This window comes from Mesorhizobium sp. 113-3-3 (assembly GCF_016756495.1).
Classification (GTDB): Bacteria; Pseudomonadota; Alphaproteobacteria; order Rhizobiales; family Rhizobiaceae; genus Mesorhizobium.
On the sequence record NZ_AP023243.1, the window covers coordinates 4,890,275 to 4,999,785 of the forward strand.

The following is a 109,511-nucleotide window of genomic DNA, read 5'->3' on the forward strand; positions in this document are numbered from 1 at the left end:
TGCGCTTCCAGCCCGGCGGGATCGTCAGTGTATTTCGAGAGATAGGCGCGGTCGGCCATGCCTTCCCTGAACAGCACATGCATGACCGCGCAGGCAAGCGCGCCATCGGTACCGGGCCTCAGCACCAGGCCCATATCGGCCTGCTTCATCGTCGCGTTTTCATAGACGTCGATGACGACGATCTTGGCGCCGCGTTCCTTGCGCGCCTTGATGGCATGGGTCATGACATTGACCTGCGTGACCACGGCATTGGTGCCCCAGATCACCACGCAGTCGGACTTCGCCATTTCGCGCGGGTCGGGTCCACGCAAGGCGCCCGCCCCCATCATCCAGCCGGTCCAGGCGAGATTGGTGCAGATCGATCCGAAGAAGCCCGAATATTTCTTGGCATGACGCAGCCGGTCGATGCCGTCCCGCTGCACCAGCCCCATCGTGCCGGCATAAAAATAGGGCCAGACCGTTTCCGAGCCGTATTTCGCCTCGGCCGCGATGAATTTCTCGGCGACAAGGTCGAGTGCGGCCTCCCAGCTCGCTTCCTTCCAGACGCCGTCGCCCTTGGCCCCGGCGCGGATCAGCGGCTTCAGCAAACGGTCGGGATGGTGGACGCGGTCGGCGTAGCGCGCAACCTTGGCGCAGACGACGCCCGATGTGTAGCTGTTGGACTTGGCGCCGTGGACGCGGCCGATGCGGTTGCCACCGAGCAACTCGACCTCGAGCGCACAGGTCGACGGGCAATCATGCGGACAGGCCGAGTGGCCGATACGAAGCTTGGCGTGCTGGTTCATGCGGCATGTCTAGCGGGTTTCAAAGAGCGCGTGTAGGGCCAGATGATTGACCAATCTCCCCCCTCGTGGGGGAGATTACGCTCTTCATTCCGCCGTGCCTTCCTCGTACTCAGCCGACATGGTCAGCCACTTTTCCTCGTGGCCGGAAAGCTGTTGCGCCAACTGCGATCGCTCCTTGGCCAGGCGTGTCGCGGTCGAGGGATCCTTTTCATAGATCGCCGGATTGGCCAGTTCGTCCTCGATGCCGTCGATGCGCTTGCGCAGGCGGTCCATCAGCGCTTCGGTGGCACGGATTTCCTTGGCCAGCGGTTCGAAGGCCGCACGGCGCGCGGCCGCGTCGCGGCGGCGGTCGGCTTTTGACGCCTTGTCGGCTTCGCGCTTGCCGCGACGGTCGCCTGACACGCCGGTGACCAGCGTCTTGTAGTCCTCCAGATCGCCATCATACGGGTTGACCGCGCCATCCTTGACCAGCCACAGCCGGTCGGCGGTCGCCTCGAGCAGGTGGCGGTCGTGCGAGATCAGGATGACGGCGCCGGGAAATTCGTTGAGCGCGTGGATCAGCGATTCGCGGCTGTCGATGTCGAGATGGTTGGTCGGCTCGTCGAGGATGAACAGGTTCGGCCCCTCGAAGGCCGACAGGCCCATCAGAAGGCGCGCCTTCTCGCCACCTGACAGGTCCTTGGCGGGCGTGTTCATCTTCTCGGTCGTCAGGCCGAACTGGGCGACGCGGCCGCGCACCTTCGATTCCGGCGCCTCCGGCATCAGCCGGCGCACATGCTCATAGGCGTTTTCCTCCGGGCGGAGATCGTCGAGCTGGTGCTGGGCGAAGATCGCCACCTTCAGCCCGGGCGCCACCGTCATCGTGCCGGTCTCCTGCTTCAGCCGGCCGGACAGCAATTTGGCGAAGGTCGACTTGCCGTTGCCGTTGGCGCCGAGCAGCGCGATGCGGTCGTCGGCGTCGATGCGCAGCGTCATCTTCTTCAGGATCGGCTGGCCCTCGGTATAGCCGACATTGACGTTGTTCAGCGCCACGATCGGCGAGGCAACCGTCTTCACCGGCTCAGGGAAGGAGAATGGCCGCACCGAATCGTTCACGATCGCCGCGATCGGCTTCATCTTTTCCAGTGCCTTGATGCGCGACTGCGCCTGCCTTGCCTTGGACGCCTTGGCGCGAAAACGCTCGACGAAGGATTCCATGTGCTTGCGGGCAGCTTCCTGTTTGACGCGGCCCTTTTCCTGCAATTCCTTCTGCTCTGTGTACTGGCGCTCGAACTGGTCGTAGCCGCCGCGCCAGAAGGTCAGCTTCTTCTGGTCGAGATGAACGATCGAGTTGACGGCGCGATTGAGCAGGTCGCGGTCATGCGAGATCAGAAGCACGGTGTGCGGGTATTTCGACACGTAGTTTTCCAGCCACAGCGTGCCTTCGAGATCGAGATAGTTGGTCGGCTCGTCGAGCAGCAGCAGATCCGGTTCGGAAAACAGCACGGCTGCCAACGCCACGCGCATGCGCCAGCCGCCGGAGAAGGACGAGGCCGGCCGGCGCTGCGCCGCGTCATCGAAGCCGAGGCCGGCGAGGATGGTGGCCGCGCGCGACTCGGCCGAATGCGCGTCGATGTCGGCCAGCCGCATGTGGATGTCTGCGATGCGGTGCGGATCGGTGGCGGTCTTTTCCTCTTCGAGCAGCGCCGTGCGTTCGAGGTCGGCCTTGAGCACGATCTCGATCAGCGGCTCCTCGGTTCCCGGCGCTTCCTGCGCAACCTGGCCGATGCGTGTGTTCTTCGGCAGGCTGATCGAACCGGTCTCAGAGGGAAAATCGCCTGTGATGGCCTTGAACAGCGTCGTTTTGCCGGTGCCGTTGCGACCGACAAGGCCGGCCTTGGTCCCGGCCGGCAAGGTCAGCGAGGCATGGTCGAGAAGCAGGCGCCCGGCCATGCGGAGCGATAGATCATTGATGATAAGCATGGCCGCGCTTTTGCACCGGACATCGGCGCTTCGCAAGACCTTGTGGGCCGGTTGGCCGCACAAGGCTTGAAGACGGCGAACACAATCGCGCCGTCAAGGCAGCCGGTCAGTGGCTCGCCAGTTGGCCGAGCAACGCTCAGGCAGTCGCCTTGCGCTTGGTTCCCTTTGCCACGGCGGCCGGTGCTGCCGCGGGTTTGCGGCCAAGCCCCGTCGACTTCGCCAGCGCCGACCGGGTCGCCGAGTAGTTCGGCGCGACCATCGGATAATCCGGCGGCAGGCCCCATTTGGCCCGATAGTCGTCCGGGCTCAGGCCGTAATCCGTCCGAAGGTGCCGCTTGAGCGACTTGAACTTCTTTCCGTCCTCCAGGCAGACGATATAGTCGGGAAACACCGACTTTTTCGGATTGACGGCCGGAACCAGACTCGGGCTTTCCACAACGGCCGCACCAGCCAGCTTGCGAACCGAAGCGCTGACGCTGGCAATCAGGTCAGGCAGGCCGGAAGCTGGAAGCGGATTGTTGCCGACATAGGCCGAGACGATATCGGCGGTTAGCTCGATAACAGTCTTATCCTCGATATTTGACAATTCTTTCACCCTATTTGCGACAAAGTCATCCACCCCAGCGAAGACTTTCGTCGATGTATCTCTTTAACCGCGTCCCCCAGCGGGTCGCCAAGCGCCAAAACGAATCAAGACTTGGCGTCAACTATTTTTATGGGAAATCGACGCTGCGCAAATTAGAAAATCTAATACTTGGAAGCGGCAGACTTGGTTGTCCGGGCGTCGGCCAATATCTCAAGAATACGCCGCCAACGGGCACAGCGCCCAAAATCCTTCTGCTCAATCGCCTTTTCAGCCTTCATCGCCGCGTAAAGCGGTGCCTCGGCGCCAAATTCCTTGATCAGCCAATGCGCTTCCTGCCTGGCGAGACGTTCATTGTCGTCAAACATAGTCTTGCGCCTCCGACCGCTCCAGACCGACCGCGATGCAACTGCCGATGACGAGGACAGCGCCCGCAATGGCAGTCGTCGTCAACCGTTCACCGGACAAGGTCAGCAGCAACGTCGATGCAATCGGCGTGAGGTAGGCGACGACCGCGACCTTGCCGCTGCCTTCGAGTTTCAAGGCGCGCGACCAGAAGTAATAACCCAGCCCCATCGGGCCGGCGCCGAGATAGAGCCCGAGGGCGAGATCCATGCCGGCGGGCCAGGGGGCAACTTCGCCAGCGCACCATAGAAGCGTCAAAGCGACGCCGACCAGCGACGAAGGCAGCAGCAGGCGATCGGGCGAAATGGCCAGCCGTCCCACCATCACCGAATAGAAAGCCATGCACAGCGCAGACCCGAATGCGGCGAAATAGCCGATCAGATCGCCCTGGAACCAGCTGCTCTGACGCCCTCCCGAAATCACCAGCGCGACGCCGAAGAAGCCAAGGGCCGCGGCGAGGCCCAGCAGGACTGGACGCCGGGGATTGTCGAAAGCGATCACCGCGGCGGCGACCATCAAGGGCCAGGTGTAGGCCACGAGATTGGCTTCGATCACCGGCATCGAGGCGAAGGCGATGTACTGCAGCACCATGGTGCCGACCAGACCGATGAAGCCGACCGCGAGAGGAGCGAGTGCCGTCCCCGGCGCCGTTGGCGGTGCTTCCTCGCGGCTCATGAACCGGATCAAGGCGAAGACCAGTGCAGCTCCCGCAAATTGCAGGAACTGCACCTGTGACACTGGATGGTTCGCCAGCAGGGATTTGCCGACCAAGGCATTGGTCGACCACAGAGCCACCGCGCCGGCAGCAAAGACCAGCGCGGATATTGAACCTGAACCATGCCGAAGCAATCGGCCTGAGGCTCTATCCCTGTGTTGCACCATGATCTCGTCCGAAGACCGGCTCCCACTTTTCAGGATCATGGTTGATTACCACGATTCCCTGGCTCCGCCCGCAACCTGTGCTTCGGCGACCGGAGCAGGCGTCGGATGCTCCGCCTCGAACCGGCGATAGGCCGGCAACTGGTTGGTCCAGACATCCTCGGCCAATTCGTTGACCCACTCGCGGTCGTGATCGTTGTCGGCGGCGAGATAGAACATTCTGTTGTCGTCGACATAGGGCTTGGCCACCGAACGCTGGTTGAGCACCAGGGTGACGCGCTCGCCATACTGGATCGGGGCGGTACGATGCAGGACGCCAAGGAACTGTCCGAGTGTCGCGTAGTTCATCTTGTGATCGATGCGCATGATGCGGTTGCGCGGGATCTCGCGGCCGGATTCGAGGATCGCGCGGCCGGTCTCGGAATCGTCGCAATAGATTTCGAGATGGCCGCCGACCAGCGGGTCGCTGATCGACAAAGGAATGAGTTCGGTGACCGGAACGCCGTCGCAATGCCATTCGACGGCGCCGTCCCTGGGATTCATGAAGGTGACCGTCGAACCGACGATCGACAGCGGATAGGGCTCCAGCTTCGTGCCCATCATGTCGGACAGCCGCTCCAGGCGCAGCTTGTCGTGCAGCAACTCCTTGATTTCGGGGATGAAACGGTCGGCGCCGGTAATGAAGGTCAGGTCGAGGTGCTTGTGCACCGCATGGCTGTCCTTGAGCTTCAGGGCGGCTTCCTCGATTGCGGCGAGCAGTGCCGGGTCATAGCCATGCAGATACTGTGCGACGCCGAAACTCGACACTTTCCAGGCCGTTTCGTGGCCGATAATGGCCTCGCGGCTCATCGCATAGCGCAGTTCGGGTATGGTATGTGCGTTCATTGTACTTCTCCAAGTGGGGGGCAAACACTTGGTTAACAGTCGATTAAATTAGCCCCCCCTGTAAAATTAGGAATGCTGGTGCTAGTGTAAGCCCAGCTTAAGGTCGAAGCCCGTGCGTTTGCTCAGTCAGGTCAACCTCAATTCGCTGAAAATCGTGGAGAGTGCTGCTCGCCACGGCAATTTCACGCGAGCCGGCGAGGAGCAGTTCATCACCGCGTCGGCGGTCAGCCAGCGCGTCAAGAGCCTGGAAGATCAGCTGCGCTTCAAGATTTTTCAGCGCGGCGGCAATGCGGTGTCACTGACGCCGGAGGGCCAGACCTATGTCTCGCGCGTTCGCGAGGCGCTGGAGCGGATCGTCGCCGCCAGCATGGAAGCGACCGGACAATCGCAGGAACATGTGCTGAAGATATCCGTGCTGCCGACCTTCGCCGCGCGCTGGCTGTTTCCGCGCCTGCCGGAGTTCCAGCGGCAACATCCCGATATCGTGATGCGGGTTTCGACCTCCTACGCGACACACGAGTTCACAGCCTCCGATTTCGATCTCGAAATCCGCTACGGAGACGGGCATTTCAACGGGCTGCCATCCGACCTGCTGTTTCGGGAAGACCTGACACCGGTGTGCAGCCGCAAATTATTCCATGAGGTGCTCGGCGACAAGCCGGTGTCAAAGGTGGAGCCGGACGATCTCAGGCACTTCACGCTTCTGCATTCGGACACCTGCACCCAGAACTGGCAATCCTGGCTTGGTTTCGCCGGCGCCAGCTTCGTGCTCAGCGAGACCAAAAGCATCTATTTCGACTCGTGCATGATGTCCTACGAGGCCGCCAACGCCGGAATGGGCTTTGCCGTGGCCAACCGCGCCTATATGGCCAGCGACATCCGCGCCGAGAGGCTGGTCGCACCCTTTGCCGTCCACCATCCGAATAGCGCCGGTTGGTATTTCGTCTCCCCCAACAAGTGCCTTGCCGCACGCAAGGTGCTGCTGTTCAAACAATGGGTCATGGCGGAGGCGGCTCTGACGCAACGCCAGTTGGACGGTGAATTCCGCGACCTGGCGACCGAAGCTGTCTGAAATCCGGATCGGCGCCCCCCGATGACCGCCGGTCAGAAATTGAGGACCAACGGTGGACGTCCAACCCATGCAACCCACCTTGGTCGGCAAAATTGTTGAACTCAAGCCGCTTCAGCCGGGGCATTCGCAGGGCCTTCTGCGTGCAGCCGCGGACGGTGAGCTGTGGAACCTGACGGCCACCGTGGTTCCCGGGCCAGCCACGATCGATGACTATGTCGCCAGCGCCCTGGCTGGAGGACGGGCCGGGACTGTCATGCCCTATACGATCATCCTGCGCGGCACGGGAGCGATCTGCGGAAGCACGCGGTTCTGGAAGATCGATCGCATGAACAGAAAATTGGAGATTGGGCACACCTGGCTCAGCGCTTCGGTTCAGCGATCAGGGGTCAACACCGAGGCAAAGTACCTTCTGCTGGCCCATGCCTTCGAGGTGATGGCGTGTGTGCGGGTGCAGTTCACCACCGATGAACTCAATGACGCATCGAGAGCGGCCATTCTGCGGATAGGGGCAAAGCAGGAAGGGATCGTTCGCAATGAGCGGATCATGCCGGACGGCCGGAAGCGCAATTCCGTGCGGTTCAGCATCATCGATACCGAATGGCCTGACGTGAAGGCCATGCTCCTGCGGAAGATGCGGCGGTAGTCGGCGCAGGCCGTTCGCGTGGATCAGGCAAAGGCCCTGCCCTCTTCGGTGCGCTGGAAGTACGCCAGATCGAGCGGCACGGAAGGACGGCCCAGAACCGTCAGGATCATATGCGCCTGGCCGCGATGATGGGTCTGGTGGTTGAAGACATGCGCCAGCGCGGGCGCGAGGCGCTGCGAGACCGTGCGCATGTCCGAAAGGGTCATATAGGTGAAGCGGCCCGACAGCGCCTTGTCGCTCAAGCCGGAGAGCCAGTCGATGATCCGCCGGTCCTCGGCTTCGCGCGCCGTCCTCAGCTTGGGCAAGTCCCGGTGCAGTATGGCATCCAGCGCCGTCGGCGCGTCGCCCTCGCCGGTGAAGCGCTTCATCCAGATGCGATCGGCGGCAAGCAGATGATTGAGGGTGCCCATCAGCGAACCGAAGAAGGCGCCGACGTCGCGATTGAATTCCTCTTCATCGAGGTCCGCGGCGGCATCATAGATGCGGCCGTTGGCCCATTGATTATACGCCGCAAACATCATGAAGTGCTGTTTCATCTTTTCTCCCGCCGCCCCGTTTCGGGGTGTCGCGAGCGATACCTAGAGCAATTCACCGTTTCACGGAAACGATGAATTGCTCTAACTGTTTGTTTTGACGCAATTCCCAAGGGAAAGCGCTACGTGCTTTTCCTGGAATTGCTCTGGACCGCAAAGAGACCCGCGCCAATGACCATTCTGCTTTATGAGCTCGTTGGGCGTGACGAGAGCCGCCCGTTCAGTCCGCATTGCTGGAAGGCGACGATGGCGCTGGCCCACAAGGGGCTCGACATCTCGACCGCGCCGACGCGTTTTCTCGAGGTCCCCACCATCGAGGGCGGCGCTTCGAAAACCGTTCCGGTGATCCGCGACGGCGACAAGGTGGTCATCGATTCCTTCGCCATCGCGCTCTATCTCGAGGAAGTCTATCCGGATCGACCGACGCTGTTTGCCGGCGACGGCGGCAAAGCGACAGCACGCTTCGTCGAGCGCTGGTCGCAATTGACCATTCATCCCTACGTCACCACCGCGGCGCTCGTCGATCTCCATGCCATGCAGGACGAACAGAACGCCGTGTATTTCCGGCAGAGCCGGGAGCAGCGCTTCGGCAAGCGGTTGGAAGACGTCGTCGCGGCGCGCGACGCCGGCCTGGCGTCGTTTCGGGCTTCGCTCGAGCCGCTGCGCTCGATGCTGGGCTACCAGCCTTTCATCGGCGGCGCCTCGCCGCTGTTTGCCGATTATATCGTCTTCGGCGCGTTGCAATGGGCGCGCATCGCCACGCCCTACCAGTTGCTTGAAGACAGCGACGTGGTGGCGCAATGGTTCGCGCGTTGCCTCGACCTGCATGGCGGGCTGGGACGAAAGGTTGCCCCGGCGGCCTGACGGCCGCAAGCGCCTGCCCGCATGGCAGCTCGCCGTCAATCCGTGGCGAAAATCAGCGGCGGGATAGCAGGCCTACTTGGCCGCCTTCTTTGGCTTGCTGACCTTCGGCTTGCTGGCTTTTGCGGCGACCTTTTCTTCCTTGGGGGCGGCCTTTGCCTTGCTGGCGGCAGGTGCCTTCTTGGCCGGCTTCTTGGCTGCTGACGGCTTGCCCGCATCCTCCCGATCGATGTCGGCTGCCGCCTGGTGCCAATGGCGTTCGTGATGACCGGCCGGTTGCCCCTCTTCCTGCCAGATCTGATGTGCGCGGTTGCGAATGCGCTCCTGACGATCGTCTGCCATGGTCATGTTGTCTCCATTCGGGCCGACTTCAGCGCGGCGCCGACACATGACTATAGCAAGCAAAATGTTGCTGTGCAGCCATCTGATGTCATCTCCCGGCTCGCCGGCCTGACCGGAAGCGCGCAGCGTTCCGACCTTTTGCTCGCGCGCTTGGCTTTCCGTCGCCGACCGCTCCTCACCCCTTGGCAATGGGCAGGGCGGCCTGTATAGAGCCCGCCACTCTCAATTCCATTCTCAGACAAGGACGACCCATGGCGCTCGAACGCACCTTTTCCATGATCAAGCCGGACGCAACCCGGCGCAACCTCACCGGCGCCATCACCAAGATGCTCGAAGATGCCGGCCTGCGCGTCATCGCTTCGCGTCGCGTCTGGATGAGCCGCCGTGAGGCCGAAGGCTTTTACGCCGTCCACAAGGACCGCCCGTTCTTCGGCGAGCTGGTCGAGTTCATGTCGTCGGCCCCGACGATCGTGCAGGTGCTGGAAGGTGAGAACGCCATTGCCAGGAACCGCGAAGTGATGGGCGCCACCAACCCGGCCAACGCCGCCGAAGGCACCATCCGCAAGGTGCACGCGCTGTCGATCGGCGAGAATTCGGTGCACGGCTCCGACGCCCCGGAAACCGCCGCACAGGAGATCAAGTACTGGTTCTCGGACACCGAGATCGTCGGCTGAGCCGGCGCTGCCAAGTCTCAAGTAAAAGGCCGGTGTTTCGCCGGCCTTTTTTATTGGCAGTCAGCTCGCGGCGCTGAAGCGCAGGATCTCGCGGCCGTCCTTGTCCGATACGGTGAGCTTGCCGGCATCGACCTTGTAGGACGCCGCCTTGGTCAAGGCATCGAACAAGGCCTTTTCCTCTGCCATCACCTCGGGCGCGCAGGCCTTGTAGGTCGAGCCGATGTCGCTGATGGCGATCGCCTGGCCATCGACTTTCGCGGTGGCGAAATAGCTGTTGCAGGGGCCGCTGCCGCCGGCCTTGCCGGCCTCGCTGACCCTGAACGTCGCCTGCGGCGCGGTGATGGCGCCAATGCCGTCGACATAGTCGACCACCCAGAGCTGGCCGAAGACGGAAGCCGTCGGCTCGGTACGTGACGCAACCATCTTCAGCATGATGGTCTGCGGCGCGTCAGTCAGCGGATCGACCTGATGGCGCACGTCGGAAATGAACATCAACTTGCCGTCAACGGTGATCCGCGCCTGCAAGGCGTAGGTCATCTGCGGCCGGATCGCCGATGGATCGAACTTGATCTCGAAGCTGATCGGCACCTGGCCGGCCGGCTTGACTGTCTGCTCGCCTATGATCCTGGCCGGTGCGTCGGCCAGCGAGACATCGGCAAGCTGGACGGAAAGCACGGCACTGGGCGGCAAAGCGATGCGTTCGCGATAGATCACTTCGCCCCTTACCGCCTTTTCAGCGGCCACGGACAGTTCCGGCACCGCCAGGATGCCGACGACCAGAGGCACGAAGCCGAAGACGAAGAACTCCGCGAGCCTGTCCAGCATGACCACCTCCCTTGCCCCGGGCCGCCAATGCCCATGGCTGCCAATACCTTGGGCTGCCAATGTCCTGGGCTGACCAAGTGCGCTCAATTGGCCAAAGGATTGCGGTCAATACATGGCTGCGACGGGATTTATTCGGGCGGTGACTTCCAGCGCTTTGCCGCCTGCGCGTCGGTTTCCTTGGCCTCGACCCAGCCACCTTCGGAACCATCAACGCGATGCTCCTTCTTCCAGAAGGGCGCGCGCGATTTGAGGTAGTCCATGAGAAAGTTCGCTGCCTCGAACGCGGCCTGGCGATGGGCCGAAGCGGCCACCACCAGCACGATGTTCTCGCCGGGGCGAATCTTGCCGTGGCGGTGGATGACAGTGAGGCCTTGCAGCGGCCAGCGCTCGACCGCCTCGGCGGCGATGCGGCCGATCTCGGCCTGCGCCATGCCGGGATAATGTTCGAGCTCCAGCGCCGAGAGCGCGCCCTGCTCGTCGCGGCAGAGGCCGGAGAAAGAAACCACCGCACCAATGTCGGTGCGGCCTTGAGTCAGTCCCGCGATCTCGGCGGCGACGTCGAAATCCTCGCGCTGGATGCGCACGGTCGGCGCCAGGACGGCCGACATGGGTGTCAGCCCCCGGTCATCGGCGGGAACAGCGCGATCTCGCGTGCGCCCGCTATCTTTTCGCGGTGGTCGACATGTTCCTGGTTGATGGCAACGCGGATCACGTCGGGATATTGCAACGCGTGCTCGTAGCCTTCGCCGCGCGACTGCAGCCAGCGCAACAGGTCGGCGACCGTCTCGATGCCGGCGGGCAATTCGACATCCTCTTCAGGCATGCCGATACGTTCGCGCACCCAGGCAAAATAGATGAGGCGGGTCGTCATCTCACTCGTCCATGATGTGCTTGAGGCCGGCGCGGAAATAGTCGTAGCCGGTGTAGAGCGTGACGAGTGCGGCGATCCACAGCAGCACCAGGCCGGTCTGCGTCGTCAGCGGGAAGATCTTGTCGCCGGCCGGCCCCGCCAGCAGGAAGGCGATGGCGACCATCTGGATGGTGGTCTTCCATTTGGCGAGCTGCGTCACCGGCACCGAGACCTTGAGCGCCGCCAGATATTCGCGCAGGCCCGAGACCAGAATCTCGCGGCACAGGATGATGATGGCCGCCCACAGCGACCAGCCGGCAATGCCGGCATGGCGATCGGTGTCGGCCGCCAGCAGCAAAAGGCAGGTGGCGACCAGCAGCTTGTCGGCGATCGGGTCGAGCATCTTGCCGATGTTGGAGGTCTGCTGCCAGGCGCGCGCAAAATAGCCGTCGAAATAATCGGTGACGGACGCCAGCAGGAAAATGACCAGCGCCGACCAGCGGGCGAAGTCGCTCGATTTCAGATGGCCTTCGAGAAAAAAGCACAGCACCACCAGCGGCACCGCGATGATGCGGGCGTAGGTCAGCATGTTGGGCAGGTTGAACGCGCGCTGGGCCATATCTGGTGGACTCTTTCTGCCTGCGTACTCAAATCAGAAGGCAATGTAGGGGGTCAACAGGCCAGATTCGACTGGCCAGCTGAAAGTGCCGAATTTTCAACTTTCGTGGAAATGATTGTAGACCAGTTTGGCGACCTGTTCGGAAATACCGTCGACTTTCCTCAAATCCTCGATCGCGGCACGGCTGACGGCCTTGGCGGTGCCGAATGCCAGCAGCAGCGCCCGCTTGCGGCCGGGGCCGATGCCGGCAATCTCGTCCAGCGGGCTCTTGACCATCTCCTTCTTGCGCCGCGCCCGGTGCGACCCGATGGCGAAGCGATGGACCTCGTCGCGCAGCCGCTGGACGAAATAGAGCACCGGGTCGCGCACCGGCAGCGAAAACGAATCCTTGCCCTTGACGAAAAAGCGCTCGCGGCCAGCATCGCGGTCCTGGCCCTTGGCGATGCCGATCGCCACGACGCGGTCCTCGATGCCGAGATCGGCGAGAATCTTGCGTACCGCCGTCATCTGGCCCTGGCCGCCATCGATCAGGATGACGTCGGGCCAGGCCGGGAAGCTGCCGGAGATGTCGTCTTCGATATCATCCCCTGCTTCCGCCGAGGCGGCATCGTCGGGCACGACATCGCCATGCTCCTTGAGCAGCCGCGAAAAGCGCCGTTCCATCACCTCGCGCATCATGCCGAAATCGTCGCCGGGCGTGATCTCGGTCGAGCGGATGTTGAATTTCCGGTACTGGTTTTTGACAAACCCTTCCGGTCCCGCGACGACCATGGCGCCGACCGCATTGGTGCCCATGATGTGCGAGTTGTCATAGACCTCGATGCGCACCGGCGGCTTGGCCAGGCCGAAGGTCTCGGCGAAACCGGCAAGCAGGCGCCCCTGCGTCGAGGTCTCGGCCAGCCTGCGGCCCAACGCCTCGCGGGCGTTCTGCAAGGCATTGTCGGTCAGGTCCTTCTTTTCGCCGCGCTGCGGCACGGAGATCGCAACCTTGCGGCCGGCGCGGGTCGAAAGCGCCTCGGCCAGCAATTCCTGGTCCTCCACCGTGTGCGACAGAAGGATTGCCCGCGGCGTCGGCTTGTCGTCGTAGAACTGCGCCAGGAACGAGCCCAATACTTCCGATCCTTCCAGCGCGGGATCGGCTTTGGGGAAATAGGCGCGGTTGCCCCAGTTCTGGCCGGTGCGGAAGAAGAACACCTGGATGCAGACCTGGCCGCCCTCCTGATGGATGGCGAAGACATCGGCCTCGTCGACAGTGGCGGGATTGATGCCCTGGTGGCTCTGCACATGCGACAGGGCGGCCAGCCGATCGCGATAGATGGCGGCACGTTCGAAATCGAGGTCTTCGGACGCTTGCTGCATGGCGGCCGAAATCTCGGTCTTCACCTTCTGGCTGCGGCCGGACAAGAAATCCTTGGCCTCGGCGACCAGCTCGGCATAGCCCTCATGCGAGATTTCGCCGGTGCAGGGGCCGGCGCAACGCTTGATCTGGTAGAGCAGGCACGGCCGCGTGCGGTTCTCGTAGAACGAGTTGGTGCAGCTGCGCAGCAGGAAGGCGCGCTGCAGCGAATTGATGGTGCGGCCGACGGCGCCGGCTGAAGCAAAGGGGCCGAAATAGTCGCCTTTTCGCGACCGCGCGCCGCGATGCTTGTAGATGCCGGGCGAGACATGGTCGCCGGTCAAAAGGATATAGGGGAACGACTTGTCGTCGCGCATCAGCACGTTGAATCGCGGCCGCAAGCGCTTGATAAGATTGGCTTCGAGCAGCAGCGCCTCGATCTCGGTGCGGGTGACGACGAACTCCATCGTCGACGTCTCGCGGACCATGCGGCCAATGCGGCTGGTGTGGAACCTGCCTTGCGCGTAGTTGGTGACGCGCTTCTTCAGGCTGCGCGCCTTGCCGACATAGAGCACGTCGCCGGCGGCGTTCATCATGCGGTAGACGCCGGGCGCGTTGGGCAGCCGCTTGACCAGCGTCTGGATCACCTCGGCGCCGACCATGCCTTCGGCATCGCCGGCGTGCGGCGTCCAGTCGATGGCCGTGAAGGCGACATCCGGGCCTGTCGGTTCGACGATCTCCTCGAGCGCCTCGTCCTCGAGGTCGATTTCGGGAGGCAGGTCATCGGCGCCGCCGCGCGGCTTGCTCTTTTGGTCTAAAGGACTCATTCCGTCATGCCTGTCACATCGGGCGTCTGCCATGCAAGATGCTGGCCGCCATCGAGCGCGATCATCTGACCAGTTACCGAGCGCGCATCCCAGAGATAGCGGATGGTGGCGCCGAATTCCGGCAATTCCGGGCCGCGCTTCAGGATCAGGCCAGCGACCTGCGCGTCAAAATCGGAATCGTCCTGGCGCACATTCTTCAGTGTCGGGCCAGGACCGATCGCATTGACGCGAATGCGTGGGCCGAGCGCCTGCGCCAGCATCTGAGTCTGGGTCCACAAGGCCGACTTCGACAGAGCATAGGAGAAGTAGCGCGGCGTCGGCCGCCAGACGCGCTGATCGATGATGTTGACGATCAGGCCCTCGCGCCCTTCAGGCAAGGCGCGGGCGAAATTCTGCGCCAGCAGCGCCGGCGTTTTCACATGGATGGCAAAGTGACGGTCCCAGGCCTGCCAATCGAAATCCTCGACGGAATCGTCGACGAAGAGCGAAGCGTTGTTGACCAGCAGGGAGATCGGTCCCAGCTCGGCCTCCGCCTGGCCGACGAGGCCGCTGACGGCGTTCATGTCGGTCAGGTCCGCGCCAACCACGGCGGCGCGGCCGCCAGACCGATTGATCCCCGCGGCCAAGGCATCCGCCTCGTCGTCCGAGCGATTGGCGTGGATGGCGACGGCAAAACCATGGCCGGCGAGGTCTTCGACAATTGCCTTGCCGATCCGTTTCGCCCCGCCCGTCACAAGGGCCGCGGCAATGGCTTTGCTCATCTGCTGTCAATCCTCATTTTCGGGCCAAAAACACGGCGCCGACGAAATATGGCCCGGCATACGTTAAACGGCATTCGCACTTGGGGCGGCATTGTGGCGAAACGCCTGATCCGGCATGCCGACTCGTCTTGGAGTCGGAAGCGCCGGTACGCAATATAGGACGCTGGACTCCTTGCACCAAGCGGTGTGCAGCGCAGCATGAAATGGCTGCTGACATTTCGCTGTTGCGAAGATGCAACGTCAAGGTTCCGCCTCATTCGCGCCGGGGAATGACCCAAGTTCAGGTTCGCTTCAGCCGCATTTTGACACGACATTTGGAACCGACGAACGCCAGATCCGTTTCACCCCCCGGACGGGTTGATGGCGATCGTGAGAAACAAGCCTGTGTCCTGTGGCTTAAGGAGTAAAGAACAATGCAAGCCAATCTCAAATTCGCACGGCCGCTGGCCGTTGCGCTCGGGCTCTTCGCCCTCGGTGGTACTGCCTATGCCGCAGACGTCGTCCAGGAAGAGCCCCCGGCACCCGCACCGGTTGCCGAACTGCCCGTCGCATCCTGGGCCGGCCCGTATGCCGGTCTTAACGTTGGCTACGGCTTCAGCGGCCGTACCAAGGAGAAGGATCTGGGTTTTGAAACCGACACCAAGGGTTTCGTCGGCAGCGTCTTCGGCGGCTATCAGTGGCAGCAGGAGAACTTCGTGTACGGCGGTGAAGCCGAACTCGGCTATAACGGCGTCAAGGGTGACGATAACGGCATCCACTCCAAGGGCGGCTTCGAAGGCTCGCTGCGTGCCCGTCTCGGCTACGCTGTGACCCCGGAAATCCTGCTCTATGGTACCGGCGGTCTCGCCGGCAAAAGCCTGAAGGTGGAAGACAGCGATCTCGGCGTCAGCGACCGCGCCACGATGCTCGGCTGGACCGCCGGCGTCGGCACCGACATCAAGCTGACCGACAACGTCTTCGGCCGTGTCGAGTACCGCTACACGGACTTCGGCTCGAAGAGCTTCGACGGTATCGGCAAGGTCAAGGCCACCGACAACCGCGTCACCTTCGGCCTCGGCATGAAGTTCTAAGTCGTTCAAGCCACGACACGAAAAAGCCGGGCCTCGCGCCCGGCTTTTTTATTGCCGGCCGCTCAGGCCGGAATCGCCGACTTCAGCTCCGGAAATTTTTCGTCGAAACGCGCCGCCCAACGGGTCAGCCGGCCGCGGCCCTTTTCCCATTTGCCAGCGAAACGCAAAGAGAGATAGCCGAGGCAGGCACGCAAGGCCATCTGGCCGGCCGTGATCTTCTTGGGCAGTTTCGGCGGGTTGGCATTGAGCAGATCGAGCGCGGCGGTGATCTTCGCCCACTGCCGGTCGAGCCAGGGCTGATAAACCATCTCGTCAGGCCGGGTGCGGCGTTCATAGACCATCGACAGCGCGCAATCGCAGATGCCGTCAGCCAGCGCCTCCAGCACTTCCGCCTCGAGCCGCTTGTCGGGATTGCGCGGAAACAAGGCGTTCTTCGAAATCCGGTTGAGGTGCTGGGTGATGGCGCGGCTGTCGTGAACCGAGCGGCCATCGTCCAGTACCAGCACCGGGATCTTGCCGAGCGGATTGGCGCCGATCAGTTCGGCCGGTTTGTCCTCGGTCTTGACCGGCACTTCGTCGATCGCGATCCCGGCATAGGCCGCGGCCATCCTTACCTTGGAGCTGTAGGGAGAGGTGGAGGCGTAGAGCAGCTTCGGCATGATCGGTTTCCTGTTTGCAGGCGCTCAGTGTTGACTGGAGAGGCGCTTGCGATCAACCGCCAGGGCACGAAAAAACAACAGCCAGAAACCGGTTGCGGTTTCCGCTTCCAGACATCACGGACAGCCTACGAACTGACACGCTGGAACACGAGCGTGCGAAGACGGCAGTCTGACGGGATCAGACCTGCATTCGCATCTCAAGAAGCCCAGGCATCGTACCCAGACCTTCGCCGACTGCTACAAGGAGGCAACCCAAAGAGCGAGCGAGGCAGCCAACCGGCGCCTCGCTTTGCTTGCCCCTCGGTCCCACCCCGATGTTCAGCCCTCAGGGCTGAACCCGCTGCCGGACAGTTTCGATCCCGAGCGTCAGAGCGTCCTTGCGAATCCGAAGGGATACGCGACGCCCCAACGACCGGTCTACTTCTTGGCCGGAGCCTTCGCCTTCGCAGGCGCTGCCTTGGCCTTCGGCGCGGCGGCCTTCTTCACAGCCGGCTTGGTCGCGGCCGCTGCTGCTTTCGCGGCCGGCTTTGCCGCCGCTTTTGCTGCCGGCTTTGCCGCTGCCTTTGCGGCGGGCTTTGCCGCTGCCTTGGCGGGCGCTGCCTTCTTGGCGGCGGGTTTTGCCGCTGCCTTGGCTGCCGGCTTCTTCGCCGGTGCTGCCTTCGCCGCCGGCTTTGCCGCTGCCTTGGCGGGCGCCGCCTTCTTCACTGCCGGCTTCGCCGCTGCCTTGGCCGCCGGCTTCTTGGCAGGTGCTGCCTTCGCCGCGGGCTTTGCCGCCGCCTTCGCAGGCGCTGCTTTCTTCACTGCTGTTGCGGCCTTCGCCGCGACTGCTTTTGCGGGTGCTTTCTTTGCCGGTGCCTTGGATGCCGGCGCTTTAGATGACTGCTTAGCCATGTCATGCCCCTTCACGTTATGCCGATGGCCGTGAATGACCCCGGCGCGCAATGCATATCTGACTCGCGGCTCGCTAGCCAGCGAAGCAATGGTATGATTTTCTCAGCTTAAATTTTGGTTGAGATCGACACACGATCGCACTCATCATCACAAAAATCCGCTGCTGATCTTCTGACATCGCCAGCAATTTCACACCGGCACTCTCGATGCGAGCTGACGATGAAGCCACGAAGATTAGCAAGCCGCTTCACGCATGATCTTCGGCCGCGAATATCACGGCCTGCCACCTCATCGAAGCGATCATCTTCTGCAATCGAATGATCCATACGGATCACGAGCACGACGCGACGACCGATCTGAAGATCACCTTGTCAAGCGTGCTTCCATCATCCGTCGCCGATTGACAGATAACTCTGCAGAGCAGAGTATTCTGCAGAAGCAGGAGCTAGTGATTTGATTTCGATCACACAAAGGCAACCGACAGGACCCGCAATTGCCGGGTCACCTGGCGACAGTCCAGGGTTTTGCCGCAGTGGAGCCTATTGGTGAGCGCCGACGAGATCATCCATCAGAGCACACGGCTGAGGATCATGGCCGTCCTGAACACGCTGGAAAGGCGTGAGGCACTGGAGTTCACCCAGTTGAAGGCCATGATCGAAACCACTGATGGGAATCTCGGAGCACATCTCGATACGCTGGCCAGGGCAGGCTATGTCGATGTCGAGAAGCTTTTCGTCGGGCGACGGCCGCAGACCCGGGTCAAGGCAACGACGATTGGGCGGCGGGCCTTTCGCGGCCATATCGCTTTTCTCCGCAAGATCATCGACCAGGCCGAACCGGCGCAGCGCAGGAAATAGCGCTGCGACTGAGCGCTCTCTGTCAGCGCGTGACGACCACGGCAACGCCGGCGCCGATCATGACGCCGCCCGCCGCGCGGTTGACCCGGCGCACAATCCGGGGCGTGCGCAACAGGCCGCGGGCGCGGCCGGCAAGGAGGACATGCCCGCCGATAACAACAATCTCGACAGCCAGGATCACTGCGACGAGGATGCCGAGATGAGATGATGTCAGCGAGGCGCCGACGACGTTGGGCAGCAGTGCCACATAGAACAGCGGCATTTTCGGATTGCCGAGATTGAGCGCGACACCGGTGGCGAAGATCGTCAGCAGGCCGCGCCGCCCGGAGACAGGCTGCAGATCCGGCACGACGGGCACTGCCGTCCAGAGCTTGACGCCCTTCCAGATCAGATAGGCCGCTCCGCCGTAGCGAAGCACCGTCATGACGATTGCCATCTTGGCGGCGATGATCGACAGGCCGAAGGCCGCGAGCATCAGGAAGATGAGGATGCCGACCACCGTGCCGGCGCTATAGGCGATGCCCGACGCGGCGCCGCTGGAGATCGTGCGGGCGACGATCGTCATGTTGTCGGGACCGGGGCTGGCGGCGAAGACGAAGAAGGCGGCCGCGAAGGCAAGGACGGTGGCAAGGTCCATGAAGGCTCCCGAAAGTGATGTGTCGCTCTCGGGTGTTCAGCTTAGCCGATTTGCCCGCCGGCGATACCCCGACTTCAGGGCCTTCGTGACACCACCAGCGCCGCCGCGGCGGATGCCGCGCTGAACAGGCAGGCGCCGCTCCAGCCCCACGCCGAATAGGCAAGTCCCGCCAGACCCGAGCCGCAGGCGCGCGTGCCGGCAGGCGCATGCATTGTCGTCACGATTGATAACCGAGGCAGATGGCGCCGAGCGCGACGACGGCGCAGGCGCCGACCCGCCGGGGCGTCAGCGTCTCGCCAAGAAACAGCCGGCCGATGAAAGCGGCGAAGACGACGCTGGTCTCGCGGATCGCCGTGATCGGACCGGCAGGCCCGAGCGCGAAGGCCGCCACCACGACGCCATAGGCGAGAAGCGCGAACAGGCCGCCGCCCAGTGCCTTCCAGGTTTCGGGCGCCCGCGGGTCGACGGCGAGCCGGCCGCGACAGGCGATGAAGGTCGCCGGCAGCAAGGCGCCATAGGCGAGCAGCACCCAGGCGGTGTAGGCGCCGACATTGCCGGCCGCGCGAACGCCGATCGCATCGACCGTCGCATAGGCGGCGATGATTGCTCCCGTCGCCAGCGCATAGAGGATCGATGTCGTGGCAGCTCTTCCGCGTCCGAGCGATAGCCCCATGATGCCGCTACCGACCAGGGCGACGCCGACAGTCTCCAGAACGCTGAGCTGCTGGCCGGCGAGCAGGAAGCCACCAAGGGTGACGAGCAGAGGCACGCTGCCGCGAACAATCGGATAGACCTGTCCCAATTCGCCATATCGGTAGGCGGCCACCAGAAACACGCTGTAGCCGACCTGCAGGCAGGCCGAGAGCCCGACATAGAGCCAGGCCGATGGGGCTGGAAAACCGTTGACGATGGCCAACGGAACGGCCAGCGCCGTGCTGGAGAAGCTCATGACGGTGACGGTCCACAACCTGTCGGCGCCGGTTCGCAGAAAAGCATTCCAGCTTGCGTGCAGGATCGCCGCGAAAAGCGCGAGCCCGATGACCAGCGGGCTCATTGCGGCCCGCGCGAGGCAGCGACGATTCCCAGGGCGGTCTTGCGGGCTTCGCGCAGAGCGGTATTCCCCTGCCCCATCTGCGCCATCAGGGTCGCCCCTTCGATCAGCATCAACAGGGTTGCCGCCACGTTCTCGGCCCGGCCGCGCGGCATCACCTCCGACAGGATCGATCGCATGCGCTGGCGAAGGCCGTTCTTCTGCCTGGCGACAGCCTCGAACACGGGATGCCCGGGGTCGCCAAACTCGGCCAGCGCATGCGCGAACAGACAGCCGTGGAAATCGGGACTGCGGAACCAGCGGCGATGCCAGTCGAATATCTCCGCGATCTTCTGCTCCGGCGTGATGTCCTTGCGGGCAAGCTGGTCGAGCTGACCGTCAAAACGCCGGGCGCGATAGTCGAGTACCGCGACGATCAACTCGTCCTTGCTGGGGAAATGACGGTACATCGTCATCTTGGCCACGTCGGCCTCGGCGATGATCCGGTCGATGCCGGTGGCATGGAATCCGGCGCGCTTGAACAGCGCGTAGGCGGTTTCGACGACATGCTGGCGTTTGTCGGAGAGAGGCGACGGTGTCATGGCATCCAACAAGTGATGAGACAGGTCTGTCTCATCAGAGTGCAATGGATCGCGTTTTCTGTCAACACAACAAAACGCCTGCGGCTGATCAAGCCGCAGGCGTCAAAACAATCGGGAATTTGGAAGACTGCGTTTAGGGAATGTTGAGATGCAGGTCAGGCCGAGTCGAAAACGGTGGCTTCCGAGAACCGGAGCGGAGCGTACTTAAAGTACGCGAGCACCAGAAGCGCAGGAAGCTGCCGTTTGCAGGCCGGCCTCACCTGAATATCAACATTCCCTTAGCGCAGGACGCGGCAGCGGCCGTTATAGACCATCCAGCGGTCGAAGCCCGAGACGCAGAATTCGACATTGTCGCCGATCGAGGCGAAGCCCTGGCCTTCCTCGATCAGGTACCAGATGGTTCGGTCGCGCCCGTCGGAGAGGCTGACGGTGGCGCCGCAATAGCGGCGGCCGATCGGCCAGGTGTCGTTGGCCGGCAGATAGCGGTGCTGGTGGATACGCCGGAAATCGGTGATCTGCACGTCAGGCAGATGCGGCACGTGATGCACCTGGTAGGAGAAGCGGCTGGTGATCTTGCTCAGCACCCAGGGCTGGCCGCAGACGCCGCCATCATCGTCAGAATAGACGGCAAGGTCGGCCGCCTGCGCCGTCTGGGTGATAGCGAGAGGCGCGGCTAGCGGGGTGCAGAGCGAAATCAGGGCGGCAAGTGCGGATTTGGCGAAGCGAGTCATGGCAGCCTCTCAAGGTCGATTGCGCGCACTGTGCGGATTCGCTTGGCGGCGGTCAAGCGGTTGCCGAAACAATGGTTTCCAGAACAAGACTATGCGGTTGCCGCAAGCAGCAATCCGCCAATAACGGCGAAGTTGACCAGAAAGGCGGATCGCAGCGTCTGCCGTTCCAGGCCCTCACAGGCCCAGAACCGCAGTAGGAGCATGTTCGCCGCCAACGTAAACACCGCCAGCGCGGCGGCGGCGAATAGCATCGCAATGCCCATGGCAAGCAAGGAGCCGGCGACAATCTCCAACGCGGAACCCGCCGCGAGCAGGACGACCGGAGCTGGAAATTGCCGGGCGGTCAGATACTCGGTCATTGCCCTGAACTTCACGAAATGCTCGATGCCGGCCCATACAAACACGCCGCCGATCAGAAGCGCGCCCAGCGCCTGAACCGTTTGAACGAACATGCCAACCTCCTACCAGATGCCTGCCAGGGTTCAGTCCTCGGGAAGGAAGGCAGGGTTGAAGACGACTTCCCACAGATGGTCGTCCGGATCCTGGAAATAGCCGGCATAGCCACCCCAGAACGTGTTCTGCGCCGGCCTGACAAGGCGCGCGCCGGCGCTGATGGCCTGCGCCATCGCGGCATCGACCTCGGCCTCGCTCGTGACATTGTGGCCGATGGTGAACTCCGTCGGGCTGCGGCCGGTCTGGGCGATGCCGGCATCAACAGCGATGTTGGAGCGTTCGAAGATCGCGAACTTCAAGCCATTCTGCAGATCGAAGAAGGCGACGGCGCCGTTCTCGAACTCTTTGCCGATAATGCCTTCGGTCGGAAACCCCAGTCCGTCTCGGTAGAATTCGAGCGATGCTTCCAGATTGTCGACACCAAGCGTGATGACACTGATGCGAGCTTTCATTTTGATTTCTCCTTTCTATATTCGGAACTTGCACCGTATCGGTGACCTCGGACGCCGATGTGGTCGCCAATGGCATCGAAAAGGCTTGGTGCGGTTTGCCATGGCGGGAGCGGCCCGCATTGAAGATTTCGGCCAAAACGGCCGAGGCAGCGGACCCAAATGGCGAGCCGACGAGAAGACCCAGGTCCGAGCAGACTGACGAAGGCTGAAGGGATGGAAGCTGTACTGGCGCAGACCACCGGCTTTTTCCAGGAACGCCCCGCGGACAGGCGGCTGGCTGCCGCTTTCGCGTCCGTCTGGGTCCACCGCATGCAGGACCGGGACGCTCCGCCTGTCGTGATAACCCCGGATGCGACGATCGACCTGCAGTGGATCGACGGCCGGTTCCGGGTCGCGGGACCGGACCGGGAGCCGCAGATCGAGACACTGCCGTCAGGATCGACGATTGTCGGATTGAGATTCCGGCCAGGGGCGGCCGCCGGCTGGCTGGGCGTGCCGGCCAACCGGATCGTGGGAGAACGCCTTGACCTCGGCGACCTCTGGGGTGAGCGGGCGCGCCATCTGGCGGACCGTATCCACGCCACGCCCGATCTCGCCGGCATGGTAAGACAATTGGAGGAGGCAATCGGGGCACACACGCTAGAGCACCGTGCATCCGACACGGTCATGGGCCATGCCTTCGATCTGATTGACCAAGGACGCCAGCCGACAAGCCGCTGGTGCCGTACCTGCTGCGCACCTTGCATTTGAGCGAGCGGACGCTGCGTCGCCGTTTCGAGGAAAGTTTCGGCTACGGCCCCAAGACGCTCGACCGCATCCTGCGCTTTCATCGCTACCGGTGCCTGAGGCAAACGTCCAGCGATGCTTCAACCGCGATGCTGGCGGTCGAAGCCGGTTATTCGGATCAGGCTCATCTGATACGCGAGAGCAGGCGACTGTCCGGCGCCACGCCATCGACTTTCGCAGGCGCCTCGTCGAGAACATAGCAGTTCCTCGACCGTCGCGGTCGAAGCCGTGCCCGCCTACTCTCCGGCCAGCCACTCCAGCGACCAGTGCGCCGGCTTTTCCACGGCGAGCAATTTGTGCAGGGCCGGCAACACGGTTCGCAATTCGCCTTCCAGCGTGAAGGGCGGGTTGACCACCACCATGCCGCTGCCATCGAGGCTGGGTTCCGAAGAGGCCGGCCTGATCTCGAATTCTATGTCGAGGATTTTCGGGATGCCCGATTGCTTCAGCGCCTTCCTGAAGGCGATCACCGCCTTGCGGTCCTTGATAGGATACCACAGCGCATAGATGCCGCCGGGCCAGCGCTTGTGCGCCCTGGTGAGCCCGTCGACGAGGCGGCCGAACTCGCCCTCCTCCTCGAAGGGCGGATCGATGAGCACAAGGCCGCGCTTTTCCTTCGGCGGCACATGCGCGCCGAGTGCCAGCCAGCCATCGAGTTCCATCACCCTCACCTGGAAATCGCCGACGAATTCCGCCTTCAGCTTGGCGGCGTCTTTCGGATGCAGTTCGATCGCCGACAACCGATCCTGCTTGCGCAGGAGGTGGCGCGCGAGCAGCGGCGAACCCGGATATTTCTTGACGCCGTCCCCGGGATTGAGCGACCGCACCGCCTCCAGATAAGGCGCCAGCAGCGCGGCCGCCTTCACATCGAACGAGGCATCTATCAGCCTGCCGATGCCGCCCTGCCACTCGCCGGTCTTCTGCGCCTCGACCGAAGACAGGTCGTAGCGGCCGATGCCGGCATGGGTGTCGACGACACGAAACGCCTTGTCCTTCTGCTTGAGATAGTCGAGCAGGCGTGTCAGCACGACATGCTTGACGACATCGGCGAAATTTCCGGCGTGGTAGGCGTGGCGATAGTTCATGATCCGTTGCCGTTACGCATGTCGTTGTCCCAAAACCGCTGCACACTTTTGAGCGACATGCGTCAACCCCTACCCCAACGCGGCGGCGGTGGTTGCGAGTTCGGGTTGTCCGGCCGGCCGCCGCCAGAACGCAGGGACAGCAGGAAGCCGATCAAACCGATCGCCATCAGCGAGAAACCGACCGGCCGCGCACGCCGGTCGGCTTCGCCGACGCCGGAGCGCAGGATGAGATCGACCGCGCGCATCGGGATGTCCTCGGCATCGCCGGGGCCGACGGTGAAGACATAAGGACCGGAATTTACAGTGGCGATGACGCCGGCCTCGTCGCGAAAGATCTTGTCGGGCAGCTGCGGGCTGACCTGGCGCGGATTGTCGACATGGTTGAACTGCAGCGTCGAGGCAAGCACCGTGCGGCTATTGGTGGCGGCGGTCAGCGTCAACACCGTGCGCTGCTGCGAAACGATGCGTTCGGCCCGCGCGGTGAGATCGACCAGGACCCGTACCGGCGCGTCGCGGCCTGACAGCGACACGGTCAGCGGCTTGAAGCGGCCTTGCTCATAGACCCGCCAGGTACCGATCTCGCGGCCGGAAAAATTGGTCATCGCCCAGGGATAGATGAGGCCGACGCCGGTGCCGGCGAGCAGGATCAGGACAAACAGAAAGCGCATTCAGAACTCACCCCGTAGTCACACCTTGCCGGACAGCTGGCTTGCGCCGGCACCGTCGCGCAGGCGTTCCATCTCGTCCAGCAGCATGTCGAGGCCGAGTTCGAATGTTTTGTCGAATTCGGCGGTGCCGAAGAAGCGCCCGGCGGCCATGACATTGGGAAAATCCCGGGCCAGTTGCTCGTCGCTGACCGTGTTCACCGCCGACGGGCCCTTGGCATAGCCGGCGTTCTCGTCCAGCACCGCGCCCATCAGATAATAACCGACGGCACGGAAAAGCCTGGCGCTGAGTTCGGCGTCGAAGCCGCCATCCCTGAACAGGCTCAGAATGCCGTTCAGCCAGGCAAGGCAGATCGGCGAGTTCATCCGGTAAGTGACGAAGAAAGCAGCATAGGCGGGATGGTCGTGGCCGATACGGCGAAAATCCTCGATGGCGACGCGCATTCTTTGCCGCCACGGAAGGCCGGCGTCAGGGATTTCAAGAGGACCGACCAGGCGGTCGACCAGCGCTTCGTGCAAATGCGCCACCGAAGGAAAGTGGTGATAGATGCTCATCGCCTCGCAACCGAGTGCCGCCGCCAGCTTGCGCATTGAAAAGCCGGCGAGCCCTTCCTTCTCGATCACCTCGAAGGCAGCGTCCTCGATCATTTCGCGCGACAGGCGCCCGCGCACTCGCTTTTTTTTGATTGATGAGTCCATTGCGCCGCTTGACAACTTACACTGTAAGGCTCATTTTCCGCATCACCTTACATCGTAAGGCTAACAAAGACCAGAGGAGAATGTCATGTCCAGTTATCGCATTCTTTCATCCGTGCTTTCATCGCTACACCACCGCTGCCTGCTCGCCGCCGCCGGCTGTGCGCTGGCCCTGGTCGCGGCACCTGCCTATGCCGACGACTATGATGCGACCCTCAAGGATATCCAGGCGACCATGGGCGGCGTACCGAGTTTTGTGAAACAGTTTCCCAAGGCCGGTCTGCCCGGCGCCTGGGCCGAGGTCAAGGCCATTGAGCTCAACGACAAAACGGCGCTGCCGCCAAAGGTCAAGTCGCTGATCTCGCTGGCAGTGGCGGCGCAGATTCCGTGCAACTACTGCATCTGGTCGGACACGCAGGACGCCAAGCGCGCAGGCGCCACCGACGAGGAGATACAGGAAGCCGTGGCAATGGCTGCGCTGACCCGCCATTGGAGCACCATCTTCAACGGCATGCAGGTCGATTTCGACACATTCAAGAAGGAGATGGGCGGGCAGTAGGCCATTCGACCTGGAAGCGGTCGACCGCCTCCAGGTTGATCCGAGCCCAATCGACAAAAGAGCAATGCGACCGTCTTGTCGTGCCCCGCCAGGGGATGGCCCGCGGATGCAGACCATCCCCCGGCTCAGGTATTTTACAACCGGTTGTGCCGAGGTGCCGTCGCGTGCATACGCGATCGCGCAATGGACGGCGCTCTCTACCTATGCGCTCAATGCCATTATCGAGATCATCGATGTTGCGGCGTGGAATGGACACAGGCGCTTTTTCTGACCAAAATGACCGTTGATCCGCGCCATGCGAATAAGAGGCCTTTATGCACAAAGCCTTTGAGCAGTCCGATGAAGCAAGGTCGCGGTTCAAATCATCCCGGGCGCAGCGGTTTTCCATTCAATTTTTGGCTCTCGCCTTTCTATTCTCCATAAGTGGCTGCGATGAATCCTCTTTTCGCAAGGAAATACTGGCAAAGTATTCACACCCAGACATTTATATTTGCAGCCCAAGCGGCTTTGGCCAGCAGTCTCATTGCGAACTGAAAATTTGACATCCGCGGGGGATTGCCCAAGGCCGCTTTTTATTTAGGTATATTTCCTTGGATACGGTCCGAGACGCGCGATGGAGTGGCGGCCTCGGCATTCTCAGCCCCAGCATTGCATCGGCGGTCGATCCAAACCATTGACTTGCAACGACTATCTCCCCGGACGCTCACGGTCTGGATTTGCAGGCCCGAGCCTATCCGAGGGTTAACCATTCGCGAATTGTTGTAGTTAAGAAATTACTAATTTAGTTGACTATGATCCCTACAGGTATATTTTTAGTACGTTGGGATGTGCAATTTGGGCGAGCAATCGACGATGACGGCACCGAGCGTGTGATCGCGATTTTGGGGCGTGGAAGCGGGTGAGCGGCCGCACGTAAACCGTGCGGCCCGACCCGGCGAACCCAAAGGTCAGTTAACGCACATCAATGGGCAGCAAATCCGCTGATGCGGAGGGTTTGTCACGTTCTGAAGGCGTTGCCGGGCCGTTGTCCCGGCGCGGCGATAGCGTGCGCGTTGCGTAGGGGAAAAGCATGAGCAAGATCATCAAGGTTCTGAAACTGGGATCCGGGATCGGTCAAAGGGAGCCTCACCAAAAACGACGTCGCGCCCTGGTTGCCGGGGGCGCAGGTTTCCTGGGGTCGCATCTGTGTGAACGCCTGTTGCGGGACGGGTATGACGTCGTCGCGCTGGACAATTTCCACACCGGCAAGAGATACAATCTCAACACCCTTCTGCGCGATCCCAGATTCACCTGCATCGAGCACGACATCGTCGATCCTCTGCCTGTCGGCCTTGAGGCCGACGAGATCTACAATCTCGCCTGCCCTGCCTCTCCGCCACACTACCAGGCGGATCCGATCCATACATTCAAGACGAGCGTGCTCGGTTCGCTGAACCTTCTGGAACTCGCGCGCCGGAACAATGCCAAGATATTCCAGGCCTCGACCTCGGAGGTTTATGGCGACCCGTTAGTGCACCCGCAGCCCGAGAGCTATTTTGGCAACGTCAACACGCATGGACCGCGGTCCTGCTATGATGAAGGCAAGCGCTCGGCCGAAACCCTGTTCTTCGACTATTCGAGGACATATGGGCTCGACATCCGCGTTGCCCGCATCTTCAACACCTACGGCCGCCGCATGCAGCCCGATGACGGGCGCGTGGTCTCGAACTTCATCGTCCAGGCGTTGCGCGGCGAAGACCTGACCGTCTATGGCAGCGGCCTGCAAACCCGTTCCTTCTGTTACGCCGACGACCTTATCGAGGGCTTCATACGGCTGATGAATGCGCCGCGCGCGCCTGCCCATCCGGTCAATCTCGGCAACCCCGGCGAGTTCACCATCATGGAACTCGCAACGCTGGTTGTCGGCTACACCAATTCGAGGTCGAAGATCGTGCATCGGCCATTGCCGGTCGACGATCCCAGGCAGCGCAAACCGGATATTTCCTTCGCCAGGGACAATCTTGGTTGGGAGCCGAGGATCAACCTGGCCCAGGGGCTCGCCCACACCGTCGACTATTTCGACACCTTGCTCTACGGACGCAGGATGATCACCGGGGCCGCGGCTTCATGAGCCGACCGGCGGTCCTGGTCACAGGTGGAGCCGGCTTCATCGGCAGTCACACCTGCAAGCTGCTGGCCGCCGCCGGTTATCTGCCCGTGGCTTTCGACAATCTGAGCCGCGGCAACCGGAAATCCGTCGCCTGGGGACCTCTTGTCGTCGGCGATATCCGGAACCGGGATGCGCTGCGGGCGGCGATCGGGACGTACCGGCCGATTTCGGTCATCCACTTCGCGGCGCTGGCTTATGTCGGGGAATCCGTCGGCGAGCCGGCCGACTATTATTCGACCAACGTGACCGGGACCATCGCCGTGCTCGACGCGGCTCGCGCGCACGCCGTCGACAACATCATCTTCTCCAGCAGTTGCGCCACCTACGGCGTGCCGGAGGCGTTGCCCGTTCGCGAGACCTCCTTGCAAAATCCGATCAGCCCTTACGGGCGCACCAAGCTGATGGGAGAGCAGATCATCGGCGACTATGCGTCCGCCTATGGGATGAGATTCGCGATCCTGCGCTATTTCAACGCCTGCGGCGCCGATCCCGATGGCGAGCTCGGCGAGTGGCATTCACCGGAAACGCATCTCGTTCCCAGGGTGCTGATGGCGGCGTCCGGCATCACCGACGAAATCGAAGTCTTCGGCACGGACTATGACACGCCGGACGGCACCTGCGTGCGTGATTATATCCATGTCAGCGACCTGGCCAGCGCCCACCTGAAAGCGCTCCAGCATCTCGAGGGCGGCGGACAAAGCCTGGCGGTCAACCTCGGCACAGGACGCGGCGTATCCATCCGGGAGATCATACAGGCGGTCAGCCGGATAACTTCAAGACCGGTTCCGGCCGTCTTCAGAGCCAGGCGCCCGGGAGATCCGGCAGAGCTCTATGCCGATCCGGGCAAGGCGCGCGCCGATCTTGGCTTCGTGCCGCAGCTTTCCGACATCGACACGATCGTCAGGACGGCGGCCCCGTTCTTCGGATTGCGGGCAAAGCCGGCGGACCTGCCGCCAGGCAAGGCGGGGGCATCGCTCGCTGCTCGCTAGATCAGAGATAGCGCGGGTGGCAACTGGCGCGCTGGCCAAATCCGCTGGGACTGCAAACATAGGGCGAACTACCCGGAAACGATCCGCCAATGGCCGGATTGTAGGAGATCCTCACGGGTCCCGGCGCGCCGATTTTGACCCGCTGCGGTGATACGAAAGCGTAGTCGATTTCGGTCGACCCTATCGTGCTCGTCATCAGAATCTGAGGCTCGGCTCTAGGCGAATGAACCGTGGACATGGCGTAGACCGGCGGAACCGCGGGTTTGACGCGGGCCGGGTGGACGACGGGCTTGAGAGCGACCGCATCGGTTTTGGTCGGATCCAGGCCCTGACAACCCGAAATGATCGCCACGGCCGCAACAATGCATAGGTTGTACTTGCCTGGGCGAAATGCGCCCGTCGTGGAATTGCTCATCACGTGTCCCCTCCTAATCAGGCCAAGGGCGAGGTGCGGCGTTCCATGCTCTCGTTGCCTTCACGCCGCATGAGTAGCCACCCGCCACTTACAATCACGCCGAATATTAGACAATGCTTATTAAACAAACCGTGCAGTCAGGCGCAACCTCTCGCCTTTTTGGGGAATGGAATGCAATTCATTGGGGATCGGTGCCCCGGCGACTCCGGTCGGACCCCATCCCTCAGCCTTCACGATAAGTGATTCGCAACTTCCTGGACAGGTTCCCAGCAGGCAGCCTGCCGTCGAACCAGAGACCGATTTGGCGGTCCAACCCGCCACAATGGGGCGAAGCAGGATCGCGAAAACCGCCGGCCGCGACAATTCTCATTGCGGCACGCCGCAAGGCACCACCGGGCTCAGTATGGCTGAAACGCGACCTAGTTATTGGAATCGATCAGCTTGCGGGTCTCTTCGAACTGCGCGGCCTTGGTGTCGCCCACCTCGAATTTCCGGTATTCGTCGGAAAGGTCCTCGGGGGTTCGCTTGAAGCTGTACCACGCCCCGTCCGGATCCTTTCGCTGCTCGATGGCCCCGCCCCTGACACGGTGGCTGTAGCAGGTGCGTTGCGGCTTGCCCTTGTAGCTCTTGGTTCGCCAGGCGACTTCCATGCACATCTTGCCGTCTTTGGTCACCAGCCACCTGCCCTCGGCGACGGAGGCTGAGTCCTGCCCCGACGTCCAGGCCCGGAGAGGGCGGGCGGCCTGTCCAAAATAGGCGGCCCCGTCTTTCCATAGCCATGTGCGGTTCGAGTAGAGAAGCTGCAGCTCATAGGCCGTCGGCACGGTGACGGCGGCTTCCGCAGGTTTGGGGTTCTCTTCGCTGGCCGCCCGAGCTGTTCCGGAAAGCGCCAACTGACCACAAACGACCAGCAGGAGCGCAAGCCAAACGCGTCTGCCGGACTGGCGGCGTTCCCGCTCACGACCTGTGCAAGGCCAGGGCAATCCGGTCGAAACTGTCAGCGCAATCAGCGGTCGCATTTCGGTTTTCACACCCCGATCCAGCGTAGCGCCGACACGACCATGACCCAGAACGCCCCACCACGGAGCGTTCTCTCCATCGACACAACGCTGGATTTCCCAGGCCGCGCGGTCAGCAGTTGGTTTTGCGAGTATTAACAGCCGGGCAAAGACCGATGTCAATCTTTTGCGCCGTAACGAGGTGCCACGGGCCGAGGGACCAACAAGCCCCGTAAACCAGGCCGGCCTACGACTTCGACGTCAGGCCACGAGAGCCGACCTAAGACGGCGCGAAGACGCGTGTCGATCGGTATCTGTGCAAATGGAAATCCGGGCGCGGGAGGCGGGTGGCGAAGCCTTAGCCGCCCGATTTCTCACGCCCGGATTCCGTCCCCCACTGAACTCTTGCTAGCGCGCGCGGCAAGTCGCGCGCTGGCCAAATCCGCTTGGACCGCAGATCCAGGGCGAATGGCCCAGGAGCGGGCCAGCATTGCCCAGCCTGTAAGAAACCTTCACCGGCGCCGGCGTGACGATCCTGGCCGGCCGCGGCCGCACGAAGGCGGCGTAGGCCGTTTCAGTCGTGCGCGTCACGCTGGTCATCTGGATGACGCGCTTGCGGTGGAACACGCCAACCCGCTTCTTTCCGACGTAGTGGATTTTCTTGGCGGATGCATGCACCGCGGGCTTGCCGGCGAGTGAGCCGGTCGTGGTCGCGTCCATGCTCTGGCAACCGGAAACCATCGACATCAATGCAATGGCGGCTATGGACCAGGCATTTTTCCTGCCCTTGGCAGCCGAACCCCTCATGAACTTGTTCATCACCTATCCCCTGCCGAGAAATGCAAGTCGATTGGACGCGGAGATATTTTTCTTTGGTGTCTTCCGCGCCGTGTGAACAGCCAGCCGCCACTCACATCATGCCCGAATATTAGGGGATACTTATTAAAATTCGCGCAAACGGCATGGTCAGCGCCGCCCTTCAGCGCTCGATCGGATATTATTAAAATTTGATCTTATTTGGCCGTGCCTGAAGCACAGCGGGTCACCGGCCGGCGATCGAAGCCGTCCATCAAGGTGAATGCAGTACAGGAGAGTTCTTTGCGCGCGGATGACCGCAGGCGTCAGCGCCGCGTTTCCCAACCCGGATCGAAGTAGAAATTGCGGGTGCCGATGTTGCCCTGGCCGGCGCCGGAAACCACATAGGCGATGCGCACGATGCGCAAGCCTCCCGCTCCCTGCTGCAGCCCATAGACGCCCTCCATGCCACGATCGTAAAAACCCATGATCGGCACGGCAAGCGCCAGGATCGTGAGCGATGCCTGAAAGGCGAGTTTCGCGGCATTGGCGCGCAGCGGGATCCTGTTCTCGATGACATGCCTTACGACGATAACCAGCACCAGAAGCCCGTAGAGGAAGGCGTTGAGGGCCGCGAACCAGTAGAAGCCGGTGGCGTCGAAGGGATGGTCGACGAGCAGGACGGGCAGCGCCGCACCGACCGCCAGCACCACATAGGGAACGAAGGCGCGAAACGGAATCAGGCTCTTTGGGCCACTGCCCTTCGGCGTGACGCGGAAATCCACGAACGACTTGGTCAGATAGTCGCGCAGCGACGACAGCGTGCCGGCCAGCACCCACGGCCAGCGCGCGAAGAAGAGGAACAGCGTGCCCTCCCAACTTATGGTCTTGGCCGTCATCGGTCGCGAGAGGCCGAATGCCTTCAGCATCATCACCAGGCCAACCAGGGCGCCGGCGTTGGGCAGGTAGTAGAAGAGGAAGTCGGCATACATGACATTGGCAAAGTTGCGCCCGGTGAACAGCGCATACATCGGCATTGCGTACATCATCAGCGCAAAGACGGCGAACAGCGGATACCAGAGCTGGCAGAACAGGAACTGGAACCGCAGTCTCGGCGGCAGCTTGGGAAAGTACGTGGGCGAATATTCGAGCAGGATCGTCATCAGGCTGCGCGACCACTGGAATTCCTGGGTGACGAGATCGGCAAAGGTTTGCGGGCCGTCGCCATGGGCAATAGCATCCATCGCATGCACGCCGCGCCATCCGGCCGCGTTGATCAGCATCGAGGTGGAATGGTCCTCCGCCAGTTCCGGGCCAAGACCGCCCGCCTGCTTCAGCGCCTCGGTCCGCACCGCATAGTGCGAGCCGATGCAGAGCGGCGCCCCGCCGCCGGTATGGCCGGATTGCAAGGGGCCGTGGAACATCCCTTCCGGAAACAGCCGGCCGCGCGCTGACCAGCTTTTGGCGGCATTGTTGTCGCAGATGCTCGGCGCCGAGACATAGCCGACCGCGGGATCGGCGAAGGGATAAAGGATTTCCCTGAGATAGGTCGGCGTCGGCACATGGTCGGCATCCATCTGCGCGACGAAATCGTAACGCTCATAACCATAGTGGTCATAGAAGAAGGCCAGGTTGCCTTCCTTGCAGCGCGTGCGGCGCGGCCATGTCTTACGGTGGTAGTCCTCCCTGCCGCGCCGCGTCGATATCAGCACGCCGCGGGCATCGCACCAGCGGACCGTCTCCTCGGAAGGATCCTCGTCGGCCAGCCAGGTGTCATGGGGATAATCCTGCGCGAGCATTGCTTCCAACGTGCGCGCGACCACGGCGAAGGGTTCGGACGGCGCCTTGGTCACCACCATGGCAACTCGCGAACGCTTCGGGATGCTGGAAAGCTTGGACGGTTTCCTCGACGCGTACACGTTGAGCAGGAAGTACATCGGCATCAAGGTCAGCCAGGCCAGCACCAGTGTGGCAAAGGTGAACGGTCCGATGTGTTCGATATGTTCCGGCTTCAGCCACCAGACCCAGAAAAAGCCCAGGGTGACGAACCAGAAAGCCAAGCCTGTCCGCAGAATCCATTGCTGGACGGGAGAGAACACAGGCACGAGAAAAGGCGCCTTCTGCGCCGCGTGGGCCAGAGTTGACCTGGGCTGCCTTGCCTGTCCGCTCGTACGGCCGATGATGCCTACGTCTAAACTCATACCCTTACGCGCCGCCACTTTGGGCTGCAGCCAACGACCGCTGCAAAACCCTTAAATCCCCGCAGCAGAATCGGCCGTCACTCCGTTAGTGTCAACTAAATTAAATATTGCTTAACCATTCTTCTTGAGCGTTGGTTAACCTAACCCCTTGAACGGGAGCCCAAACTTTTCGGCATGCAGGCCGATGGTCGACTTGGGAATAGACGTCCGATGAAATTTTCAGCGTTGGAAGAAAAGCTGATGGACCAAGGGCGCCCGATGCGTTTCCGGCAAGCTAGGCCCGTTAACCATGCCGAGCGTATCATGGTTAAGCAACCGTTAATTGTACTTGACTCCTGGTCGCGATCGGCTCTTAAATTAGCTCGGGATGATATATCGGAATATGACGCGAATTTGTGAGTATCGCGGCGAACCTTCTCTCTTGAGCTCCTCGTACCAGCGTCTTGAGAGATGATTTTCATGGTGGGATCGGTGCATAGCAACACCCGCCAATAGTCGCTCCAAATCCCGCAGATTCCGCCGATAAGCCGATAGGGTTTTGGACGATCGCGTCGATCACTCTTCGACGCGTGGGCGAGGCTTCGACTTCCGCAGGATATCGATGCCATGGGAGATTATCATGAAAAATATCGCAGCAAGTGCGCTTGCAATCGCGCTGGTTTTGGGCGGCAGCGCCGCGTTGCCGACTTCGGCGGGCGCCGGCTCGGCAGCCGCGACGGATCCCGTTCAGACGAGCAGCGCCGCGTCGGCGTTCGGATCCTATGATCCTTACGGCGACTTCAGCGCCGACAAGACCGCCAGCATCGAAGAGTTGTTCCTGCCTTGGGAAGACGTCGATCTGACGACCCTTCCCCTGGCCGATGCCTATGCCCTTCAGCGAAACCGGTCGCTCTTGATCACCATCGAGCCTTGGACCTGGTCGAAGGATTGGCGCATCACCCCGAACGAACTGCGCGACGGGATATTGAGCGGCAGATATGACGCCAACATGCAGGCGATCTGCGACCTGGTGGGGGCCATGAAGAGCCCCGTCACCATTCGCTGGGCGCAGGAAATGGAGGACAAGAACGGTCGCTTCACCTGGGCCAACTGGGCACCCAAGGATTGGATCGCCGCCTACAAGCGCGAGGTCGACCTCTGCCGCAAGGCCGCTCCGGCCGCCAAATACATGTGGTCGCCCAAAGGTGAAGAGGGTCTGGAGAAGTACTACCCTGGCGACGACTATGTCGACGTCATCGGCCTGTCGGTATTCGGCCTGCAGAAAAAGGACAATGACGAGGCCGGTCGCGACCGCACGTTCGCCGAAACGCTGATGCCCGGATATGACCGCGTCGCGGGTTTCAACAAGCCGGTCGTGGTGGCGGAGCTCGGCTATGTCGGGAAGCAGGAATATGTTTCGCAATGGGAAGGCGATTCCCGCAAGTCCTATTCCGAGTTTCCGGCGCTGACCTCGGTCGTCTACTTCAACCAGAAGGAGGTGTGGCCATGGTTGGGCGGCTATGGGCTGCCCGATTGGAGGGTTACCCAGCACGTCCTGCCCTAGGCATGCTGTGTCAGGTTGGGTGCAAGCGTAAGAACTGAGCGTAGCGTAAATTGTAGGGGTGGGGTCGTGAAACGAGTACTGGGCAATTCCATTGGAACGGCACTTGCCTGTTCCATAGCCGTCCTGGCCTTCCAGATTCCGGCGGTGGCCAAGACAGCGGCGCAGGTCGCCGACCTGGCCGAAAAGGCCGAAGCGGTGCCCGACGAAGGCATCTACCAGATGTACCATAACCGTTCATGGCTCTGGGGCCGAAATGGTGCGGGTTATTTTGCCGTGCAGCGCCGTCAATTCAGCGCCTGGACTTCGGACAAGGGCAAGCCTGGCTATGGTGACGGGATCTGGTTCATCCCCGGAGGCGGCAAGCTTTGCTTCCGGGCAAAATGGCATGGCGCGGGAGGTGACTCCAACGCCCTCACCTGCTTCGAGCATCGTCAGAGCCGCAGGGTGGTCTACCAGCGCAAGCTGCCGGATGGCGGCTGGTACGTCTTCAGGAGTTCGCACCGCAACCTGGCGGACGAGTTCATGAAACTGAAACACGGCGACTATGTCAGCTGGAAACAGAAACGGATCAAGGCACAAGAGTAGCCTTATCGCCGGCTGAAGCGCGCCGCACCGATACGGGCTCATGCGGCGCGCTTGGGCCTCTGTTCGTGCCTGGCATCAAGCCTTGCGCTCCCAGCGGCGGTCCGATGTCTGCTGCCAGTAGGTCACGGCATGGCCCGCGTCCTTCATCGTCTTCCAATGCGCCCTCGCCGCCTCGACCTGGGCGGCGTCATGGCCGTCGAACAGGAACACGGCACGCTCGTAACCGCCAAGGTCTGATGGTACCGCGCCGTCGACCAGGAATCTTATCTTGGCCTCGTTGGGATTGCCGGCGCCCGTGGTCAACAGGATAGGCTGTTCGCCGGGATAAGCCTCGCGGTCGGTTGCGTGCGCCAGGAAAGAATCATCGCGGAAAGTCCACAGATGCTGGTCGAGCGCGTCGCGCCGTTCCTCGGTACCGGTCTGCACCACGGCGCGCCAGCCACGATCGACGCTGCGTTCCAGCAGGCCCGGCAGCGCCTCCTCCAGGGTCGATTCGGTCAGATGGTAGAACAGCACATCGGCCATGGATCAGGGTCAGCTCTCGTAGTGATCGCGCACCAGCCGGTCGAGCAGCCGCACGCCGAAGCCTGAGCCCCAGGACTGGTTGATCTCGCTCGACGGCGAGCCCATGGCGGTGCCGGCAATGTCGAGATGCGCCCAGGGCGTGTCCTTGACGAAACGCTGCAGGAATTGTGCCGCGATGATGGCGCCGCCATAGCGGCCGCCAATGTTCTTCATGTCGGCGTTCTTGGAATCGATCAGCTTGTCGTATTCGGCGCCGAGCGGCATGCGCCACAGCCGCTCCTGCGTCGCCTGCCCCGCCGCAGCAAGCCTCTCGGCCAATTCGTCATTGTTGGAGAACAGGCCGGCATAATGCAGGCCGAGCGCGACCATGATGGCGCCGGTCAGCGTCGCCAGATTGACCATGAATTTCGGCTGGAAGCGGTCGTTGCAGTACCACAGCGCGTCGGCCAGCACGAGACGCCCCTCGGCGTCGGTGTTGAGCACCTCGATGGTCTGACCCGACATCGAGGTGACGATGTCGCCGGGACGCTGGGCATGGCCATCGACGGCGTTTTCGACCAGGCCGATAATGCCGACGACATTGGCCTTTGCCTTGCGCGCGGCCAGCGCATGCATGAGGCCGGTCACGGCGGCAGCGCCACCCATATCGCCCTTCATGTCCTCCATGCCCGAAGCCGGCTTCATCGAATTGCCGCCGGTATCGAAAGTGACGCCCTTGCCGACGAAGGCGATCGGGCTGTCCTTGGGCTTGCCGCCGTTCCACTGCATGACGGCCATGCGCGCGCCGCGGGGCGAGCCTTGCGCGACACCGAGCAGCGAGCCCATGCCGAGCTTCTTCATCTCCTTCTCGGTCAGGATCTCGACCTTGACGCCAAGCGTCTCGAGTTCCTTGGCGCGGGCCGCGAACTCGAGCGGTCCCAATATGTTTGCCGGTTCGTTGACCAGGTCGCGCGCCAGAAGCACGCCGTCGATCACCGCCTCGGCATCGGCGAAGGCCTTCTTGGCACCTGCCGGGTCGGCCGTGTGGATGGTTATCTTGACCGGCTTCTTGGGATCGGCCTTTGCATCATCCTTGTCCTTGCTGGTCTTGTATTTGTCGAAGGAATAGCTGCGCAGGAGAATGCCCGCGGCAAGGTTGGCGGCATCCTTGCCGTCAGCCGAAGCGCCAACCAGGTCGAGCAGCACGGCGACGTCGGTTGCCTTGCGCAGCGACGCTGCAATGGTGCCCCCGAGTTTCAGCCAGGCATATTCATCGAGCCCCGCCGCCTTGCCCGCGCCGATCGCGACCAACCTGTCGAGCGATGTTCCTTCCGGCGCCAGTATCTCGACGACGCCGGCGAACTTGCCGGTGAATTCGGCCACCGGAAAGGCCCGCTCCAACGTCTTGCCGGGGTCGTAAGCTCTGGCCGCATCGCTCAGGCCGCCGTCATCCGCCGATAGCACGAAGACCGTGCCCTTCCTGTTCGCCGCCGTCTGGGGCGCGGCGAATTTTGCAAAGGCGATCGATGGTCTCGGGTTCATCATGTCCTGCTTTCGGGGATGGCGCGCGAAGCGTTTGAAGCGATCCGCGACATTTGGTCGTTTTCCGGCATTTGGCAAGACTTTGCCAAAATGGCTACCCATATGACAGTTGGAATCGATGGCGATTCGTCGCGGCACGGCCCCGCTTCATGCCGCAACCTGTTGTTAACCATCGATGTTCGCCCTTTCTTATCCATTCCCTCCGACACTCCGATCCATTGCGGCACGCGACGTGGGACGGGAACCGGATCGCCTGCCTGATCGAGCCCATCGGAGCCAGTTGTGCGGGCGTCGCCGGACAGCTACCCTTGGCGTGGTGGCATGATGCCGTTCGAGAAAATCGAGTAAAGCCTTCATGAAGGTCGTTGAACGCTACATCATGCGCCGCGCTTTCGTGGTCTTTCTGGCAGCGCTGGTCTGGACGCTGGCCATCGTGTGGACCACGCAGGTGCTGGCCAAGATCGATCTGGTTACCGACAGCGGCCAGTCGTCGATGACCTTCTTCGAGGTCGCCGCGCTCATTCTTCCCTCGATCATTCCGATCGTCGTGCCTTTCGCGCTGGTGGTGGCGGTCGCGCAGACACTGAGTGTCATGAATTCGGATTCCGAACTCGCCGTCGTCAACGCCGCCGGCGCTTCGCGTTGGACGATCGTGCGGCCCATCATGCTTCTCGCCCTTGCGGCGAGCGTTTTTTCCTTTGCCGTCGACAATGGCATCGACCCCTATGCGCGGCAGAAGAACCGCGCTTTGGTGGCGCAGTCGCGCGCCGACCTGTTGTCGCTGATCATCCAGGAAGGCACCTTCCGCAAGATCGAGGATGGGCTGTTCCTGCAGATTGGCGAGCGGCTTCCCGACAACAGGCTGGGCGGCATATTTGTCGCCGATTCGCGCGAGGAAGGCGTCAATCTCGTCTACTACGCCAAGACCGGCAGCGTCGTCGAACGCGGCGGCGAAAAGGTGCTGATGATGAATGATGGCGTCATCCACCGCAAAACACTGACCGGCGACCTCAGTGTCATCCGGTTCACCTCCTACGCCTTCGACATGTCCGCCTTCATGGCGGCGGCTTCCGAGGTGACGCTGCTGCCGAAGGACCAGACCACGCAGTACCTGCTCAATCCCAACGTCAACGACAAGCTTTATCAGCAAAACCCCCAGGAATACCGGGCCGAGGTCGACCAACGATTTTCGGAATGGCTGTATTCCATGGTGTTTGCGCTGATCGCGCTCGCGGTCGCCGGCGACGCGCGCTCGCATCGCGAGGCACGCGTCAATCCTTTGATCACGGCTATCACCATATCCCTCTTCGTGCGCTGGCTGGGTTTCTTTGCCGCAAGCAAGGCCGATGAAGTGCCGCAATTTGCCTACATGGTCTATGGCGTGCCCATCGTGGCTTCCGCGGTGGCGATCTGGTTCATCGTCTCCAACCGGACCATGGAGCTGCCGGTGGCCTGGGCGGACTGGATGACAAACCTGGCCAGCCGCTTCGGGGACGGCTGGAACGCTCTCAAACTGCGCTGGTCCAGGCGCGGCACTTCAGGTCAGGGGATCGGCTGATGGGCTGGACGCTGGGCCGCTATTTCTTCTTCCGCTACGTGACGATCACGATCTGGTTCTTCCTGGGCCTGCTGGCGCTGGTGTTCCTGATCGATTTCACCGAGCTGTCCGGCCGCACCACCGGCCTGCCCGGCTTCACCTACGGAACGGCGGTGGCCATTTCAGGCCTCCGGATGCCGATGATCATGCTGCAGACCGTGCCGTTTGTCGGCCTGTTCTCGGCAATGGCGACGCTGGTTTCGCTCAACCGCCGCTACGAACTGGTCATCGCGCGGTCCGCCGGCGTTTCCGCCTGGCAATTCCTCTTGCCATGCTGCATCGGCGCGTTGCTGTTCGGCTTTGTGTCGGTCGGGCTCATCAACCCCCTCGCCGCGCACGCCTTCTCCTTGTCCGAGCAGATCGAGACCCAGTTGCGCTCCGGCAAATCAAACACGGTTTCGGCCGACGCCGCCCCCTGGATTCGCCAGAAAACCAGCTCCGGTGACACCATCATCGGCGCGCGGGCCATCCTCAACCAAGGCCTGGAGATGGCCGATGCCGTCTTTTTCGTCCTCGACCAGCAAGGCAACATCGTCGAGCGCAAGGACGCCGCGCGCGCCTACCTGCGGGACGGCTATTGGGAATTGCAGGATGTGAAGACCTTCAGGAACGGCACCATCCAGCCCGCGGCTAGCGATCGTGTGCCGACCAATCTGAAGCCGGAATTCGTGCAGGAGCGGCTGGCGCGCCCGGAGACCATTCCGTTCTACGACCTGCCTGGAAAAATCGAGGTTGCCCGTTCCTTCGGCCTCAAGGCAAATGCGTTTGCCATGCAGTTTGATTCGCTGGTGGCGTTGCCGTTCCTCCTCGTCGCCATGACGCTGATTGCGGCAACAGTTTCAATGCGATTTGCGAGGATGGGACAATCGGCAACGATGATTCTGGGTGGCGTCGTTGCCGGGTTTCTGCTTTATGTCGTTTCGGTGCTGGTGAAGGCATTCGGCGTGGCGGGGTTCGTGCCGACTGCCATAGCCGCCTGGGTGCCAGTCGTGGTAGCTATGTTCTTCGGGGTGACTTTCCTGCTATACAAGGAAGACGGCTAGTGAGGGAGGCGTTTTTGCCCAGCAGCAGGCAGGCCCATTTGGCGCGCCTTTATGCGGCGAGCGCCTTGGCGTGCCTGCTTGCCTGCGCCGTGCCGTTGCCTGCGTTCGCGCAGGAAGTCGGCAAGATGGCGACCAATGTTCCGTCCGGCTCGCAGATGCTGCTGGCCGCCGACACGCTGGTCTACAACAACGACAACCAGACGGTGACCGCCGTCGGCGGTGTGCAGATCGACTATGGCGGCAATCGCCTCGTCGCCCAGAAGGTCATATACGACCGCAACACCAAGCGGATGGTTGCCACCGGCAATGTTGAAATCGTCAACAGTGACGGCACCAAGATCAATTCGCAGCATATCGACATCACCGACGATTTCGCCGATGGTTTCGTCAACGCGTTGCGTGTTGAAACCATCGACAAGGCCTATTTCGCCGCCGAAAGCGCCGAGCGCATGGGCGGCGTGCTGACCACCTTCCACAATGGCGTCTACACCGCCTGCGAACCGTGCGAGGACAAGCCCAACAAGGCGCCGACCTGGCGCGTGAAGGCCAGGAAGATCATCTGGAATGGCGAGAAGAAGACGGTTCGCTTCGAGAATGCGAATTTCGAGTTCTTCGGCTTTCCGCTCGCCTACTTGCCGGCTTTCGAGATCGCCGACCCGACGGTGAAGCGCAAAAGCGGCTTCCTGATCCCGAGCATCAACTACAACAGCCATCTGGGATACAGCGTCAAGGTTCCCTACTATTTCGCCCTTTCGCCGACATATGACCTGACGGTGACGGGAAGCGGCTATACCAAGCAGGGTTTCCTCGGAGAGGCCGAGTGGCGCCAGCGCTTCAACAATGGCCAATACAGTTTGAAGATCGCCGGAATCCAGCAGCGGAATCCGGACGCCTTCCTTGATACAACGGCTTTCCCGGCCTCCGGTGGCCACAACGTCGATTCGGGCGCGGCGGGCGATCCGAACAAGTTCCGCGGCATGATGGGCACGCAGGGCCAGTTCGCCATCAACGAACGCTGGAATTTCGGCTGGGACGTGCTGCTGCAGACCGACAAGAATTTCTCCAACACCTACAACATCGACAAATACAACGGTTCCGTCCACCAGTCGTCGGTCTACCTGACGGGTCTCAATGGCCGTAACTATTTCGACGTGCGCGCCATGCATTTCGAAGTCCAGGAAGACACACCGAACGACAATGCGGCCGCGCGAAGCGGCCAGCAGCCTTGGGTGCTGCCGTCGCTCGACTACGCCTATATTCCCGACGTGCCGGTTGCCGGCGGCCAGCTGTCGCTCAATGTCAATACACGGGTCATTCGTCGCGATGATCTCGATGAGGCTTTCAACATCCCATACGACGCCAGCAGCCCCGTACAGCGCGTGCGCGGCGTCGCAGGTGAGTCCGGGCGCCTCACCACCGAGGCCGAGTGGAAACGGACCTTCGTGACCGACGACGGGCTGGTGCTGACACCGTTGCTGGCACTGCAGGGCGACGTCGACTACGTCGATGCGTCATCGGGTTCGCTCGCCGCCGTCAACCAGATGGCGACGAATTTGAGCCAGCAGGACGATATGCGCTCGTCTTTCGCCCGGTACATGGCAACTGCCGGTCTCGAGATGCGTTGGCCGGTGCTGTTTTCGATGGCCAGCGGGTCCAGCCATGTCATCGAGCCGATGGCGCAGCTGTTCCTGCGTCCGAACGAACAATATGTCGGCGGTCTCGCCATCCCGAATGAAGACGCCCAGAGCATGGTGTTCGACGCGACCACCCTGTTCGAGCGCGACAAATTCTCCGGTTATGACCGCATCGAAGGCGGCTCGCGCGCCAATGTCGGCTTCCGCTATTCCGGCTCCTACATCAACGGCTGGGGCACCAACGCCATTTTCGGCCAGTCCTATCAGATTGGCGGCGAGAACTCCTTTGCCGCGCCGGACCTGGTCAATGTCGGTGCCAATTCCGGCCTTCAGACGACCAAGTCCGACTATGTCGGCCTGTTCGGCATCAACAGCCCGAATGGGTTCGCGGCTTCCGTCAGCGGCCGCTTCGACGAACAGACTTTCGAAGTTCGCCGCGCCGAGTTCAAGGCCGCCTATTCAGGCCTGCCGGTGTCGCTCAGCGCCAAGTACGCTTTCATCCAGGCTCAGCCGCTCTACGGTTTCACCACCGACCGGCATGAGGTGACGCTCGGTGCATCCACGCATCTCGCCGAAAACTGGCGCGTGTTCGGGACAGGAACCTATGATCTGCAGCAAAGCCTGCTGGTCAAGGATGGGGTCGGCTTCGCCTACAACGATTCCTGCTTCACCTATCTGATGACGTACTCGCAGTCGCGTGACCTGAACACCAGGGAAGTGACGCAGAGCATCGGCTTCAACCTGTCGTTCCGCACCCTCGGCGACTTCGGTTCGTCGACCAGCGCAGTCGACACCATCCAATAGCCTGCGAGTCATCGTTTCGCCGCATAGGGCTGGCACGGATTCGCGCACCCGGAAGAGGACGAAATTGGGCGGAACCGGGATAGAATTGGGATGCTAATGATGAGGAAATACCTCTTTTCAGCAGGGTTCGCGCTGCTTGTGGCGGCGACATCCGTGTCGATGATGACGGTCATGACGCCGCCGGCTTTCGCCAGCGAGATCAAATACGTCGTCAACGACATACCAATCACGTCGGGCGATATCGCGCACCGCGCCGCCTTTTTGAAACTGCAGCGCAAGAAGGGCGATGCCGCCCAGGAAATGATCGACCAGACGCTGCGGCTTGCCGAAGCCAGGCGCCTTGGCATCCGCATCAGCGACGCCCAGGTCGAGGCGGCCTATCAGCGCTTTGCCACCAACAACAAGATGCAGCTTGGCCAGCTCGATGGCGTGATGGAAAAATCCGGCGTCGGCAGGGACCATTTCAAGGAATTCATCCGCGCCCAGATGGCCTGGAACCAGGCTTTGAGCGCGCGCTACCGTTCCGGTGAAGGCGGCAGCGTGACCGAGCAGGACGCGGTCAGGCGCATGCTCGACAAGGGCGGAGCCAAACCGAGCGCCACCGAGTACATGCTGCAGCAGGTCATCTTCGTGGTGCCCGCCGCCGAACGCAGCGCGACGCTGGCCAAGCGCAAGCGCGAAGCCGATGCCATGCGCGCCCGCTTCAACGGCTGCAACACGACGCGCGAATTCGCCAAGGGCCTGATCGACGTCACCGTTCGCGATCTGGGCAGGGTGCTGGCGCCGCAGCTGCCGCCTGACTGGGCCGAGCAGATCAAGGCGACCAAGGTCGGAGGCGCGACCACCACGCGCGAGACCGAGCGCGGCGTCGAATTCATCGGCATCTGCTCGTCGCGTGAAGTGTCCGACGACAAGACCGCCCAGATGGTGTTCCAGAGCGAAGGCTCCACTGACAAGGCGGCCGACGATCTCAGCAAGAAATATGTCGACGAGCTGAAGGCGAAAGCCCGCATCGTCAAGCGCTGACGTGAGGAGCGCGATGACCGCGCTGGCCCTGAGCGTCGGCGATCCCTCGGGCATCGGCCCCGAAATCGCCATCGCCGCCTTCCTGGCGCGCGAGTCCGCCGGCCTGCCCGCCTTTTATCTTCTGGCCGATCCGGCGCTGATCGCCTCACGGGCACGGCAACTGGGCGTGTCGGTGCCGTTCGTCGAAACGACACCGGCGCAGGCGGCGCAGGTTTTCACCCGCTCCTTGCCGATCGTTCCACTGGCGGCCCGGTTCACCGACAGCCCCGGCCGGCCGGATCCGGCCAATGCGGCCGGAACCGTCGAGGCGATCGACCGCGCTGTCGCCGCCTGCCTTGCCGGCGACGCCGCTGCCGTCGTCACCTGCCCGATCGCCAAGAAGCCGCTCTATGATGCCGGTTTCCGCTTTCCCGGCCACACCGAATATCTGGCGCATCTGGCAACCCGCCACAATGGTATCGTGGCAATGCCGGTCATGATGCTGGCAGGCCCTGACCTGCGCACGGTTCCCGTCACCATCCACATCGCCCTGGCCGAGGTGCCGAAGGCCCTGACCACCGAACTGATCGTCGCGACCGCGCGCATCACCGCGGCCGACCTTGCCGGCCGCTTCGGCATCGCCAGGCCGAGGCTGGCCATTGCCGGCCTCAATCCGCATGCCGGCGAAGGCGGTTCCATGGGCCTGGAGGACGCGCGCATCGTGCAGCCGGCAGTCGACATCCTGCGCGCCGAGGGCATCGATGCTTTCGGCCCCCTGGCGGCCGACACGCTGTTCCATGCGCGGGCGCGGGCAGGCTATGACGCAGCACTTTGCATGTATCACGACCAGGCACTGATCCCTGCCAAGACGCTGGCCTTCGACGAAGCGGTCAACGTCACGCTCGGCCTGCCCTTCATCCGCACCTCGCCCGACCATGGCACCGCCTTCGACATCGCCGGCAAGGGCATTGCGCGGCCCGACAGCCTGATCGCCGCGTTGAAGCTCGCCAGGCGGCTCGCCGACACAGACAAGAAGGCCGCGGCCGCATGAGCGCTCCCGTTTCGGGTCCGAACGAATGAGCATCGACGGGCTGCCGCCACTGCGCGATGTCATCGAGCGCCATGGGCTGCAGGCGAAGAAGGCGCTCGGCCAGAATTTCCTGCTCGACCTCAATTTGACCGGCAAGATCGCACGCGCTGCCGGCGATCTGACAAACACCGCGGTGATCGAGGTTGGACCGGGACCCGGCGGCCTGACGAGAGCGCTGCTTTCCAACGGCGCCCGCCGCGTTGTCGCTATCGAACGCGACGAGCGCTGCCTGGCGGCGCTGGCCGAAGTCTCCGCTCACTATCCCGGCCGGCTGGAGGTGGTTTCCGGCGACGCGCTGAAGACCGACTTCGCCGCCCTCGCTTCCGCGGCGGCTTCAGACGGCGGTCCGGTGCGGATCGTGGCCAATCTGCCCTACAACATCGGCACCGAGTTGCTGGTGCGGTGGCTGACCGTCGTGGACTGGCCGCCCTTCTACGCCTCGATGACGCTGATGTTTCAGCGCGAAGTTGCCCAGCGCATCGTGGCCGAACCCGGCAGCGACGCCTATGGCCGGCTTGGCGTGCTGGCCGGCTGGCGCACGAAGGCCAGGATCGCCTTCGACGTGCCTCCCCAGGCCTTCACGCCGCCGCCCAAGGTGACCTCTTCGGTGGTGCATCTGGAGCCGCGCCTGACGCCCCTGCCCGCCGATGTGAAGAAACTCGGCCGTGTCACCGAGGCCGCCTTCGGCCAACGCCGCAAGATGCTGCGGCAGAGTGTGAAAAGCCTGGGCGGCGAGGGTTTGCTCGAGCGCGCGGGCATCGATCCGACCCGCCGCGCCGAAACGCTCAGCGTCGAGGAATTTGTGCGGCTGACCAATGCGGCCTAGCGCCGGCAGCTCTGGAATCGCGAGGATGCAGGCATAGATATTCTGGCGAGCATGCCGGAGAAGCCAAATGCCTGCCTATATCATTTCCGACGTCACCATCCGCGACCAAGATGCATTCCAGACATACCGCACACGTGCCGCGGCTTCCATTGCCCAGTATGGCGGGCGCTATCTCGTACGCGGCGGCCAGGTGGATACGCTGGAGGGCGAGTGGCATCCCACACCGCTGATCGTTGTCGAATTTCCCGACATGGAGCAGGCACGGCGCTGGTACGCATCCGCCGAGTATGCCGCGGCGCTGGACGTGCGCGACGCAGCGCTCAGCCGCCATCTGATCCTGGTCGACGGCATGGCGCCCTGAAGCCGGTCAGACGGTTTTCTCGTCGAGCAGGCCCGATACGAAGTCAAAAAGCCCGGGTCGGCGGTCGCGCCGCAATCGTTCGGCGACGACAATGCCGCGCACCTCGGCGAAGGCGCGATCGAGATCGTCATTGACGATGACGAAATCATATTCCTTCCAGTGCTCGATTTCGTTGCGGGCGTTCTTCAGCCGCGTTTCGATGACCGCTTCCTGGTCCTCGGCGCGGCGCTTCAGGCGGGCCTTCAATTCCTTCATCGACGGCGGCAGGATGAAGATCGAGACGATATCGGCGCGCATCTTCTCCTTGAGCTGCTGGGCGCCTTGCCAGTCGATGTCGAACAGCATGTCACGGCCCTGCGCCAGCGCCAGTTCCGCGGGTTCGCGCGGTGTCGCATAGCAATTGCCGTGCACCTCCGCCCATTCGAGCAGCGCATCGGAATCGCGCAACCGCTCGAACTCGCGCATCGTGCGGAAATGGTAGTGAACGCCCTCGATCTCCGAGCCGCGGCGCGGCCTGGTGGTGACCGAGACCGACAATTCGAGGCTGGAATCGCTTTCCAGGAGGTTGCGCGCGATCGTCGACTTGCCGGCACCGGATGGCGACGACAGGACGAGCATCAGCCCCCGGCGGCGGATGCGGGATCCCAAATCCCTGGGAACCATCGGCTCCTTGGTAACCATCGGCTACTCCAGATTCTGGACCTGTTCACGAAACTGGTCGACCACCGCCTTCAGCTCCAACCCGATCGCGGTGACGGTTGCGGCATTCGACTTCGAACACAGCGTATTCGATTCGCGGTTAAATTCCTGTGCCAGAAAATCCAGCTTGCGGCCGACGGCGCCGCCGCCCTCAAGCAGAGCCCGGCCAGATGCGACATGCGTTTTCAGCCGGTCAATCTCCTCGCGAATATCGGCCTTGGTGGCGAGGAATGCCGCCTCCATATGCAGCCGGCTCGCATCCAGATTGGCGGACGCGTCCATCAGCAGCCTGACCTGCTCGGCGATGCGCTCACGGATCGCCGCCGTCTCGCGTGACGGATCCGCCTCCGCGCGCAGCGTCAATGCCTCGATGGCATCGATGTGGCCGGACAGCAGCAAAGTCAGCGCCGCACCTTCGCTTTGCCGTGCCTGCTCCAGCCCTTTCAGCGCCACGTCGAGCGCCGCCATGATGGCGGTGTCGAGCGCGGCGCGCGCCTCTTCGGTTTCCACGGTTTCGGGAACATCGAGCACGCCACGCAGCGACAGCAACCCGTCAGCCGTCGCGGGAGCAACGCCGAACTGTTCCTGCAGCCGTTTGGCGAGACCCGCAAGGTCCTTCAGAAACGCCTCGTTGACGACGGGTTGCGCCTGCGCGCCGGCGGCGCGGCCGATGGTCAGCGTCGCCTGGAAATTGCCGCGGGCGAACCGCTTTTGCAGCGTTTGCCTGACCGCCGGTTCCAGACGCTCGAAACCTTGTGGCAGCCGCAGCCGCACCTCGACGCTCTTGCCGTTGACGGACTTGACCTCCCAGGCGATCGAGGTGCCGTCATGCTCGGCGACGGCACGCGCAAATCCGGTCATGCTCTGCAAATTCATGTCGCCTGCACATCCCTGGCGCATCACCCCGAAACCAGTTTCCGGACAGGGCAAGTGCTGCTTGAAAATAACCACGCCACAGGTGCGTCGAAATCGGACGCATGGCGTTCCTTCAAATGTCAGGCTGTCGCCTTCCGGGCAACGCCTTTCTTCGTCTTACTGGGCATCGCCCGCATCGCCGCCGGCGTCACCATTGTCGCCACCGGTGCTGTTGTTGCCGTCGGCAGGCTTGTCGGCGGCTGGTTTGTCGGTAGCAGGCTTGTCGGCATTGCCGTTTGTACCAGCGGCAGCGGCGGCCTTGGCCGCGTCATCGGCCTGCTTCTTCTGCAACGCACGATAACGGGCAACGTTCTCGTTGTGCTCGTCGAGCGTCGCGGCAAAGACGTGACCGCCTGTACCGTCGGCGACGAAATAGAGGTCGTCGGTCTTCGATGGATTGGCCACGGCCTCAAGTGCCGCGCGGCCCGGATTGGCGATGGGCGTCGGCGGCAGGCCGCTGATCACATACGTATTGTAAGGCGTCTGCTTCTGGATGTCCGACTGGTAGATCGGTCGGTCCGCGGGCTTTCCCTTGCCGCCGAACAGGCCATAGATGATGGTCGGGTCGGATTGCAGGCGCATGCCCTTGGCCAACCGGTTGATGAAGACGGCGGCGACGCGCGAACGTTCATCGCCCCTGCCGGTTTCCTTCTCGACGATCGAAGCCAGGGTGACGAAGTCCTCGATATTGGCCAGAGGCAGGTCCGGCGCGCGCCGCTGCCAGACCTCGTCGACCAGTTTCTTCTGGTCGGCCACCAGCTTGTCGATCATCTGCTGGCGCGTCGCGCCACGCGTGAAGCGCAGCGTGTCGGTGGCGAGGCTGCCCTCGGGAGGCGTTGTCGCCGGCATGTCGCCGCTCAAGGCGGGTTCGTCGGCGATGCGCTGCAAGGCCTGCTCGACCGTCAGCCCTTCCGGAATGGTCAGCGAGTACATCACCGACTTGCCGCTTTTCAAAAGCTCCATGATATCGCGCATGGAGGCCCTGGGCTTGATCTCGTATTCGCCGGCCTTGAGCGCGGAATCATTGCCGAAGGCACGCACGCCAAGGCGGAAGACGCGGGCGTCGCTGATCAGTCCACGGCGCTCAAGCTGGTCGGCGATGTCCTGGACGCCTGTGTTCGGCTTGACCAGGAAGGTGTCGCCATTGGCCGAGGGACCGGGTTCGGTGAACTCCTGCTTGCCGAAGTAAAGCGCCGCGCCCGCGGCCAGAACCATCAGCATCACCAGCGAGATGACGAAGTTCATGAACACGACGACCTGGCTGCGCGAAGCGCGCGAGCGCTTCGGCGGCGGCGTTCCGGCTTCCGGCCGCAAGGCCTCGCTGGCCGTCTTCGGCACGATCGGTCCGGTATTGTTCGCCGGCCGTTGCCCGAATTCTCCGTTGCCCGCCGGATTTGTGTTCATCTCGCCCTACCGTTTGATCTCTCAACGAATCCCCTGCGGCAGAGTAGGGGCGAATATGGCAAAATTGACGGCATGCCGAAGCATCGCCCGGCAGCCGGGCGATCAGCCATTGTAGCGTTGGAACACAAGCGAAGCGTTTGTGCCGCCGAAGCCGAAGGAATTGGAGAGCGCCACGTCGATCTGGCGGGAGCGAGGCTTGTTCGGCACCAGGTCGATCGCGGTCTCGCGCTCTGGATTGTCGAGGTTGATGGTCGCCGGCGCGACGTTGTCCCTGATCGCGAGGATCGAAAAGATCGCTTCGGCGGCACCCGCCGCGCCCAGAAGATGGCCGATCGACGACTTGGTCGACGACATCGAAATCTTCGACGCGGCATTGCCGACAAGCCGCTCGACAGCGCCGAGCTCGATCGTGTCGGCCATGGTCGAAGTGCCATGCGCGTTGATGTAGTCGACATCGGCGGGCGTGAGCCTGGCCCGGTTCAACGCCGCGGTCATGCAACGGAAAGCGCCATCGCCGTCTTCAGCCGGCGCGGTGATGTGATAGGCGTCGCCGGTGAGGCCGTAGCCGGTCACCTCGGCATAAATCTTGGCGCCACGCGCCTTGGCGTGCTCGAGTTCTTCCAGCACCACGACACCGGCGCCCTCGCCCATGACGAAGCCGTCGCGGTCACGGTCATAGGGACGCGACGCCGTCTGCGGCGTGTCATTGCGCTCGGTCGACAGCGCTCGGCAGGCGGCGAAGCCGGCGATCGACAGCCTTGTCACCGGCGCCTCGGCGCCACCGGCGACCATGACGTCGGCGTCGCCCCACATGATCAGCCGGGCCGCATCGCCAATGGCGTGCGCGCCGGTCGAGCAGGCCGTCACGACGGCATGGTTCGGGCCTTTCAGCCCGTGCCGGATCGAAACCTGGCCGGAGACGAGATTGATGATCTGGCCGGGGATGAAGAAGGGGCTGATGCGGCGCGGGCCGCGTTCCTTGAGGATCATCGCGTTCTCGGCGATGCCCTCGATGCCGCCAATGCCGGAACCGATGAGCACGCCTGTGGCGCATTGTTCTTCGTGGGTCTTGGGCTCCCAGCCGGAATCCTTCAGCGCCTCGTCGGCGGCCGCAATCCCGTACAGGATGAAGTCGCCGATCTTGCGCAATTCCTTAGGCTCGAGCACGGCCTCGGGATTGAAGGTGGCATTGCTGCCGTCACCACGCGGGACGACGTGGGCGATCTTGCAGGCAAGATCCTCCACCTCGAACTCGGTAATGCGTCTGGCCGCGCTGCGGCCGGTCAGAAGTTCCTTCCAGCTGTGCTCGAAGCCCATGCCGAATGGCGACAACAACCCAAGGCCCGTGACGACGACACGCCTCATCGCAGGTCCTCCCCAGTGATGACTGCGGAAAGCGTCAGGCCGAAGCCTTGTCGATGTACTTCACCGCGTCGCCGACGGTCAGGATGGTCTCGGCCGCGTCGTCGGGAATTTCCACGCCGAACTCTTCTTCGAACGCCATGACGAGTTCGACCGTGTCGAGGCTGTCAGCGCCCAGATCATCGATGAAGCTCGCCTGCTCCGTCACTTTGTCGGCATCGACGCCAAGGTGCTCGATGACGATCTTCTTGACGCGCTCTGCGGTGTCACTCATTTGGGCATCCTCGTCTTTTGTTTGTCTGTCTTCGTTAGCGGGCAGAATGCCGCTAATCAAGCTGAAAGATGGTCCTGCCGGAAACGCAACGGCCACGAACCGGTTTTTGCCCGAACCGCCGGGTTGCGGGCCGCATTACACGAAAAATGGCCGAGGTCCAAGGTGAAATGGTCTCTTTTCACAGGCCCGCCATATCCGTCAAATCATGGCCATGCCGCCATTGACGTGGATGGTCTGGCCGGTGACGTAGGCGGCTTCGTTGGAGGCGAGGTAAACAACGGCGGACGCCACTTCGGCACTCGTGCCCATGCGGCGCGTCGGAATCGCCGCCATGATCGCCTCCTTCTGCTTGTCGTTGAGCTTGTCGGTCATGGCCGATTCGATGAAGCCCGGAGCAACGCAGTTGACGGTGATGTTGCGGGTGGCGATCTCCTGCGCCAGCGATTTGGAGAAGCCGATCATGCCGGCCTTGGAGGCGCAGTAATTGGTCTGGCCGGGATTGCCGGTCACGCCAACCACCGAGGTGATGTTGATGATGCGGCCATGGCGGCGGCGCATCATCGGATGGGTGAGTTCGCGCGTCAGCCGGAAAACAGCGGTCAGATTGACCTCGAGGACGGAGTCCCAATCGGCGTCCGACATGCGCACGAACAGGCCGTCCTTGGTGATGCCGGCATTGTTGACCAGGATGTCGACGCCTTCGAGCTCGGCCTCCGCCTTCTGGCCAAGCGCCTTGACCTCGTCGCGGTTCGACAGATTGGCCGGGAACAGCTTGACCCGGTCGCCGAGTTCGCCCGCCAAGGTTTCCAGTTTCTCGATGCGGGTGCCGTGCAGGCCGACAATGGCGCCTTGCGCATGCAGCACGCGGGCGATCGCCTCGCCGATGCCTCCGGATGCGCCGGTGACGAGCGCCTTGCGGCCGGTCAGTTCGAACATTTTCGTCTCCTGATCTGAGAAAACACCCTTCACACGGGTGGGGTCAAATCGCCAGTGGATTATGCAAGAGCGGCCAGTGCGGCCTCGACATCGGCCGGTGCGCCGACGGCTGCCGTCGCAATGTCGCGGTTGATGCGCCGTGCAAGGCCGGACAGCACCTTGCCGGCGCCGATCTCGTAAAGTGTCGCAACGCCGTTGGCGCCGAACCATTCCACCGTTTCGCGCCAGCGCACGCGGCCGGTGATCTGCTCGACCAGGCGCCGGGCGATCTCGTCGGGATCGCTGGTCGGGGTCACCGTGACGTTGGACACCACCGGCACCACCGGCGCATGCTTCGTCACACCGGCGAGCGCCTCGCGCATGACATTGGCCGCCGGTGCCATCAGCGCCGAATGGAAGGGCGCCGAGACCTGCAGCATCAGCGCCCGCTTGGCGCCCTTTTCGGTGCACAATTTGGCAGCCAGCTCGACCGCCGCCTTGGCGCCGGATATGACCAGCTGGCCGCCGCCATTGTCGTTGGCGATCTGGCAGACCTTGCCGGACCCTTGCGCGGCCTCGGCGCAAGCGGCTTCGACATCCGCCTGCTCCAGCCCGATGATGGCCGCCATGGCGCCCTCGCCGGCCGGCACCGCCGCCTGCATGGCGTTGCCGCGGATGCGCAGCAGCCGCGCGGCATCGGCGACGGACACAAAACCGGCTGCGGCAAGGGCCGAATATTCGCCCAGCGAATGGCCGGCGACATAGGCGACCTTGTCCTTCAGCGAGAAACCGCGCGATTCCAGCGCCCTGATCGCCGCCAGCGAAACCGCCATCAGCGCCGGCTGCGCGTTGGCCGTCAGCGTCAAGGTCTCTTCGGGACCTTCCCAGATCAGCTTCGACAGGTTTTCGCCGAGCGCGTCGTCGACTTCCTGGAAGACCCTGCGCGCCTCGGGAAAGGCGTCGGCGAGATCCTTGCCCATGCCGACAGCCTGGCTGCCTTGTCCCGGAAAGGTGAATGCGACGGCCATGCGAGGGCTCCCGAAGACTGGTTTTACTTGCCTGATAACACGAATTTTCCCTGCCTGTGGCGCAAGGCAGGCCGCCAAGTCAAGCCCGGGTCAACCCTACCCCGGCTCCGAACCGTGCGCCGAGTGCCTGTTCCAAAAGGCTTTTTGGCGATCACTCCTGATGAAAACCGCTCACGAATCGTTCGCTGGCTCTTCTTATTTCCGCTACAGGCGCTAGCTTTGCGTGACAATTATATGACAATCGCGTGACTTGGGTTGTCGCTGGGTGGGAAGTTAAAGTGGCAAAGAGTTCGAAACGCGCGGGTAAAGCCGCGCCTCAATTTCTGGAAGATGATCCGTCCACCGGCTATCTGCCGGGCCGGGCATGGCCGGTCGTCCGTTACGGGCTGATCAGCCTTGCGATCTCGACCATCCTGGTGTTCGCCATCGAACTGATCGTGCGCGGCGACTTTGCCGGCACGGTCTCCTTCTTCCTTCAGCCGCTCAAGCCGGGCTGGACCACCATCGTCGTCTTCGCGCTGATCCTGATTGGCCTCGACGCTGTGCTCGGCCGCAGTCATCAGAGCCTGATGATCGTCGCGCCATTGACGCTGTCGCTGGCCTTTGTCGGCCATCAGAAATCGCATTATCTCGGCGATCCGCTCTACCCGACTGACTTTCTCTACGCCCGCCAGATCGTCGCCCTGCTGCCGCTTCTGGTGCGCGACCGACCGATGACCGCGCTCGCCATGGTCGCCGGCATCGTCGCCGGGCTGTCGCTGCTCGTCTATGGCTGGCGGCTCTGGCGCCGCAAGGTTCCAGCGCTCAGCCACAAGGGCCGCCTTGCGCGGCTGACGCTGGCGGTGCCGCTGCTCGCCTTCTTCGTCTCGATCATGGACTATGCCACCTTCTCCTGGACCAGGGACCGGCTGCAGATCATCCCGATCATGTGGGACCAGAAGGAAAACTACGCCTCCAACGGCTTTGCGCTCGCCTTCGCGCTCAACGTGCCAATGGCGCATGTCTCGGCACCGCCTGGCTATACGGACAAGGCGATCGCGGCGATCGAGCGGCCGCAGATGACGGCATCGGTGCCCGATGAAAAGCCCGACATCATTATCGTCATGAGCGAATCCTTCTGGGATCCGAACAGGCTGCCCGGCGTCACCATCACGCCGGATCCCATTCCCACCGTGCGGGCATTGCGTTCCGGTTCGATGTTCTCGCCTGAATTCGGCGGCATGACCGCCAACATCGAATTCGAGGCGCTGACCGGCTTTTCCAACGCTTTCCTGCCGGCTGGCAGCATCCCCTACCAGCAATATGTGCGCACGCCGACGCCTTCCATGGCGACCTTCCTGAAGAGCGAGGGCTACAGGGCGCGCGCCATCCATCCCGGCACCAACTGGTTCTGGAACCGCGGCGCGGTCTACGCCGATTTCGGCTTCAACGATTTCAGGTCGGAAGAGACGCTGCCGCCCATGGAAAAGCGCGGACCGCTGGCATCGGATGCGGCGATGACGGACGAGATCATCCGCGAAGCCGACGCCAGCGACGACCCGGTGTTCTTCTTCGCGGTCAGCCTGCAGAACCATGGCCCCTATGAGCCAAACCGCTATTACAACCCGACCCACGCGGTGCAGGCGCCGATCAGCCAGTGGGCGCGCGACTCGCTGTTGAGCTATGCGGAAGGTTCAGCCGACGCGGACCGCGGCCTTGAACGGCTGATCGAATGGGCCAAGAAGCGGGAGCGGCCGACGATCGTCGCCTTCTTCGGCGACCATTTGCCGCCGCTTGGGCCGGTCTATGTCGAGACCGGCTTCCTGAAGGACAATGTCGCGCCGCGCAAGGAGCCGACACCGCAGGCCGCCCTCGACCATCACGAAACGCCACTGATCATCTGGTCGAACCGTTCCGGTCCGGTCGCTGATCTCGGCACGGTGAGCCCGGCGTTCCTGCCCTATCATATCCTGACTGCCGCCGGCATCACTCATCCCTACTATACGGGCTTCCTGGGCGAGATGCGGGAGCGCTACCGCGTGGTCGACCGCAACCTGCTTCTGACCCCGGCCGGCGAGGCCACGCCCGACTGGTCGCGGCAGAAAGAGATCGACCCGGCGATCCGCGATTTCCGGCTCATCCAGTACGACATGATGTTCGGCAAGCGCCACGCGGCGCCCGACTTCTTCCCCGAGACGGTCGACAAGGTCGTCGCCCACACGAGCTGAGGGGGTCCGATCCTTTGGAGGTGCGTGTGAGAGGCAGCTTAGTTGGTCAGCTGCAGCCTCGAGAACTTGTTGGCGATCTGCTGGAAAACATCCGGCAGCTTGGCCGGATCGTTGACCGCATAGTAGCCGCTCGGGTCCGAGGCGCAGGCACTGTACAGTGTGCGATTGGCGGCGGTGTCGGACTGCAGCACCATGGTGTAGATCTGCACGCCCTGGTTCTTCAACTGCGTGCACACGCTCTTGGTCCAGCCGTCGACATTGCGGGCCGCCGCCGTCTGGTTGTCCGACCCGAAGCGACCATCGGCCAGATATCCATAGGATGTATAGTCGGACTTGGTCGGCTGATTGCTGGCCCCGTAGACCACGTTCTCGCCGTCGGTGAGCAGCATGACGATCTTGCTGACGCCTGCCGTCTTGAACGGCGCACCGTCGGTATAGGGCGCGCCCGGCGACAGCACCCGCATGCCCCACGACAGGCCCTCCGAAACGTTGGTGCCGGAGCCGTTCCATTCCGTCATCTGGCTCGCCGCCTTGCGCAACTTGTCGAAATCGTCGGTCAGCGGAACGACAGGAGTGGGACAGGCGCGGTTGGGGCCAACGGTGAGGGCGCCGCTTGTCTCGGTGACGATCTTTTTGGTCGACGCGACATATTTGGCGACCTTTTCCAAATCTCCGCGCGTCAGTGCGTTGACCACGGCGGAAGTTAGATCGCTCAGGTCGATATCGAGCACATTGACGCCCGGCTCTTTGAGCTTCTCGTCGTCTATTGTGTCGTCGAGATAGGAATTGTTGTAGCCGGTGGCCGAATTGCCGTAGGAGCCGGAAGGCTTGGCGGCCGGCTCCGGATCGTCAGGGGCGAAATAGGGCACGAACAGCGTGTCGGGCTTCGACGGATCGGGGGGCGTGTCTGAAATGTTGTAGGTGCCGGGCCGCGCCTCGACACAGCCTTTCCAACCGGTGTCTTTCCATCCGCCTTTCAGGCCGAGCTGCTTGAACAGAGCCATGTGGTTGGGCCGTTTGCCCTTGACGACGGGGAAATTGATGCCGTTGGTGGAGGACTTGCCGTGCAAGTCGATCCAGGACGGGTCGAACCCCTCGCCATTGACGTTGACCGCCGTGACGAAGGGTACCAGCGAGGCGCGCACCTGGCGCGTCGGCGATTTCGTCGCCTCGAGCGTGTCCAGCAAGGATTTCGTTGCCGTCCTCAACGCCGTCATGCGGGCACCGGCCATCGAGCCCGTATTGTCGAGCACCAGCACGACTTCGAGCTGATTGTTCGATTCGACCGCCGAGGCGTCGACGACAATGTGTCTGTTCTGGCCAAACAGGAAGGCGAAGTTCAAATTGATGTCCGCCGAGGCAACCGCCTTGGTCTTGATGAAGTTGACGCCCCTGTCGACACTCAGCGTCGCCTGCGCATTGGCGAGTTCGCCATGCCCGGCGATGTTGGCCTGGAAATAGCGGTCGAAGGCGTCGGTGCGGGTGATGTCGAGGTCACCGAGGTGCGAAGAGGCAAGATTTGCGGCGTCGAGCGCATTCTGCAGGTTGCTCTTGGCCCGCATGATGGTTGAGACGTCGACCGCGAATGCCACGGCCGACAGGATGGCCGGCAGACCGAGCGCCATCAGCAGCGCGAAATTGCCGCTCTTCGAGCGCCAGAATCTGTTGAGAAGCATCCTTACCCCCGGAAATGCTTACCGCTTGATATGCGCGGATCGCCCGGGCTTTTGCGCCTTCCTTGATGAATCGACCGTTGACGGCGAGGCCTCAACCCTGCACAACCTGAACTTGTGGTTAAGGGCCGGTTGCCGGAAGCCGCCATGTGGTGACGGTGCTGCCGCCTGATTTTTGGCGACCTGCGACATCGGGAACGCGGCCTGCCCTTGCCTTATCAGCGGATTGCTGTATAGACGCCGCCAATCTGCCGGTCCCAGCTGGGGGCTGAACGGAGGGCCGGAGGTTTTATCAAAGCCTTCGCGTGAAGCCAGAAGTGCTTCCGCCTCCCGTGTCTCCGCTCTCGACCGTCTCGTCATGCTCCTTTCTTCCCCGCCCCTTTAACCGGGACCAGCGGGTCAGAGAAGTTGCAGAGGCTTTTGCCGCCGGGAACCGGGAGAGAAACGAAGAAAGGCACGAAGACATAATGGCTCTTTACGAACATGTGTTTCTTGCCCGGCAGGACCTCTCGCAGCAGCAGGTCGATGCGCTTGTCGAACAGTACAAGGGCGTCATCTCCGCGAATGGCGGGTCCGTGGGCCGGGTCGAGAACTGGGGACTGAAGTCCCTCACCTACCGGGTCAACAAGAACCGGAAGGCATACTACACGCTCATGGACCTCAACTGCCCGCCGGCAGCGCTCAACGAAATGGAGCGCCAGATGGGTCTGTCCGAGGATGTCCTGCGTTTCCTGACCATCAAGGTCGAGGCGCATGAGGAAGGTCCCTCGGCCATGATGCAGAAGCGCGAAGAGCGCTCCGAGCGCGGCAGCTTCGGCGACCGCGACCGTGGGGATCGTGGCCCGCGTTCGTTCGGCGACCGTGATCGCGGCGACCGTGGCGATCGTCCGCCGCGTTCGTTCGGCGACGCCGGTGGCGATCGTGGTCCGCGCCGTCCGCGCGAAGGCTTTGAAGGGGGTGCAGAATAATGGTCGACATCAACCAGATCCCGACCCGGCGCCCGTTCCATCGTCGCCGCAAGACCTGCCCGTTCTCCGGCGCCAACGCGCCCAAGATCGACTACAAGGACGTGCGTCTCTTGCAGCGCTACATTTCCGAGCGCGGCAAGATCGTGCCGTCGCGCATCACCGCCGTCAGCCAGAAGAAGCAGCGTGAGCTCGCCAAGGCGATCAAGCGCGCCCGCTTCCTCGGCCTGCTGCCCTACGTGGTCCGCTAACTCTTCCGAACGGGCGGTTCGCCGCCCGTTCCTTCCACCGGCCATGACGGGCATGACCGGTTCAGACATCAAATCCCGAGTTGAGGCCAAAACCTCTAACTGCCGCGACAGGCAGGACAGCGACACCGGCGCTCAAGGCGCTCAAGCTTCCTGACCTGTTCCAGTGAATTTGGCGCTTGCGCCCAAAGAAAGGAACAAACCATGGAAGTCATTCTTCTCGAACGCGTTTCCCGCCTCGGCCAGATGGGCGATACCGTCAAGGTCAAGGACGGCTTTGCCCGTAATTTCCTGCTGCCGCAGGGCAAGGCGCTGCGCGCCAACGAAGCCAACAAGAAGAAATTCGAAGGCCAGCGCGCCCAGCTCGAAGCCCGCAATCTCGAGCGCAAGTCGGAAGCCAGCCAGGTTGCCGAGAAGCTGGACGGCAAGAGCTTCATCGCCGTGCGCTCGGCCGGTGAAACCGGCCAGCTTTACGGCTCGGTGTCGACCCGCGACATCGCCGAACTGCTGACGGCGGAAGGCTTTTCGGTCAACCGCAACCAGATCCTGCTCAACCAGCCGATCAAGACCATTGGTCTCACCAATGTGGCGATCGCGCTGCATCCGGAAGTCGAGGTCACCGTCACGCTCAACATCGCCCGCACGGCCGACGAAGCCGAGCGCCAGGCCAAGGGCGAGACGCTGACCACCGCCGAAGCCATCTATGGCGACGACATCAACGACAATGCGCGGCCGGAAAACTTCTTCGATCCGAACGCCGAGTTCGAAGGCGGCGAAGACAACGCCTGATCGCATACGACAAGCGAAGGAGCGGCGCTCCGATCACTTTGTCGTAATCCAGCCGTTCTGGACCAATGCCCGGGCCTCTCGCCCGGGCATTTTTGTGCCAAAAGGAACTTTTCGAACCCCCATATATTGTTGCAGAATTAAGGCAGCCAGTCTGACCGTGAGGGGACATTTGGTTATGAACATTCTGCTGAAGCGCGTTCTCGACCGCCTGGTGCGCACGGGCAATCTCAAGGTAACCGGGCCAAAAGGCTCGACAGTCATCTTCGGCGACGGCAGCGGCGAGCCGGTGCACATGCACATCAAGACCCGGCATGCCGAACGCGCCATCACCCTCGATCCGATGCTGGCGGTACCTGAATCCTACATGGACGGCGAGCTCGACATTCTCGAAGGCGGCGTGCTCGGACTGATGCGCATCGCCTTCCAGAACATGGGCAGCGGCGGCATCGACGCGACCTGGTCGAAAGCCATCGAGGGCCTGCGCCACGCCTTCCGCCGCCTGCAGCAGATCAACACCACCTCGCGCTCGCGCCGCAACGTGCAGCGCCATTACGATCTGTCGGGCGACCTCTACCGGCTCTTCCTCGACGAGGACATGCAATATTCCTGCGCCTATTTCGAGCAGCCTGACATGACGCTGGACGAGGCCCAGGCCGCCAAGAAGCGCCACATCGCCGCCAAGCTCAGGCTGAAGGCCGGCCAGACCGTGCTCGATATCGGCTCCGGCTGGGGCGGGCTCGGCCTCTATCTCGCCAAGGCGTTCGACGTCGACGTGCAGGGCGTGACGCTGTCGACCGAACAGCATGGCGTGGCCACCGACCGGGCGCATGCGCAAGGCCTGGAAAACCACGTCCATTTCGAGCTCAAGGATTACCGCGAACTCAACGAGCGCTTCGACCGCATCGTTTCGGTCGGCATGTTCGAACATGTGGGCGTCAATCACTTCCGCACCTTCTTCGACAAGGCGGCGACGTTGCTGAAACCCGATGGTGTCATGCTGCTGCATACGATCGGCCGCTCCGGCGTGCCGTGGGCGACCAGCGCGTTCATCCGCAAGTACATTTTCCCGGGCGGCTATATTCCCGCCATGTCGGAGGTGCTGCCGGCGATCGAGAAGTCCGGCCTGGTGGTTACCGATGTCGAGATCCTGCGGCTTCACTATGCCGACACGCTGAAGCACTGGGGCCAGCGCTTCGCCGCCAACCGCGACAAGGCCAAGGCCATCTACGACGAGCGCTTCTGCCGCATGTGGGAATTCTATCTGGCCGCTTCGGAAGCGGCTTTCCGCTGGCAGGACCTGGTCATCTTCCAGTTCCAGATCGCCAAGAAGAACGACACGCTGCCGATGACCCGCGACTATATGGCCAAATGCGAGAAGGCCTTGGAAATGCGCGACATGGGCCGCCGCGAAGCGGCTGCCGTCGAGAAGCCAGTCAAGCCCGCTCGCCGCCGCAAGGTGGCGGAGTAGACACGCCGTTGGCCATTGGCGCTTGCCATTCCCGGCCCCTGCCCTGAAAAAGGCCTCGTGATCGTCGCGAGGCCTTTTTCATGACCTATCTCCTCTACACCGCCGCGGCGCTCGCCGAAATCGCCGGCTGTTTTTCGGTATGGGCCTGGTGGCGGCTGGAAAGATCGCCCTTGTGGCTGGCGCCGGGCTTGGTCTCGCTGCTTTTGTTCGCCTGGCTTCTGGCGCTGGTCGATACCAATGCGGCGGGCCGTGCCTATGCCGCTTATGGCGGCATGTACATCGCTGCTTCGCTGGCCTGGCTGTGGCTGGTGGAAGGCGTGCGTCCCGACCGCTGGGACCTTGCGGGTGCCGCGCTCTGCATAGCCGGCGCTTCGGTCATTCTGCTCGCACCGCGAGGAGCATAGCGTGGAGCTGCCAGCCCCTCTTCGACAAGCCGTCGATCGCATCCTGGAAAGAATCTCGCTGCCGGAGCTGAAGCAGGCCGCGAAAACACTGTCGGACCGTTACCGTGCAGAAATGCGCGACGGCCGCCTGCACATGGCGCAGGACATGGCGGTCAGGGCCTATCTGGCGACTCGGCTGCCGGCGACCTATGCCGCGGTCCGCGCCAGCCTCGACGCGCTGAGCGCGGCCCGGCCTGAATTCGCACCGAAAACCCTGCTCGATGTCGGCGCCGGTCCTGGTACGGTGCTATGGGCCACCAACGATCTCTGGCCCGATCTCGAACAGGCGGTTTTGCTGGAGGCAAGTGCCGCGGTGCGCAAGGTCGGCGAGACGCTCGCCGCCGATGCCATCACGGCCCGAGCCGTCTGGCGCACTGGCGACGTCACTATTGATCTCGCCGACCTTCAGTCGGCGGACCTTGTTACTTGCGCCTATGTGCTGGACGAGATCGTGCCGGCATCGCTGCCCAAAATGGTCGACCGGCTGTGGCAGCTGACGACCGACACGCTGCTGATTGTCGAGCCGGGCACGCCGGCGGGCTGGCAGCGCATTCTGGCGGTGCGTGCGCAGTTGATCGCGGCCGGCGCGCATGTACTGGCGCCCTGTCCGCACGAGGTGACCTGCCCGCTCACCGCGCCCGACTGGTGCCACTTTTCCCGTCGCGTCGCCCGCTCGCGCCTGCACCGGCTGGCCAAGGACGCCGAGGTGCCGTGGGAGGATGAGAAATTCATCTTTGTCGCCGCGTCGCGCCAGCCGGCCGCCTCCCATGCCGCTCGGGTCATCGCGCCGCCGAAATCCGGCTCGGGCAAGGTTCTGCTCAAGCTTTGCCGGGAAGACGGCACGGCCACGGAGCAGCTGTTCACCAAGCGCGACGGCGCGGACTTCAAGCTGGCCCGGCGACTGGACTGGGGCGACAGGCTGGCGTCCGAATAGAGCGGCAAAGGCACTGCGACAGCGCCAGCAAAGAAAAATCTGGGAGCGGTGTCGAATCCAGGCTGTGCCGTTCGACCATTGGCGTTCTCGGACCTTCCGGGACGCCAACAGGAGAAAGACAATGAACTATATCGCAGGATTTGTCGCCGCCGTGCCCGCCGCCAGCAAGGAAGCCTATCGCAGGCATGTCACCGAGGCGGCGTCGGTGCTGAAGGAATTCGGCACGACCCGGATGGTTGAAGCCTGGGGCGACGACGTGCCCGGCGGCAAGACCACCGACTTCAAGCGCGCCGTGAAGGCAACGCCGGACGAGGTCGTTATCTTTTCGTGGCACGAATATCCCGACAAGACAGCTGCGGACGCCGCCTACCAAACGATGATGAGCGATCCGCGTGTGGCAAAGATCGTCGCGACCATGCCCTTCGACGGCCAGCGCATGATGATAGGCGGCTTCGCATCGATCGTTGACGAGGGCCCTTCCGCCAACCCCGGGTATATTGATGGCTCGCTGGTGCCGGTTCCCGTCGCCAACAAAGCCGCCTACCTTGCCGTGGCCGCGAAGCATGCCGCCGTCATCCGGGAATTCGGCGCCACCCGCATCGTCGAAGCCTGGGGCGACGACATTTCCGACGGCGAGGTCACCGACTACAGGACGGCGGTGAAAGCGCAGGACGAGGAAGCCGTGGTCTATTCCTGGGTCGAATGGCCGTCGAAACAGGTTCGTGACGAAGGCTGGAAGAAGGTGATTGCCGATCCGCGCATGTATGCCGACATCATGCCCTACGACAACGGCCGAAGGGTCCATGGCGGCTTCGCGCCGATCCTCGACGCCTGACCCCGCAAATCAAGACCAGGAAACCATCATGCGCTATGCCTGTCTCATCTACTATCACCCTCAGACACTGTTCGGCGGAAGTCCGCAGGCCAATGCCGCGCTTGCCGAGTGCGCCGGATATGACGAGGTGCTGAAGGCCAGCGGCCATTTCGTCACCGGCGAAGCCCTGGTGCTGCCTGAAGAAGCGATGACCTTGCAGGTCCGCGACGGCAAGATGTCGGCGGTCGACGGCCCGTTCATGGAGACCAAGGAGGTGCTGGGCGGGATCATCGTCATCGAGGCCCGCGACCTCAACGAAGCCGTGCGGGTGGCAAGCGGACATCCATTGGCCACGATCGGCCACATCGAAGTCCGTCCGGTCGTCGACTTCAGCCAGCCCCGGCCGGTGCTGTGAGCGCCGCCGGCACGCATGCCAGCCTGGAGACGGTGTATCGCACCGAGGGGCGGCGCGTGCTGGCGACCTTGATCCGCCTGCTCGGCGGGTTCGACGCGGCGGAGGAGGCCTTGCATGAGGCCTTCGCCGCCGCCGCCGAGCGTTGGCCGCGCGATGGCCTGCCGGCCAATCCCTATTCCTGGCTGGTCTCGGCCGGCCGCTTCCGAACCATCGATCGCTGGCGACGAGAAGCGCGGCTGGCCGGCTCCTTGCCGGAACTGCTGGCTTTGAGCGAACAGACTTTGGAACCGATCGCGCCTGAAGACATAGCGGACGATGAACTGCGGCTCATCTTCGTCTGCTGCCATCCGGCGCTGGCGCCGGACGCACGCATTGCCTTGACCCTGCGCGAGGTGGGCGGCTTGACCACCGAAGAGATCGCCCGCGCCTATCTGACGCCGGCGCCGACCATCGCCCAGCGCATCGTGCGGGCCAAGGCAAGGATACGCGACGAGGCCATCCCCTACGAGGTGCCTGACCGCGGCGAACTGCCGGCACGCCTCGAGAGCGCGCTGCAGGTGATCTACCTGATCTTCAACGAGGGTTACGCGGCAACCCAGGGACCAAACCTGACGCGCGCCGATCTGTGCGCCGAGGCGATCCGTCTCGGCCGGCTGGTGGTGGATCTGCTCGACCATCCAGAAGCACATGGGCTGCTGGCGTTGATGTTGCTGCATGAGGCAAGGCGCGCGACGCGGGTCGATGTGAATGGCGACCTCGTCCTGCTTGAAGATCAGGACCGGTCGCAATGGGACGGCGGACTGATCGCCGACGCCACCGGCCTCATCGGTCGGGCGCTCGCTTCGCGGCAGGTCGGGCCTTACATCCTCCAGGCGGCCATCGCTTCCGTCCACGCGGAAGCGGCTAGTACCGCAGACACCGACTGGACCCAGATCGTCGCGCTTTATGATGTGCTGGGGCGCGTCGCCCCCTCGCCGGTAGTGGCGCTGAACCGAGCCGCCGCCCTTGGCATGCGCGACGGCCCGCGGTCCGGTCTGGCGGCGGTCGACGTCGTGATGGCACAAGGCAGCCTCGATGGCTACCATCTGGCGCATGCGGCGCGGGCCGATATGCAGCGCAAGCTAGGCCTGACTGAAGCCGCACGCACCTCTTACCAACGGGCACTGGACCTGACCCGCCAGCCGGCGGAACGACGCTTCCTGCAGACGCGCCTCAATCAACTCGCCAGCCATTGCACCCTCCACGACTAGACTCGTCCGACCCTGGCGGACGTGTATTTTCCTGTTTTGTTCCCGGTGCAGATTCGCTACGGTCGGTTGCCTGATTCGAGTCAATCGGGATTCTTTCCACCGATTTTTTTGTGCTGTGAACAAGCAGGAAAGGACGACGAATCTTCACCCGCCCTGAACGTGGTCTGCTACGGCAAGGTGGGATTGAATTTGGGGATATCATGGCAGAGGCAGCGCGGAAATTCGGCGTGGCGGAGCAACCGCTGTATCGCGAGGCACCGAACAATATCGAGGCCGAGCAGGCGCTGCTCGGCGCGATCCTCGTCAACAACGATGCCTTCTACCGCGTTTCCGACTTCCTGAAGCCTGGCCATTTCTACGAGCCCCTGCACCGCCGGATCTTCGAGATCGCGGCCGAGCTTATCCGCATGGGCAAGGTGGCGACGCCGATCACCTTGAAAACCTTCCTGCCGGCCGACGAAAAGGTCGGCGACATGACGGTGGCCCAATATATCGTACGGCTGGCCGTCGAAGCCGTCACCGTCGTCAACGCCACCGACTATGGCCGCGCCATCTATGATCTGGCGACGCGCCGCGCGCTGATCACCGTCGGCGAGGACATGGTCAACATCGCCTATGACGCGCCGGTCGACATGTCGCCGTCCGAGCAGATCGAGGACGCCGAGCGCCGGCTGTTCGAACTGGCCGAAACCGGCCGCTATGATGGCGGCTTCGAAAGCTTCACCGACGCGGTCAAGACCGCGGTCGACATGGCCAACGCCGCCTATATGCGCGACGGCCATCTGTCAGGCCTCGCCACCGGCATGCGTGATCTCGATCGCCGCATGGGCGGCCTGCAGGCATCCGATCTGATCGTGCTTGCCGGCCGCCCGGGCATGGGCAAGACGTCGCTCGCCACCAACATCGCCTTCAACATCGCCGAGGCCTATGTGCCGGCGCAGCAGGCGGACGGATCGTTCAAGGCGGCCAATGGCGGCGTCGTCGGCTTCTTCTCGCTCGAAATGTCGTCCGAACAGCTGGCGACCCGTATCATTTCCGAGCAGACGGAAATCTCGTCGTCAAAAATCCGCCGCGGCGAAATCAGCGAAATGGACTTCGAAAAGCTGGTCGCGTGTTCGCAGACCATGCAGAAGATCCCACTGTTCATCGACCAGACCGGCGGTATTTCCATCGCGCAGCTGTCCGCCCGCGCGCGTCGTCTGAAGCGCCAGCGCGGCCTCGACCTGATCGTCATCGACTATATCCAGCTGATGCAGGGTTCATCCGCCAAGTCTTCCCAGAACCGCGTCCAGGAAATCACCGAGATCACCACGGGCCTGAAGGCGCTGGCCAAGGAACTGGCGGTGCCGATCATCGCGCTGTCGCAGCTGTCGCGTCAGGTCGAAAGCCGCGAAGACAAGCGCCCGCAGCTGTCCGACTTGCGTGAATCCGGTTCGATCGAGCAGGACGCCGACGTCGTGATGTTCGTCTATCGCGAGGAATATTACCTCAAGAACCGCGAGCCCAAGCTTGGCACCGAGGAATACGTCAAGTGGGAAAACGAGATGAACGAGATGCGCGGCAAGGCCGAGGTGATCGTCGCCAAGCAGCGCCACGGCCCGACGGGCTCGGTGACGCTCGCCTTCCACGGCGAATTCACCCGCTTTTCCGATCTGGCCGAGGAGCACCATATCGCCGAGAGGTTTGACGAGTAGGCAGTTGTCCGAGATCGCAGCAAACATCCAGGGCGGCGGCTGTCTACGGGCGCCTATTTTCTGCAATTGGTGGACGGCGCATATTCATGGCTAAATCGCGCGTCCAGTTCATCTGCCAGAATTGCGGGTCGGTGCATCAGCGCTGGGCCGGCAAATGCGATGCCTGCGGCGAGTGGAACACGCTGGTCGAGGAAGGCACGTCCGGCGGCATCGGCTCGGGTCCGGCCAACACGCGCAATGCCCGCAAGGGCCGTGCGGTGGTGCTGACCACGCTTTCGGGCGATATCGAGGACGCGCCGCGCATCATCTCGGGCATCGGCGAGCTCGACCGCGCCACCGGCGGCGGTTTCGTACGCGGCTCGGCACTTCTGGTCGGCGGCGATCCCGGCATCGGCAAATCGACGCTGCTCACCCAGGCCGCGGCCGCGCTGGCGTCGCGAGGTCACCGCATCGTCTATGTCTCAGGCGAAGAAGCCGTCGCGCAGATCAGACTGAGGGCGCAGCGGCTCGGCGTCGCCGACACGCCGGTGGAGCTGGCGGCCGAGACCAATGTCGAGGACATCCTTGCCACGATCGCCGACGGCAAGCGGCCGGACCTGGTCATTCTCGATTCCATCCAGACGCTGTGGACCGACCTTGCCGATTCGGCGCCGGGCACCGTCACCCAGGTCCGCGCCTCCGCCCAGGCGATGATCCGCTATGCGAAATCGACGGGTGCGGCCATCGTCCTGGTCGGCCATGTCACCAAGGAAGGCCAGATCGCCGGCCCGCGCGTGGTCGAACACATGGTCGACGGCGTGCTCTATTTCGAGGGCGAAGGCGGCCATCATTACCGCATCCTGCGCACGGTGAAGAACCGCTTCGGACCGACCGACGAGATCGGCGTCTTCGAAATGTCGGACAAGGGGCTGCGCGAAGTCTCCAACCCGTCGGAGCTGTTTCTCGGCGAGCGGCATGCGAAATCGCCGGGCGCCGCGGTTTTCGCCGGCATGGAAGGCACGCGGCCCGTTCTGGTCGAGATCCAGGCCCTTGTGGCGCAATCCTCGCTCGGCACACCGCGCCGGGCGGTGGTCGGCTGGGACGGCGCGCGACTATCGATGGTGCTGGCGGTGCTGGAGGCGCATTGCGGCGTTCGTTTCGGCCAGCACGACGTCTATCTCAACGTCGCCGGCGGCTACCGTATCAGCGAGCCGGCGGCCGATCTGGCAGTCGCCGCCGCACTGGTTTCCTCGCTCACCGGTCTTGCCCTTCCCGCCGATTGCGTCTATTTCGGCGAAATCAGCCTTTCGGGTGCTGTGAGGCCGGTTGCGCATGCGCAGCAACGCCTTAAGGAAGCCGAAAAGCTGGGTTTTGGTAGCGCGGTTCTGCCCTTGGGCAGCGAGGAACTTGCTGGGGGGATCGGGGCCGGCGCTTTCCAGCCTACCGAGCTTGCCGACCTCGTGGCACGCATAGCCGGCTCACGCCGAAGCCGCGTGGACGAAGAAGAGTGACGCGGCTCGCCGAGCCGTGAAAAAGAGATCGGAGTGGGGCCAAAGACATGCCGATTACGCTGCTTGACGGAATCCTGGTCGGCTTCACCCTGGTCTCGGCGATGCTCGCCATGGTTCGCGGCTTCTCGCGCGAGGTGTTGTCTGTCGTATCGTGGGCGGCGGCAGCGGCGGCGGCTTTCTTCTTCTACAAGCCGGTCCTGCCCTATCTGAAGCCCTATATCGAGAACGAGAAGGTCGCCATGGCGGCCTCGGCCGGCGTCGTCTTCATCATCGCGCTGATCGTCGTCTCGGTCATCACCATGAAGCTTGCCGACTGGATCATCGATTCGCGCATCGGCGCGCTCGACCGCACGCTTGGCTTCCTCTACGGCGCCGCGCGCGGCATCCTGGTCGTCGCGGTGGCGCTTTTGTTCTTCAACTGGCTGGCCGGCGCCAAGGCTCCGGCCTGGGTGACAGAGGCCAAGTCGCGGCCACTGCTGGAACAGATCGGCGCCAAGCTTGAAAGCCTGCTGCCGGCCGACACGGAAAACGCAATCCTCAAGAAGCTCAGCCCGAAAGCGGGCGCCGAGACTCCGGCTGCCCCGGATGCACCTGCGGCGGATGTGCCGGCAACAGGTGACGACGCCAACACGCCGGCCCCTGACGACAATGACGCCGGCCCGGCGGACAACACCGCCAAGCCGGCACCGGCGGCACCCACGGCACCGGCAAACTGACGCCGAAACGGGCGTCGGTTAAGGCGATGGTGTGAAAGGCTGCACGGCGCGCGTTGCTTTCGACGCGAACCCGCATTATATGGCGATTTTAGCGGAGCTTAAGATGGCAGACGCAGACGACGTGCTTTCCGCCGAGGCCGACGACCATTTCCACGACGAATGCGGTGTGTTCGGCATTTTCGGCCGGCAGGATGCCGCGGCCATCGTCACACTCGGCCTGCATGCACTGCAGCACCGCGGCCAGGAAGCGGCCGGCATCGTTTCCTATGACGGCAGCCAGTTCCATGTCGAACGCCATGTCGGCCTGATCGGCGACACTTTCACGAAGCAGCGCGTGATCGACAGCCTGCAAGGCAACCGCGCCATCGGCCATACGCGCTACGCCACGACCGGCGGCGCCGGCATGCGCAACATCCAGCCCTTCTTCGCCGAACTCGCCGATGGCGGCTTTGCGGTCGCCCACAATGGCAATCTCACCAACGCCATGACGGTGCAGCGCGCGCTGCAGAAGCAGGGCGCGATCTTCTCGTCCACCTCCGACACCGAGACGCTCCTGCATCTGGTCGCGACCAGCAAGGAACGCGACCTCAACTCACGCTTTATCGACGCCGTGCGGCAGGTCGAAGGCGCCTTCTCACTGGTGGCGATGACGGCCAAGAAGATGATTGGCTGCCGCGATCCGCTTGGCATCCGCCCGCTGGTGCTGGGCGACCTCGACGGCGCCTGGATCCTCGCTTCCGAGACCTGTGCGCTCGACATTATCGGCGCGCGTTTCGTGCGCGACCTGAAGCCCGGCGAGATGGTGGTCGTCACCTCCAAGGGCATTGAAAGCCTGTTCCCCTTCGAGCCACAGAAGACCCGCTTCTGCATCTTCGAATATGTCTATTTCGCCCGGCCGGATTCCTCGGTCGAAGGCCGCAACGTCTACGAGGTGCGCAAGCGCATCGGCGCCGAGCTGGCGCAGGAGAACCCGGTCGAGGCCGACATCGTCGTGCCGGTGCCGGATTCCGGCACCCCGGCGGCAATCGGCTTCAGCCAGGCGGCGGGCATTCCGTTCGAGCTCGGCATCATCCGCAACCACTATGTCGGCCGCACCTTCATCCAGCCCGGCGATTCGATCCGCCACATGGGCGTCAAGCTGAAGCACAACGCCAACCGCCGCATGATCGAGGGCAAGCGCGTGGTGCTGGTGGACGATTCGATCGTGCGCGGCACCACCAGCCAGAAGATCGTGCAGATGGTGCGCGATGCCGGCGCCAGGGAAGTGCATATGCGCATCGCCTCGCCGCCGACCAGCGCCTCGTGCTTCTACGGCGTCGACACGCCGGAAAAGTCGAAGCTTTTGGCGTCGCGCATGTCGGTGGAAGAGATGGCCGAATTCATCCGTGTCGATTCGCTCGGCTTCCTCTCCATCAACGGCCTCTACCGCGCCGTCGGCGAGGCCAGCCGCAACGACGAGCAACCGCAGTTCTGCGACGCCTGCTTCACCGGCCAATACCCGACCCGCCTGCTCGACTTCGAAGGCCACGACAATGTGCGCACACTGTCGCTGCTGGCGAACAGTGGGGCGTAGGCTAGAGCAGTTCACCGTTTCACGGAAAACGGCGAACCGCTCTAACTTTTTGTTTTGACACAATTCCGGGCGGAAAACCGCTTCACACTTTTCCTGGAATTGTTCTGGACCTTACGGAAATTCTCGCATGACCCTCGACCTTACCGGCCGCGTCGCGGTTGTCACCGGTGCCTCGCGCGGCATCGGCTATTTCATCGCCAGGGAATTGGCCGCCGCCCGTGCGCATGTCATCGCGGTTGCGCGCACGGTCGGCGGACTGGAAGAACTCGACGACCAGATCAAGGCGGCCGGCGGCCAGGCGACGCTGGTGCCGCTCGATCTCGCCGACATGGCCGGCATCGACCGGCTGGGCGGCGCCATCCATGAGCGCTGGGGCAAGCTCGACATCCTCGTCGCCAATGCCGGCGTGCTCGGCGTCATCTCGCCGATCGGCCATGTCGAGGCCAAAACCTTCGAGAAGGTGATGACCATCAACGTCACCTCGACCTGGCGGCTGATCCGCTCGGTCGACCCGCTGCTCAGGCTTTCCGATGCCGGCCGGGCCATTTTGCTCTCCTCCAACGCGGCGCACTCGGCACGCGCGTTCTGGGCGCCTTACGCCGCATCGAAGGCGGCGGTCGAAACCATGATGCGCTCCTGGGCGCATGAGACGCAAAGCCTGCCGCTGCGCGTCAATGCCGCCGATCCGGGCGCCACCCGCACCGCCATGCGAGCCCAGGCCGTGCCCGGCGAGGATCCGGAGACGCTGCCGCACCCTTCCGAGATCGCCAAGCGCATCGTGCCGCTGGCCAGCCCGGAGTTGAAGGAGACCGGGCTGATCTTTCAGGCCAAGCACAACCGCTTCGTCGCCTACAGGCAGCCCGAATAGCCTTGGTTTTGACGGCTCCCGGAACCGCCCGCGCATTCGGGTGGCCTCCGCCAGGGATTAAAACAGCCTCCGGCTACGTTCTTCGAACGTAGGATATTGAAAAACCGGAGGATCGATATGCGCAGACTTCTTCTCGTTGCCGCCACCGCCTTTGTAGCCGCTCTTGGCGCGACATCAGGCGTAGCCGTCTCGCAAGATGCCAAGATGAGTTTTTTCGTCACCAGCGTCGGCTCCGGCAAGGGCGCCGATCTCGGCGGTCTGAAGGGCGCCGACGCGCATTGCGCTTCGCTGGCCGAAGCAGCCGGCGCCACCGGCAAGACCTGGCATGCCTATCTGTCGACCAGCGCCGAGGATGCCCGCGACCGTATCGGCAAGGGCCCCTGGTTCAACGCCAAGGGCGAGAAAATCGCCGACGATGTCGCCTCCTTGCACAGCGATGCCAACGGCATCACCAAGCAGACGGCACTGAACGAAAAGGGCGAAGTGGTCAATGGCCGCGGCGACACGCCGAACCGGCATGACATGCTGACCGGTTCGAAGCCGGACGGCACCAGGATCGCCGACCAGACCTGCGGCGACTGGACGATGAGCGGCGCCGAAGGGGTGGCGATGATGGGTCATCACGACCGCACCGGGCTCGACGATTCAGCGGCGGCAAAGTCGTGGAACTCCTCGCATGCCTCACGCGGCGGCTGTAGCCAGGAAGCACTGAAAGGCACCGGCGGCGACGGGTTGTTCTACTGCTTTGCAACCAACTGAGCAGCGTAGGCGCAAGCCCGTTCTCAGAGATCGGCACATCATCACGCGGCTGTGATCTGAGGGGGAAAAGCTGCGCGGCGGTCATGCTTTCGTCATTTCCCCGGAGTTGTTAGGATCGTAGCGACTCCCACAACAGCGAGAGCCCAAGCTGGGCAGAACAAGGAAACTCCCATGGCTACGACCGCAGCATTGGTCTGGTATCTGGTAATCGCCGGCCCACAGGGCGGCATGGTGGTGCTGCCCAGTACCTTCGACAAGCGCGAACAGTGCACCGCCGCCATCACCGAATATCAGAAGCAGCCGACACCGACTGGCTGGTCGGTGCAGTGCGTGCCGAGCGCCTCGCCTTTCACTGACGAGGGCGATGCCGAAGAGCCGGCCGCGCAGTAAGGATTTGATATAGTGAGGCTCGCGGCCCGCTGGCTGCGGGCCTTGTGATTTCAGCGCCGGGCGCTCACCGTCAACTCCGGCTTGTGGTTGATGGTCTGGAACACCACGCAATAGCGCTCGGTCAGCTTCAGCAGGGAGTCGATGCGCTCCTGCGGCTCATCCGTATCGAGGCTGAAATTGAGCCGGATGGCGCGAAAGCCGACCGGCGCGTCCTTGGCGACACCGAGCGTGCCGCGAAAATCGAGATCGCCTTCGGCTTCTACCGTGGCAGCGCCGAGCTTGAACTCGAGCGCCGTCGCCACGGCCTTCAGCGTCACCCCGGCGCAGGCCACCAGGGCTTCCAGCAGCATGTCGCCGGAACAGAGCTCGAGTCCCGAGCCGCCGGTTGCCGGATGCAGGCCGGCGACGGCGATCGCCCTGCCCGTCTCGACCTTGCAGGCCACCGCCTGGTCGTCGATGGAGCCCTTGGCTCGAAGCGTGATCAACGCTTGCGAGGCGTCGTCGCGATAGGCCTGCTTCAGCGGCGCCTGCATGGCCTTCAGTTCGGTGGCGTCCATTCGTTGCCTCTTTCGCTTTTGCGGCCAGCGAGTTGCATGGCTTTGTCAGATATAAGTGCCGATCACGTCCTGGAAGCAAGCTCGCAATCCCTGCCCCAACGCAAGCCCAGGGCTGGCGTAGCGCGGTCTCAGCTTTCGCCCGTATAGCTGGGAGTCGAGGCCTGATTTCCCAGAGCCTCAAGCTATTCCTGTTGCTTCCCGCACCTTTGGTCCGCGCCTATGGCCGATGTCGCCATCCTCGAAACACGCGAAAGGGTTCTCGCCGGCATCCTGCTGACCGGCGCCGCCTATCTCTTGTTTTCGACGCAAGACGCTCGATCAAGCTGCTGGTTGCCGGCATGACGGTCTGGCAGATCATGTTCTTCCGCAGCATCACCATTCTGAGCGCCTGCGCGGCGATCGGTGGACGAAAACTGTTCGTCGACACGGTGCGCTCGCCGATCGTGCGGCCCATGCTGGTGCGCAGCGCTTTCACGCTTGCCGCCTGGCTCTGCTACTACAACGCCGCCCGCAGCCTGCAGCTTGCCGAACTGACCACCGTCTATTACGCGGCGCCGATCATCGTCACCGTGCTTTCGGTGTTCCTGCTCGGCGAAAAGGTGCCAATGTTGCGCTGGTTGGCGGTCCTGATCGGTTTTGCCGGCGTTTTCGTCGCTTGCGACCCGACCCATCTCGGCCTGTCCGTGCCGGTGCTGTTGGTGCTTGCGGCTGCGCTTTTGTGGGCCATCGCCATCGTGCTCCTGCGCAAGACGGCACTAGCCGAGCGCTCGATGATCCAGCTCGTCCTCAACAATTTCTATTTCCTCGTGTTTTCTGCGGTGCCGGCGCTGTTGTGGTGGCATACGCCTGATCCGACCCAGCTGCTGCTTCTCGCCAGCGTCGGCGCGCTTGGCGGCCTGGCGCAATATCTCCTCTTCGAAGGCATGAAGCGCTCGCCAGCATCGATCCTCGCCCCTCTCGAATACAGTTCGCTGCTGTGGGCGTTCGCGCTCGGCTTTGCGATCTGGGGCGACGTGCCGCGCCGCGAAGTGTTTCTCGGCGCCGCCCTGATCATCGCCGCGGGGCTGCTGATCGTCGGCAGCGAGCATTTCCGCAAGCGGCTGTGATGGGGATGAGGCTCTTTGCTGACACTACGATGTCAGCACCTGACGGAGTAGGCTGCCCGGCATGACTGACATCGCAGCCGCCACGACCGAAACCACCGAGCGCACGCTTGGCATCATCCTGGTGTCGTCATCGGCTGCCGTGTTCGGCCTGACCGGTGTCTTGACCAAGTCGATCCATGCCGATCCGCTGACGATCACCTGCTGGCGCGGCTTCGTCGGCTCGATCCTGATCAGCCTTTATGTGCTTTGGCGCCGCCGCGGATCGGGCAATCGCGGCACGCTGCGGCTTGGCTGGCGCGGCTGGCTGCTGGCGATTGAGGGCGCACTGGCCAGCATCGCCTTCATCTCGGCGTTCAAATTCACCTACGTGGCCAATGTCGCGGTCATCTATGCGACGTCACCCTTCATCGCCGCCGTGCTGGCCTGGGTGCTGGTGCGCGAGCCTTTCCGCCTGCAGACGATGCTCGCGGCCGCCGTGTCGCTGTGCGGTGTAGGCATCATGGTCTGGTCGGGCTTCGGCACAGGCAATCTGTTCGGCGACGGGCTGGCGCTGCTGATGACCGCGGGCTGCGCGCTCTACATGATCATGGTACGCGCCTTCCGTGACACGCCGGTGGTGTGGGCCGGCGCGGTTTCGGCCTTCCTGCTGTTCATTCTCGGCTGGTTCGTCACCGATCCCCTGGCGGTTACACCAAAGGACGCCGTCCTGCTGGCCACTTTCGGCGCGTCCTTCGCGCTGGCTTCCATCCTGTGGACGGAGGGCGCACGGCTTATCCCGGCGCCCGAATCCGGCCTGCTTGGCTCGGCGGAGGTGCCGTTCGCGATCCTGTTTGCCTTCCTGTTCCTGGCCGAGATACCGCCTGTCGCCAGCATGGTCGGCGGCGCCATCGTGCTGTGCGCCGTGTTCGCCCATGCCGGCCGCGACTGGCTGGCGGCCCGCTCGCAGCAGGCGGCGTCAAATATTTCTTAAAAAAGTGACACAGTCACGGAACCATCATCGGACTCAGACATTATTGGTACGACGGGCCACCCCCCTAGTCCCCCCAAACCCCTCGGCCCGTCCTACTCCCAAGCCGACCGCAAGGTCGGCTTTTTCTTTGCCAAATAGGCCCGACCGTCAGCTTCTCTTTCGCCTGTAAGCTGGAAACGAGGCTTCTCGCCCTGCCAGATCAGCCAGGTGCCCCTGACAGGGCCAGATTGCCGCCAAGCAGCGCCGCCAGATCGCCCGCGGAAGCATCGGCGCCGGCGCGCAGCCGGATGGCGAATTCAGCGACAGGCACATTTGGCAAGCCAAGCTCACGCGGCGCTTCGACAATGCCGGAATGAGCAAAGCGCGGCGTTCGCAAGGTCAGCGCGACGCCGGCATTCACCGCGGTGCGCAAGCCCGCGAGGCTGGCACTGCCGGCGGCGATGCGGTAGCGGCGGCCGGCGGCATCGAGCGCCGCCAGTGCCGCTTCTCGAAAACCGCAATAAGGATCGAGCAGCGCCAGCGGGAGTTCTTCCTGCCGGGAGGCCAGCCCTTTCTGGGAACACAGCCAGATCATCGGTTCGCGCAGAACGCCGACCTCGTCCGCCGCCGCGGTCTGGCGCATGACGATCGCCAGATCGAGGCCGCCGGCCTGCAGCGCCTGCGCCAGTTCGGCCGAGCGGCCGACCCGCAATTCGATCCTGACGCGCGGATGGCTGGTGGCGAAGGCGCGCAGCAGGTCCGGCAGACCGCTGTCGGCGAAATCCTGCGTCGTGCCGATCGCGACACGCCCGGCGGCCCGCGCCCCCTTCAAAGCCAGCCACGCCTCGCGATGGACGGCAAGTATGCGCCTGGCATGACCGACGAGGTCCTCGCCGGCTGGCGTCAGCCCACGCCCCCTGCCCTGCGGCGCCAGGAGCGGCTCGCCGACGATCTCCTCCAGCCGCTGCATCTGCGCGGTCACCGCTGACGGCGAACGGCCGACGCTCGACGCTGCCCGCGCCAGCGAACCACTGTCGACGAAAGCGAGGAAGGTTTTGAGCAGATCCGGATCGAGCGTTTCCATAGTTCGATGTTATCGAATCTTCAGTTGAAAACAATTCGATTTTTTTGATTCAAAGATGATGACATGGTCTGTCCAACGGCGATGAGACGCCGCTCAACCCAGGAGACGAAAAATGCCCATCATCAACATCAGCGTCACCGGCAAGCCGAACGCCGCTTTGTCCGCCGAGATTGCCAGGGAAATCACCGAGATCACCGCCACGCAATTGCGCAAGGATCCGACGATCACCGCCGTCGCCGTATCCTATATCGACCCGCAGCACTGGTTCGCCGGCGGCAAGTCCCTGGCCGAGCATGGCACCAACACGTTCTGGCTGGATATCAAGGTGGTTGACGGCACCAACACCAAGCTCGAGCTGGAAGCCTATCTCAATGCCCTCTTCGAGGCCTTCGGCCGCCTGCTGGGCGGTGTGCACGAGGAAAGCTATGCCTTCGTCCATGAGGTGCCTGCGGCGGCCTATGGCTATGGCGGCAAGACGCAGGAATTCCGCTTCATCAGCGGGCGGTTGAAGGCGGCGTAAAGACGGCTACCTGGCAGGAGGATGAAGCCTTGTATCAAGGGCGAAATCCTCCTGGAGGTGTAGCCTGTAGCGACTGGCCGCTTGGCCGGGGTCGAACACCAGGTTCCAGCTGTGCTGGGATACCGCGCTGGGAATTAGAACCAAGGGATGTTTTGCCAGCAGGCCGTCACCAAATTGCTGCTGTCCCGCGCTGGGAATGCCGGGGCGCAGCCAATTTGCATTGGGAATGTCGTCAATTTCCACCACATGAATCTTCGACGGATCGGTGATGTCGAAGGCCGTCAGCACATGCGGAACCGTATCCAGCGTCCGAAACCCCTTGTGGACGGCCACCTCGAGAATGGCGGTCGAGGGGTCAATGGACGCATATACGGCCCTGACCCCTTTGCTGTTCCATCGTCCACCAAGTTTAAAGGCCCCCTCACCGCTGTCCCAACTTGCCTGGAAGCGTTTGTGATCAAGTCTCCAGCCGAGGACTTCTCCCGTCCCAAGAGAGCCCGGCAAAGGCGTCACGCGTAGACACCATAGTCGAGCCGCTCGAGGAATTCCTGGACAAGGATGGTGCCCGCCGCCGTGGCCAAGAGATCAATCGGTCGTCGGTTGTCCAAGCCCATGGCGGGCTCAATCATCCATTTTTCAGCCGCTTCCTGGCTTCCCAGAACGGACGTGGCCTTGGTGAGGACTCTGGCAAAATTCCAGGTCCGTGAGCCTTGCTCCCGATTGAGCGTCCTGGAGTGATCCGATTTGTGACGCTGAAATGTCCGCTCACTCATGCCGAATGCAGCCTCGAAGGCATCAGCGCCAATAACGGTCAGCTGCCTGACAAGGCTTTCCAAGGCTTGGCTTGGTATTCCATGCAAGATCATTTCATGGGCCTCAAGCGGGCTGGATACCGAGGATCCAAGAACCTTCTGCCCGCCGAACAGGTCGACCAGCCGTTCGAACTCCGGCTCCATGTGTGGTGCTTCGGCAAATCCCGTTGGGAAACTGGCCATGCTCACTTATCCGTCATGTGTCATTTTATTTACGACATCTGTCGCAGCCTTTCAAGTGGCGATCGAAGCACCGCATCAGTCCGCATTGACCTCGAGCGCACTTCCGCTACCCTCTGCTTCTGAAGCGGCCACAGAGCCGCGATGACAAAAATCGTTGGGAGAGACGCGGCATGATCCTGACACTGGCCCTGCTTGCTGGTCTTGTCCTGGCCTGGCTGCTGATTGGCGTGGTGGAAAAATTCCGCCTCGGCCTGCGTTTCAGCCAGGCGATGCTCTATGTGCCGTTCAAGCTCGCCTACCGGATCAGCGACAAGCGCATCAGGATCGCGCGCAAGGCGCAGGCTCCCGTCATCTACGTCATCTCGCATCAGTCGCGCTTCGAACCGGCGCTGATGCTGTCACTGCTGCCGGACGACACGCTGCACATCCTCGACGAGGTCTCGGCGCGTTCGCCCTGGCTCGAACCCTGGCGTGAGCTTGGCCGCACCATTGCCTTCAATGCCGAACATCTTTTCGTCAGCCGCCGGCTGGTGCGCGTGCTGAAGGGCAAGGGCCGGCTCGCCGTCTATCTGCCGGATGCGGTCGAGCCTGACGTCAAGACGTTTCGGCTGTTTCGCGCCGTCACCCGCATTGCCATGCAGGCCGACGCCCGCATCGTGCCGATCTTTGTCGCCGGCGCGCGCAGCCTGACAGTGTCGCTGACGCCGGCAGCCAGGGCGCCGCGGCACTGGTTTCCGCAGCTCTCGATGAGCGTGCTGGAGCCAATGACCATCGCCGAACTGCTGGCGCGCAATCCGGATCAGGCCTCGAACACCAATGCGCTGTTCGACCGCGTCGCCGAGGCACGGCTTTTCGGCAACGATCTCGACCGTGGCCTGTTCCTGGCCATGCGCGATGCCGCAGCCAGGGTTGGCGCCTCGCACCCCATAGTCGAAGATGTCATCTCCGGCGCGCTGAGCTACCGCAAGATGTTCATAGGCGCGCGCGTGCTGGGCCGGCGCTTCGAGGCCGTGACCGCGCCGGGCGAAGCGGTGGGGATAATGCTGCCCAACGCCAATGGCGTGGTGCTGTCGTTGGTCGGCCTTCTCTCGGCGGGCCGGGTGGCGGCGATGATCAACTACACGGCCGGGCCTGCGAGCGTCACGGCCGCCGTGCGCACCGCCGTCATCCGCACCGTCATCTCCTCGCGCGCCTTCGTCGAAAAGGCCGATCTTGCCGATATCGTCGCCGCTGTCGAAAAGGGCGGCGCCAGGCTGCTGTGGCTGGAAGATGTCCGGACCAGCGTCACCGCGCTGGACAAGCTGGCCGCCGCCTTGCTGTGGCGTTTCCCGCTGCAGCGACAGGATGCGGCCAAGCCGGGCGTGATCCTGTTCACCTCGGGCTCTGAGGGAACGCCGAAGGCGGTTGTCCTGTCGCAAAAGAACCTTCTCGCCAACGCCATGCAGGCTGAGGCGCGCATCACCATCTCGCCGGCCGATATCCTGCTCAACGTACTGCCGGTGTTCCATTCCTTCGGCCTGACGGGCGGCACCATCCTGCCGCTGGTCGCCGGGGTAAAGCTGTTCCTCTACCCCTCGCCGCTCCACTACAAGATCATCCCCGAGATTGCGCGCAAGGTGAAACCGACGATCATGTTCGGCACCGACACCTTCCTCGCCAACTATGCGCGCACCGCCAAGGACGGCGACTTCTCCAGCCTGCGCTTCGTCGTCGCCGGCGCCGAGGCGGTGAAGCCGGAAACCCGCCGTGTCTATCGCGAGCGCTTCCAGGCCGAGATCATCGAAGGCTTCGGGCTGACCGAGGCCGCACCGGTGGTTGCCGTCAACACCGCGATCCATGGGCGCGACGGTACGGTCGGCCGGCTGTTGCCGGCAATGCGCATGAAGCTGGAGCCGGTCGAGGGCATTTCGGACGCCGGCCAGTTGTGGCTCGACGGACCCAATCTGATGATGGGCTACATGACCGCGCATCGTCCCGGTGAGCTGCAGCCGCTGAGCGGCTGGCACGACACCGGCGACATCGTCGCCGTCGACCGCGAAGGCTTCATCACCATACGCGGCCGCGCCAAGCGCTTCGCCAAGATCGCCGGCGAGATGGTGTCGCTGGGCGCGGTCGAGATGCTGGTGCAGTCGCTGTGGCCGGAAGAACGCCATGCGGCGGTGGCCGTACCGGACAAAAGGCGCGGCGAGCGCATCGTGCTGGTCACCACCGCCGACGATGCCAATCCCGAAGAGCTGCGCCAGTTCGGCAAGAAGGCTGGGGCGGCCGAACTGATGGTGCCCAACGACATCGTCAAGGTGGAGGAAATCCCGGTGCTGGGTTCCGGCAAGACCGATTATGTCTCGACCAGGAAGCTGGCGATCGACAGGCTGGGGCTGGGCGTGGCGGCCTGAGTCGAATCAAGGACTTCGGCGAACCTTCTAGCCTATATCCGAAGGCGGCACCTTCTCGCCTTCGAGCTTGGCGCGCTTGGAGTAGGCACGCACGGAAAACGGCAGGAAGATCAGATAGCCCGCGACAGATGCCGTCAACGTGTACCAGGGATAGGTCATCAGCAAGAGGATGTAGAGCACCACGGCCAGGATGACCGGCAGGACCCTATCGCCCGGGATCTTGATGCTCTTGCCGGAATAGACCGGCAGCCGGCTGACCAGAAGGAAGGCGACCAGGATGGTGAAGCCGGTGGCGACGAAGGCGGCCGGGCGGCTTGGCTCCAGCCCGAGCCGCAGGAAAAACAGGTACATCGGAAGCATGACCAGCACGGCGCCCGCAGGCGCCGGCACGCCGACGAAATATTCCGACTGCCACAGCGGGCGCTCGGCTTTCTCGTCGTCGAGCACGTTGAAGCGGGCAAGCCTGAGCCCGCAGGCGATGGCGAACAGAAGGGCGGCGATCCAGCCCGGCGAGCCGGCGCGGTCGAGCAGGAAGGCATAAAGCACCAGGGCCGGCGCGACACCGAAATTGACGATGTCGGCCAGCGAATCCATCTGCGCGCCGAATTTGGAGGTCGCCTTCAGCATGCGCGCCAGGCGGCCATCGATGCCATCGAGAAAGGCGGCCAGCAGCACCATCACCACCGCCGTCTCGAAGCGGTCCTCGAAAGCAAAGCGGATGCCGGACAGGCCGGCGCAGATGGCAAGCACGGTGACGAGGTTGGGCAGCACCATGCGCATCGGGATCTCGCGGATGCGCGGACCACCGCTGGCATGGGCCTCGAACTTCTTGAAGGGGGCGCCCAAGGCTCAGGAAATCCTGACCAGAGGAGTGCCGGCGACGACGCCGAATTCGGCGAGCACGGTTTCACCGCCGACCGCCGTCTGGCCAACGGCAACGCGCGGGGTCGCGGCCAAAGGCAGGAAGACGTCGACGCGCGAGCCGAAGCGGATCAGGCCGAAACGTTCGCCGGTGCCGATCGAAGAGCCGGCCTCGGCCCAGCAGACGATACGCCGCGCCACCAGGCCGGCGATCTGGACGGCCGCCACCGTGCCGTTGGGGCTCTCGATGACCAGCCCGTTGCGTTCGTTTTCGGTGCTGGCCTTGTCGAGTTCGGCGTTGAGGAATTTTCCGGGCCGATGTTCGATCTTGGCGATGCGGCCGCGTACCGGCGAGCGATTCACATGGCAGGAAAAGACGTTCATGAACACCGAGATACGCGTCATCTCGACATTGCCGAGGCCGAGCTCGCGCGGCGGCACGGCCGGGCCGACCGCCGAGATGATGCCATCGGCCGGGCTCACCACCAGGCGGTCATCGACCGGCGTGACGCGTTCGGGGTCGCGGAAGAAATAGACGCACCAGGCCGTCAGGATCAGGCCGATCCAGAACAGGACCGAGGAGAAATAGCCAAGGAAAAGCGTCGCCGCGCCAAAGGCCGCGATGAAGGGATAGCCTTCGCGATGGATCGGTACGAACGCGTTCTTGACCGTGTCGACAAGGCTCATGGAGTGGGAGCAGTCCCTGTTTCAGGTCCGGCCTCAATAACTGAAAGCCCCCTTCGCCGCAACGCGACAATCCGCGATGCGGGTGAACTGGCAAAACCCAGCGGGCGTCGGAGAGCCCGACACGCCGCATTTCGCGAAGTCGCGGCCGGCTTGCGCAGCCATGCCATTGCGGTCAAAATTCCGGCCCAGGCGGGAAAAACCTGATGAAAAGCCGGGAATCCTCGATCCGCGTTCTTGCGCTGGTGTTAGCGGTGGTGCCGGCCGTTTGCGGCCCGGCATCGGCGCAGATCAAGCCTTCCTTCGACTGCGCCAAGGCTACGAGCGTGGCGGAAAAGGTCATCTGTACCGACCCTGCTTTGGCGCAGGCCGACGCCGACGTGGCGAAGAATTACGCTGCCTTGCTGAAGACGCTCGACCCTCGTGCCGGCAAGGCCTTGCGCGACGACCAGAGCGATTTCATCGCCTACCGCGACCAGATCGCCGGCTTCAACGAGAACACGCCCAAGGACCAGCAGACTTTCGACCTCGGCGAATTCCTGCGCGACCGCGCAACCTTCCTCGCCGGCATCCAGAAACCCGCGGATACTGGTTTTATTGGCACATGGAGCAGCGCACGCGGCTCGGTCGAGATCAAGGCGGCGGGCGCGGGCAAGCTCGACGTGTCGGAAGAGGTCGCCAATCCGGTCACCGGCGGCGGAGAGTGCGACATCGACGGCACGGTCAAAGCCGGCAAGACTTTGCGGCTGGTCGACACCGATGACAATGACAAGCCGACGGGTTTTATCTTCACCTTCCGCCGCAGCGGCGATGCGCTTGTCGTCGAGCAAAGCGGCGCCGGCAAAGATGACCGATCGGAGCCGCCATCATGCGGCGCCAATGGCCATGTCGATGGAGCGTTTTTTCTGAGCGAAGAACGGTAGCCCACTGTCGGCAAACCGCTTTCTCACCCGTCCTTGGTGAGAAGGCACCTCATCGCGCCGCGATGATGCGCGCAACGGAGGCTCCCGATCATGCAGACATCATCCGGCACCAAAGCTCGTCTCGTCACGGAAGGCCTCGCCTTCGGGGAATCGCCGCGCTGGCATGACGGACGCCTTTGGCTCTGCAACTGGGGCACCGGCGAGATCATCGCGGTCGATGCCGATGGCAACCGTGAAATCATGCTCAAAGTGCCGGCCGTCCTGCCCTACTGCATCGACTGGCTGCCGGATGGACGTCTGCTTGCCGTCTCAGGCCGTGAAGGCCTGCTGTTGCGGCAGGAAGCCGATGGCAGGCTCGTCACCCATGCCGATCTGCGCGGCCTGTCGAAGAGCCCGTGGAACGAGATCGTCGTCGACGGGCGGGGCAACATCTATGTCAATGGCGGTGGGCCGGCGCCGGCTGCCGGTGCGTATTTCGGCCCGGGCACCATCGTGCTGATCACACCGGACGGCGCGGTACGGCAAGTGGCCGACAACATTGCCTTTGCCAATGGCATGGCGGTGACCCCGGACAACAGGGCGCTGATCCTTGCCGAATCCCACGCCAACCAGCTGACCGCCTTCGATATCGCCGCCGACGGCAGCCTGTCCAACCGACGCGTCTGGGCCAAACTCGATGGCTACCCCGACGGCATCTGCCTCGATGCCGAAGGCGCGATATGGTATGCGGATGTTCCCAACAAGCACTGCGTGCGCGTGCGCGAAGGCGGCGAGGTGCTGCAGACTGTCACCGCCGATCGCGGCTGCTTTGCCTGCATGCTGGGCGGCGCGGACAGGCAAACGCTGTTCATCGTCGCCGCCGAGTGGCGCGGCTTCGAGCACATGGTCAGCGATATCAGAACCGGCCAGGTGCTCGGCGTCGAAACGCCTGCACCTGGCGTCGGCTGGCCCCGTTAAAGCGCGCCGCGTCGGCGCGCTTTTGTCCATGTCGTCATCCCAAAACCGCTACCCGCCTTTGGGCGACGTGCATCAAGCCTCGGGAATCCGCTGATAGTTGGCGATGTCGGCGCGGACGCCCAGGCGCGCGATCGTTTCCTGCGGGTTGAAGGCGACGCGCTCATGCGCGGCCTTGACGATCGGCACGACCTTGTCGACGGCAGCCTGGCTCTCCCATTCGACGATCGTCACCAGGTTGAATTCGCCCGGCCCTGAAAATTGCTCGAGCAGGAAATCCTGTACGAAGCCCTGCTGCTGGCGCAGCAATTCATGAGTCGTCCTGACCTTGACGAGGATCTCCTCGCGGGCGGCGGCCGGGACGACGAACTTGTCCACCCTGAACACGCTGCCGCCGTCAACAGTCTGATTTATGTCGTTCATTTCGATTGTTCCGTTCCTGGATAATGGTGTTTTCGGGCTCCAGGAACGGCGTACAATCTCAACTTAAGTTGAGGTCAAGCAGAAAAATCAATTTACCTCCGACGTCCGCCGGCGAACGATGACGCCAAGCTCGTCGCCCTCGCGGGCTAGGCGCAGGCGCTCCTCGGCTTCGGTCGCCTCGCGCTGGCGATCCCACATTGAGGCATAGAGGCCGTGCTTGCGCATCAGTTCGACATGGGTGCCGCGTTCGGCGATCTGACCGTCCTTCAGCACAATGATCTCATCGGCGGAAATCACCGTCGACAGACGGTGGGCAATCACGATGGTGGTGCGCCCCTTGCTGACCAGATCGAGCGCGGCCTGGATCTCCTGCTCGGTGTGACTGTCCAGCGCCGAGGTGGCTTCGTCGAGCATCAGGATCGGCGGCGCCTTCAGGATGGTGCGGGCAATCGCCACGCGCTGCTTCTCGCCGCCCGAGAGCTTCAGCCCGCGCTCGCCCACCATCGATTTGTAGCCGTCGGGCAACTTTTCGATGAACGGCCCGATCTGGGCGAGTTCGGCGGCCTTGCGGACTTCCTCCTCGCTCGCGCCGACGCGACCGTAGCGGATGTTGTAGGCGATGGTGTCGTTGAACAGCACAGTGTCCTGCGGCACCATGCCGAGAGCCGCGCGCAAACTGTCCTGGGTGACATCCCGGATGTCCTGGCCGTCGATCAGCACCTGGCCGGCCTGCACGTCGTAGAAGCGGAACAGCAGCCGCGAAATGGTCGACTTGCCGGCGCCCGACGGCCCGACAATGGCGACCGTCTTACCGGCCGGCACCTCGAAGGAAACACCCTTCAGGATCTTGCGGTTCGGATCATAGGAGAAATGCACGTCGCGGAACTCGACCTTGCCAGCGCCGACGGTAAGCGGCCTGGCGTCGGGCTTGTCGACGATCTCCTGCGGCACGTCGAGCAGGTCGAACATGTGTTCGATGTCGGTGAGGCCCTGGCGGATTTCACGGTAAATGAAGCCGATGAAGTTGAGCGGCACGGAAAGCTGCACCAGCATGGCGTTGATGAAGACGAAATCGCCGACGGTCTGGGTGTGGGCCTGCACCTCCAGCGCCGACATGCACATGACGACGACCGTGCCGAGGCCGAAGATGACGCCTTGGCCAAAATTCAGCCAGCCGAGCGAGGTCCAGGTCTTGGTGGCGGCGACCTCGTAGCGGGCCATCGAGCGGTCGAAGCGCTCGGCCTCCATGCGCTCATTGGTGAAGTATTTGACCGTCTCGAAATTGAGCAGCGAGTCGATCGCCTTGGTGTTGGCGTCGGTGTCGCTGTCGTTCATGTCGCGGCGGATCGAGATGCGCCAGTCGCTCGCCTTGACCGTGAACCAGACGTAGAGCCAGACGGTGATCGCCACCACGGCCACATATTTCCAGCCATAGGTGAAACCGAATATGCCGGCGGTCAGCGCGAATTCGAGAATGGTCGGCGCGGTGTTGAGCATGATGAAGCGCACGATCGTCTCGATGCCCTTGGTGCCGCGCTCGATGATGCGCGAAAGGCCGCCGGTGCGGCGCTCCAGATGAAAGCGCAGCGACAGCTGGTGCATGTGAACGAAGGTGCGGAACGCAAGCTGGCGCACCGCATGCTGGCCGACGCGGGCGAACAGCGCATCGCGCAGCTGATTGAAACCGAGCTGGACGAGCCTGAGCACATTGTAGGCGATGACCAGCATGACAGGAGCAAGCAGGAAAGACGGCAGCGGCGGCGGCGTTTTTGAGCCACCCGCCAATGCATCGGTTGCCCATTTAAAGAAATAGGGACCGGTAACCAGCGTCAGCTTGGCAACGACCAGCAGCAGTGTCGCCCAGGTGACTCGCGCTCTGAGATCGGCACGGTCGGCTGGCCACATATAGGGCCAGAGGTTGCGCAATGTGGTGAGGGTTGAGGTGTCGGCGGAGACGGTTTTTTCGGCCACTTTTCTTGCCTTTTGGGTGAGAGGGTCAGCGGCCGGAGCAGCAGGAATTGACGAGGGCGTTCAGCGATGCCGATACATCGGCAAGGGCTGCGCGATCAACGGCATAGCGGGAGCGCTGGCGGTCGGGCTCGAAGCGGACCAGACCGGCCTCGACCAGTATTTTCAGATGCTGCGAGACGGTCGACTGCGCCAGATCGAAACGGTCGACGACCTCGCGGCAACAACAGGATTTGCTGGCCGAGAGGTGCTTCAGTATCTCGATGCGGGCGGGATGCGACAACGCGGCAAATCGCGCCGCGACATCACGACTGTCGGGGATACAGTTGGGTAGAGCGCCGGTCGCGCGGTCTGGTTCGAGGGTGGATTCTGTCATCGTTCATCGGCGATAGACGATGGACGGCACCGCCGCAAGCTACTCTTCCGGGCAGATCGGACGGCGGCTCGTGCTCAGGGAGCGATCACTCGATCCCTGGAATAGCGGCAATCTGTTCCGCCAGAAACTCGACCAGCAGACGGACCCTTGCGACGCCCGCACGCTCTGGGACGATCAACATGTTCAGCGGAACGGACGGCAGCGCATAATCCTCCAGGATCGTCTCGAGCAAGCCCGCCGCCAGAAGATCGTCCACCAGCCATCGATGCGCCGGCGCGATCCCGCGGGCGGCGACCATGGCCTGCCGCGCGGCAAGCCCATGATCGATACGCAGCCGCCCCGCGAAAGGCACCGTATGGCGTTCGCCGCTGGGCCCCTGCAAAGCAAGCGTTTCGCTGCCCGCCACGTTCGACATGCGGATGCCCTCATGCCGAGACAGATCGGAGGGGACGGCTGGTCGTCCCCGCGCCGCAAGATAATCCGGAGAGGCCACGAGGAGGCGCCGCGACTGGCCGAGGGCCCGCAGCTTCAACGAGCTGTCCGTGAGCGGCCCCAGCCGAAGCGCGATATCCACGCCCTCGCGGACGAGGTCCACCCGCTCATCCGTGAGGCTGAGGTCGACCCCAATGTCGGGATGACGGTCCTGGAAAGCGAAGATCAGCCGGCTGACGTGCAAGACACCGAAAGCCGCCGTGCAGCTTATCCGGATCGTGCCGGCGGGCGCGGCGCGCGTGCCCCGGGCCTCGTCGCTGGCCTGTTCGACGAGACGCAGGATCTGGACGCTGTTGGCATAATAGCGGCTGCCTTCGGCGGTCATCGTGACACGCCGGGTCGTCCGGCTGAGCAAGGGCACGCCGACCGCCTCCTCGAGCTCGCGCAGGTGCCGCGTGATCGTCGACTGCCCGACACCAAACTCCCGCGCGACCGCCGACAGGCTGCCCCGCTCGGCCACGCGAATGAAGGTGCGCATGCGCTCGAATGTAATGTCTGACTTATCCATTATTCGGCATAATATTATGCATTACCTGCACATAGTGGATTGACCAGCCATTGGCTACCTTCCCGTCAGCTTCCTCAATATTGGATCTGCCCCATGAAAGTCCTGCTTGTCTTCGCCCATCCTGAATCACGCTCGCTGAGCGGCGCTCTTCGCGACGTCGCCATAAGGGAACTCGAGGCTCAAGGGCATGAGGTGCGCGTATCGGACCTCTACGCCGATGGCTGGAAGTCCGAGGTCGATCGCGCCGACTTCCCATCACTGGAACCCGATGCGCGGCTCATCCCGGTCGCGGCTTCCAAGAAAGGGTTCGAGGCCAACACGCTGACCGCAGATGTCAAGGCCGAGATCGAGAAGCTGCTGTGGGCCGACACCTTGATCCTGCAATTCCCGCTCTGGTGGTTCGCTATGCCGGCGATCCTCAAGGGCTGGGTCGACCGTGTGTTCGCCTACGGGTTCGCCTATGGCGTTGGAGAGCATAGCGATCGGCGCTGGGGCGATCGCTATGGCGAGGGGACCCTGGTTGGGAAACGCGCGATGCTGATCGTCACCGCTGGGGGCTGGGAAGAGCACTATACGCCGCGCGGGATCAACGGGCCTATCGACGACCTGCTGTTCCCGATCAATCACGGGATCCTCTACTACCCCGGATACGACGTGCTTCCGCCGTTCGTGGTCTACAAGGTCGATCGTCTCGACGAGACCGGCTTCGAGCCCGTGGCTGCACAACTACGTGACAGGATGCGGACATTGGCGACGACGCCGCCCATCCCATACCGTCGGCAAAATGGCGGAGACTATCTCATCCCGAGCATGAATCTCCGCCCTGAACTCGGCGATCCCGGTGCAAACGGTTTCGCGCTTCACTCCAACCAGGCAGGCGACGCCAGTTGATCGATGTCGGCTTCTACTTCGTCTTGGCCGGCGCCGTCGTCGCCTGTTCGCCCATTGCCTTGAGGTCGGCGGCTTCGCCTTCCTTGGACTTTTGCGGGACCTTGAACACCTGGCCGGGCCAGATGCGGTCGGGATCCCTGATCTGGTCCTGGTTGGCGAGGTAGATGGTGGAATAGCGCACGCCATGACCGTAGACGCGTCGCGAAATCCGCCACAGCGTGTCATTGCGACGGATGATGACGGCGCCGTCGGCATGTTCGAGCTTGGGCGCCACGACCTCCGGCACGTCGCCTGGCGGCGTGGCCGCGGCGACGACGGCAGGAGCCTCGGTGGCGGGTGCGGCCGGCGTCGCCGGTGCCGTCCCGGCGGGTGCGGCGGCAACGGCCGGCGCCGGTGCGGCAGGGGCAGGTGCCGGAGCGACAGGCGCTTCGGCGGCCGCCGGTGCGGCCGGCTTGGTTTCTGCCGGCTTGGTCCCGCCGGGCGCCACGGCGGCGACCGCTTCGCCCGGCTCGCGCTCGAACGGCACGGCGGCGCGGGCCACAACCTTCACGCCGTCGGCATCGAGACCGTCGACACGGATGGTGTAGCTGCCGACGGGAATGTCGCGCTTCGCTTCGACGAGGAAATGACCGTCCGGCGATGTCTGCGCGTCACCGAGCAGGATGTCATTGGCATAGGCGCGCACCTTGCGACCCGGATCGGCGAGGCCGGCGACGAAGATCTTGTTGCCGTCGATCTCGACCGCCTCGACGACGATTTTTGGCTCGGCCACGACTGCGGCGGGCGGTGTTGCCGGCGCGGCGGGAGCCGGAGCAGCCTCGACGACGGCCGGGGCCGGTGCGGCGGGCGCCGGAGCTGCGGGCACTTCAGCCGCCGGAGCAGCCGGAGCGGCGGCCTGATCGCCGGTGGCAGGTGCCGCCGGTTTGGTCTCGGGCGCGGGCACCGTCAGCAGTTCGGCCGGCTTGCCCGGCTCCTCGACCATGGCCAGTACCTGGCCGGCGGCATTCTTGGGAACCGAAACTACGGCGGTCTGCACCGAGACGGTCACCACCGTGCCGACCGCCGAACGCAGGGCAATTGTGTAGTCGCCAGGCTTCAGCGGATCGTCGAGCACGATGACGAAAGCGCCATCGGGGCCAGCCACAGTCGAGCCAAGCACGGTCGAGCCGTTCAGGATCTCGACCTTTGAATTGGGCGTGGCATTTCCGGCAATGACGATCGAACCATTGCCCTCTACGCGCACGACATCGAAAGTCGGCGCGATCGGGCCGGCCGCCGCGGGTGCGGCCGGTGCAGGCGCTGCCGGAGCCTCTGTCGCGGGCGCGGCTGGAGCAGTCGCCTGCGGCGCAGCGGCGGGAGCAGCCGGTACCGCTGGCGCCGGCAGTCGCCCTTCCGTGCCGGGGTCGGCCGGTTTCGGCGCCTCGGGCGGCGTCAAGGCCGCGACCTTCGCCGGCGGCGTTGGATGAAGATACGGGTCGAGTGCGCCCGATATATAGGCGGTCCCCGCGGCCGCAACGGTCCCACCCGCCGCGAACAGGAACGCCTTCAATGGATTAATTGCCATATTTCCCTACCCCTTAGCCACCTAACGCCGGTCTAGCGTGTTTTGCCAAAGCCGACAAGAAAAAGCCCACCCCGGGGCTTGACCACGCTTTCAGACCCAATCACCAATCATCCGTATGAACACGATTCGATCCGTCTGCGTCTATTGCGGCTCGTCTCCGGGCCGTAATGAAATCTATGCGAAGGCCGGGCACCTGCTCGGACGCTCGATTGCCAGAGCGGGCCTGCGGCTGGTCTATGGCGGCGGCACCAAAGGCATTATGGGCGCCGTCGCCGAAGGCGCGCTCAAAGCTGGCGGCAAGGTGACGGGCATCATTCCCCGCTTCCTGATCAACAGGGAAGCAACCGAAACCGCGCTCGACCGGCTCGATGAGTTGCTGATCACCGACAACATGCACGAGCGCAAGCACAAGATGTTCGAGAAATCCGACGCCTTTGTGGCGCTGCCCGGCGGCATCGGCACCGTCGAGGAAATCGTCGAGATCATGACCTGGGCACAACTCGGCCATCACCGCAAGCCGATCGTCTTCGGCAATATCAACGGATTCTGGGATCCGATGACGGCGTTGCTTGATCACATGACGGCAGAGGGCTTCATCCATACCGCGCAACGGGTCAAGCCGCTGGTCGTCAACGACCCGGAGGCCATCGTCGCCGCCATTATGGTGGCGGGCTCCTCCGTCGACGCCCCGACCGAGGGCGTGCAGTCGGTGATCGACAAGATGTAAGGGAATAAGACAGTAGGGCAGTAAGGCGGTAGCGAAAGACAGCACCTACTGCCCTACTGCCCTACTGCCCTACTGCCCTACTGCCCTACTGCCCTACTGCCTTCCGCAAATCCCCAATCACCGCACGCTTGTCCTGCCGGCGCCAGGCGAGATAGATCGCCACGCTGCGCTTGAACCAAGGAAGGTCGCGGAAGACTACACCCGGCGGCGCGGCGCTTCGCAGGCTTTCCTGCACCGTTGCCAGGCCCAGCCCCGCGCTGACGAGGCCAAGCGAGGTCAAGGGATCGGCTGTCTCATAGGCGATGTCGGGCACGAAGCCGGCCTCGATGCAGGCGGCCAGGAACTGGCCGCGGTTGGTGTCGGCGGGCTGGCGCACCACGGTGATCCAGGTGCGTCCGTCGAGATGATGCGGGCTGATGTCGGCGACAGCCGTGAGCGCATCACCCTCGGGTATCGCCAGCACCAACGGCTCGCGGCGGACCAGCACCGAGGCAATTTCGGGATAGTCGGCCGGCGGCGGCGAATAGACCAGGCCGAGGTCGAGCGTGCGCTGACGCAGCCCTTCCAGCTGCGCGGCGGAGCGCAGGCTCATCAGGCTGAGATGCAATTGCGGCCGCTCTCGGCGGAATTGCCTGAGCATGCCGGCGACCAGCCCGGCATGCACCGCGCCCTCGACATAGCCGATGGCGAGACGGCCGACCGCGCCGCTGGCGAGGTTGCGGCCGAATTCCTCCACGCGTTGCGCATTGGCGAGCAGCGCGCGGGCTTCGGTGAGGAAGGCGCGGCCCTCGGCGTTGAGATGAACCCGCTGCTTTGCCCTCTCGAACAGGGCAAAGTTGCTCCTCGAGTTGCATGATCTGTCGGCTGAGCGGCGACTGCGAAATATGCAGGATTTCGGCGGCACGGGCGACATTGCCGGTTTCGGCGACGGTGATGAAGTAGCGGAGCTGGCGCAGGTCGAACATTTTTATCCCAGGCTTTGCGTCCCTAAGGGTCTCAACTTTAGCCTAATCAGTCTTGGACAGTCTGACCAGCGACGGGGATAGTCGGCCATCCAACCAAAGGAGACCGACATGCAATTCTTTGCCCTTCTCGCCCGCAACACCGCGAAGTTCGGCGACGCCGACTTTGCGCCGCTTCTGCCCGGCGAGGCCGAACAGCGCCGCACCCTTTACGCCGAAGGCGCGGTGCGCCAGGTCTGGAACCGTGGCGACATCCCCGGCAGCGGCATGATGTTCGAGGCGGTCGACGACGCCGAAGTGCGCGGCCATCTCGCCACCTTGCCGCTGGTCAAGGCCGGTATGATGGACATCGCCGCCATCGTGCCGCTAAACCCCTACCCCGGATTTGGGCCGAAGCGCTGAACCGCATCGGACGGCGTGGCCGGCGGCGCTCTGGGCCGGCCGCCGGTCGAGCGGCGGTTCGGGGCCTTGGGGACGCTCCGGCGATTTCCATTTGCGACGAGTTTCCTGATTGGTTATCGGGGAGATGGGCAAAGGGGAGTTGACGGTGGCGGACAGAAGAGGCGGCGATGCGGAGCGCGTTCCACGCGCATCCGTCGTCATGACCGTCTATACGGACCAGCGCTTTCTCAATGCCGCGGTCAACAGCATCCTGACCCAGGAATTCGACGATCTCGAGCTCATCATCGTTGATGACGGGACCGGCGAGGACGCGGTCTTCCAGGCGCTGGCGCGTCGCGATCGGCGCATCCGGCTGGTCATCAATCCGACCAATCTCGGCACCGCCGCTGCCGCAAACCGGGGGATCGAGGCGGCCCGGGGCGAGATCATCCTGCGCCTTGACGCGGACGATATCGCCGAGCCCGCGCATGTCGGGCGACTGGTCGCGGCGCTGGACGAGAACAGCGAACTTGGCCTCGTCGGACACGCGGTGACGCTGATCGACGAGACCGACCGCGTCGTCGGTGCGCAGCACATGCCGGAGACGGATCTGGAGATCCGGTGGACGATCCTCTTCCACAACCCCTTCTATCATTCCACGATTGCCTACCGCCGCGGCTGCTTCGAGGCCGCCGGGCGCTACAGGATCGATGAGCTGGTCTCGCAGGACCATTATCTCTGGTTCGACATGCTGCCTTTGTGCCGGGCGCGAAATCTTGCCGAGCCGTTGACGCGCTACCGACTGAACACACTCGGGCTGACCGCGACAAATGCAACGAATGCCCGCAATCGCACGCATCCGATCCGCCAGGCATCATGGGCACGCCTCGGCCTGACCTATGACCTTTATGACGACGCTTTGGCCCAGGACCTGACCCGATTTATCCGCGGGCACGTCATCGCCGTCGACCGACGCGCTGTCGCCTACGGCAAGTTGCTTGGCGTGCTCAAGGCCTTTCTCGCAGCGTCACGGCCCTTCGCGCGCACGGAGGATGCGGTTGCGGCAAGGCAGCTGGCCCATGGTATTGTCGCGCGCATGCTCGCCAACCCGCCGGCAGGTCCCAAGGAGATGCTGCTGATCTGCCGTCTGTGCTGGCCGCTCGACTGGCGCGGCGTAACCGGTGCGGTGACAAGATGGCTGGCGATTGAGCTCAAGGCGTGGTTGTCCAAACTCAACCGGTCCCGGACCAATTGACGAGGAGCAGGATCCTGAAAACCGAAGGCGCCGTCCCTGCCGCAAAGAGTGAGAATCATGGATCCTGACTATTCCGCGTGGTTTGCCGGCAAGAGCCTTTCGACCGATTGGACTTCGCGCTTCTTTTCCCTCTGGGCTACACTGTTCCAGCCGCGACGCGACGAAGCCCTCGACATTCTGGAAATCGGCTCCTGGGAAGGCCGGTCGGCGATCTTCTTTCTCAACTATTTCAGCAAATGCCGGCTGACGTGCATCGATACGTTCGCCGGCAGTCCCGAACATGCCCTGCGCTACAAATGGAGCGCCCAGCTTGCACATGTCGAGCAGCGCTTCGACAGCAATCTCGCCACGTTCGGCAAACGGTTCGAGAAGATCAAAAGTCCCTCGTCCCAGGCGTTGGCCCGCCTGATCACCGACGAGCGGCGTTTCGACCTCGTCTATGTCGACGGCAGCCATCACAGTGGCGACGTCCAGTCGGATGCCGTGTTCTCCTGGCCGATGGTGCGGGACGGCGTGATCGTCATTTTCGACGACTACGAATGGACGTTCTTTGCCGACGAAGTCGCGCGTCCAAAACTCGGTATCGACAGTTTCCTCTCGGTGCATGCCGGCCAGTACCGCGAGCTGTACCGAGGAGAGCAAATCATCATCCAGAAGATCGGCGTCGCCAGAAGTGAGCGCCCGGCAATTCCTCCTCGACCACCTTCTGTCCCGCGCGAGGAACCCGTCAACAGACCCCAGGCTGAAAGCGAAGTCGAGTTTGTGCTCGTTGCCGAAGCGGGCATTCTCGAAGCACAGGCCCTGCTGCTTTGCGAGAGCATCAGGTGTTTCGCCGGCTCTTATTCACGGTCCCAGATAACGGCGGTTTCGCCCAGAAGCAGCCATCGTCCCTCGCCGTCGACGATAGACCGGTTCGAGCAGTTGGGCGTGGAGTATCTGGCCATCGAGATCGACAGCTGCTGTCCGCAATATGGTCCATCGTACCGGATACATTCCCTGGCTCATGCCGAAAAACGGCCCGGGCCGCCGGTCATCATCCAGCTTGACAGCGATGCGGTCTTCATCGCCGAGCCCGATTTTTCGTTGGGCACATGTTCCGCCGCCGCCCGCCCGGTGGACAGCAAGGGAATGTGCACGACAGGCCCTGATGATCCATTCGATCCGTACTGGAGGCAGCTATGCGCCCTAGCCGGTGTCGACTACGAGCACCTGCCCATCGTGCGCACGAGCGACAACGGCCTGGCTGTGCGTGCCAGCTACAATGGCGGGCTCATCGCCGCCAGAAGGGCGAGCGGCCTCTTCCAGCGCACCGAGGATATCTTCAGGAAGCTGGTTTCCGCCAATATGAAGCCATGGGCCGGCGCGGAACCGACCTACAACACCGGGACCGGCATTCTGCAGGGAGAGGCCACCGCCTTCTGGGGCACGAGCCAGGCTGCCTTCTCGCTGGCGGCCGTTGCCGGCAACCACTCCGTGCGGCTTTTGCCGGCAACCCATAATTTTCCGCTTCACAACTTCAACCCGGCCACGGCGCCAGACCCGGCCCGGCTGGCTCATATTCATTACCATGGACTGTTTAGCGAGGATTCAGCCACCCCGAACCCGATCCTGGACGGAACTTTGGCGCTGCCTGCGGGAATAAGCGACTGGCTCGAAGCGCGGTTGCCGTTGCGCGACAGCCCGCCGCCTGTAACGCCGATACCGGGCCGCGAGCACCATTCCCGCAGAAAAGCGATCCTCGTGCTTGGAATGCACCGTAGCGGGACCTCGATGCTTGCCGGCACACTGGCCGCATTGGGGTCGGCCCATCCCAAAAAGCCACTGCGCGCCGACGACAACAATCCCAAGGGGTACTGGGAAAGCACCCCGCTCAATTTCGCCAACGATGAGTTGCTCGCGGGGGCCGCCTCTTCGTGGCATGACTGGCGGCCACTCGATCCGCAATGGCTGCAATCGCCGGCGGCGGAGCGGCACCGCCACAAGATCAAGGCGATCCTTGCAAGCGAGTTCGGCGACGAACCGCTGTTTTTCATCAAGGATCCCCGGATCTGCCGGTTCGTTCCATTCCTGTCGTCGATCCTTGCCGAGATGGCGGTCGACCCGGTAGCACTGCTTCCGCTGCGCAATCCCCTCGAGGTCGCCTACTCGCTGCAACGGCGGGATGGATTGCCGCTGGCGAAATCGCTTTTGCTCTGGCTCAGGCACGTGCTCGAGGCGGAATTTCATTCGCGACACATGCCGCGTTGTTTCATTCGCCACGAACGTTTCCTGATCGACTGGCGACATCATGTCGAGCGCGCGGCAGAGAAGACCGGCATTGCCTGGCCGACACGCTCCGACGCGGCGGAAACCGAGATAGAACTTTTCCTGACAGCGGACCTGCATCGCGAACGGGCAACGGCCGGGGACTTGCAGAGCCATCCGGATGTGACACCGCTGATCCGCACCGCCTACGACATTCTATGCGCCATGGCGGACGACGGCGACAGCCAGAAATTGCGCTCCGAGCTGGACCTGATGCGGGCAAGATTCGATGACGCATGCACTGTCGCGGGCGCCGCGGCGGCCGCCGAAGCCGAACATTTGCGCGGCGAGCGCGATGCAATCAGCGGCGCCTACCACGAGCTCGACCTCGAACGAAACGCATTGGTGCATGATCGGGACAATCTCATTGCCGAACGCACGGCGCTGCTGGCGTCGTCCAGCTGGCGATTGACAGCCCCGTTGCGGTGGCTGCAGCGCCCGTTCATGCGCCGAAAATGACGTCAACTGCGCTTCGAGGCCTCCCCCTGCTCGACAGACTGTGATCGGCTGTCAAGAAACCGTCACACGGAACCGGGTTCGCGCGTGCTAGAAATTTCGGTCAGGCGCCGCCGTGCGGCGCTGCGTCCGAAACCCGCATCTGGCATTGCCCATGGATACCGCCCTCGCCCCGGAAGGCACCGACCTGTCGCCTTATCTTCCCGATGAGCACGGGCTGTTCTTCACCTATCATTTCACCACCGAGGGCCTGCGGACCAAGGACGCCGGCGCCGCGCACTGGACATGGCGCAGCTACCAGATCACCGATCTGCATGCCCGCCAGGAAATTGCCGCCGAGAAGGCTCTGCCGGCCCCAGCGCGCGATGCTTTCCTCGCCCCCAGCCATGGCTGCCACATCGACTACGAGGATGACTGGCTCTTTGGCGACCTGCCGGACCTCAGGCACGATTTTTCAGAGGCGCGCGGACTCGTCCATTTCCGCTTCGCCTTCAACGACACGATGCTGATCGGCGCCCGCAAGCAGCCTCTGGAATCGGTCGATGCGGTCCGCAAGGCGGTGGAGAATGGATCGCGGAAATTCCGCTCGCCGGCGGACCTGATCGAGGCGGTCATTGGTCAGTCGCTCGACGGCATGGCGGGCGAACTCAGCAAGCTCGGCGACACGCTCGACGGCATCGAGGATCGCGTCGTGCGCGATGCGTGGCACAATGAACGCCAATCGCTGGTCGAGGCGCGCCGGCAACTGGTGGTGATCCACAGGCAGATGGCGACGCTGACCAATCTGTTCCGGCATCTCGACCATTCGCATCGCGACGAGTTGCCTGAACCGATCAATGACATGGCGGCCAGACTCTCGCATCGGGCACTCACCCTCTACAATGACGGCGAGCAGTTGCAGGCACGCACGAGGTTGTTGCAGGACGAACTGATGGCGAAACTGACGATGCAGTCGAACCAGCTTCTCTATGTTCTCTCCGTCATGACGGCGGTGTTGTTGCCGATGACCATCATCTCGGGCCTGTTCGGCATGAATGTCGGCGGGCTGCCCTTGGTCGACACGCCGATGGGCTTCTGGGTGGTGACGGCGGTTTCGCTGCTGATCGCCGGAATGACCTACCTGTTCGTCAGGCGGCTCGGACGGATGTAGCGGCCGCCCGGCGGGCGGTGACCAGCATCGACCAGGAATACATCGCCAGCGCCGTCCAGATCAGGGCAAATGCGATGGCCTGTGCCGTGCCGAACGGCTCGTCGAAGATCAGAACCGCAATCAGGAACACCATGGTCGGCGCGATGTACTGCATGATGCCGATGGTGGAGAGGCGCAAAAGCTTGGCGCCGAACGCGAACAAAAGCAGCGGCACCGACGTGACCGGGCCGCAGCCGATCAGCAACGCCGTATCGATGCCGGTGCTGGACACGATGTGGTCCTGTCCCGTCCCGATCAGGTAGACGATATAGCCAAGGGCCGGCACGGACAGCAAAAGCACTTCGAGCAGAAAGCCCTGGCTTGGGCCGATCGGCAGCGTCTTGCGGAAGAAGCCGTAGGCGGCGAAGGAAAACGCCAGCGCCAGCGACACCCAGGGCAGCTTGCCGCCCTCGATTGTCAGCACCGTGACGGCGACCGTGGCCAGCACCACCGCCGCGATCTGCAGACGGTCAAGCCGCTCGCCAAGCAGCAGCGCGCCGACAACGACGCTGACCAGCGGGTTGATGTAATAGCCGAGCGCGGTCTCGACGGTGCGGTCGACGGCGATCGCCCAGACATAGATGCCCCAGTTGACCGAGATCAGCGCCGCCGTCAGCGCCGCCATGGCAATGGTGCGAGGCGACCGGATTGCAGCCTTGAAGTCCGCCGTGCGACCGGCCCAGACCAGAACCGCGGCGGCGATCGGCACGGACCAGACGATGCGGTGCGCGATCACCTCGGCAAGCGGCAGATGCGCCACCGCCTTCATGTAGAAAGGCAGCAACCCCCACAAGAGATAGGCGCCCAGCGCCAGCAGGAAGCCGCGACGGGCCTTTGACTCTGCGTCCAGGGTAATTGCTTCGGTGACCATGGCCCAACGCTATGGCCCAGTAATCTTGGCAAGACCATCGCAAAGTTCTGATGGATCAATGGACTTCCGCTGATGGTTCAACCTTATTCGGCCGCAACCAGCCCAGCCATGTCGCGGTTCTTCATCAGCTTGTAGATGATCGAATCCATCAGCGCCTGGAACGAAGCATCGATGATGTTTTCCGACACGCCGACCGTCCACCACCGAGCACCGGTGCCGTCATGCGATTCGATCAGGACGCGGGTGATGGCCTCGGTACCGCCATTGAGGATACGCACCTTGAAGTCGGCGAGCTCGAGGTCGACGATCTCGCCCTGGTATTTGCCGAGATCCTTGCGCAGCGCGATGTCGAGCGCGTTGACCGGGCCATGCCCTTCCGCCACCGACATCTTCTCCTCGCCGTCGACCTCGACTTTCACGATCGCTTCCGAAACCGTCTTCAGCTGGCCGTTGGCGTCGAAGCGGCGCTCGACCATGCAACGGAACGAGGTGACGTTGAAGAATTCCGGCAGGCCGTGCAGCATCTTGCGGGCCAAGAGCTCGAAGGATGCATCGGCACCCTCATAGGCGTAGCCTTCGGCCTCGCGCACCTTGACGACCGATATCAGCGCGTCGAGCCGGTGATCGTCCCTGGGCACCTCGATGCCGCGCCGCTTCAACTCGGCGAGGAAATTGGCCTTGCCGCCCTGGTCGGAAACCATGACGCGGCGACGATTGCCGACGGATTCCGGCGGCACATGCTCATAGGTCGCCGGCTCCTTGGCCAGCGCCGAGGCGTGGATGCCGGCCTTGGTGGCGAAAGCCGAGGCGCCGACATAGGGCGCCTGCGCTTCCGGGGCACGGTTCAGCAATTCATCGAAGGCGCGCGAGAGGCGCGAAATGCCGGTCAGCGCCTCGGCCGAAATACTCGTCTCGAAGCGATCGGCGAAGGCCGGCTTCAGCGCCAGCGTCGGCACGATCGAGATCAGATTGGCGTTGCCGCAGCGTTCTCCGATGCCGTTCAACGTGCCCTGGATCTGCCGCACGCCGGCCTCGACCGCGGCCAGGGAATTCGCCACCGCCTGGCCGGTGTCGTCATGGGCGTGGATGCCCAGATGATCGCCGGGGATACCCGAGGCGATGACCTTGCCGACGATGGCGCGGACCTCCGATGGCTGCGTGCCGCCATTGGTGTCGCACAACACCACCCAGCGCGCACCGGCGTCGTAGGCCGTCCTGGCACAGGCCAGCGCATAGTCGGGATTGGCCTTGAAGCCATCGAAGAAATGCTCGCAATCGACCAGTGCTTCCTTGCCAGAAGCGACAGCGGTTTCGACCGAAGTCTTGATCGACTCCAGATTCTCCTCGTTGGTGCAGCCGAGCGCGACGCGGACATGATAATCCCAGCTCTTGGCAACGAAGCAGATGGCGTCCGACGCCGACTGTACAAGCGCCGCGAGGCCTGGATCGTTCGAGGCGGAGACCCCTGCCCGCTTGGTCATGCCGAAGGCGACGAATTTGGCGCGTGCGGTGCGTTTCTGCTGGAAGAATGTCGTGTCGGTCGGATTGGCGCCGGGATAACCGCCCTCGACATAGTCCATGCCGAATTCGTCGAGCAGCTTTGCAATCGCGATCTTGTCCTCGACGGAAAAGTCGATGCCCGGCGTCTGCTGGCCATCGCGCAATGTGGTGTCGAAGAGGTAGAGGCGCTCGCGGGTCATGGTCATTTGCCTGCAAATTTGTCCGTCGCGCGGATCAGCCGGTCGAGGATGCCGGGCTCCGAATAGGCGTGGCCGGCGCCCTCGATCAGATGGAAATCGGCCTTCGGCCAGGCCTTGTGCAGTGCCCAGGCGTAGCGTGCCGGACACGGCATGTCGTAGCGGCCGTGGACGATGGTGCCGGGGATATCCTTGAGCTTCCAGGCATCGCGCAGCAGTTGCCCTTCGTCGAGCCAGCCGGCATGGACGAAGTAGTGGTTCTCGATGCGGGCGAAGGCGATGGCATAGTCGTCCTCGCCAAACTTGCCGCTGGTTTCCGGTTCCGGCAGCAGCGTGATGGTTTCGCCTTCCCACAGGCTCCAGGCGCGGGCTGCTTCCAGCTGCGCCTTGCGGTCCGAGCCGACCAGCCGCTTGCGGTATGCGGCCATCATGTCGCCGCGCTCGGCCTCGGGGATCGGCGCCACGAAACGCTCCCACTTGTCGGGAAACATCTCGGAGACGCCGAACTGATAATACCATTCGAGCTCGGCGCGGGTCAGCGTGTAGATGCCGCGCACCACCAGTTCGCTGACGCGATCGGGATGCGTCTCGGCATAGGCGAGCGCCAGCGTCGAGCCCCAGGAGCCGCCGAACACAAGCCATGCGTCGAAGCCGGCCATCTCGCGCAGCCGCTCTATGTCGGCGACGAGGTGCCAGGTGGTGTTGGCCTCCAGCGAGGCATTCGGCGTCGATTTTCCGCAGCCGCGCTGGTCGAACAGGATGACGTCGTAGAGCTTTGGATCGAACAGCCGCCGGTGCTTTGGCGAAAAGCCGCCGCCCGGACCGCCATGCAGGAACACCGCCGGCTTAGCACCCTTGGTGCCGGAGCGCTCCCAGTAGATTTGATGGCCATCGCCGACATCGAGCATGCCCGAGTCGAACGGTTCGATCTCCGGGTAGAGGGTGCGCAAGGAGGTGCTGTGAACAGTCATAGTTTTAGGCCCTGTTGCGGCCAGTTGGCCGTTTCGTGATCGGGATGCTGGAAGGAGATGATCTGCTCCTGCCTCGCGTAAAAATCGGGGTCGTCATGGACCGGCGCCTCGAAGATTTTTTCCACCCAGGGCAGCCTCGCCGCATAGTTGACCTGGATTTGCGGCGCCAGATCCGAGCGATCGTCGAAAGCGCCGATGGCGATCTCCAGCCCGCCGGGCTGGCGGTAGGTCAGCGGTGTGCCGCAGCGGGCGCAGAAGCCGCGATCAATGTTGACCGACGACTGGAAATAGCTCGGTTCCTCATGCGTCCATTCGACACCGCCCCTGGGCACCGTCACCAGCGCGCCGAAGAACGAGCCGAACTGCTTCTGGCACATGCGGCAGTGGCAGATGGACGGGCGCCCGAGCGCCCCCTTGATGCGGAAGCGCACGGCGCCGCACTGGCAGCCGCCGGTTCGGACGGTCTCGGTCATGGTCTTTCCTCCGGCGGCCATTGGTCTGTGTCGTGATCGGGATGCTGGTAGGAGACAAGCTCCGCGAGATAGGGAGCCGAACCCATATCCGCCATTGTGTCCTCGCCCGGCAGTTGCGGAATGGTGTCAACATAAGGCAGTTTTGCCTCCGTGCCCCACTGGATGGTCGGCGCAATACCGGCCGGATCGTCGAAGGCCGCAATCGCCAGCGCCATGCCGTCCGGGGCCTCGAAGGTCAGCGGCGTGCCGCATTCGGCGCAGAAGCCGCGCCAGGCGGCGTTGGAGGAACGGAAACGCTTGGGCTCGCCGCGTGTCCAGTCAACCTTGGCGCCACGCACCGAGACCAGCGGCAAGTAGAAATTGCCGCTCGCCTTCTGGCACATGCGGCAGTGGCAGATCGAGGCGTCGCCAAGCGTGCCCTCGACGCGAAAGCGCACCGCGCCGCACTGGCAGCCGCCTGTGTAGACCGGCCGATTGTCGAGGCTCATCATGTCTCACTCCGGATCATGGCAGACGGCCTCGACATTGTTGCCGTCGGGATCGAAGACGAAGGCCCCGTAGTAGTTCGGGTGATAGTGCGGGCGCAGGCCCGGCGCGCCATTGTCCCTGCCGCCGGCGGCAAGGGCCGCGGCATGGAAGGCATCGACCTCGGCGCGGCTGCGCGCGGTGAAGGCGACATGCTGATGATCCCTTGGCTTGTCCTTGCCGGCACTCAACCAAAACACCGGCCGGTCTCGACCATAGCCGCCAACCTTGGCGCCGACGGTGTATTCGGCGGGCACCATATACAGCAGAGAGGCGCCCAGCGGCGCCATCGCCTTGTCGTAGAAAGCCTTCGAAGCCTCGAAATCGGTAACGGTTATGCCGAGATGGTCGATCATCTTTTTACCTCCCAGGTGGTGATACGCTCGCCGGTCACCGGATCCTTGCCGTCCTTCAGCTGCACACCCTGCGCCAGAAGCTCATCCCGAACCCGGTCGGCCTCGGCCCAGTTCTTGGCCGCGATCAGCGCCAGGCGGTTGGCGATAGCCGTGGCGACCGCTGCCTCGTTCACCTTGGCGGCGCCGACATCGAACCCGAGGAACAGCAGCGACGCCTTCAGCGCGGCGGCGGCTTCGTTGCCTTCCGCGGCCTCGCCGGCCAACTGCGTCAGCACCTGGAAGGCGGCATAGGTGGCGAGATCGTCCGACAAGGCATTGATGACCTCCACCGGCAGCTGCCCTGCCTCGGGCGCCAGATCCGCCGCGCGTTTCCACTTGCGCAGCGTGTTGTCCGCCTCCTCCAGCTTGCGCACGGAAAAGTCGATCGGCTCGCGATAGTGCGTCATCAGCATCGCCAGCCGCAGAACATCGCCCGGCCAGTTGCGGCCGCCGAAGGTCTCGGTCTCCAGCAGTTCGTGGATCGAGTAGAAATTGCCGAGGCTCTTCGACATCTTCTGCCCCTCGACCTGCAGGAAGCCGTTGTGCATCCAGACATTGGCCATGACTGACGTGCCGTGGGCGCAGCGCGACTGGGCGATCTCGTTCTCATGATGCGGGAAGATGAGGTCGAGGCCGCCGCCGTGGATGTCGAAAACCTCGCCGAGATAGGCCGCCGACATCGCCGAGCATTCGATGTGCCAGCCCGGCCGACCCCTGCCCCACGGGCTTTGCCAGCCCGGCTCTTCCGGCGATGACAGTTTCCACAGCACGAAATCTTGCGGGTTCTTCTTGTGCGCATCGACGGCGATGCGGGCGCCGGCCTGCTGCTCGTCGAGATTGCGCTTCGACAATTGGCCGTAGTCCGGCATCGACGCCGTATCGAACAGAACTTCGCCTGCCGCGACATAGGCATGACCGCGTTTGATCAGGCTTTGAATCAAGGTGATCATGTTGGCCTTGCCGTCGGCGCGTGGCTCGACGAATTCGGTGGCGCGCGGTTCGACCGTCGGCTCCAGGCAGCCAAGCGTGGCGACATCCCTGTGGAACTGGTCGGCGGTCTTTTCGGTCACTCGCCGGATCGCTTCGTTGAGCGACAGTTTCCCAGCTGATATCTCGCCACCGAAATCGCGCAGCGCACGCGCGTTGATCTTGTCGTCGACGTCGGTGATGTTGCGCACATAGATGACATGCGTCTCGCCGTAGAGATGGCGCAGCAGGCGAAACAGCACGTCGAAGACGATGACCGGCCTGGCATTGCCGATGTGGGCGAAGTCATAGACGGTCGGGCCGCAGACATACATGCGCACATTGAGCGCATCGATCGGAACGAAGTTTTCTTTCGTGCGCGTCAGCGTGTTGTAGAGGCGCAGGCCCTGCGATGCGTCGGACATTCCATGCCTTCCCGGTTCAGAACTTCTTATGTGGATGAAGCCAGCCCTGCGCCGAGGCGCAAATCAGGCTCCAGCCTGCTGGCCGGGGCGTTTGTCCACTCTGGGGAAAGATGAGGCGAAAACGTCCGGACCAGCGCGAGGCTAGCCAATAATGCAAATGCCACAAATGGCGAAAGACGTTTTCATGGGCGGCTTTATCGCCTTGGCCAGTGTTGCCGTCAAGTCGCTGCTTCGGAGAAAAACGCCGTAAAGATTGGCAAACGCGTCGCTCGGTCACGCGGAATCAGGCAGTGAAACATTTTATTAAACATGTCGGCACAGTCATGAAACATTCGCCGGCTAGATCACCACGCGTCACGATTTGGTCGGAATCAACGGTCAAACGCGAACACGAAAACGTTACCTGGGAAGAGAAACATGCCTCGAAGCAAGCAGGAAGCCACCCGCGCCAAGCAACCGGCGCTGACCAACCACTATCGCGCCATCGGCCCGGCCGCGATCGTCGCCGCTCTTCTTCACACCGCGAAGAAGAAGAAGCCGGCACCGAAGATCGTATCGCCGCGCGCTGCCTGAGGCAGTGCGCCGCCGGTGCCAATGGCACCGGAATGAGGCGCTCATACGTGCCTCGAAAAACCTCTAAAACAGCGTCATCTGACTCTCGTCCGCGCCGGGCTTCTGGCGCCGGGCCTTCTCGGGATCCGGCCCGATCTCTCCCCTCTGCTGAATCTCCGGGCCGGTATTGGCGACCTTGTTGACGAGGTCAGAGACGGGGATAGCCTCGAAGAAATCGAGCTGCGCCGGCCGCAGCAGGTCGGCGACGTCGCGCGGCTCCAGCGTGCGGCAATCCAGCCAGCGGGCGAAATCCCTGGGATCGATCACCACCGGCATGCGGTCGTGGATATGGGCGATGTCGGCATTGGCGTTGACCGTCAGGATGGCACCGGTGTCCATTTCCGAACCGCCAGGCTCGGCATAGGTCTCGATCAGGCCGGCGAAGGCGACCAGGCCGCCATGCCTGGGCCGGACCCAGTAAGGCTGCCCCTTCTTGCCCCCGCTCTGCCGCCATTCGTAGAAGCCAGATGCCGGCACCAACGCGCGGCGATGGCGCATGGCGGCCTTGAACGAGGCCTTTTCGATTGCGCCTTCCGAGCGCGCGTTGAACAGCAGCGGAAATTCCCTGGTGTCCTTGACCCAGGCGGGAATGAGCCCCCAGCGCACCAGCATCGGCTGACGGTCCGGCAAATTGGAGCCCGGCGCGCGCGGCACACCGGCGGTCGCCATCAGCACCGGCTGCGTCGGCGCGATGTTGTAGCGCGCCGGGAAATCCTCCAGCTCCGCCAGGCCGAGAAAGGCGGCGGTCTGACCCGGTGTGGCCGTCAAGGCAAAACGTCCGCACATGATCGATTGCTCCGCCTTCGAATGGTTCCGCCAGAAAGTGGCGATGGAACAGCGGCACTGCAACCGCTAAAGCTGTCCGGCAACGGCCGTCCACAGCGGGCTGCGGCGATCGAACGGTTGGGGGCCATGGGCGATACACGAAAGATACTGCCGGCGGTCTCGGTGGCCGTGGTGCGTGGCGACACCGTGCTGTTGGTCAAGCGGGCGCGGCAACCTTCACAGGGTCTCTATGCCTTTCCCGGCGGCAAGGTCGAGGCCGGCGAGACTCTGGAGGATGCCGCCAGGCGCGAACTGCTGGAAGAGACTGGTCTGCGTGCCACCGGTTTCCGCCCGCTTCGCGAAATCCATATCGACGGCAGGGACGATTCCCACCCGGTCGATTACCGCCTCACGGTCTTCGGCGCCGCCTATACAGGCGGCGAGGCCGTGGCCAGCGACGATGCCGAGACAGCCGCCTTCTACACGCTCCGCGAAATGGCGGCGCTGCCGCTTGCCGGCTCGGTGTTCGCGGTGGCGGAAGATCTGCTTGGCCGACTTGCTGGTTCTCCTGAAAGCCGCTGAAATCCCCAACCGCCTCGCCGGAAACGCCTTGCAGGCGACAAATTGTTTGGCCACATAGACTCATGAGCCGCGCTCCTCTTCTTGTCGCTTTGTGCCTTGCTGTGACTACGGCCGTGGCCGTGCCGCCCGCATTCAGCGCCGAGTCGCCGTTCGAACCGGGGTTGATGCGACTCGCGGAGGTGCTGGGGTCGCTGCATTTCCTGCGCAACCTGTGCGGCGAGAAGGGCGACCAGTGGCGTGGCGAGATGGAAAAACTGCTCGATTCGGAAAATCCGGATCCGGAGCGTCGCGCCCGCTTCATCGCCAGCTTCAATCGCGGCTATCGTTCCTTCGGCGGTACCTATACGCAGTGCACCGCTTCAGCCGCGGAAGCCATCAGCCGCTACATGAAGGAAGGCGAGACGCTGTCGCGCGATATCGCCTCGCGCTACGGCAACTAGGCGTCCATCAACAGATATCCGAGCCGTCGCTGGGCATGTCGGACAAATCTGGCTTGTAGCGGCCTGTGTCTTGATGCAATTCTGATGTTGCACTTCTGCAACAACGTTAATCAAACGTTACCGCAAGAATGCGAAATTAACTCAAACTGAAGGTTTTCACCCCGCAGGCCGGCCTAATCGGCTAAGTTTGATCCGGGTTGAAACGCAGCTTCGCCAGACACAGCCGTCTACTGTAAAAGACGATCAAAAAAATGTCGTATTTACAGATACTTACTTAGGGCTGCGTGTAAACGGAACAGATCAAGCTTGATCCGCGCTATTGATGGATTGCTGCTTGAAAGGGTGGACATCGCTTATGGAACATGGTGTCAACGACATCGACGCGCTGGTCAGGGAAGAAAAGCGCCTGACGGCGGTGGAAAGCCACAGCGAAGCCTGGGCCGAAGGGCTTTCGGCCGGCATCGAGCCCGAGATCATTGCCGAAGCCGCGCTCGAGACCGCATTCGGTGAAATGCTGCGCGCCAACGGCGAGACATCGGCCCTTGCCCTGCTCGACCGCATGCGTGAAAAGGTGATCGCTGGCGCCTTCGAACCCGAACGGCTGCGGCACTGAACCGACATCCGGTTCTTTGACGATCGAGTGCCGTTTGGGCATCATGCCCGGGAGCCAAGGAGATACGGGCAGTGAATTTTCCGATGTCAGGCCGGCCGAAGGGCCTGGTCCTCTACATCCGCCTCGCTACTTGCTGTGCCGCGATTGCCTTCGTGACGTGCCTGGCCAGCAGCCCGGCCCATGCGCTGAGTGAAATTCAGCGCGAAGAGCTTCCCTCCCCGATCACACCGTCAACGAACGACGACGTTTCGCCGCCCGGCGGCGCGATTCCCATGCCCGACCCGGTGGGCACACCGCCTTCGACCGGCCAGCAGCCGGCCGCTCCGGACGCTGCGGAGCCCGACAGTCCACCGGATGGAGGCACCAACAGGCCGCGTGTCGATCCCGAGGCGCCCTTGCCTGAGGTGGTCTACGACCTAGGCAAGCTGCCCGAGCCCGTCCGGCGCATGCATGATCTGATCATCGAAGCCTGCAAGGGCGGCGATATCGAAAAGCTCCGGCCCTTGATCGGCCAGGGCGACAGCATGACCCAGCTGTCGCTGGCCGACATCGACGGCGACGCCATCGCCTTCCTCAAAGGCCTGTCCGGCGACCCTGACGGCCAGGAGATCCTGGCCATACTGGAGGAGGTGCTCAGCGCCGGCTATGTCCATGTCGACGCCGGAACGCCGCAGGAACTCTATGTCTGGCCGTATTTCTTCGCGCTGCCGCTGGACAAGCTCGACGCCAAGCAGCGGGTCGAGCTGTTCAAGATCGTCACCGCCGGCGATTTCGACGACATGAAACAGTTCGGCGCCTATATCTTCTATCGCGTCGGCATCACGCCCGCCGGGCAGTGGACATTTTTTGTCGCCGGGGACTGAGCCCTTTACCCTCCCCACAAGGGGGAGGTAGAGGCTACCCCGGCAACGCCTCGGAAAACTCCACCGCCCTGCCCTGGCCCGGTGTGACGATCTCGCCTTCCCACATGACGCGCCGGCCGCGAATGACGGTGCCGACCGGCCAGCCGGTCACTTCCTTGCCGTCATAAGGCGTCCAGCCTGCCTTCGAGCCGGCCTGCGCATTGGTGATGGTCTCACGCCGCTTCATATCCACAACCGTGAAGTCGGCGTCGTAGCCGGCGGCGATGCGGCCTTTTCTGGCCATGCCGAAAATGCGCTGCGGGCCGTGGCTGGAGAGATCGACGAAGCGCTGCAAGGTCAGCCGTCCGGCGTTGACGTGGTCGAGCATGATCGGCACCAGCGTTTGCACACCGGTCATGCCCGAGGGCGAGGCTGGATAGGGTTTTGCCTTTTCCGCCAGCGTGTGCGGTGCGTGATCGGAGCCGAGCACATCTACGATGCCTTGCGCGATGCCGTGCCAGACGCCGTCGCGGTGGCGAGAGGCGCGCACCGGCGGGTTCATCTGGATCAGCGTGCCGAGCCTGAGATAGTCGTCGGCGCTCAGCGTCAGATGGTGCGGCGTCGCCTCGCAGGTCGCGACGTCCTTGTGCTGTTCAAGGAACAGGATCTCCTCGGCGGTCGAGATGTGCAGGACGTGGATGCGGGCGCGAGCGTCGCGCGCTATGCGCACCAGCCGTTCAGTGCAGCGCAAGGCGGCGAGCTCGTCTCGCCAGACCGGATGCGATGACGGATCGCCCTCGATGCGTTCGCCAAGCCGCTCACGCAGCCGGAACTCGTCCTCCGAATGAAAGGCGGCACGTCGGCGGGTGTTCCGCAGGATCGAGGCAACACCCTCGTCATCCTCGACCAGCAGGTCGCCGGTGGACGATCCCATGAAGACCTTTATTCCTGCAGCGCCGGGCAACCGCTCGAGTTCTCCGACATCCCCGGCGTTGTCGCGGGTGCCGCCGACCCAGAACGCGAAATCGCAATGCATGCGGCCGCTGCCGCGCCGGACCTTGTCGGCAAGCGTTGCCTCGCTGGTGGTCAGCGGGTTGGTGTTGGGCATCTCGAACACGGCGGTGACACCGCCGAGCACCGCCGCCCGCGAGCCCGTTTCCAGATCTTCCTTGTGCTCCAGCCCCGGTTCGCGAAAATGCACCTGACTGTCGACGACACCGGGCAGGATGTGCAGGCCGCGGCAGTCGATGGTCTCGCCGGCCGAGGCCTGGCGGAGATCGCCTATCGCCGCGATGCGCCCATTCTTCACGCCGATGTCACGTGCCCCCTCGCCATCATGGTTGACCACTGTGCCGCCTGTCAGGATGAGGTCGTAGGTCATGGCCATGCTCTCTTGCGGGGGGAGTGTCAGCGGCTTACGTAATGACCAACCGTTTTGCAAGATCAGGCTTTTATCCTCCCCATGCCCTTTGCCCTGCTGAAAGACCGCGCGCTCATCTCCGTCTCCGGCCCTGATGCCGAGCACTTTCTGCAAAATATCCTGACCACCGATCTCGATACACTCGGCACCAGCGAAGCCAAGCCCGGCGCGTTGTTGACGCCACAAGGCAAGATCCTGTTCGACTTCCTGATCTCGCGCGCCGGCGAAAACGCCTTCCGGTTGGAATGCCGGGCCGATATTTCGGATGATTTCATTCGCCGGCTGACGCTCTACAAGCTTCGCGCTAGGGTCGAGATTGCCAAGTCGGAACAGGCGCTTGTCGCTGTTGCGTGGGGAAAAGAGTCAATCGCCTCACAAAATGATTCAACCGCGGTTGCCGACAGGCGCTTTCCCGACGAAAGCGTCACACGCACCTATGCCGGCGTTGCCGACGCCGGCGACATCGCCGCGTGGCAGGCCTTCCGCATAGCGTACGGCATCGCCGAAAGCGGCGCCGATTATGCATTGGGCGACGCCTTCCCGCATGACGTGCTGCTCGACGAGACCGGCGGCGTCGGCTTCAGGAAAGGCTGCTATGTCGGCCAGGAGGTCGTCTCGCGCATGCAGCATCGCGGCACGGCAAGGCGACGCGTGCTGATCGTCCAGGCCGGGCTTGCCTTGCCCGCTTCCGGCTCCGAACTCACCGTCGAAGGACGGCCTGTCGGCACGCTCGGTTCGAGCGCCGGCGATATCGGGCTTGCCATTGCCCGCATCGACAGGGTCAAGGTGGCGCTCGACGCCGGCCAGTCGATCCTGGCTGGCGATGTGCCGGTGACGGTGACCATTCCCGCCTGGGCCAAATTCAGTTTTCCGCAGGAAACAGTCAGCGCGGAGGAAGCCTGATGGCAGCGGACCGCACCGGCGCGCCGCCGCGCGCCTGGCAGCGCATGCTGTCGGGCCGCCGGCTTGACCTGCTCGACCCCTCCCCGCTCGACATCGAGATTTCGGACATTGCCCACGGGCTTGCCCGCGTCGCGCGATGGAACGGCCAGACCAGGGGCGAGCATGCGTTTTCGGTCGCTCAGCACTCGCTGCTGGTCGAGGCCCTGTTCAGCGATCTGGTGCCGCAGGCTTCGGCCACCGACCAGCTCGCGGCGCTTCTGCACGATGCGCCTGAATATGTCATCGGCGACATGATCTCACCGTTCAAGTCGGTGATGGGCGGCAGCTACAAGGACTGCGAATTGCGCCTGCAGCGCGCCATCCATCTGCGCTTTTCGCTGCCTCCCGAACCGGCCGCGGCGCTGCGCAGGGACATCAAGCGCGCCGACCAGATCGCCGCCTATTTCGAGGCAACGCTGCTTGCCGGCTTCTCGACCGCCGAGGCGACCGAATTCTTCGGCCGCCCGCGCGGTTTCTCCGCCGAGCGCTTCGATTTCACACCACGCTCGGTAACCTGGGCGCAGGATGCGTTCCTGAAGCGGTTTTCGGCGCTTGAGAAGTCGCGACACCCGGTTGCGACTTCGGCGTTAGGGTAGAGAACGCTAAATTAACCGGAAACGGCAACAGTGTGGTGTTCGATCACGCACCGCAGGCGCGCCTCATGCCCGTCGTGGATGTCAAGGATGGTTCGATCGTCCCGGAGCGGGTGGCCGAAGGCGTGGAGCGCTCTCGTCGCATGGAAAATGAGCTGCGCGAACAGAACGAACGCTTTTCAGCCGCTGTCGAGAACATGTCGCATGGGCTGTGCATGTTCGACGCCGACGAACGCATGATCATCTGCAACGGCAACTACATCAAACTCTTCTGCCTCGACGCCAAGCTGGTACGACCGGGCATCCACTTCATCGACATCCTGCGCCACAGCGTCGACATCGGCATCGCCTCGCAAAGCGCCGACGAGCTCTATGCCATCCGCAAACCCTATATCGACCAGGCGAAACCCTCGACTTACGAAGAGACGCTGTCGGATGGTCGCATTATCAACATCTCACACCGGCCGC

At 63.1% G+C, this 109,511-nt stretch carries 119 protein-coding genes and 2 pseudogenes (2 of these 121 running past the window's edge); 60 read left to right on the forward strand and 61 right to left on the reverse strand.

Annotated features, from left to right (window positions below):
* The 6 genes from JG746_RS24100 to JG746_RS24125 form a co-directional block, all read right to left on the reverse strand.
* On the reverse strand, positions 1 to 785 hold the 5' end (the start) of the coding sequence (locus tag JG746_RS24100; protein WP_202354998.1) for a molybdopterin-containing oxidoreductase family protein. Its footprint begins 1,336 nt before the window's first position; 785 of the gene's 2,121 nt are visible here — the first part of the coding sequence; its start codon is at positions 783 to 785; its stop codon lies beyond the left edge, outside the window.
* A gap of 84 nt (positions 786 to 869) precedes the next feature.
* A complete protein-coding gene (locus tag JG746_RS24105) occupies positions 870 to 2,747 on the reverse strand; it encodes an ABC-F family ATP-binding cassette domain-containing protein (RefSeq protein WP_202354999.1) in 1,878 nt (625 codons plus the stop codon).
* A 136-nt stretch (positions 2,748 to 2,883) separates the two neighbouring features.
* Complete coding sequence (locus JG746_RS24110) at positions 2,884 to 3,333, reverse strand: MucR family transcriptional regulator (protein WP_202355000.1); 450 nt, start codon at positions 3,331 to 3,333, stop codon at positions 2,884 to 2,886.
* 161 nt (positions 3,334 to 3,494) lie between these two features.
* On the reverse strand, positions 3,495 to 3,698 hold the full coding sequence (locus tag JG746_RS24115; RefSeq protein ID WP_010915223.1) for a hypothetical protein: 204 nt from the start codon (positions 3,696 to 3,698) through the stop codon (positions 3,495 to 3,497).
* The gene (locus JG746_RS24120; RefSeq protein WP_202355001.1) at positions 3,691 to 4,617 is read right to left on the reverse strand and encodes a DMT family transporter; all 927 of its coding nucleotides are present in this window, start codon (positions 4,615 to 4,617) and stop codon (positions 3,691 to 3,693) included. The genes JG746_RS24115 and JG746_RS24120 overlap by 8 nt, the downstream gene beginning before the upstream one ends.
* Positions 4,618 to 4,662: 45 nt before the next feature.
* Positions 4,663 to 5,499 (reverse strand): hypothetical protein, encoded by an 837-nt coding sequence (locus JG746_RS24125; protein ID WP_202355002.1) that lies wholly within the window; start codon positions 5,497 to 5,499, stop codon positions 4,663 to 4,665.
* A gap of 112 nt (positions 5,500 to 5,611) precedes the next feature.
* On the opposite strand from JG746_RS24125, the gene JG746_RS24130 reads away from it, so the two are divergent.
* Both JG746_RS24130 and JG746_RS24135 read left to right on the forward strand, forming a co-directional pair.
* Complete coding sequence (locus JG746_RS24130) at positions 5,612 to 6,571, forward strand: LysR substrate-binding domain-containing protein (RefSeq protein ID WP_202355003.1); 960 nt, start codon at positions 5,612 to 5,614, stop codon at positions 6,569 to 6,571.
* Positions 6,572 to 6,638: 67 nt separating this feature from the next.
* Positions 6,639 to 7,214 carry a GNAT family N-acetyltransferase gene (locus JG746_RS24135; protein ID WP_202355004.1) on the forward strand — a complete coding sequence of 192 codons (576 nt, stop codon included), beginning with the start codon at positions 6,639 to 6,641 and terminating at the stop codon, positions 7,212 to 7,214.
* Positions 7,215 to 7,237: 23 nt separating this feature from the next.
* On the opposite strand, the gene JG746_RS24140 is transcribed toward JG746_RS24135, so the two are convergent.
* Entirely contained in the window at positions 7,238 to 7,750 is a 513-nt protein-coding gene (locus JG746_RS24140) for a DinB family protein (RefSeq protein ID WP_202355005.1), read from the reverse strand.
* Between the two features lie 168 nt (positions 7,751 to 7,918).
* On the opposite strand from JG746_RS24140, the gene JG746_RS24145 reads away from it, so the two are divergent.
* A complete protein-coding gene (locus JG746_RS24145; protein ID WP_202355006.1) occupies positions 7,919 to 8,611 on the forward strand; it encodes a glutathione S-transferase family protein in 693 nt (230 codons plus the stop codon).
* 72 nt (positions 8,612 to 8,683) lie between these two features.
* On the opposite strand, the gene JG746_RS24150 is transcribed toward JG746_RS24145, so the two are convergent.
* On the reverse strand, positions 8,684 to 8,956 hold the full coding sequence (locus JG746_RS24150; RefSeq protein ID WP_202355007.1) for a DUF2934 domain-containing protein: 273 nt from the start codon (positions 8,954 to 8,956) through the stop codon (positions 8,684 to 8,686).
* 245 nt (positions 8,957 to 9,201) lie between these two features.
* On the opposite strand from JG746_RS24150, the gene ndk reads away from it, so the two are divergent.
* Positions 9,202 to 9,624, forward strand: a complete 423-nt coding sequence (gene ndk, locus JG746_RS24155; protein WP_010915217.1) for a nucleoside-diphosphate kinase — start codon at positions 9,202 to 9,204, stop codon at positions 9,622 to 9,624.
* A 60-nt stretch (positions 9,625 to 9,684) separates the two neighbouring features.
* Here the strand turns inward: ndk and JG746_RS24160 are convergent, their stop codons facing one another.
* From JG746_RS24160 to JG746_RS24185, 6 genes are all read right to left on the reverse strand, one after another.
* Entirely contained in the window at positions 9,685 to 10,449 is a 765-nt protein-coding gene (locus JG746_RS24160; protein ID WP_202355008.1) for a YbaY family lipoprotein, read from the reverse strand.
* Between the two features lie 128 nt (positions 10,450 to 10,577).
* A complete protein-coding gene (locus JG746_RS24165; protein WP_202355009.1) occupies positions 10,578 to 11,057 on the reverse strand; it encodes a molybdenum cofactor biosynthesis protein MoaE in 480 nt (159 codons plus the stop codon).
* A 5-nt stretch (positions 11,058 to 11,062) separates the two neighbouring features.
* Entirely contained in the window at positions 11,063 to 11,320 is a 258-nt protein-coding gene (moaD, locus tag JG746_RS24170; RefSeq protein WP_027034532.1) for a molybdopterin converting factor subunit 1, read from the reverse strand.
* 1 nt (position 11,321) lies between these two features.
* Positions 11,322 to 11,918 carry a CDP-diacylglycerol--glycerol-3-phosphate 3-phosphatidyltransferase gene (gene pgsA, locus JG746_RS24175; protein ID WP_010915213.1) on the reverse strand — a complete coding sequence of 199 codons (597 nt, stop codon included), beginning with the start codon at positions 11,916 to 11,918 and terminating at the stop codon, positions 11,322 to 11,324.
* Between the two features lie 96 nt (positions 11,919 to 12,014).
* Positions 12,015 to 14,081, reverse strand: coding sequence for an excinuclease ABC subunit UvrC (gene uvrC / locus JG746_RS24180; protein WP_202355010.1), 2,067 nt, complete (start codon positions 14,079 to 14,081; stop codon positions 12,015 to 12,017).
* A complete protein-coding gene (locus JG746_RS24185; RefSeq protein WP_202355011.1) occupies positions 14,078 to 14,842 on the reverse strand; it encodes an SDR family oxidoreductase in 765 nt (254 codons plus the stop codon). The genes uvrC and JG746_RS24185 overlap by 4 nt, the downstream gene beginning before the upstream one ends.
* A 413-nt stretch (positions 14,843 to 15,255) precedes the next feature.
* Between JG746_RS24185 and JG746_RS24190 the strand changes: the two genes are divergently transcribed.
* On the forward strand, positions 15,256 to 15,912 hold the full coding sequence (locus JG746_RS24190) for an outer membrane protein (RefSeq protein ID WP_202355012.1): 657 nt from the start codon (positions 15,256 to 15,258) through the stop codon (positions 15,910 to 15,912).
* Between the two features lie 62 nt (positions 15,913 to 15,974).
* Here JG746_RS24190 and JG746_RS24195 read toward each other — a convergent pair whose 3' ends face one another.
* Entirely contained in the window at positions 15,975 to 16,571 is a 597-nt protein-coding gene (locus JG746_RS24195) for a glutathione S-transferase family protein (protein ID WP_202355013.1), read from the reverse strand.
* Between the two features lie 457 nt (positions 16,572 to 17,028).
* Here JG746_RS24195 and JG746_RS24200 point away from each other — a divergent pair, with 457 nt between their 5' ends.
* Positions 17,029 to 17,496, forward strand: a complete 468-nt coding sequence (locus tag JG746_RS24200; RefSeq protein WP_202355014.1) for a hypothetical protein — start codon at positions 17,029 to 17,031, stop codon at positions 17,494 to 17,496.
* Positions 17,497 to 18,007: 511 nt separating this feature from the next.
* Entirely contained in the window at positions 18,008 to 18,319 is a 312-nt protein-coding gene (locus JG746_RS24205; RefSeq protein WP_202355015.1) for a transcriptional regulator, read from the forward strand.
* Positions 18,320 to 18,341: 22 nt separating this feature from the next.
* Here JG746_RS24205 and JG746_RS24210 read toward each other — a convergent pair whose 3' ends face one another.
* From JG746_RS24210 to JG746_RS24240, 7 genes are all read right to left on the reverse strand, one after another.
* The gene (locus JG746_RS24210) at positions 18,342 to 18,956 is read right to left on the reverse strand and encodes a LysE family translocator (RefSeq protein WP_202355016.1); all 615 of its coding nucleotides are present in this window, start codon (positions 18,954 to 18,956) and stop codon (positions 18,342 to 18,344) included.
* A gap of 74 nt (positions 18,957 to 19,030) precedes the next feature.
* Entirely contained in the window at positions 19,031 to 19,177 is a 147-nt protein-coding gene (locus tag JG746_RS24215; RefSeq protein ID WP_202355017.1) for a hypothetical protein, read from the reverse strand.
* Positions 19,174 to 20,010, reverse strand: coding sequence for a DMT family transporter (locus JG746_RS24220; RefSeq protein WP_202355018.1), 837 nt, complete (start codon positions 20,008 to 20,010; stop codon positions 19,174 to 19,176). The genes JG746_RS24215 and JG746_RS24220 overlap by 4 nt, the downstream gene beginning before the upstream one ends.
* Positions 20,007 to 20,588, reverse strand: coding sequence for a TetR/AcrR family transcriptional regulator (locus JG746_RS24225; protein ID WP_202355019.1), 582 nt, complete (start codon positions 20,586 to 20,588; stop codon positions 20,007 to 20,009). Before JG746_RS24225 ends, JG746_RS24220 begins: the two co-directional genes overlap by 4 nt.
* 278 nt (positions 20,589 to 20,866) lie before the next feature.
* Complete coding sequence (locus tag JG746_RS24230) at positions 20,867 to 21,319, reverse strand: hypothetical protein (protein WP_202355020.1); 453 nt, start codon at positions 21,317 to 21,319, stop codon at positions 20,867 to 20,869.
* Between the two features lie 89 nt (positions 21,320 to 21,408).
* Positions 21,409 to 21,771 (reverse strand): DoxX family membrane protein, encoded by a 363-nt coding sequence (locus JG746_RS24235; protein ID WP_202355021.1) that lies wholly within the window; start codon positions 21,769 to 21,771, stop codon positions 21,409 to 21,411.
* A 30-nt stretch (positions 21,772 to 21,801) separates the two neighbouring features.
* Complete coding sequence (locus JG746_RS24240; protein ID WP_202355022.1) at positions 21,802 to 22,224, reverse strand: VOC family protein; 423 nt, start codon at positions 22,222 to 22,224, stop codon at positions 21,802 to 21,804.
* A gap of 213 nt (positions 22,225 to 22,437) precedes the next feature.
* On the opposite strand from JG746_RS24240, the gene JG746_RS24245 reads away from it, so the two are divergent.
* Together JG746_RS24245 and JG746_RS37235 are read left to right on the forward strand one after the other, a co-directional pair.
* Positions 22,438 to 22,974 (forward strand): DUF6597 domain-containing transcriptional factor, encoded by a 537-nt coding sequence (locus tag JG746_RS24245; RefSeq protein WP_244730427.1) that lies wholly within the window; start codon positions 22,438 to 22,440, stop codon positions 22,972 to 22,974.
* Positions 22,944 to 23,210: a helix-turn-helix domain-containing protein gene (locus JG746_RS37235; RefSeq protein ID WP_244730429.1), complete on the forward strand. Its 267-nt coding sequence runs from the start codon at positions 22,944 to 22,946 to the stop codon at positions 23,208 to 23,210. The genes JG746_RS24245 and JG746_RS37235 overlap by 31 nt, the downstream gene beginning before the upstream one ends.
* A gap of 36 nt (positions 23,211 to 23,246) precedes the next feature.
* On the opposite strand, the gene JG746_RS24250 is transcribed toward JG746_RS37235, so the two are convergent.
* From JG746_RS24250 to JG746_RS24260, 3 genes are all read right to left on the reverse strand, one after another.
* Positions 23,247 to 24,095: a 23S rRNA (adenine(2030)-N(6))-methyltransferase RlmJ gene (locus tag JG746_RS24250; protein WP_202355023.1), complete on the reverse strand. Its 849-nt coding sequence runs from the start codon at positions 24,093 to 24,095 to the stop codon at positions 23,247 to 23,249.
* 62 nt (positions 24,096 to 24,157) lie between these two features.
* Positions 24,158 to 24,763, reverse strand: coding sequence for a hypothetical protein (locus JG746_RS24255; RefSeq protein WP_202355024.1), 606 nt, complete (start codon positions 24,761 to 24,763; stop codon positions 24,158 to 24,160).
* Between the two features lie 18 nt (positions 24,764 to 24,781).
* Entirely contained in the window at positions 24,782 to 25,432 is a 651-nt protein-coding gene (locus JG746_RS24260; protein ID WP_244730431.1) for a TetR/AcrR family transcriptional regulator, read from the reverse strand.
* Positions 25,433 to 25,544: 112 nt separating this feature from the next.
* Between JG746_RS24260 and JG746_RS24265 the strand changes: the two genes are divergently transcribed.
* The 4 genes from JG746_RS24265 to galE all read left to right on the forward strand — a co-directional run bounded on the left by JG746_RS24265 (position 25,545) and on the right by galE (position 29,153).
* Positions 25,545 to 26,015, forward strand: a complete 471-nt coding sequence (locus JG746_RS24265) for a carboxymuconolactone decarboxylase family protein (RefSeq protein WP_202355026.1) — start codon at positions 25,545 to 25,547, stop codon at positions 26,013 to 26,015.
* 106 nt (positions 26,016 to 26,121) lie between these two features.
* On the forward strand, positions 26,122 to 26,286 hold the full coding sequence (locus JG746_RS24270) for a hypothetical protein (RefSeq protein ID WP_202355027.1): 165 nt from the start codon (positions 26,122 to 26,124) through the stop codon (positions 26,284 to 26,286).
* Between the two features lie 798 nt (positions 26,287 to 27,084).
* Positions 27,085 to 28,125, forward strand: a complete 1,041-nt coding sequence (locus tag JG746_RS24275; protein ID WP_202355028.1) for a UDP-glucuronic acid decarboxylase family protein — start codon at positions 27,085 to 27,087, stop codon at positions 28,123 to 28,125.
* Positions 28,122 to 29,153, forward strand: a complete 1,032-nt coding sequence (galE, locus tag JG746_RS24280; protein ID WP_202355029.1) for a UDP-glucose 4-epimerase GalE — start codon at positions 28,122 to 28,124, stop codon at positions 29,151 to 29,153. The genes JG746_RS24275 and galE overlap by 4 nt, the downstream gene beginning before the upstream one ends.
* 1 nt (position 29,154) lies before the next feature.
* Here the strand turns inward: galE and JG746_RS24285 are convergent, their stop codons facing one another.
* The 3 genes from JG746_RS24285 to JG746_RS24295 form a co-directional block, all read right to left on the reverse strand.
* Positions 29,155 to 29,568 carry a hypothetical protein gene (locus tag JG746_RS24285; protein WP_202355030.1) on the reverse strand — a complete coding sequence of 138 codons (414 nt, stop codon included), beginning with the start codon at positions 29,566 to 29,568 and terminating at the stop codon, positions 29,155 to 29,157.
* Positions 29,569 to 29,987: 419 nt separating this feature from the next.
* Entirely contained in the window at positions 29,988 to 30,749 is a 762-nt protein-coding gene (locus tag JG746_RS24290; RefSeq protein ID WP_244730433.1) for a DUF995 domain-containing protein, read from the reverse strand.
* Between the two features lie 225 nt (positions 30,750 to 30,974).
* Entirely contained in the window at positions 30,975 to 31,286 is a 312-nt protein-coding gene (locus tag JG746_RS24295; RefSeq protein WP_244730434.1) for a hypothetical protein, read from the reverse strand.
* On the opposite strand from JG746_RS24295, the gene JG746_RS37240 reads away from it, so the two are divergent.
* A complete protein-coding gene (locus JG746_RS37240) occupies positions 31,285 to 31,461 on the forward strand; it encodes a hypothetical protein (RefSeq protein WP_244730435.1) in 177 nt (58 codons plus the stop codon). The two genes, JG746_RS24295 and JG746_RS37240, sit on opposite strands and share 2 nt — an antisense overlap.
* A 226-nt stretch (positions 31,462 to 31,687) precedes the next feature.
* Here JG746_RS37240 and JG746_RS24300 read toward each other — a convergent pair whose 3' ends face one another.
* The gene (locus JG746_RS24300) at positions 31,688 to 33,562 is read right to left on the reverse strand and encodes a glycosyltransferase family 2 protein (RefSeq protein WP_202355032.1); all 1,875 of its coding nucleotides are present in this window, start codon (positions 33,560 to 33,562) and stop codon (positions 31,688 to 31,690) included.
* A gap of 619 nt (positions 33,563 to 34,181) precedes the next feature.
* Between JG746_RS24300 and JG746_RS24305 the strand changes: the two genes are divergently transcribed.
* Positions 34,182 to 35,105, forward strand: coding sequence for a glycoside hydrolase family 26 protein (locus tag JG746_RS24305; protein WP_202355033.1), 924 nt, complete (start codon positions 34,182 to 34,184; stop codon positions 35,103 to 35,105).
* A 66-nt stretch (positions 35,106 to 35,171) separates the two neighbouring features.
* Positions 35,172 to 35,690 carry a DUF995 domain-containing protein gene (locus JG746_RS24310; protein ID WP_202355034.1) on the forward strand — a complete coding sequence of 173 codons (519 nt, stop codon included), beginning with the start codon at positions 35,172 to 35,174 and terminating at the stop codon, positions 35,688 to 35,690.
* 75 nt (positions 35,691 to 35,765) lie between these two features.
* Here the strand turns inward: JG746_RS24310 and JG746_RS24315 are convergent, their stop codons facing one another.
* Both JG746_RS24315 and JG746_RS24320 read right to left on the reverse strand, forming a co-directional pair.
* The gene (locus tag JG746_RS24315) at positions 35,766 to 36,215 is read right to left on the reverse strand and encodes a DNA polymerase III subunit chi (RefSeq protein ID WP_202355035.1); all 450 of its coding nucleotides are present in this window, start codon (positions 36,213 to 36,215) and stop codon (positions 35,766 to 35,768) included.
* A 9-nt stretch (positions 36,216 to 36,224) separates the two neighbouring features.
* Entirely contained in the window at positions 36,225 to 37,736 is a 1,512-nt protein-coding gene (locus JG746_RS24320) for a leucyl aminopeptidase (protein ID WP_202355036.1), read from the reverse strand.
* Between the two features lie 355 nt (positions 37,737 to 38,091).
* Here JG746_RS24320 and lptF point away from each other — a divergent pair, with 355 nt between their 5' ends.
* The 7 genes from lptF to JG746_RS24355 all read left to right on the forward strand — a co-directional run bounded on the left by lptF (position 38,092) and on the right by JG746_RS24355 (position 46,096).
* Positions 38,092 to 39,294 carry an LPS export ABC transporter permease LptF gene (gene lptF / locus JG746_RS24325; RefSeq protein ID WP_202355037.1) on the forward strand — a complete coding sequence of 401 codons (1,203 nt, stop codon included), beginning with the start codon at positions 38,092 to 38,094 and terminating at the stop codon, positions 39,292 to 39,294.
* Positions 39,291 to 40,376, forward strand: a complete 1,086-nt coding sequence (gene lptG / locus JG746_RS24330) for an LPS export ABC transporter permease LptG (RefSeq protein WP_202359456.1) — start codon at positions 39,291 to 39,293, stop codon at positions 40,374 to 40,376. Before lptF ends, lptG begins: the two co-directional genes overlap by 4 nt.
* The gene (locus tag JG746_RS24335; RefSeq protein ID WP_202355038.1) at positions 40,376 to 42,814 is read left to right on the forward strand and encodes an LPS-assembly protein LptD; all 2,439 of its coding nucleotides are present in this window, start codon (positions 40,376 to 40,378) and stop codon (positions 42,812 to 42,814) included. The genes lptG and JG746_RS24335 overlap by 1 nt, the downstream gene beginning before the upstream one ends.
* A 90-nt stretch (positions 42,815 to 42,904) precedes the next feature.
* Entirely contained in the window at positions 42,905 to 43,840 is a 936-nt protein-coding gene (locus JG746_RS24340) for a peptidylprolyl isomerase (protein ID WP_202355039.1), read from the forward strand.
* A gap of 13 nt (positions 43,841 to 43,853) precedes the next feature.
* Positions 43,854 to 44,870 (forward strand): 4-hydroxythreonine-4-phosphate dehydrogenase PdxA, encoded by a 1,017-nt coding sequence (gene pdxA, locus JG746_RS24345; RefSeq protein ID WP_202355040.1) that lies wholly within the window; start codon positions 43,854 to 43,856, stop codon positions 44,868 to 44,870.
* Positions 44,871 to 44,895: 25 nt separating this feature from the next.
* A complete protein-coding gene (gene rsmA, locus JG746_RS24350; protein ID WP_202355041.1) occupies positions 44,896 to 45,735 on the forward strand; it encodes a 16S rRNA (adenine(1518)-N(6)/adenine(1519)-N(6))-dimethyltransferase RsmA in 840 nt (279 codons plus the stop codon).
* Positions 45,736 to 45,802: 67 nt separating this feature from the next.
* Positions 45,803 to 46,096, forward strand: a complete 294-nt coding sequence (locus JG746_RS24355; RefSeq protein ID WP_202355042.1) for a DUF1330 domain-containing protein — start codon at positions 45,803 to 45,805, stop codon at positions 46,094 to 46,096.
* Positions 46,097 to 46,102: 6 nt separating this feature from the next.
* Here the strand turns inward: JG746_RS24355 and gmk are convergent, their stop codons facing one another.
* From gmk to fabD, 7 genes are all read right to left on the reverse strand, one after another.
* Entirely contained in the window at positions 46,103 to 46,777 is a 675-nt protein-coding gene (gmk, locus tag JG746_RS24360) for a guanylate kinase (RefSeq protein ID WP_446721068.1), read from the reverse strand.
* 3 nt (positions 46,778 to 46,780) lie between these two features.
* Complete coding sequence (locus tag JG746_RS24365; RefSeq protein ID WP_202355043.1) at positions 46,781 to 47,671, reverse strand: YicC/YloC family endoribonuclease; 891 nt, start codon at positions 47,669 to 47,671, stop codon at positions 46,781 to 46,783.
* A gap of 156 nt (positions 47,672 to 47,827) precedes the next feature.
* A complete protein-coding gene (gene mltG, locus JG746_RS24370) occupies positions 47,828 to 49,114 on the reverse strand; it encodes an endolytic transglycosylase MltG (protein ID WP_202355044.1) in 1,287 nt (428 codons plus the stop codon).
* A gap of 102 nt (positions 49,115 to 49,216) precedes the next feature.
* Positions 49,217 to 50,479 (reverse strand): beta-ketoacyl-ACP synthase II, encoded by a 1,263-nt coding sequence (gene fabF / locus JG746_RS24375; RefSeq protein ID WP_202355045.1) that lies wholly within the window; start codon positions 50,477 to 50,479, stop codon positions 49,217 to 49,219.
* 34 nt (positions 50,480 to 50,513) lie between these two features.
* A complete protein-coding gene (locus JG746_RS24380) occupies positions 50,514 to 50,750 on the reverse strand; it encodes an acyl carrier protein (protein ID WP_006203723.1) in 237 nt (78 codons plus the stop codon).
* A 198-nt stretch (positions 50,751 to 50,948) separates the two neighbouring features.
* Positions 50,949 to 51,686: a 3-oxoacyl-[acyl-carrier-protein] reductase gene (fabG, locus tag JG746_RS24385; protein ID WP_202355046.1), complete on the reverse strand. Its 738-nt coding sequence runs from the start codon at positions 51,684 to 51,686 to the stop codon at positions 50,949 to 50,951.
* Between the two features lie 59 nt (positions 51,687 to 51,745).
* Positions 51,746 to 52,693: an ACP S-malonyltransferase gene (gene fabD / locus JG746_RS24390; protein WP_202355047.1), complete on the reverse strand. Its 948-nt coding sequence runs from the start codon at positions 52,691 to 52,693 to the stop codon at positions 51,746 to 51,748.
* Positions 52,694 to 52,971: 278 nt separating this feature from the next.
* Here fabD and JG746_RS24395 point away from each other — a divergent pair, with 278 nt between their 5' ends.
* The gene (locus JG746_RS24395) at positions 52,972 to 54,900 is read left to right on the forward strand and encodes an LTA synthase family protein (protein WP_446721069.1); all 1,929 of its coding nucleotides are present in this window, start codon (positions 52,972 to 52,974) and stop codon (positions 54,898 to 54,900) included.
* 38 nt (positions 54,901 to 54,938) lie between these two features.
* Here JG746_RS24395 and JG746_RS24400 read toward each other — a convergent pair whose 3' ends face one another.
* Positions 54,939 to 56,576: a pilus assembly protein gene (locus JG746_RS24400; protein WP_202355049.1), complete on the reverse strand. Its 1,638-nt coding sequence runs from the start codon at positions 56,574 to 56,576 to the stop codon at positions 54,939 to 54,941.
* 464 nt (positions 56,577 to 57,040) lie between these two features.
* Between JG746_RS24400 and rpsF the strand changes: the two genes are divergently transcribed.
* From rpsF to JG746_RS24480, 16 genes are all read left to right on the forward strand, one after another.
* Entirely contained in the window at positions 57,041 to 57,541 is a 501-nt protein-coding gene (gene rpsF, locus JG746_RS24405; RefSeq protein WP_010915168.1) for a 30S ribosomal protein S6, read from the forward strand.
* On the forward strand, positions 57,541 to 57,789 hold the full coding sequence (gene rpsR / locus JG746_RS24410) for a 30S ribosomal protein S18 (protein ID WP_006203718.1): 249 nt from the start codon (positions 57,541 to 57,543) through the stop codon (positions 57,787 to 57,789). The genes rpsF and rpsR overlap by 1 nt, the downstream gene beginning before the upstream one ends.
* A gap of 201 nt (positions 57,790 to 57,990) precedes the next feature.
* Positions 57,991 to 58,575 carry a 50S ribosomal protein L9 gene (rplI, locus tag JG746_RS24415; RefSeq protein ID WP_202355050.1) on the forward strand — a complete coding sequence of 195 codons (585 nt, stop codon included), beginning with the start codon at positions 57,991 to 57,993 and terminating at the stop codon, positions 58,573 to 58,575.
* A gap of 175 nt (positions 58,576 to 58,750) precedes the next feature.
* A complete protein-coding gene (locus JG746_RS24420) occupies positions 58,751 to 60,043 on the forward strand; it encodes an SAM-dependent methyltransferase (protein ID WP_202355051.1) in 1,293 nt (430 codons plus the stop codon).
* A gap of 80 nt (positions 60,044 to 60,123) precedes the next feature.
* Positions 60,124 to 60,447, forward strand: a complete 324-nt coding sequence (locus JG746_RS24425) for a YnfA family protein (protein ID WP_202355052.1) — start codon at positions 60,124 to 60,126, stop codon at positions 60,445 to 60,447.
* Between the two features lies 1 nt (position 60,448).
* Positions 60,449 to 61,420: a small ribosomal subunit Rsm22 family protein gene (locus JG746_RS24430; protein WP_202355053.1), complete on the forward strand. Its 972-nt coding sequence runs from the start codon at positions 60,449 to 60,451 to the stop codon at positions 61,418 to 61,420.
* A 121-nt stretch (positions 61,421 to 61,541) separates the two neighbouring features.
* Positions 61,542 to 62,255: a DUF1428 domain-containing protein gene (locus JG746_RS24435; protein WP_202355054.1), complete on the forward strand. Its 714-nt coding sequence runs from the start codon at positions 61,542 to 61,544 to the stop codon at positions 62,253 to 62,255.
* Positions 62,256 to 62,283: 28 nt separating this feature from the next.
* Positions 62,284 to 62,649 (forward strand): YciI family protein, encoded by a 366-nt coding sequence (locus JG746_RS24440; RefSeq protein WP_202355055.1) that lies wholly within the window; start codon positions 62,284 to 62,286, stop codon positions 62,647 to 62,649.
* Positions 62,646 to 63,899, forward strand: coding sequence for an RNA polymerase sigma factor (locus JG746_RS24445; protein ID WP_202355056.1), 1,254 nt, complete (start codon positions 62,646 to 62,648; stop codon positions 63,897 to 63,899). Before JG746_RS24440 ends, JG746_RS24445 begins: the two co-directional genes overlap by 4 nt.
* 200 nt (positions 63,900 to 64,099) lie before the next feature.
* The gene (locus JG746_RS24450) at positions 64,100 to 65,593 is read left to right on the forward strand and encodes a replicative DNA helicase (protein ID WP_202355057.1); all 1,494 of its coding nucleotides are present in this window, start codon (positions 64,100 to 64,102) and stop codon (positions 65,591 to 65,593) included.
* An 86-nt stretch (positions 65,594 to 65,679) separates the two neighbouring features.
* Positions 65,680 to 67,083 carry a DNA repair protein RadA gene (gene radA, locus JG746_RS24455; protein WP_202355058.1) on the forward strand — a complete coding sequence of 468 codons (1,404 nt, stop codon included), beginning with the start codon at positions 65,680 to 65,682 and terminating at the stop codon, positions 67,081 to 67,083.
* Between the two features lie 47 nt (positions 67,084 to 67,130).
* The gene (locus JG746_RS24460) at positions 67,131 to 67,799 is read left to right on the forward strand and encodes a CvpA family protein (RefSeq protein WP_202355059.1); all 669 of its coding nucleotides are present in this window, start codon (positions 67,131 to 67,133) and stop codon (positions 67,797 to 67,799) included.
* 103 nt (positions 67,800 to 67,902) lie between these two features.
* On the forward strand, positions 67,903 to 69,372 hold the full coding sequence (purF, locus tag JG746_RS24465) for an amidophosphoribosyltransferase (RefSeq protein WP_019857255.1): 1,470 nt from the start codon (positions 67,903 to 67,905) through the stop codon (positions 69,370 to 69,372).
* 127 nt (positions 69,373 to 69,499) lie between these two features.
* Positions 69,500 to 70,240 carry an SDR family NAD(P)-dependent oxidoreductase gene (locus JG746_RS24470; protein ID WP_202355060.1) on the forward strand — a complete coding sequence of 247 codons (741 nt, stop codon included), beginning with the start codon at positions 69,500 to 69,502 and terminating at the stop codon, positions 70,238 to 70,240.
* Positions 70,241 to 70,357: 117 nt separating this feature from the next.
* Positions 70,358 to 70,999 (forward strand): hypothetical protein, encoded by a 642-nt coding sequence (locus JG746_RS24475; RefSeq protein ID WP_202355061.1) that lies wholly within the window; start codon positions 70,358 to 70,360, stop codon positions 70,997 to 70,999.
* A 171-nt stretch (positions 71,000 to 71,170) separates the two neighbouring features.
* Complete coding sequence (locus tag JG746_RS24480) at positions 71,171 to 71,389, forward strand: hypothetical protein (RefSeq protein ID WP_027045347.1); 219 nt, start codon at positions 71,171 to 71,173, stop codon at positions 71,387 to 71,389.
* Between the two features lie 50 nt (positions 71,390 to 71,439).
* Here JG746_RS24480 and JG746_RS24485 read toward each other — a convergent pair whose 3' ends face one another.
* Positions 71,440 to 71,946, reverse strand: a complete 507-nt coding sequence (locus JG746_RS24485; RefSeq protein WP_202355062.1) for an OsmC family protein — start codon at positions 71,944 to 71,946, stop codon at positions 71,440 to 71,442.
* A 219-nt stretch (positions 71,947 to 72,165) separates the two neighbouring features.
* On the opposite strand from JG746_RS24485, the pseudogene JG746_RS24490 reads away from it, so the two are divergent.
* Both JG746_RS24490 and JG746_RS24495 read left to right on the forward strand, forming a co-directional pair.
* A pseudogene (locus JG746_RS24490) lies at positions 72,166 to 73,052 on the forward strand (DMT family transporter).
* A gap of 61 nt (positions 73,053 to 73,113) precedes the next feature.
* Positions 73,114 to 74,022, forward strand: a complete 909-nt coding sequence (locus tag JG746_RS24495; RefSeq protein ID WP_202355063.1) for a DMT family transporter — start codon at positions 73,114 to 73,116, stop codon at positions 74,020 to 74,022.
* 199 nt (positions 74,023 to 74,221) lie between these two features.
* Here JG746_RS24495 and JG746_RS24500 read toward each other — a convergent pair whose 3' ends face one another.
* The gene (locus tag JG746_RS24500; protein ID WP_202355064.1) at positions 74,222 to 75,085 is read right to left on the reverse strand and encodes a LysR substrate-binding domain-containing protein; all 864 of its coding nucleotides are present in this window, start codon (positions 75,083 to 75,085) and stop codon (positions 74,222 to 74,224) included.
* Positions 75,086 to 75,197: 112 nt separating this feature from the next.
* Between JG746_RS24500 and JG746_RS24505 the strand changes: the two genes are divergently transcribed.
* A complete protein-coding gene (locus JG746_RS24505; protein ID WP_202355065.1) occupies positions 75,198 to 75,605 on the forward strand; it encodes a tautomerase family protein in 408 nt (135 codons plus the stop codon).
* 6 nt (positions 75,606 to 75,611) lie between these two features.
* On the opposite strand, the gene JG746_RS24510 is transcribed toward JG746_RS24505, so the two are convergent.
* Complete coding sequence (locus tag JG746_RS24510) at positions 75,612 to 76,118, reverse strand: RES family NAD+ phosphorylase (protein WP_202355066.1); 507 nt, start codon at positions 76,116 to 76,118, stop codon at positions 75,612 to 75,614.
* Complete coding sequence (gene parS, locus JG746_RS24515) at positions 76,115 to 76,600, reverse strand: type II RES/Xre toxin-antitoxin system antitoxin (protein WP_202355067.1); 486 nt, start codon at positions 76,598 to 76,600, stop codon at positions 76,115 to 76,117. Before parS ends, JG746_RS24510 begins: the two co-directional genes overlap by 4 nt.
* Positions 76,601 to 76,770: 170 nt before the next feature.
* On the opposite strand from parS, the gene JG746_RS24520 reads away from it, so the two are divergent.
* Positions 76,771 to 78,993, forward strand: coding sequence for an AMP-binding protein (locus JG746_RS24520; RefSeq protein WP_202355068.1), 2,223 nt, complete (start codon positions 76,771 to 76,773; stop codon positions 78,991 to 78,993).
* 27 nt (positions 78,994 to 79,020) lie between these two features.
* Here JG746_RS24520 and JG746_RS24525 read toward each other — a convergent pair whose 3' ends face one another.
* Positions 79,021 to 79,839, reverse strand: a complete 819-nt coding sequence (locus JG746_RS24525; protein WP_202355069.1) for a CDP-alcohol phosphatidyltransferase family protein — start codon at positions 79,837 to 79,839, stop codon at positions 79,021 to 79,023.
* A 3-nt stretch (positions 79,840 to 79,842) separates the two neighbouring features.
* Positions 79,843 to 80,541: a phosphatidylserine decarboxylase gene (locus JG746_RS24530; RefSeq protein WP_202355070.1), complete on the reverse strand. Its 699-nt coding sequence runs from the start codon at positions 80,539 to 80,541 to the stop codon at positions 79,843 to 79,845.
* Between the two features lie 203 nt (positions 80,542 to 80,744).
* On the opposite strand from JG746_RS24530, the gene JG746_RS24535 reads away from it, so the two are divergent.
* On the forward strand, positions 80,745 to 81,461 hold the full coding sequence (locus JG746_RS24535; protein ID WP_202355071.1) for a lysozyme inhibitor LprI family protein: 717 nt from the start codon (positions 80,745 to 80,747) through the stop codon (positions 81,459 to 81,461).
* Between the two features lie 90 nt (positions 81,462 to 81,551).
* Positions 81,552 to 82,418, forward strand: coding sequence for an SMP-30/gluconolactonase/LRE family protein (locus JG746_RS24540; protein WP_202355072.1), 867 nt, complete (start codon positions 81,552 to 81,554; stop codon positions 82,416 to 82,418).
* Positions 82,419 to 82,490: 72 nt separating this feature from the next.
* Here the strand turns inward: JG746_RS24540 and JG746_RS24545 are convergent, their stop codons facing one another.
* The 4 genes from JG746_RS24545 to JG746_RS24560 form a co-directional block, all read right to left on the reverse strand.
* Entirely contained in the window at positions 82,491 to 82,838 is a 348-nt protein-coding gene (locus JG746_RS24545; protein ID WP_202355073.1) for an antibiotic biosynthesis monooxygenase, read from the reverse strand.
* Positions 82,839 to 82,925: 87 nt separating this feature from the next.
* Complete coding sequence (locus tag JG746_RS24550) at positions 82,926 to 84,809, reverse strand: ABCB family ABC transporter ATP-binding protein/permease (protein WP_202355074.1); 1,884 nt, start codon at positions 84,807 to 84,809, stop codon at positions 82,926 to 82,928.
* A 25-nt stretch (positions 84,810 to 84,834) separates the two neighbouring features.
* Positions 84,835 to 85,182, reverse strand: coding sequence for an ArsR/SmtB family transcription factor (locus JG746_RS24555; RefSeq protein ID WP_202355075.1), 348 nt, complete (start codon positions 85,180 to 85,182; stop codon positions 84,835 to 84,837).
* An 85-nt stretch (positions 85,183 to 85,267) separates the two neighbouring features.
* A complete protein-coding gene (locus JG746_RS24560) occupies positions 85,268 to 86,182 on the reverse strand; it encodes a LysR family transcriptional regulator (RefSeq protein WP_202355076.1) in 915 nt (304 codons plus the stop codon).
* 93 nt (positions 86,183 to 86,275) lie between these two features.
* On the opposite strand from JG746_RS24560, the gene JG746_RS24565 reads away from it, so the two are divergent.
* Complete coding sequence (locus tag JG746_RS24565) at positions 86,276 to 87,073, forward strand: NAD(P)H-dependent oxidoreductase (protein ID WP_202355077.1); 798 nt, start codon at positions 86,276 to 86,278, stop codon at positions 87,071 to 87,073.
* 13 nt (positions 87,074 to 87,086) lie between these two features.
* Here the strand turns inward: JG746_RS24565 and JG746_RS24570 are convergent, their stop codons facing one another.
* Positions 87,087 to 88,637, reverse strand: coding sequence for a LysM peptidoglycan-binding domain-containing protein (locus JG746_RS24570; RefSeq protein WP_202355078.1), 1,551 nt, complete (start codon positions 88,635 to 88,637; stop codon positions 87,087 to 87,089).
* 115 nt (positions 88,638 to 88,752) lie between these two features.
* On the opposite strand from JG746_RS24570, the gene JG746_RS24575 reads away from it, so the two are divergent.
* Complete coding sequence (locus JG746_RS24575) at positions 88,753 to 89,364, forward strand: LOG family protein (RefSeq protein WP_202355079.1); 612 nt, start codon at positions 88,753 to 88,755, stop codon at positions 89,362 to 89,364.
* Between the two features lie 85 nt (positions 89,365 to 89,449).
* On the opposite strand, the gene JG746_RS24580 is transcribed toward JG746_RS24575, so the two are convergent.
* Both JG746_RS24580 and JG746_RS37845 read right to left on the reverse strand, forming a co-directional pair.
* Complete coding sequence (locus tag JG746_RS24580) at positions 89,450 to 90,277, reverse strand: LysR family substrate-binding domain-containing protein (protein ID WP_446721074.1); 828 nt, start codon at positions 90,275 to 90,277, stop codon at positions 89,450 to 89,452.
* Positions 90,255 to 90,329 (reverse strand): annotated as a pseudogene (locus JG746_RS37845) (LysR family transcriptional regulator); the annotation flags it as partial. The gene JG746_RS24580 and the pseudogene JG746_RS37845, both read right to left, overlap by 23 nt.
* Positions 90,330 to 90,437: 108 nt before the next feature.
* Between JG746_RS37845 and JG746_RS24585 the strand changes: the two are divergent.
* The 4 genes from JG746_RS24585 (at position 90,438) to JG746_RS24600 (ending at position 95,872) form a co-directional block, all read left to right on the forward strand.
* Positions 90,438 to 90,728, forward strand: coding sequence for a muconolactone Delta-isomerase family protein (locus tag JG746_RS24585; RefSeq protein WP_202355080.1), 291 nt, complete (start codon positions 90,438 to 90,440; stop codon positions 90,726 to 90,728).
* 145 nt (positions 90,729 to 90,873) lie between these two features.
* Positions 90,874 to 91,962 (forward strand): glycosyltransferase, encoded by a 1,089-nt coding sequence (locus JG746_RS24590; protein ID WP_202355081.1) that lies wholly within the window; start codon positions 90,874 to 90,876, stop codon positions 91,960 to 91,962.
* Between the two features lie 57 nt (positions 91,963 to 92,019).
* Positions 92,020 to 94,725 carry a class I SAM-dependent methyltransferase gene (locus JG746_RS24595; RefSeq protein WP_202355082.1) on the forward strand — a complete coding sequence of 902 codons (2,706 nt, stop codon included), beginning with the start codon at positions 92,020 to 92,022 and terminating at the stop codon, positions 94,723 to 94,725.
* Between the two features lie 151 nt (positions 94,726 to 94,876).
* Positions 94,877 to 95,872 (forward strand): transporter, encoded by a 996-nt coding sequence (locus JG746_RS24600; protein ID WP_202355083.1) that lies wholly within the window; start codon positions 94,877 to 94,879, stop codon positions 95,870 to 95,872.
* On the opposite strand, the gene rarD is transcribed toward JG746_RS24600, so the two are convergent.
* The 7 genes from rarD to cysS form a co-directional block, all read right to left on the reverse strand.
* Positions 95,850 to 96,782, reverse strand: a complete 933-nt coding sequence (gene rarD, locus JG746_RS24605; RefSeq protein ID WP_202355084.1) for an EamA family transporter RarD — start codon at positions 96,780 to 96,782, stop codon at positions 95,850 to 95,852. The two genes, JG746_RS24600 and rarD, sit on opposite strands and share 23 nt — an antisense overlap.
* A gap of 83 nt (positions 96,783 to 96,865) precedes the next feature.
* The gene (gene cimA / locus JG746_RS24610; RefSeq protein WP_202355085.1) at positions 96,866 to 98,488 is read right to left on the reverse strand and encodes a citramalate synthase; all 1,623 of its coding nucleotides are present in this window, start codon (positions 98,486 to 98,488) and stop codon (positions 96,866 to 96,868) included.
* The gene (gene pip / locus JG746_RS24615; RefSeq protein WP_202355086.1) at positions 98,485 to 99,450 is read right to left on the reverse strand and encodes a prolyl aminopeptidase; all 966 of its coding nucleotides are present in this window, start codon (positions 99,448 to 99,450) and stop codon (positions 98,485 to 98,487) included. The genes cimA and pip overlap by 4 nt, the downstream gene beginning before the upstream one ends.
* Positions 99,447 to 99,923 carry a GFA family protein gene (locus JG746_RS24620; protein WP_202355087.1) on the reverse strand — a complete coding sequence of 159 codons (477 nt, stop codon included), beginning with the start codon at positions 99,921 to 99,923 and terminating at the stop codon, positions 99,447 to 99,449. Before JG746_RS24620 ends, pip begins: the two co-directional genes overlap by 4 nt.
* Positions 99,920 to 100,411, reverse strand: a complete 492-nt coding sequence (locus JG746_RS24625; protein ID WP_096459066.1) for a GFA family protein — start codon at positions 100,409 to 100,411, stop codon at positions 99,920 to 99,922. The genes JG746_RS24620 and JG746_RS24625 overlap by 4 nt, the downstream gene beginning before the upstream one ends.
* A gap of 6 nt (positions 100,412 to 100,417) precedes the next feature.
* Positions 100,418 to 100,804: a VOC family protein gene (locus JG746_RS24630; RefSeq protein WP_202355088.1), complete on the reverse strand. Its 387-nt coding sequence runs from the start codon at positions 100,802 to 100,804 to the stop codon at positions 100,418 to 100,420.
* On the reverse strand, positions 100,801 to 102,234 hold the full coding sequence (cysS, locus tag JG746_RS24635; protein ID WP_202355089.1) for a cysteine--tRNA ligase: 1,434 nt from the start codon (positions 102,232 to 102,234) through the stop codon (positions 100,801 to 100,803). Before cysS ends, JG746_RS24630 begins: the two co-directional genes overlap by 4 nt.
* A gap of 417 nt (positions 102,235 to 102,651) precedes the next feature.
* Between cysS and JG746_RS24640 the strand changes: the two genes are divergently transcribed.
* Positions 102,652 to 102,807 (forward strand): hypothetical protein, encoded by a 156-nt coding sequence (locus JG746_RS24640; protein WP_202355090.1) that lies wholly within the window; start codon positions 102,652 to 102,654, stop codon positions 102,805 to 102,807.
* Positions 102,808 to 102,870: 63 nt separating this feature from the next.
* Here the strand turns inward: JG746_RS24640 and JG746_RS24645 are convergent, their stop codons facing one another.
* A complete protein-coding gene (locus JG746_RS24645; RefSeq protein ID WP_202355091.1) occupies positions 102,871 to 103,632 on the reverse strand; it encodes an SOS response-associated peptidase in 762 nt (253 codons plus the stop codon).
* Between the two features lie 126 nt (positions 103,633 to 103,758).
* Here JG746_RS24645 and JG746_RS24650 point away from each other — a divergent pair, with 126 nt between their 5' ends.
* The 4 genes from JG746_RS24650 (at position 103,759) to JG746_RS24665 (ending at position 106,109) form a co-directional block, all read left to right on the forward strand.
* Positions 103,759 to 104,193 carry an NUDIX hydrolase gene (locus JG746_RS24650; protein ID WP_202355092.1) on the forward strand — a complete coding sequence of 145 codons (435 nt, stop codon included), beginning with the start codon at positions 103,759 to 103,761 and terminating at the stop codon, positions 104,191 to 104,193.
* Positions 104,194 to 104,255: 62 nt separating this feature from the next.
* A complete protein-coding gene (locus JG746_RS24655) occupies positions 104,256 to 104,633 on the forward strand; it encodes a TIGR02301 family protein (RefSeq protein WP_202355093.1) in 378 nt (125 codons plus the stop codon).
* Between the two features lie 355 nt (positions 104,634 to 104,988).
* Positions 104,989 to 105,246: a hypothetical protein gene (locus JG746_RS24660; RefSeq protein WP_008874920.1), complete on the forward strand. Its 258-nt coding sequence runs from the start codon at positions 104,989 to 104,991 to the stop codon at positions 105,244 to 105,246.
* 71 nt (positions 105,247 to 105,317) lie between these two features.
* Positions 105,318 to 106,109 carry a hypothetical protein gene (locus tag JG746_RS24665; RefSeq protein ID WP_202355094.1) on the forward strand — a complete coding sequence of 264 codons (792 nt, stop codon included), beginning with the start codon at positions 105,318 to 105,320 and terminating at the stop codon, positions 106,107 to 106,109.
* 34 nt (positions 106,110 to 106,143) lie between these two features.
* On the opposite strand, the gene JG746_RS24670 is transcribed toward JG746_RS24665, so the two are convergent.
* The gene (locus JG746_RS24670; protein ID WP_202355095.1) at positions 106,144 to 107,475 is read right to left on the reverse strand and encodes a dihydroorotase; all 1,332 of its coding nucleotides are present in this window, start codon (positions 107,473 to 107,475) and stop codon (positions 106,144 to 106,146) included.
* A 75-nt stretch (positions 107,476 to 107,550) separates the two neighbouring features.
* Here JG746_RS24670 and ygfZ point away from each other — a divergent pair, with 75 nt between their 5' ends.
* The 3 genes from ygfZ to JG746_RS24685 all read left to right on the forward strand — a co-directional run.
* Positions 107,551 to 108,411: a CAF17-like 4Fe-4S cluster assembly/insertion protein YgfZ gene (gene ygfZ, locus JG746_RS24675; protein ID WP_202355096.1), complete on the forward strand. Its 861-nt coding sequence runs from the start codon at positions 107,551 to 107,553 to the stop codon at positions 108,409 to 108,411.
* Complete coding sequence (locus JG746_RS24680) at positions 108,411 to 109,046, forward strand: HD family hydrolase (RefSeq protein WP_202355097.1); 636 nt, start codon at positions 108,411 to 108,413, stop codon at positions 109,044 to 109,046. Before ygfZ ends, JG746_RS24680 begins: the two co-directional genes overlap by 1 nt.
* A 65-nt stretch (positions 109,047 to 109,111) precedes the next feature.
* Positions 109,112 to 109,511, forward strand: the 5' end (the start) of a protein-coding gene (locus JG746_RS24685; RefSeq protein WP_202355098.1) for a putative bifunctional diguanylate cyclase/phosphodiesterase. It continues 1,742 nt past the right edge of the window; 400 of the gene's 2,142 nt are visible here — the first part of the coding sequence; it begins with the start codon at positions 109,112 to 109,114; its stop codon lies beyond the right edge, outside the window.

What these genes read in the sequence shown, in the direction of transcription:
- JG746_RS24185 (WP_202355011.1), bottom strand. Translation starts at nt 14,842, where the DNA reads ATGAGCAAAGCCATTGCCGCGGCCCTTGTGACGGGCGGGGCGAAACGG.
- JG746_RS24500 (WP_202355064.1), bottom strand. Translation starts at nt 75,085, where the DNA reads ATGGAAACGCTCGATCCGGATCTGCTCAAAACCTTCCTCGCTTTCGTC.
- pip (WP_202355086.1), bottom strand. Translation starts at nt 99,450, where the DNA reads ATGACTGTTCACAGCACCTCCTTGCGCACCCTCTACCCGGAGATCGAA.
- ndk (WP_010915217.1), top strand. Translation starts at nt 9,202, where the DNA reads ATGGCGCTCGAACGCACCTTTTCCATGATCAAGCCGGACGCAACCCGG.
- JG746_RS24485 (WP_202355062.1), bottom strand. Translation starts at nt 71,946, where the DNA reads ATGGACGCCACCGAACTGAAGGCCATGCAGGCGCCGCTGAAGCAGGCC.
- JG746_RS24505 (WP_202355065.1), top strand. Translation starts at nt 75,198, where the DNA reads ATGCCCATCATCAACATCAGCGTCACCGGCAAGCCGAACGCCGCTTTG.
- JG746_RS24600 (WP_202355083.1), top strand. Translation starts at nt 94,877, where the DNA reads ATGGATACCGCCCTCGCCCCGGAAGGCACCGACCTGTCGCCTTATCTT.
- JG746_RS24195 (WP_202355013.1), bottom strand. Translation starts at nt 16,571, where the DNA reads ATGCCGAAGCTGCTCTACGCCTCCACCTCTCCCTACAGCTCCAAGGTA.
- gmk (WP_446721068.1), bottom strand. Translation starts at nt 46,777, where the DNA reads ATGGTTACCAAGGAGCCGATGGTTCCCAGGGATTTGGGATCCCGCATC.
- JG746_RS24305 (WP_202355033.1), top strand. Translation starts at nt 34,182, where the DNA reads ATGAAAAATATCGCAGCAAGTGCGCTTGCAATCGCGCTGGTTTTGGGC.
- JG746_RS24450 (WP_202355057.1), top strand. Translation starts at nt 64,100, where the DNA reads ATGGCAGAGGCAGCGCGGAAATTCGGCGTGGCGGAGCAACCGCTGTAT.
- pgsA (WP_010915213.1), bottom strand. Translation starts at nt 11,918, where the DNA reads ATGGCCCAGCGCGCGTTCAACCTGCCCAACATGCTGACCTACGCCCGC.
- pdxA (WP_202355040.1), top strand. Translation starts at nt 43,854, where the DNA reads ATGACCGCGCTGGCCCTGAGCGTCGGCGATCCCTCGGGCATCGGCCCC.
- rarD (WP_202355084.1), bottom strand. Translation starts at nt 96,782, where the DNA reads ATGGTCACCGAAGCAATTACCCTGGACGCAGAGTCAAAGGCCCGTCGC.
- JG746_RS24340 (WP_202355039.1), top strand. Translation starts at nt 42,905, where the DNA reads ATGCTAATGATGAGGAAATACCTCTTTTCAGCAGGGTTCGCGCTGCTT.
- JG746_RS24645 (WP_202355091.1), bottom strand. Translation starts at nt 103,632, where the DNA reads ATGTGCGGACGTTTTGCCTTGACGGCCACACCGGGTCAGACCGCCGCC.
- JG746_RS24120 (WP_202355001.1), bottom strand. Translation starts at nt 4,617, where the DNA reads ATGGTGCAACACAGGGATAGAGCCTCAGGCCGATTGCTTCGGCATGGT.
- JG746_RS24235 (WP_202355021.1), bottom strand. Translation starts at nt 21,771, where the DNA reads ATGTTCGTTCAAACGGTTCAGGCGCTGGGCGCGCTTCTGATCGGCGGC.
- JG746_RS24555 (WP_202355075.1), bottom strand. Translation starts at nt 85,182, where the DNA reads ATGACAGAATCCACCCTCGAACCAGACCGCGCGACCGGCGCTCTACCC.
- JG746_RS24105 (WP_202354999.1), bottom strand. Translation starts at nt 2,747, where the DNA reads ATGCTTATCATCAATGATCTATCGCTCCGCATGGCCGGGCGCCTGCTT.
- JG746_RS24145 (WP_202355006.1), top strand. Translation starts at nt 7,919, where the DNA reads ATGACCATTCTGCTTTATGAGCTCGTTGGGCGTGACGAGAGCCGCCCG.
- JG746_RS24575 (WP_202355079.1), top strand. Translation starts at nt 88,753, where the DNA reads ATGAACACGATTCGATCCGTCTGCGTCTATTGCGGCTCGTCTCCGGGC.
- JG746_RS24355 (WP_202355042.1), top strand. Translation starts at nt 45,803, where the DNA reads ATGCCTGCCTATATCATTTCCGACGTCACCATCCGCGACCAAGATGCA.
- JG746_RS24580 (WP_446721074.1), bottom strand. Translation starts at nt 90,277, where the DNA reads ATGTCGCCCGTGCCGCCGAAATCCTGCATATTTCGCAGTCGCCGCTCA.
- JG746_RS24315 (WP_202355035.1), bottom strand. Translation starts at nt 36,215, where the DNA reads ATGGCCGATGTGCTGTTCTACCATCTGACCGAATCGACCCTGGAGGAG.
- JG746_RS24640 (WP_202355090.1), top strand. Translation starts at nt 102,652, where the DNA reads ATGCCTCGAAGCAAGCAGGAAGCCACCCGCGCCAAGCAACCGGCGCTG.
- JG746_RS24275 (WP_202355028.1), top strand. Translation starts at nt 27,085, where the DNA reads ATGAGCAAGATCATCAAGGTTCTGAAACTGGGATCCGGGATCGGTCAA.
- rpsR (WP_006203718.1), top strand. Translation starts at nt 57,541, where the DNA reads ATGGTCGACATCAACCAGATCCCGACCCGGCGCCCGTTCCATCGTCGC.
- JG746_RS24470 (WP_202355060.1), top strand. Translation starts at nt 69,500, where the DNA reads ATGACCCTCGACCTTACCGGCCGCGTCGCGGTTGTCACCGGTGCCTCG.
- JG746_RS24495 (WP_202355063.1), top strand. Translation starts at nt 73,114, where the DNA reads ATGACTGACATCGCAGCCGCCACGACCGAAACCACCGAGCGCACGCTT.
- JG746_RS24300 (WP_202355032.1), bottom strand. Translation starts at nt 33,562, where the DNA reads ATGAGTTTAGACGTAGGCATCATCGGCCGTACGAGCGGACAGGCAAGG.
- JG746_RS24250 (WP_202355023.1), bottom strand. Translation starts at nt 24,095, where the DNA reads ATGAACTATCGCCACGCCTACCACGCCGGAAATTTCGCCGATGTCGTC.
- JG746_RS24230 (WP_202355020.1), bottom strand. Translation starts at nt 21,319, where the DNA reads ATGACTCGCTTCGCCAAATCCGCACTTGCCGCCCTGATTTCGCTCTGC.
- JG746_RS24650 (WP_202355092.1), top strand. Translation starts at nt 103,759, where the DNA reads ATGGGCGATACACGAAAGATACTGCCGGCGGTCTCGGTGGCCGTGGTG.
- JG746_RS24125 (WP_202355002.1), bottom strand. Translation starts at nt 5,499, where the DNA reads ATGAACGCACATACCATACCCGAACTGCGCTATGCGATGAGCCGCGAG.
- JG746_RS24320 (WP_202355036.1), bottom strand. Translation starts at nt 37,736, where the DNA reads ATGAACCCGAGACCATCGATCGCCTTTGCAAAATTCGCCGCGCCCCAG.
- parS (WP_202355067.1), bottom strand. Translation starts at nt 76,600, where the DNA reads ATGGCCAGTTTCCCAACGGGATTTGCCGAAGCACCACACATGGAGCCG.
- JG746_RS24245 (WP_244730427.1), top strand. Translation starts at nt 22,438, where the DNA reads ATGGAAGCTGTACTGGCGCAGACCACCGGCTTTTTCCAGGAACGCCCC.
- JG746_RS24545 (WP_202355073.1), bottom strand. Translation starts at nt 82,838, where the DNA reads ATGAACGACATAAATCAGACTGTTGACGGCGGCAGCGTGTTCAGGGTG.
- uvrC (WP_202355010.1), bottom strand. Translation starts at nt 14,081, where the DNA reads ATGAGTCCTTTAGACCAAAAGAGCAAGCCGCGCGGCGGCGCCGATGAC.
- JG746_RS24530 (WP_202355070.1), bottom strand. Translation starts at nt 80,541, where the DNA reads ATGAGCCTTGTCGACACGGTCAAGAACGCGTTCGTACCGATCCATCGC.
- JG746_RS24220 (WP_202355018.1), bottom strand. Translation starts at nt 20,010, where the DNA reads ATGAGCCCGCTGGTCATCGGGCTCGCGCTTTTCGCGGCGATCCTGCAC.
- moaD (WP_027034532.1), bottom strand. Translation starts at nt 11,320, where the DNA reads ATGACGACCCGCCTCATCTATTTTGCCTGGGTGCGCGAACGTATCGGC.
- JG746_RS24440 (WP_202355055.1), top strand. Translation starts at nt 62,284, where the DNA reads ATGCGCTATGCCTGTCTCATCTACTATCACCCTCAGACACTGTTCGGC.
- JG746_RS24265 (WP_202355026.1), top strand. Translation starts at nt 25,545, where the DNA reads ATGTCCAGTTATCGCATTCTTTCATCCGTGCTTTCATCGCTACACCAC.
- JG746_RS24420 (WP_202355051.1), top strand. Translation starts at nt 58,751, where the DNA reads ATGAACATTCTGCTGAAGCGCGTTCTCGACCGCCTGGTGCGCACGGGC.
- JG746_RS24655 (WP_202355093.1), top strand. Translation starts at nt 104,256, where the DNA reads ATGAGCCGCGCTCCTCTTCTTGTCGCTTTGTGCCTTGCTGTGACTACG.
- JG746_RS24210 (WP_202355016.1), bottom strand. Translation starts at nt 18,956, where the DNA reads ATGGACCTTGCCACCGTCCTTGCCTTCGCGGCCGCCTTCTTCGTCTTC.
- JG746_RS24660 (WP_008874920.1), top strand. Translation starts at nt 104,989, where the DNA reads ATGGAACATGGTGTCAACGACATCGACGCGCTGGTCAGGGAAGAAAAG.
- JG746_RS24240 (WP_202355022.1), bottom strand. Translation starts at nt 22,224, where the DNA reads ATGAAAGCTCGCATCAGTGTCATCACGCTTGGTGTCGACAATCTGGAA.
- JG746_RS24225 (WP_202355019.1), bottom strand. Translation starts at nt 20,588, where the DNA reads ATGACACCGTCGCCTCTCTCCGACAAACGCCAGCATGTCGTCGAAACC.
- radA (WP_202355058.1), top strand. Translation starts at nt 65,680, where the DNA reads ATGGCTAAATCGCGCGTCCAGTTCATCTGCCAGAATTGCGGGTCGGTG.
- JG746_RS24540 (WP_202355072.1), top strand. Translation starts at nt 81,552, where the DNA reads ATGCAGACATCATCCGGCACCAAAGCTCGTCTCGTCACGGAAGGCCTC.
- JG746_RS24460 (WP_202355059.1), top strand. Translation starts at nt 67,131, where the DNA reads ATGCCGATTACGCTGCTTGACGGAATCCTGGTCGGCTTCACCCTGGTC.
- JG746_RS24475 (WP_202355061.1), top strand. Translation starts at nt 70,358, where the DNA reads ATGCGCAGACTTCTTCTCGTTGCCGCCACCGCCTTTGTAGCCGCTCTT.
- JG746_RS24520 (WP_202355068.1), top strand. Translation starts at nt 76,771, where the DNA reads ATGATCCTGACACTGGCCCTGCTTGCTGGTCTTGTCCTGGCCTGGCTG.
- rsmA (WP_202355041.1), top strand. Translation starts at nt 44,896, where the DNA reads ATGAGCATCGACGGGCTGCCGCCACTGCGCGATGTCATCGAGCGCCAT.
- galE (WP_202355029.1), top strand. Translation starts at nt 28,122, where the DNA reads ATGAGCCGACCGGCGGTCCTGGTCACAGGTGGAGCCGGCTTCATCGGC.
- JG746_RS24560 (WP_202355076.1), bottom strand. Translation starts at nt 86,182, where the DNA reads ATGGATAAGTCAGACATTACATTCGAGCGCATGCGCACCTTCATTCGC.
- JG746_RS24585 (WP_202355080.1), top strand. Translation starts at nt 90,438, where the DNA reads ATGCAATTCTTTGCCCTTCTCGCCCGCAACACCGCGAAGTTCGGCGAC.
- JG746_RS24425 (WP_202355052.1), top strand. Translation starts at nt 60,124, where the DNA reads ATGACCTATCTCCTCTACACCGCCGCGGCGCTCGCCGAAATCGCCGGC.
- fabG (WP_202355046.1), bottom strand. Translation starts at nt 51,686, where the DNA reads ATGTTCGAACTGACCGGCCGCAAGGCGCTCGTCACCGGCGCATCCGGA.
- purF (WP_019857255.1), top strand. Translation starts at nt 67,903, where the DNA reads ATGGCAGACGCAGACGACGTGCTTTCCGCCGAGGCCGACGACCATTTC.
- JG746_RS24270 (WP_202355027.1), top strand. Translation starts at nt 26,122, where the DNA reads ATGCAGACCATCCCCCGGCTCAGGTATTTTACAACCGGTTGTGCCGAG.
- JG746_RS24150 (WP_202355007.1), bottom strand. Translation starts at nt 8,956, where the DNA reads ATGACCATGGCAGACGATCGTCAGGAGCGCATTCGCAACCGCGCACAT.
- JG746_RS24570 (WP_202355078.1), bottom strand. Translation starts at nt 88,637, where the DNA reads ATGGCAATTAATCCATTGAAGGCGTTCCTGTTCGCGGCGGGTGGGACC.
- JG746_RS37240 (WP_244730435.1), top strand. Translation starts at nt 31,285, where the DNA reads ATGCTCTGGCAACCGGAAACCATCGACATCAATGCAATGGCGGCTATG.
- JG746_RS24480 (WP_027045347.1), top strand. Translation starts at nt 71,171, where the DNA reads ATGGCTACGACCGCAGCATTGGTCTGGTATCTGGTAATCGCCGGCCCA.
- JG746_RS24670 (WP_202355095.1), bottom strand. Translation starts at nt 107,475, where the DNA reads ATGGCCATGACCTACGACCTCATCCTGACAGGCGGCACAGTGGTCAAC.
- fabD (WP_202355047.1), bottom strand. Translation starts at nt 52,693, where the DNA reads ATGGCCGTCGCATTCACCTTTCCGGGACAAGGCAGCCAGGCTGTCGGC.
- JG746_RS24535 (WP_202355071.1), top strand. Translation starts at nt 80,745, where the DNA reads ATGAAAAGCCGGGAATCCTCGATCCGCGTTCTTGCGCTGGTGTTAGCG.
- JG746_RS24165 (WP_202355009.1), bottom strand. Translation starts at nt 11,057, where the DNA reads ATGTCGGCCGTCCTGGCGCCGACCGTGCGCATCCAGCGCGAGGATTTC.
- JG746_RS24565 (WP_202355077.1), top strand. Translation starts at nt 86,276, where the DNA reads ATGAAAGTCCTGCTTGTCTTCGCCCATCCTGAATCACGCTCGCTGAGC.
- JG746_RS24135 (WP_202355004.1), top strand. Translation starts at nt 6,639, where the DNA reads ATGCAACCCACCTTGGTCGGCAAAATTGTTGAACTCAAGCCGCTTCAG.
- fabF (WP_202355045.1), bottom strand. Translation starts at nt 50,479, where the DNA reads ATGAGGCGTGTCGTCGTCACGGGCCTTGGGTTGTTGTCGCCATTCGGC.
- JG746_RS24285 (WP_202355030.1), bottom strand. Translation starts at nt 29,568, where the DNA reads ATGAGCAATTCCACGACGGGCGCATTTCGCCCAGGCAAGTACAACCTA.
- JG746_RS24625 (WP_096459066.1), bottom strand. Translation starts at nt 100,411, where the DNA reads ATGAGCCTCGACAATCGGCCGGTCTACACAGGCGGCTGCCAGTGCGGC.
- JG746_RS24680 (WP_202355097.1), top strand. Translation starts at nt 108,411, where the DNA reads ATGGCAGCGGACCGCACCGGCGCGCCGCCGCGCGCCTGGCAGCGCATG.
- ygfZ (WP_202355096.1), top strand. Translation starts at nt 107,551, where the DNA reads ATGCCCTTTGCCCTGCTGAAAGACCGCGCGCTCATCTCCGTCTCCGGC.
- JG746_RS24435 (WP_202355054.1), top strand. Translation starts at nt 61,542, where the DNA reads ATGAACTATATCGCAGGATTTGTCGCCGCCGTGCCCGCCGCCAGCAAG.
- JG746_RS24255 (WP_202355024.1), bottom strand. Translation starts at nt 24,763, where the DNA reads ATGCGCTTTCTGTTTGTCCTGATCCTGCTCGCCGGCACCGGCGTCGGC.
- mltG (WP_202355044.1), bottom strand. Translation starts at nt 49,114, where the DNA reads ATGAACACAAATCCGGCGGGCAACGGAGAATTCGGGCAACGGCCGGCG.
- cimA (WP_202355085.1), bottom strand. Translation starts at nt 98,488, where the DNA reads ATGACCATGACCCGCGAGCGCCTCTACCTCTTCGACACCACATTGCGC.
- JG746_RS24160 (WP_202355008.1), bottom strand. Translation starts at nt 10,449, where the DNA reads ATGCTGGACAGGCTCGCGGAGTTCTTCGTCTTCGGCTTCGTGCCTCTG.
- JG746_RS24365 (WP_202355043.1), bottom strand. Translation starts at nt 47,671, where the DNA reads ATGAATTTGCAGAGCATGACCGGATTTGCGCGTGCCGTCGCCGAGCAT.
- lptF (WP_202355037.1), top strand. Translation starts at nt 38,092, where the DNA reads ATGAAGGTCGTTGAACGCTACATCATGCGCCGCGCTTTCGTGGTCTTT.
- JG746_RS24630 (WP_202355088.1), bottom strand. Translation starts at nt 100,804, where the DNA reads ATGATCGACCATCTCGGCATAACCGTTACCGATTTCGAGGCTTCGAAG.
- JG746_RS24140 (WP_202355005.1), bottom strand. Translation starts at nt 7,750, where the DNA reads ATGAAACAGCACTTCATGATGTTTGCGGCGTATAATCAATGGGCCAAC.
- JG746_RS24295 (WP_244730434.1), bottom strand. Translation starts at nt 31,286, where the DNA reads ATGGACGCGACCACGACCGGCTCACTCGCCGGCAAGCCCGCGGTGCAT.
- JG746_RS24115 (WP_010915223.1), bottom strand. Translation starts at nt 3,698, where the DNA reads ATGTTTGACGACAATGAACGTCTCGCCAGGCAGGAAGCGCATTGGCTG.
- JG746_RS24620 (WP_202355087.1), bottom strand. Translation starts at nt 99,923, where the DNA reads ATGACCGAGACCGTCCGAACCGGCGGCTGCCAGTGCGGCGCCGTGCGC.
- JG746_RS24380 (WP_006203723.1), bottom strand. Translation starts at nt 50,750, where the DNA reads ATGAGTGACACCGCAGAGCGCGTCAAGAAGATCGTCATCGAGCACCTT.
- JG746_RS24595 (WP_202355082.1), top strand. Translation starts at nt 92,020, where the DNA reads ATGGATCCTGACTATTCCGCGTGGTTTGCCGGCAAGAGCCTTTCGACC.
- cysS (WP_202355089.1), bottom strand. Translation starts at nt 102,234, where the DNA reads ATGTCCGACGCATCGCAGGGCCTGCGCCTCTACAACACGCTGACGCGC.
- JG746_RS24400 (WP_202355049.1), bottom strand. Translation starts at nt 56,576, where the DNA reads ATGCTTCTCAACAGATTCTGGCGCTCGAAGAGCGGCAATTTCGCGCTG.
- JG746_RS24190 (WP_202355012.1), top strand. Translation starts at nt 15,256, where the DNA reads ATGCAAGCCAATCTCAAATTCGCACGGCCGCTGGCCGTTGCGCTCGGG.
- rpsF (WP_010915168.1), top strand. Translation starts at nt 57,041, where the DNA reads ATGGCTCTTTACGAACATGTGTTTCTTGCCCGGCAGGACCTCTCGCAG.
- rplI (WP_202355050.1), top strand. Translation starts at nt 57,991, where the DNA reads ATGGAAGTCATTCTTCTCGAACGCGTTTCCCGCCTCGGCCAGATGGGC.